At 55.0% G+C, this 115,343-nt stretch carries 107 protein-coding genes and 1 tRNA gene (2 of these 108 running past the window's edge); 62 read left to right on the forward strand and 46 right to left on the reverse strand.

Translation table 11 applies throughout. The features are described from left to right. Both CU041_RS16195 and CU041_RS16200 read right to left on the reverse strand, forming a co-directional pair. Positions 1–1,451, reverse strand: partial view of a nitrite/sulfite reductase gene (locus CU041_RS16195; RefSeq protein WP_101247695.1) — the 5' portion only. It extends 205 nt beyond the left edge of the window; 1,451 of the gene's 1,656 nt are visible here — the first part of the coding sequence; it begins with the start codon at positions 1,449–1,451; its stop codon lies beyond the left edge, outside the window. Positions 1,452–1,462: 11 nt separating this feature from the next. After that, a complete protein-coding gene (locus CU041_RS16200; RefSeq protein WP_068518591.1) occupies positions 1,463–1,756 on the reverse strand; it encodes a DUF2849 domain-containing protein in 294 nt (97 codons plus the stop codon). A gap of 228 nt (positions 1,757–1,984) precedes the next feature. Between CU041_RS16200 and CU041_RS16205 the strand changes: the two genes are divergently transcribed. After that, entirely contained in the window at positions 1,985–2,401 is a 417-nt protein-coding gene (locus CU041_RS16205) for a DUF1489 family protein (protein WP_101247696.1), read from the forward strand. 38 nt (positions 2,402–2,439) lie between these two features. On the opposite strand, the gene gcvA is transcribed toward CU041_RS16205, so the two are convergent. Next, positions 2,440–3,381: a transcriptional regulator GcvA gene (gcvA, locus tag CU041_RS16210; RefSeq protein WP_068518593.1), complete on the reverse strand. Its 942-nt coding sequence runs from the start codon at positions 3,379–3,381 to the stop codon at positions 2,440–2,442. A gap of 135 nt (positions 3,382–3,516) precedes the next feature. Between gcvA and CU041_RS16215 the strand changes: the two genes are divergently transcribed. The 3 genes from CU041_RS16215 (at position 3,517) to CU041_RS16225 (ending at position 6,026) form a co-directional block, all read left to right on the forward strand. After that, the gene (locus CU041_RS16215) at positions 3,517–3,780 is read left to right on the forward strand and encodes a DUF1127 domain-containing protein (RefSeq protein ID WP_101247795.1); all 264 of its coding nucleotides are present in this window, start codon (positions 3,517–3,519) and stop codon (positions 3,778–3,780) included. Positions 3,781–4,123: 343 nt separating this feature from the next. Further along, positions 4,124–5,035, forward strand: coding sequence for a polyphosphate kinase 2 (gene ppk2 / locus CU041_RS16220; protein ID WP_233433140.1), 912 nt, complete (start codon positions 4,124–4,126; stop codon positions 5,033–5,035). A 121-nt stretch (positions 5,036–5,156) separates the two neighbouring features. Next, complete coding sequence (locus CU041_RS16225; RefSeq protein ID WP_101247697.1) at positions 5,157–6,026, forward strand: NAD(P)-dependent oxidoreductase; 870 nt, start codon at positions 5,157–5,159, stop codon at positions 6,024–6,026. A gap of 77 nt (positions 6,027–6,103) precedes the next feature. Here the strand turns inward: CU041_RS16225 and CU041_RS16230 are convergent, their stop codons facing one another. After that, positions 6,104–7,600: a S41 family peptidase gene (locus tag CU041_RS16230; RefSeq protein WP_233433141.1), complete on the reverse strand. Its 1,497-nt coding sequence runs from the start codon at positions 7,598–7,600 to the stop codon at positions 6,104–6,106. Positions 7,601–8,020: 420 nt separating this feature from the next. Here CU041_RS16230 and CU041_RS16235 point away from each other — a divergent pair, with 420 nt between their 5' ends. The 7 genes from CU041_RS16235 to rsmA all read left to right on the forward strand — a co-directional run bounded on the left by CU041_RS16235 (position 8,021) and on the right by rsmA (position 17,618). Beyond that, the gene (locus tag CU041_RS16235) at positions 8,021–9,811 is read left to right on the forward strand and encodes an acyl-CoA dehydrogenase (protein ID WP_101247699.1); all 1,791 of its coding nucleotides are present in this window, start codon (positions 8,021–8,023) and stop codon (positions 9,809–9,811) included. A 215-nt stretch (positions 9,812–10,026) separates the two neighbouring features. Further along, on the forward strand, positions 10,027–11,124 hold the full coding sequence (lptF, locus tag CU041_RS16240; RefSeq protein ID WP_101247700.1) for an LPS export ABC transporter permease LptF: 1,098 nt from the start codon (positions 10,027–10,029) through the stop codon (positions 11,122–11,124). Then, entirely contained in the window at positions 11,121–12,224 is a 1,104-nt protein-coding gene (gene lptG, locus CU041_RS16245; RefSeq protein WP_101247701.1) for an LPS export ABC transporter permease LptG, read from the forward strand. The genes lptF and lptG overlap by 4 nt, the downstream gene beginning before the upstream one ends. 67 nt (positions 12,225–12,291) lie before the next feature. Further along, complete coding sequence (locus CU041_RS16250; RefSeq protein WP_233433143.1) at positions 12,292–14,421, forward strand: LPS-assembly protein LptD; 2,130 nt, start codon at positions 12,292–12,294, stop codon at positions 14,419–14,421. A 6-nt stretch (positions 14,422–14,427) separates the two neighbouring features. Further along, on the forward strand, positions 14,428–15,708 hold the full coding sequence (locus CU041_RS16255) for a peptidylprolyl isomerase (RefSeq protein WP_101247703.1): 1,281 nt from the start codon (positions 14,428–14,430) through the stop codon (positions 15,706–15,708). A 21-nt stretch (positions 15,709–15,729) separates the two neighbouring features. Continuing rightward, positions 15,730–16,743: a 4-hydroxythreonine-4-phosphate dehydrogenase PdxA gene (gene pdxA / locus CU041_RS16260; RefSeq protein ID WP_101247704.1), complete on the forward strand. Its 1,014-nt coding sequence runs from the start codon at positions 15,730–15,732 to the stop codon at positions 16,741–16,743. 5 nt (positions 16,744–16,748) lie between these two features. Further along, the gene (gene rsmA, locus CU041_RS16265; protein WP_101247705.1) at positions 16,749–17,618 is read left to right on the forward strand and encodes a 16S rRNA (adenine(1518)-N(6)/adenine(1519)-N(6))-dimethyltransferase RsmA; all 870 of its coding nucleotides are present in this window, start codon (positions 16,749–16,751) and stop codon (positions 17,616–17,618) included. 32 nt (positions 17,619–17,650) lie between these two features. On the opposite strand, the gene gmk is transcribed toward rsmA, so the two are convergent. Further along, a complete protein-coding gene (gene gmk / locus CU041_RS16270) occupies positions 17,651–18,283 on the reverse strand; it encodes a guanylate kinase (protein ID WP_068518603.1) in 633 nt (210 codons plus the stop codon). 22 nt (positions 18,284–18,305) lie between these two features. Next, positions 18,306–19,190, reverse strand: a complete 885-nt coding sequence (locus CU041_RS16275) for a YicC/YloC family endoribonuclease (protein ID WP_101247706.1) — start codon at positions 19,188–19,190, stop codon at positions 18,306–18,308. Between the two features lie 195 nt (positions 19,191–19,385). Between CU041_RS16275 and CU041_RS16280 the strand changes: the two genes are divergently transcribed. Beyond that, positions 19,386–20,180: an SDR family NAD(P)-dependent oxidoreductase gene (locus CU041_RS16280; protein ID WP_101247707.1), complete on the forward strand. Its 795-nt coding sequence runs from the start codon at positions 19,386–19,388 to the stop codon at positions 20,178–20,180. 92 nt (positions 20,181–20,272) lie between these two features. Here the strand turns inward: CU041_RS16280 and mltG are convergent, their stop codons facing one another. From mltG to CU041_RS16310, 6 genes are all read right to left on the reverse strand, one after another. Further along, the gene (gene mltG, locus CU041_RS16285) at positions 20,273–21,247 is read right to left on the reverse strand and encodes an endolytic transglycosylase MltG (RefSeq protein ID WP_101247708.1); all 975 of its coding nucleotides are present in this window, start codon (positions 21,245–21,247) and stop codon (positions 20,273–20,275) included. Positions 21,248–21,268: 21 nt separating this feature from the next. Further along, positions 21,269–22,531: a beta-ketoacyl-ACP synthase II gene (gene fabF / locus CU041_RS16290; RefSeq protein ID WP_068518607.1), complete on the reverse strand. Its 1,263-nt coding sequence runs from the start codon at positions 22,529–22,531 to the stop codon at positions 21,269–21,271. An 87-nt stretch (positions 22,532–22,618) separates the two neighbouring features. Beyond that, entirely contained in the window at positions 22,619–22,855 is a 237-nt protein-coding gene (locus tag CU041_RS16295) for an acyl carrier protein (RefSeq protein ID WP_007090351.1), read from the reverse strand. 170 nt (positions 22,856–23,025) lie between these two features. After that, entirely contained in the window at positions 23,026–23,766 is a 741-nt protein-coding gene (gene fabG, locus CU041_RS16300) for a 3-oxoacyl-[acyl-carrier-protein] reductase (RefSeq protein WP_101247709.1), read from the reverse strand. Between the two features lie 43 nt (positions 23,767–23,809). Then, a complete protein-coding gene (gene fabD / locus CU041_RS16305) occupies positions 23,810–24,751 on the reverse strand; it encodes an ACP S-malonyltransferase (protein WP_068518609.1) in 942 nt (313 codons plus the stop codon). A 266-nt stretch (positions 24,752–25,017) separates the two neighbouring features. Then, positions 25,018–26,811 (reverse strand): chloride channel protein, encoded by a 1,794-nt coding sequence (locus tag CU041_RS16310; protein WP_101247710.1) that lies wholly within the window; start codon positions 26,809–26,811, stop codon positions 25,018–25,020. A 443-nt stretch (positions 26,812–27,254) separates the two neighbouring features. On the opposite strand from CU041_RS16310, the gene rpsF reads away from it, so the two are divergent. The 13 genes from rpsF to CU041_RS16375 all read left to right on the forward strand — a co-directional run bounded on the left by rpsF (position 27,255) and on the right by CU041_RS16375 (position 39,182). After that, a complete protein-coding gene (gene rpsF / locus CU041_RS16315) occupies positions 27,255–27,632 on the forward strand; it encodes a 30S ribosomal protein S6 (RefSeq protein WP_068518611.1) in 378 nt (125 codons plus the stop codon). 16 nt (positions 27,633–27,648) lie between these two features. Beyond that, the gene (gene rpsR, locus CU041_RS16320; protein ID WP_197460813.1) at positions 27,649–27,888 is read left to right on the forward strand and encodes a 30S ribosomal protein S18; all 240 of its coding nucleotides are present in this window, start codon (positions 27,649–27,651) and stop codon (positions 27,886–27,888) included. A 46-nt stretch (positions 27,889–27,934) separates the two neighbouring features. After that, the gene (locus CU041_RS16325; protein ID WP_101247797.1) at positions 27,935–28,873 is read left to right on the forward strand and encodes a DUF2232 domain-containing protein; all 939 of its coding nucleotides are present in this window, start codon (positions 27,935–27,937) and stop codon (positions 28,871–28,873) included. Further along, on the forward strand, positions 28,873–29,481 hold the full coding sequence (gene rplI / locus CU041_RS16330) for a 50S ribosomal protein L9 (RefSeq protein WP_068518612.1): 609 nt from the start codon (positions 28,873–28,875) through the stop codon (positions 29,479–29,481). The genes CU041_RS16325 and rplI overlap by 1 nt, the downstream gene beginning before the upstream one ends. A 219-nt stretch (positions 29,482–29,700) precedes the next feature. Continuing rightward, positions 29,701–31,239: a replicative DNA helicase gene (locus tag CU041_RS16335; protein ID WP_101247711.1), complete on the forward strand. Its 1,539-nt coding sequence runs from the start codon at positions 29,701–29,703 to the stop codon at positions 31,237–31,239. Between the two features lie 48 nt (positions 31,240–31,287). After that, on the forward strand, positions 31,288–32,409 hold the full coding sequence (gene alr / locus CU041_RS16340) for an alanine racemase (protein ID WP_101247712.1): 1,122 nt from the start codon (positions 31,288–31,290) through the stop codon (positions 32,407–32,409). Positions 32,410–32,481: 72 nt separating this feature from the next. Beyond that, positions 32,482–33,255, forward strand: a complete 774-nt coding sequence (locus tag CU041_RS16345; RefSeq protein WP_101247713.1) for an MlaE family ABC transporter permease — start codon at positions 32,482–32,484, stop codon at positions 33,253–33,255. A gap of 15 nt (positions 33,256–33,270) precedes the next feature. Further along, positions 33,271–34,047, forward strand: a complete 777-nt coding sequence (locus CU041_RS16350; protein WP_101247714.1) for an ABC transporter ATP-binding protein — start codon at positions 33,271–33,273, stop codon at positions 34,045–34,047. A gap of 65 nt (positions 34,048–34,112) precedes the next feature. Further along, positions 34,113–35,525, forward strand: coding sequence for a DNA repair protein RadA (radA, locus tag CU041_RS16355; RefSeq protein WP_068518617.1), 1,413 nt, complete (start codon positions 34,113–34,115; stop codon positions 35,523–35,525). Between the two features lie 70 nt (positions 35,526–35,595). Then, positions 35,596–36,282 carry a CvpA family protein gene (locus tag CU041_RS16360; RefSeq protein ID WP_068518618.1) on the forward strand — a complete coding sequence of 229 codons (687 nt, stop codon included), beginning with the start codon at positions 35,596–35,598 and terminating at the stop codon, positions 36,280–36,282. 63 nt (positions 36,283–36,345) lie between these two features. Beyond that, on the forward strand, positions 36,346–37,806 hold the full coding sequence (purF, locus tag CU041_RS16365) for an amidophosphoribosyltransferase (protein WP_068518619.1): 1,461 nt from the start codon (positions 36,346–36,348) through the stop codon (positions 37,804–37,806). Beyond that, positions 37,803–38,516 carry an SDR family NAD(P)-dependent oxidoreductase gene (locus tag CU041_RS16370; protein ID WP_101247715.1) on the forward strand — a complete coding sequence of 238 codons (714 nt, stop codon included), beginning with the start codon at positions 37,803–37,805 and terminating at the stop codon, positions 38,514–38,516. Before purF ends, CU041_RS16370 begins: the two co-directional genes overlap by 4 nt. A gap of 177 nt (positions 38,517–38,693) precedes the next feature. Continuing rightward, a complete protein-coding gene (locus tag CU041_RS16375; protein ID WP_233433144.1) occupies positions 38,694–39,182 on the forward strand; it encodes a c-type cytochrome in 489 nt (162 codons plus the stop codon). A 111-nt stretch (positions 39,183–39,293) separates the two neighbouring features. Here the strand turns inward: CU041_RS16375 and der are convergent, their stop codons facing one another. The 3 genes from der to CU041_RS16390 all read right to left on the reverse strand — a co-directional run bounded on the left by der (position 39,294) and on the right by CU041_RS16390 (position 42,996). Further along, the gene (gene der, locus CU041_RS16380; RefSeq protein ID WP_068518621.1) at positions 39,294–40,832 is read right to left on the reverse strand and encodes a ribosome biogenesis GTPase Der; all 1,539 of its coding nucleotides are present in this window, start codon (positions 40,830–40,832) and stop codon (positions 39,294–39,296) included. 110 nt (positions 40,833–40,942) lie between these two features. Next, complete coding sequence (locus CU041_RS16385) at positions 40,943–42,277, reverse strand: PQQ-like beta-propeller repeat protein (RefSeq protein ID WP_228196610.1); 1,335 nt, start codon at positions 42,275–42,277, stop codon at positions 40,943–40,945. Positions 42,278–42,345: 68 nt separating this feature from the next. Beyond that, a complete protein-coding gene (locus CU041_RS16390; RefSeq protein WP_068518623.1) occupies positions 42,346–42,996 on the reverse strand; it encodes a DUF2659 family protein in 651 nt (216 codons plus the stop codon). Positions 42,997–43,524: 528 nt separating this feature from the next. On the opposite strand from CU041_RS16390, the gene CU041_RS16395 reads away from it, so the two are divergent. The 3 genes from CU041_RS16395 (at position 43,525) to CU041_RS16405 (ending at position 45,278) form a co-directional block, all read left to right on the forward strand. After that, on the forward strand, positions 43,525–43,950 hold the full coding sequence (locus CU041_RS16395) for a hypothetical protein (protein ID WP_068518624.1): 426 nt from the start codon (positions 43,525–43,527) through the stop codon (positions 43,948–43,950). A gap of 171 nt (positions 43,951–44,121) precedes the next feature. Then, positions 44,122–44,478, forward strand: coding sequence for a DUF2794 domain-containing protein (locus CU041_RS16400; protein ID WP_068518625.1), 357 nt, complete (start codon positions 44,122–44,124; stop codon positions 44,476–44,478). A 35-nt stretch (positions 44,479–44,513) separates the two neighbouring features. Beyond that, positions 44,514–45,278 carry a tetratricopeptide repeat protein gene (locus tag CU041_RS16405; protein WP_233433145.1) on the forward strand — a complete coding sequence of 255 codons (765 nt, stop codon included), beginning with the start codon at positions 44,514–44,516 and terminating at the stop codon, positions 45,276–45,278. A gap of 77 nt (positions 45,279–45,355) precedes the next feature. Here the strand turns inward: CU041_RS16405 and CU041_RS16410 are convergent, their stop codons facing one another. Further along, the gene (locus tag CU041_RS16410; protein ID WP_101247716.1) at positions 45,356–47,704 is read right to left on the reverse strand and encodes a glucose/quinate/shikimate family membrane-bound PQQ-dependent dehydrogenase; all 2,349 of its coding nucleotides are present in this window, start codon (positions 47,702–47,704) and stop codon (positions 45,356–45,358) included. 179 nt (positions 47,705–47,883) lie between these two features. Continuing rightward, positions 47,884–48,186, reverse strand: coding sequence for a flagellar motor switch protein FliN (fliN, locus tag CU041_RS16415; protein WP_068518627.1), 303 nt, complete (start codon positions 48,184–48,186; stop codon positions 47,884–47,886). Positions 48,187–48,412: 226 nt separating this feature from the next. Between fliN and CU041_RS16420 the strand changes: the two genes are divergently transcribed. Together CU041_RS16420 and CU041_RS16425 are read left to right on the forward strand one after the other, a co-directional pair. Further along, positions 48,413–49,528 (forward strand): PLP-dependent cysteine synthase family protein, encoded by a 1,116-nt coding sequence (locus CU041_RS16420; protein ID WP_101247799.1) that lies wholly within the window; start codon positions 48,413–48,415, stop codon positions 49,526–49,528. A 148-nt stretch (positions 49,529–49,676) separates the two neighbouring features. After that, entirely contained in the window at positions 49,677–50,453 is a 777-nt protein-coding gene (locus tag CU041_RS16425) for a hypothetical protein (protein ID WP_101247717.1), read from the forward strand. A gap of 62 nt (positions 50,454–50,515) precedes the next feature. On the opposite strand, the gene CU041_RS16430 is transcribed toward CU041_RS16425, so the two are convergent. Both CU041_RS16430 and CU041_RS16435 read right to left on the reverse strand, forming a co-directional pair. After that, positions 50,516–50,959, reverse strand: a complete 444-nt coding sequence (locus tag CU041_RS16430; protein WP_101247718.1) for a hypothetical protein — start codon at positions 50,957–50,959, stop codon at positions 50,516–50,518. 143 nt (positions 50,960–51,102) lie between these two features. Next, the gene (locus CU041_RS16435; protein WP_101247719.1) at positions 51,103–51,606 is read right to left on the reverse strand and encodes an Hsp20/alpha crystallin family protein; all 504 of its coding nucleotides are present in this window, start codon (positions 51,604–51,606) and stop codon (positions 51,103–51,105) included. Between the two features lie 332 nt (positions 51,607–51,938). On the opposite strand from CU041_RS16435, the gene CU041_RS16440 reads away from it, so the two are divergent. The 3 genes from CU041_RS16440 (at position 51,939) to CU041_RS16450 (ending at position 56,122) form a co-directional block, all read left to right on the forward strand. After that, the gene (locus tag CU041_RS16440) at positions 51,939–53,033 is read left to right on the forward strand and encodes an NADH:flavin oxidoreductase/NADH oxidase (RefSeq protein WP_101247720.1); all 1,095 of its coding nucleotides are present in this window, start codon (positions 51,939–51,941) and stop codon (positions 53,031–53,033) included. 171 nt (positions 53,034–53,204) lie between these two features. Next, positions 53,205–54,206 (forward strand): TRAP transporter substrate-binding protein DctP, encoded by a 1,002-nt coding sequence (gene dctP / locus CU041_RS16445; RefSeq protein ID WP_170310280.1) that lies wholly within the window; start codon positions 53,205–53,207, stop codon positions 54,204–54,206. Continuing rightward, the gene (locus CU041_RS16450; protein WP_101247722.1) at positions 54,206–56,122 is read left to right on the forward strand and encodes a GGDEF domain-containing protein; all 1,917 of its coding nucleotides are present in this window, start codon (positions 54,206–54,208) and stop codon (positions 56,120–56,122) included. Before dctP ends, CU041_RS16450 begins: the two co-directional genes overlap by 1 nt. Before the next feature lie 221 nt (positions 56,123–56,343). On the opposite strand, the gene groL is transcribed toward CU041_RS16450, so the two are convergent. From groL to glmU, 5 genes are all read right to left on the reverse strand, one after another. Further along, the gene (gene groL / locus CU041_RS16455) at positions 56,344–57,999 is read right to left on the reverse strand and encodes a chaperonin GroEL (RefSeq protein ID WP_068518635.1); all 1,656 of its coding nucleotides are present in this window, start codon (positions 57,997–57,999) and stop codon (positions 56,344–56,346) included. A gap of 60 nt (positions 58,000–58,059) precedes the next feature. Next, on the reverse strand, positions 58,060–58,347 hold the full coding sequence (gene groES / locus CU041_RS16460; protein ID WP_068518636.1) for a co-chaperone GroES: 288 nt from the start codon (positions 58,345–58,347) through the stop codon (positions 58,060–58,062). Between the two features lie 387 nt (positions 58,348–58,734). Continuing rightward, the gene (locus tag CU041_RS16465; protein WP_170310281.1) at positions 58,735–60,237 is read right to left on the reverse strand and encodes a hypothetical protein; all 1,503 of its coding nucleotides are present in this window, start codon (positions 60,235–60,237) and stop codon (positions 58,735–58,737) included. 134 nt (positions 60,238–60,371) lie between these two features. Next, the gene (gene glmS / locus CU041_RS16470) at positions 60,372–62,195 is read right to left on the reverse strand and encodes a glutamine--fructose-6-phosphate transaminase (isomerizing) (protein ID WP_101247724.1); all 1,824 of its coding nucleotides are present in this window, start codon (positions 62,193–62,195) and stop codon (positions 60,372–60,374) included. Between the two features lie 88 nt (positions 62,196–62,283). Next, positions 62,284–63,630, reverse strand: coding sequence for a bifunctional UDP-N-acetylglucosamine diphosphorylase/glucosamine-1-phosphate N-acetyltransferase GlmU (glmU, locus tag CU041_RS16475; protein WP_101247725.1), 1,347 nt, complete (start codon positions 63,628–63,630; stop codon positions 62,284–62,286). Between the two features lie 252 nt (positions 63,631–63,882). Between glmU and CU041_RS16480 the strand changes: the two genes are divergently transcribed. Both CU041_RS16480 and CU041_RS16485 read left to right on the forward strand, forming a co-directional pair. Then, positions 63,883–64,566, forward strand: a complete 684-nt coding sequence (locus tag CU041_RS16480) for an HAD-IA family hydrolase (RefSeq protein WP_101247726.1) — start codon at positions 63,883–63,885, stop codon at positions 64,564–64,566. A 35-nt stretch (positions 64,567–64,601) separates the two neighbouring features. Beyond that, on the forward strand, positions 64,602–65,150 hold the full coding sequence (locus CU041_RS16485) for a hypothetical protein (RefSeq protein ID WP_101247727.1): 549 nt from the start codon (positions 64,602–64,604) through the stop codon (positions 65,148–65,150). 72 nt (positions 65,151–65,222) lie between these two features. On the opposite strand, the gene araD is transcribed toward CU041_RS16485, so the two are convergent. From araD to chvE, 4 genes are all read right to left on the reverse strand, one after another. Continuing rightward, complete coding sequence (araD, locus tag CU041_RS16490) at positions 65,223–66,971, reverse strand: L-arabinonate dehydratase (protein WP_068518650.1); 1,749 nt, start codon at positions 66,969–66,971, stop codon at positions 65,223–65,225. 153 nt (positions 66,972–67,124) lie between these two features. After that, on the reverse strand, positions 67,125–68,309 hold the full coding sequence (mmsB, locus tag CU041_RS16495; protein ID WP_101247728.1) for a multiple monosaccharide ABC transporter permease: 1,185 nt from the start codon (positions 68,307–68,309) through the stop codon (positions 67,125–67,127). A gap of 10 nt (positions 68,310–68,319) precedes the next feature. Then, the gene (gene mmsA / locus CU041_RS16500; RefSeq protein ID WP_101247729.1) at positions 68,320–69,843 is read right to left on the reverse strand and encodes a multiple monosaccharide ABC transporter ATP-binding protein; all 1,524 of its coding nucleotides are present in this window, start codon (positions 69,841–69,843) and stop codon (positions 68,320–68,322) included. Positions 69,844–70,066: 223 nt separating this feature from the next. Further along, positions 70,067–71,146, reverse strand: a complete 1,080-nt coding sequence (chvE, locus tag CU041_RS16505; RefSeq protein WP_068518653.1) for a multiple monosaccharide ABC transporter substrate-binding protein — start codon at positions 71,144–71,146, stop codon at positions 70,067–70,069. Between the two features lie 230 nt (positions 71,147–71,376). Between chvE and CU041_RS16510 the strand changes: the two genes are divergently transcribed. From CU041_RS16510 to msrB, 5 genes are all read left to right on the forward strand, one after another. Then, positions 71,377–72,363 carry a LysR family transcriptional regulator gene (locus CU041_RS16510; protein WP_068518654.1) on the forward strand — a complete coding sequence of 329 codons (987 nt, stop codon included), beginning with the start codon at positions 71,377–71,379 and terminating at the stop codon, positions 72,361–72,363. Positions 72,364–72,494: 131 nt separating this feature from the next. Next, positions 72,495–73,541 carry a hypothetical protein gene (locus tag CU041_RS16515; protein ID WP_101247730.1) on the forward strand — a complete coding sequence of 349 codons (1,047 nt, stop codon included), beginning with the start codon at positions 72,495–72,497 and terminating at the stop codon, positions 73,539–73,541. A 226-nt stretch (positions 73,542–73,767) separates the two neighbouring features. Then, positions 73,768–74,322, forward strand: a complete 555-nt coding sequence (locus CU041_RS16520; protein ID WP_068518656.1) for an AAA family ATPase — start codon at positions 73,768–73,770, stop codon at positions 74,320–74,322. 10 nt (positions 74,323–74,332) lie between these two features. Next, positions 74,333–74,818: a thermonuclease family protein gene (locus tag CU041_RS16525; protein WP_233433146.1), complete on the forward strand. Its 486-nt coding sequence runs from the start codon at positions 74,333–74,335 to the stop codon at positions 74,816–74,818. A 123-nt stretch (positions 74,819–74,941) separates the two neighbouring features. Beyond that, positions 74,942–75,382, forward strand: a complete 441-nt coding sequence (gene msrB, locus CU041_RS16530; protein ID WP_068518657.1) for a peptide-methionine (R)-S-oxide reductase MsrB — start codon at positions 74,942–74,944, stop codon at positions 75,380–75,382. A 63-nt stretch (positions 75,383–75,445) separates the two neighbouring features. Here msrB and CU041_RS16535 read toward each other — a convergent pair whose 3' ends face one another. Genes CU041_RS16535 through CU041_RS16560 form a run of 6 tightly spaced genes read right to left on the reverse strand, consistent with a single transcriptional unit; the run spans position 75,446 to position 81,452 of the window. After that, on the reverse strand, positions 75,446–75,940 hold the full coding sequence (locus tag CU041_RS16535) for a phosphatase domain-containing protein (protein WP_068518658.1): 495 nt from the start codon (positions 75,938–75,940) through the stop codon (positions 75,446–75,448). A 2-nt stretch (positions 75,941–75,942) separates the two neighbouring features. Continuing rightward, positions 75,943–76,533 (reverse strand): histidine phosphatase family protein, encoded by a 591-nt coding sequence (locus CU041_RS16540; protein ID WP_101247731.1) that lies wholly within the window; start codon positions 76,531–76,533, stop codon positions 75,943–75,945. Between the two features lie 44 nt (positions 76,534–76,577). Continuing rightward, complete coding sequence (locus CU041_RS16545) at positions 76,578–77,666, reverse strand: MBL fold metallo-hydrolase (RefSeq protein WP_101247732.1); 1,089 nt, start codon at positions 77,664–77,666, stop codon at positions 76,578–76,580. Further along, positions 77,666–78,751, reverse strand: a complete 1,086-nt coding sequence (locus tag CU041_RS16550; protein WP_101247733.1) for an ABC transporter ATP-binding protein — start codon at positions 78,749–78,751, stop codon at positions 77,666–77,668. The genes CU041_RS16545 and CU041_RS16550 overlap by 1 nt, the downstream gene beginning before the upstream one ends. Continuing rightward, positions 78,739–80,433, reverse strand: a complete 1,695-nt coding sequence (locus CU041_RS16555) for an ABC transporter permease (RefSeq protein ID WP_233433147.1) — start codon at positions 80,431–80,433, stop codon at positions 78,739–78,741. Before CU041_RS16555 ends, CU041_RS16550 begins: the two co-directional genes overlap by 13 nt. A 41-nt stretch (positions 80,434–80,474) precedes the next feature. Then, a complete protein-coding gene (locus CU041_RS16560; RefSeq protein WP_170310282.1) occupies positions 80,475–81,452 on the reverse strand; it encodes an ABC transporter substrate-binding protein in 978 nt (325 codons plus the stop codon). Positions 81,453–81,651: 199 nt separating this feature from the next. Between CU041_RS16560 and CU041_RS16565 the strand changes: the two genes are divergently transcribed. Beyond that, positions 81,652–82,434, forward strand: a complete 783-nt coding sequence (locus CU041_RS16565) for a DeoR/GlpR family DNA-binding transcription regulator (RefSeq protein ID WP_101247735.1) — start codon at positions 81,652–81,654, stop codon at positions 82,432–82,434. 39 nt (positions 82,435–82,473) lie between these two features. On the opposite strand, the gene CU041_RS16570 is transcribed toward CU041_RS16565, so the two are convergent. Beyond that, positions 82,474–83,265 carry a hypothetical protein gene (locus CU041_RS16570; RefSeq protein ID WP_170310283.1) on the reverse strand — a complete coding sequence of 264 codons (792 nt, stop codon included), beginning with the start codon at positions 83,263–83,265 and terminating at the stop codon, positions 82,474–82,476. A gap of 306 nt (positions 83,266–83,571) precedes the next feature. Here CU041_RS16570 and CU041_RS16575 point away from each other — a divergent pair, with 306 nt between their 5' ends. Continuing rightward, positions 83,572–83,778: a sugar phosphate isomerase family gene (locus tag CU041_RS16575; protein WP_233433148.1), complete on the forward strand. Its 207-nt coding sequence runs from the start codon at positions 83,572–83,574 to the stop codon at positions 83,776–83,778. Between the two features lie 69 nt (positions 83,779–83,847). Then, a complete protein-coding gene (locus CU041_RS16580; RefSeq protein ID WP_101247737.1) occupies positions 83,848–84,297 on the forward strand; it encodes a DUF7684 family protein in 450 nt (149 codons plus the stop codon). Between the two features lie 670 nt (positions 84,298–84,967). On the opposite strand, the gene CU041_RS16590 is transcribed toward CU041_RS16580, so the two are convergent. After that, a complete protein-coding gene (locus CU041_RS16590) occupies positions 84,968–85,360 on the reverse strand; it encodes a hypothetical protein (RefSeq protein ID WP_101247739.1) in 393 nt (130 codons plus the stop codon). A 77-nt stretch (positions 85,361–85,437) separates the two neighbouring features. After that, the gene (locus CU041_RS16595) at positions 85,438–86,211 is read right to left on the reverse strand and encodes a class II glutamine amidotransferase (protein WP_101247802.1); all 774 of its coding nucleotides are present in this window, start codon (positions 86,209–86,211) and stop codon (positions 85,438–85,440) included. Positions 86,212–86,407: 196 nt separating this feature from the next. Here CU041_RS16595 and CU041_RS16600 point away from each other — a divergent pair. The 12 genes from CU041_RS16600 to CU041_RS20990 all read left to right on the forward strand — a co-directional run bounded on the left by CU041_RS16600 (position 86,408) and on the right by CU041_RS20990 (position 94,173). Further along, a tRNA-Thr gene (locus CU041_RS16600) sits at positions 86,408–86,483 on the forward strand. Between the two features lie 285 nt (positions 86,484–86,768). Further along, on the forward strand, positions 86,769–88,379 hold the full coding sequence (locus CU041_RS16605) for a hypothetical protein (protein WP_170310284.1): 1,611 nt from the start codon (positions 86,769–86,771) through the stop codon (positions 88,377–88,379). Next, positions 88,379–88,864, forward strand: a complete 486-nt coding sequence (locus CU041_RS16610) for a hypothetical protein (protein ID WP_068518665.1) — start codon at positions 88,379–88,381, stop codon at positions 88,862–88,864. Before CU041_RS16605 ends, CU041_RS16610 begins: the two co-directional genes overlap by 1 nt. 289 nt (positions 88,865–89,153) lie before the next feature. Then, positions 89,154–90,497: an RNA polymerase sigma factor gene (locus tag CU041_RS16615; protein WP_170310285.1), complete on the forward strand. Its 1,344-nt coding sequence runs from the start codon at positions 89,154–89,156 to the stop codon at positions 90,495–90,497. Between the two features lie 220 nt (positions 90,498–90,717). After that, positions 90,718–91,041, forward strand: a complete 324-nt coding sequence (locus CU041_RS16620; RefSeq protein WP_068518667.1) for a RebB family R body protein — start codon at positions 90,718–90,720, stop codon at positions 91,039–91,041. A 236-nt stretch (positions 91,042–91,277) separates the two neighbouring features. Beyond that, complete coding sequence (locus CU041_RS16625; protein WP_068518668.1) at positions 91,278–91,613, forward strand: RebB family R body protein; 336 nt, start codon at positions 91,278–91,280, stop codon at positions 91,611–91,613. Between the two features lie 125 nt (positions 91,614–91,738). Next, entirely contained in the window at positions 91,739–92,038 is a 300-nt protein-coding gene (locus CU041_RS16630) for a RebB family R body protein (protein ID WP_101247742.1), read from the forward strand. 11 nt (positions 92,039–92,049) lie between these two features. Then, positions 92,050–92,343 (forward strand): RebB family R body protein, encoded by a 294-nt coding sequence (locus CU041_RS16635; protein WP_068518670.1) that lies wholly within the window; start codon positions 92,050–92,052, stop codon positions 92,341–92,343. A gap of 193 nt (positions 92,344–92,536) precedes the next feature. After that, positions 92,537–92,761 carry a RebB family R body protein gene (locus tag CU041_RS16640; protein ID WP_068518671.1) on the forward strand — a complete coding sequence of 75 codons (225 nt, stop codon included), beginning with the start codon at positions 92,537–92,539 and terminating at the stop codon, positions 92,759–92,761. A 111-nt stretch (positions 92,762–92,872) separates the two neighbouring features. Continuing rightward, complete coding sequence (locus CU041_RS16645; protein ID WP_101247743.1) at positions 92,873–93,196, forward strand: RebB family R body protein; 324 nt, start codon at positions 92,873–92,875, stop codon at positions 93,194–93,196. Between the two features lie 59 nt (positions 93,197–93,255). Next, a complete protein-coding gene (locus CU041_RS16650) occupies positions 93,256–93,519 on the forward strand; it encodes a RebB family R body protein (protein WP_068518673.1) in 264 nt (87 codons plus the stop codon). Positions 93,520–93,594: 75 nt separating this feature from the next. Then, positions 93,595–94,173 (forward strand): hypothetical protein, encoded by a 579-nt coding sequence (locus CU041_RS20990; RefSeq protein ID WP_233433149.1) that lies wholly within the window; start codon positions 93,595–93,597, stop codon positions 94,171–94,173. Positions 94,174–94,256: 83 nt separating this feature from the next. Here CU041_RS20990 and CU041_RS16660 read toward each other — a convergent pair whose 3' ends face one another. The 3 genes from CU041_RS16660 to CU041_RS16670 form a co-directional block, all read right to left on the reverse strand. Then, positions 94,257–95,561, reverse strand: coding sequence for an adenylate/guanylate cyclase domain-containing protein (locus CU041_RS16660; protein WP_101247744.1), 1,305 nt, complete (start codon positions 95,559–95,561; stop codon positions 94,257–94,259). Between the two features lie 381 nt (positions 95,562–95,942). Continuing rightward, a complete protein-coding gene (locus CU041_RS16665; RefSeq protein WP_101247745.1) occupies positions 95,943–97,565 on the reverse strand; it encodes an ATP-binding protein in 1,623 nt (540 codons plus the stop codon). Next, positions 97,562–98,287, reverse strand: a complete 726-nt coding sequence (locus tag CU041_RS16670) for a response regulator (protein WP_068518677.1) — start codon at positions 98,285–98,287, stop codon at positions 97,562–97,564. Before CU041_RS16670 ends, CU041_RS16665 begins: the two co-directional genes overlap by 4 nt. A gap of 206 nt (positions 98,288–98,493) precedes the next feature. Here CU041_RS16670 and CU041_RS16675 point away from each other — a divergent pair, with 206 nt between their 5' ends. Further along, the gene (locus CU041_RS16675; protein WP_101247746.1) at positions 98,494–99,162 is read left to right on the forward strand and encodes a hypothetical protein; all 669 of its coding nucleotides are present in this window, start codon (positions 98,494–98,496) and stop codon (positions 99,160–99,162) included. Between the two features lie 198 nt (positions 99,163–99,360). Then, positions 99,361–99,855, forward strand: coding sequence for a GNAT family acetyltransferase (locus CU041_RS16680; protein ID WP_101247747.1), 495 nt, complete (start codon positions 99,361–99,363; stop codon positions 99,853–99,855). A gap of 29 nt (positions 99,856–99,884) precedes the next feature. Here the strand turns inward: CU041_RS16680 and CU041_RS16685 are convergent, their stop codons facing one another. Beyond that, the gene (locus CU041_RS16685; protein WP_101247748.1) at positions 99,885–101,678 is read right to left on the reverse strand and encodes a Na/Pi cotransporter family protein; all 1,794 of its coding nucleotides are present in this window, start codon (positions 101,676–101,678) and stop codon (positions 99,885–99,887) included. 135 nt (positions 101,679–101,813) lie between these two features. Between CU041_RS16685 and CU041_RS16690 the strand changes: the two genes are divergently transcribed. Continuing rightward, positions 101,814–102,083, forward strand: a complete 270-nt coding sequence (locus CU041_RS16690; protein ID WP_068518680.1) for a TfoX/Sxy family DNA transformation protein — start codon at positions 101,814–101,816, stop codon at positions 102,081–102,083. A 21-nt stretch (positions 102,084–102,104) separates the two neighbouring features. Here the strand turns inward: CU041_RS16690 and glpD are convergent, their stop codons facing one another. Together glpD and asnB are read right to left on the reverse strand one after the other, a co-directional pair. After that, on the reverse strand, positions 102,105–103,649 hold the full coding sequence (glpD, locus tag CU041_RS16695) for a glycerol-3-phosphate dehydrogenase (RefSeq protein WP_101247750.1): 1,545 nt from the start codon (positions 103,647–103,649) through the stop codon (positions 102,105–102,107). A 253-nt stretch (positions 103,650–103,902) separates the two neighbouring features. Beyond that, positions 103,903–105,843: an asparagine synthase (glutamine-hydrolyzing) gene (asnB, locus tag CU041_RS16700; protein WP_101247751.1), complete on the reverse strand. Its 1,941-nt coding sequence runs from the start codon at positions 105,841–105,843 to the stop codon at positions 103,903–103,905. A gap of 300 nt (positions 105,844–106,143) precedes the next feature. Here asnB and CU041_RS16705 point away from each other — a divergent pair, with 300 nt between their 5' ends. Next, on the forward strand, positions 106,144–107,847 hold the full coding sequence (locus CU041_RS16705; RefSeq protein WP_101247752.1) for a methyl-accepting chemotaxis protein: 1,704 nt from the start codon (positions 106,144–106,146) through the stop codon (positions 107,845–107,847). A 52-nt stretch (positions 107,848–107,899) separates the two neighbouring features. On the opposite strand, the gene CU041_RS16710 is transcribed toward CU041_RS16705, so the two are convergent. Then, positions 107,900–109,801, reverse strand: coding sequence for a sigma-54-dependent Fis family transcriptional regulator (locus CU041_RS16710; protein WP_101247753.1), 1,902 nt, complete (start codon positions 109,799–109,801; stop codon positions 107,900–107,902). A 365-nt stretch (positions 109,802–110,166) separates the two neighbouring features. On the opposite strand from CU041_RS16710, the gene adh reads away from it, so the two are divergent. Further along, a complete protein-coding gene (gene adh, locus CU041_RS16715) occupies positions 110,167–111,687 on the forward strand; it encodes an aldehyde dehydrogenase (RefSeq protein WP_101247754.1) in 1,521 nt (506 codons plus the stop codon). Positions 111,688–111,761: 74 nt separating this feature from the next. Continuing rightward, positions 111,762–112,169, forward strand: coding sequence for a DUF779 domain-containing protein (locus tag CU041_RS16720; protein ID WP_101247755.1), 408 nt, complete (start codon positions 111,762–111,764; stop codon positions 112,167–112,169). A 181-nt stretch (positions 112,170–112,350) separates the two neighbouring features. On the opposite strand, the gene CU041_RS16725 is transcribed toward CU041_RS16720, so the two are convergent. Continuing rightward, positions 112,351–113,361, reverse strand: coding sequence for a YeiH family protein (locus CU041_RS16725; RefSeq protein WP_101247756.1), 1,011 nt, complete (start codon positions 113,359–113,361; stop codon positions 112,351–112,353). Positions 113,362–113,593: 232 nt separating this feature from the next. Between CU041_RS16725 and CU041_RS16730 the strand changes: the two genes are divergently transcribed. Beyond that, positions 113,594–114,487, forward strand: coding sequence for a LysR substrate-binding domain-containing protein (locus tag CU041_RS16730; RefSeq protein ID WP_324789922.1), 894 nt, complete (start codon positions 113,594–113,596; stop codon positions 114,485–114,487). Between the two features lie 31 nt (positions 114,488–114,518). Here the strand turns inward: CU041_RS16730 and CU041_RS16735 are convergent, their stop codons facing one another. After that, positions 114,519–115,343 carry the 3' portion of a hypothetical protein gene (locus CU041_RS16735; RefSeq protein WP_101247757.1) on the reverse strand. Its footprint extends 111 nt past the window's final position, so only the last 825 of its 936 coding nucleotides appear in the window; its start codon lies off the right edge, out of view — the gene reads right to left on this strand; it ends in the stop codon at positions 114,519–114,521.

Here is a 115,343-nt window from a genome sequence, read left to right on the forward strand (position 1 = left end):
TGATAGAATTCCTTGCCGCGCTTATCGAGACCAAGAATACCGATATGGCCGACATGGTGATGCCCGCAGGCATTGATGCAGCCGGAAATCTTGATCTTGAGTTCGCCAATGTCATGCTGGCGTTCCAGATCACCGAAACGTTCTGAAATGCGCTGCGACAGCGGGATCGAACGTGCGGTTGCCAGCGCGCAATAATCAAGCCCCGGGCAGGAAATGATATCGGTGACATACCCAAGGTTTGCCGTCCCCAGACCCGCCGCATCAAGGGCGGTCCAAAGGGCAAACAGATCGGCCTTTTTCACATGCGGCAGAACAAGGTTCTGTTCATGGGTCACACGGACATCGCCAAAGCTGTATTTTTCCGAAAGATCGGCAACCAGTTCCATCTGGGTATCGGTTGCATCGCCCGGAATGCCGCCAATCGGTTTGAGCGACACGTTGGCAATGGCATAGCCCGGCTGCTTGTGCGCAACCACGTTCGAACGTACCCAGTTGAAGAAGCCGCGATTTTCCGCCTTGTGGCGTTCAAAATCGGCATCGTCATCAGACAGGTCTTCGAATGCAGGTGGTGCGAATTGCGCAATGTAATGTGCAATTTCTTCATCGCCGACACGCAGGGAACCGTCCTTGATCTGTTCCCATTCTTCTTCGACAAGACGGCGGACTTCCTCGACACCAAGTTCATGAACCAGGATCTTGATACGGGCCTTGTACTTGTTATCGCGACGGCCAAAGCGGTTATAAACACGCAGGATGGCCTCAAGATACGAAAACAGGTCATTCTTGCCGATGAAGTCACGGACGGTTTTGCCAACAAATGGCGTACGGCCAAGACCACCGCCAACGATGACTTCAAAGCCGGTTTCACCTGCGTCATTCTGATGCATGCGAAGGCCGATATCATGCACCTTGACCGCCGCACGGTCATTGGGAGAACCGGTCACTGCGATTTTGAACTTGCGCGGCAAGTAGGTGAATTCCGGGTGGAATGTCGACCACTGGCGGATCAGTTCGCAATAGGGACGCGGATCTTCGATTTCATCGGCCGCGGCACCGGCATACTGGTCGGTCGTGGTATTACGAATGCAGTTGCCAGACGTCTGGATGGCATGCATCTCGACATTGGCAAGATCAAGCAATGCGTCCGGGATTTCATCAAGCTTCGGCCAGTTATACTGGATATTCTGGCGCGTGGTGAAATGGCCATAGCCCTTGTCATATTTGCGGGCAATCATGCCAAGCTGACGCAGCTGATCTGCGCGCAGCGTGCCATAGGGAATGGCAACGCGCAGCATATAGGCGTGCAACTGAAGATACACACCATTCATCAAACGCAGCGGACGGAACTGTTCTTCGGTAATGTCACCGGCCAGACGGCGTTTTACCTGTTCACGGAACTGTTCGGTGCGTTCCTGAACAAGCTGGCGGTCAAAATCGTCGTAACGATACATCGGGTCTCTCCTTATACCGCCTGATAGCCAAGGTCTTCACGGACACTCGGGCCTTTGGTGCGCAGAACTTCGCGGTATTTTGTCGGAACCAGTCCACCGTCCTGCTGTTCGACATCAATCAGATACGGCCCGACGATAACCACGTCGAGTTCGGGGGCGCTTGCTTCGGCAAGCATCGCCTCGGCGGCATCTTTTCCGTCGGCAACGCGGGCGTCATTGATGTTTTCGCTCCAACCGCCTTGTGCGGTCAAAAACACCACCAACCCATCACCAAGACGGTTTGCCGTGACAACTTGCAGGGACATTCGGTTCTCTCAGCCTGTAAATCTCTCGGGTTTGGTCCATTGACCGGACCTTTTCTGCACAAGAATTTGTCTGATTAACCAAAATTGGTCAAGTTTTTTTGTGAAATAGACTTAAATACACTAATTTATGTGTTTTATTAATCCGTCCTTGACCCCTGATCGTAGGGGTTCTAGGTCAGAACGCGGAACATATCCCTGCGACAAAACGCCCCAAAAGAAGATCACGAAATGCCACTGCATATCATCAAACTCAGCGTCGGCACGGAAACCCCGGAAGGACTGCGGGAATGGCAGACATGGTTTCAAGAAAACTATGGCCGGATTTTCCACACCACGCGCATGACGCCCAAACGCCGCGACGAGATTCTGGATGGTGGTTCGATCTATTGGGTGATCAAAGGGGCCATTCGCTGTCGCCAGCGCGTCATTGATCTTGAAGAATTTGTCAATGAAGAAGGCACCAAATATTGCCGTATCGTTCTTGATCCCGAACTGATCGAAACCCGCCCCTATCCGCATCGTGCCTTTCAGGGATGGCGTTACCTGACCGAAGACAAATGCCCGCCCGATGACAAACAGGGCGGCGATACTGAAACGCTGCCCGATGACATGGCCGATGAATTGCGTGATCTTGGCTTGATCTGATCCAGGAATCGGTCCGGGCAGTTGCCCCGACGGCTTGATCAATCGGGTGCCATCGCACCATCTTCGTCAATTTCACGCAACGTCTGGGCAACCTCGCCCTTTAGCCAGTTCACAAACGCCTGCACCCGCGGCCGTCTGAGATGTTCTTCCGGGTAAACCAGGTAATAGGCCCCGTTTGACGCAACGGTTTGCGGAAACGGCCGCACCAGGTTCCCGGCCTTGAGATCAAGGGCAGCAAGACTGGTGCGCGCCATGCCAAGCCCCTGCCCCATAAGGGCCGCCTGAATGACCATATCACCGGAATTGAATCGCAAACCTCGACTGACATCGACGCCGCTGACACCGACACCATCAAGCCAGAATTCCCAGTCCGCTGCATGGGGATGATCCATGATCGCAGTTGCATCATGAAGCAACTGGTGACCGGCAATATCCCTGGGCGTGTTCAGGGCCGGGCTGTTTGCCAGATATGCCGGACTGCACACCGGAAATGATTCGTCACGCATCAGCATTTCGCAATTCAGGTTGGGATATTTGCCACTGCCAAACCGCACGGCAAGATCGATCCCCTCGGTGCGCAGATCAACCATGCGGTCATCGGCATGAATGCGCACATCAATGTCGGGATAGGCTTCCCGAAAATATCCCAGACGCGGCACCAGCCATTTAACCGCAAAGCTTTGCAGAACACTGACGGTGACAACACCGGCCTCCTCGACCAGCATCAGACGTTCTATTTCATCCGATATGCGGGAAAACCCCGCAGTGGTCGCATGGGCAAGCTGGGCCCCCTCCTCGGTCAGGTAAATCTGGCGCGGCAGACGATGAAACAGCTTGAACCCAAGGTATTCTTCGAGCTGACGCACCTGCTGACTGATCGCCCCCTGGGTAACGAAAAGCTCCTCGGCTGCCTTGGTGAAACTCAGATGTCGGGCGGCGGCATCAAAGGCGCGCAAGGATTGCAGGGGTGGCAGCCGCATCGGGTTTCTCCGGTTATGGATTAGATGAACTAATCCAATTGATCAGAAATAGTCGTTTGTCGATCGCCAATCATAGCCGCAATATGGGTTTCACAGCAAACATTGCATTAGCAATATTAACCCATGGAGAAGATCATGGCTTACACGGCTTGCCCTGCTCCGACATCCCAGGAGCCACAACAAACCGCCCGGCACGCGCTTTCGACCATCACCATCACACGGCGTTTGCACCACATCCCGGGCCTGATCAACACATTGGCAGATCGTTATGCGCGTTTCGTTGCCATTCGTCGTCAACGCCGGACGCTTTTGTCTCTGACGGATGCGCAACTCCTTGATATCGGCCTGACACGTGCCGATGCCGAAGAAGAATACCGGCGATCTTTCAATCTGCTTTGATCACATCTGATCAATAAGGAACCTGTTTTGGTGCCGCCCCCACGGCTTTTACATCCAAAACAGGCTCCCCCTTCGCGTCACCTGCACAACTTGCAATCCGCCTGCCCGACCGATCCCCTATCGGTCGGGCATTTTCATCATCGGGTCGAATTGATCCAGTTCATTGCAAATGATTGCTTAATCTCGCACTGTTTCCAACATACCCTTCATACAGTGTGAAAGTTTGACAATGAATGCGGGCAAAAAATCATCCGGAAAGAAAAAGAACGGCACGTCTGAACTGCTGACAAAGGCCACACGCCGCACAGGCAAAAGCCGGTCGGCAGCCAACAGGTCATCGGCGTTGTCACAACTTGATACCGAGACCAAGGACCGGTTCTTGCTGGATTCCGAAAACATGACCATGGACCGTCTGGATGACCAGCCATCGGATCGTAACGGGATCGCCAATGCCATCGCCGATGATTTACCGCCTGACATCAATCCCGATCCCGCGGCACGGGCAAAAAAGATGCGCGGGAAGCAATATCTTGAACTGATCGCGCCGCTTCATATCGAACTTTTGAAATTGCAAAACTGGATCAAGGCCGAAAATCTGAAATCCCTGATCATTTTTGAAGGCCGCGATGCCGCCGGCAAAGGTGGCACCATCAAACGGTTTACCGAACATCTTAATCCGCGTGGCGCACGGATTGTTGCCCTGGGCAAACCCAATGATCGCGAACTGACCCAGTGGTATTTCCAGCGTTACATCGAACATCTGCCAAGCGGCGGTGAAATCGCACTGTTTGACCGATCCTGGTATAACCGCGCCATGGTCGAACGGGTCATGGGATTTTGCAGCATGTTCGAAGTCAGCGAATTTCTGCAATCGGTTCCCGAACTCGAAAGAATGCTGATCCGGTCAAACATCCACATGACCAAGTTCTATTTCTCGGTCAGCAAAAAGGAACAGGCAAGACGCTTTCAACAGCGCAAGAATGATCCGCTCAAACAATGGAAACTCAGCCCGGTCGATCTGGCATCCCAAAACCTTTGGGACTCCTATACCGAGGCCAAACGTGACATGTTTTTCCATACATCAACCACCGACAGCCCATGGGTCATTGTTAAGTCCGATGACAAGAAACGCGCGCGCATCAACGCCATGCGTTTTTATCTGTCGCAGTTTGATTATCCCGGGAAACGGCCGGAAGTTCTGATTTATGACCGCCGCATCATCCACAGCGTCGCCGAAGAACTCGACGAGGACTAACCCCGTAAAATGACGCTGGTCTTCCAGATCGTGAAAACATTGTCGTGGTGACATTTGCCTTCATTGACATTGCCCGCCCCGCAACCTTTACTGGTGTCCATCTGTATCTGGGAGGCAAACAATGGCCAAATGTGCATTTATCGGTCTCGGTGTCATGGGATACCCGATGGCCGGTCACCTGCAAAAAGCAGGTCACGACGTAACTGTTTATAACCGTACGGCTGCCAAGGCCGAAAAATGGGTTTCCGAATATGGCGGATCTTCTGCCCCGACCCCGGCCGAAGCGGCCAAGGGTGCGGAATTCGTATTTTCGTGCGTTGGCAATGATGATGATCTTCGCAGTGTCATGCTTGGCGATGGCGGCATGTTTGCCGGCATGGACAAGGGTGCGGTCCTGATCGACAACACCACCGCATCGGCAGATGTCGCACGCGAACTTTATGCTGCGGCCAAGGCACAAGGCATTTTCTTTATTGATGCGCCGGTATCTGGCGGTCAGGCCGGGGCCGAAAACGGCGTTCTTACCGTCATGTGTGGTGGCGATCAGGATGCATTTGATCGCGCAGCGCCGGTGATTGATGCCTTTGCGCGCTCCTGCCAGCTGATGGGCGAAAGCGGTGCCGGTCAGCTGACCAAAATGGTCAACCAGATTTGCATCGCCGGTCTGGTCCAGGGCCTTTCCGAAGGTGTCAATTTCGGCGTCAAGGCCGGCCTTGATATGGAAAAGGTTCTTGATGTCATTTCCAAGGGTGCGGCTGGCAGCTGGCAGATGGAAAACCGTGGCAGCACGATGGTTCAGAACAAGTTTGATTTCGGCTTTGCCGTTGACTGGATGCGCAAGGATCTTGGCATTTGCCTTGAGGAATCCAAACGCAATGGCGCCCGCCTGCCGGTCACCGCACTTGTCGATCAGTTCTATGCCCAGGTGCAGGAACGCGGCGGCAATCGCTGGGATACTTCAAGCCTGATTGATCTGCTTGCCCGCGGGTAAACAGCATCCGACCAAACAAGAAAAAAGCGCGACCTGCATTGGTCGCGCTTTTTTTGTTTTCTATACGGTATCTGGTCCTACAGACCGGCGCGCAACAGCGGTTCGACCTGATTGCGATATGCGGCAAGCGGACCATCATTGAAATACCCGACAGCACATTCCAGAACAGAATCCCGATAAGGATTGTCAGCGTCTTCTGTCTGGTCTTCGAGATTGTCCCGGCTGCTTTTGCCAAGGCGGGTTATTGCGATATCCTGTTCACAGCTTTTGGCATCAAGTTTTGCCAGCGACTGACGCGGGTCGCGTCGGCGCGCCGGCAAGGCATTGGCCAGATCGATTTCGCGTTCGAATTCTTCGGCATCGGCACGATTGACTTCGATGTCCGGGATAACGCCATTGCCCTGAACAATATGGTTTTCCGGCGTGGTGTAATAGCCGGTGGTGATTTTAAGTCCACCGCCCGACGTCAACGGCATGATCCGCTGCATCGACCCCTTTCCGAATGAACGTTCCCCGATAATCACACCGCGCCCGTTTTCCCGAAGGGCAGCTGCCATCAGCTCCGCACCGGAAGCTGACCCGCGATCCAGCAAAATGGCCATCGGGACCTTGTCAAAGAAGTCCGCCCGGTCTGCTTCATAGCTGCGCAATTTGCGCTCTCCACGGCCTTCGGTGGCAACGATCAGCCCATCGGTCAGGAATTGATCGGCAATGTCCGCCGCACTATCAAGCAACCCGCCCGGGTTTCGTCGCAAATCAACAATTATGCCGCGCGGCTTGGCGATCTTGTCTTCCAGCTCAGACAGGTATTCCTGTGTCTGGTCCAAGGTGGTCGCATCAAAACGCGATACACGAATGTAACCGATATCCTGGTCAATGATCGCGGCGCTGACCGACGGGACTTCGATCCGCGCACGTTTGACAGTTACATCAAAACTGTCTTCGACGCGCATGATGGTCAGAGTAACGGGATCACCAACCCGTCCGCGCATTCTGCGGACCGCCTCGGAAATCGGTTCGCCTTTCATCTGATACCCGTCGATATGAGTGATGCGGTCATCGGGGCGCAAACCGGCACGTGCGGCCGGCGTGTCATCGATCGGGGAAACAATCCGGATACGCTTGTCATCATCAAGGGCGATCACAATGCCGACACCGGCAAAGCTTCCTTCGGTGCTTTCCTGAAGACGACGGAACATGTCATCTGTCATATAGGCGCTGTGCGGATCCAGGTTGTGCAAACTGTCATCAAGAACCGCCCCGACAATGCCGGTCGGCGATTTGTCTTCGGTGTCGATTTCATCAAGCATCGCGATGCTGTTTTCGACAAAGGCAGCACGGTCGATTTTCTCGACATAGGTTTCGGAAAGAACCTGAAGTGCTTCGACATACAGTTTGTCGGCATGGGCAAATTGTTCGTCAGTCGCACCAGCAGTCACGCTGTCACGATAAGCATCAAGGAATCTGCGTTCTTCGTCACTTGGCCAGGCGGGCCCGGCACAGGCGACCAACCTTGTTCCGGCAAACGAAATCAGCACCGCAAACAAAATTGGCAATAATCCTTTACGCAGCAAAAGCCCACTCCTGTCCTGTTAACTTGTCATCCGGATACAATTCACATGCATGTCTGGCGAGTATAGGTATTCCATATTGCCAATATTGCAATGCGAATGCGTCTCGACTGGGGCAAGTCTAGCCTGCCTTTATACGCTTGGCGACCCCTCGAGACCGAATTACCCGAGGATTCAGCTCACATCGCGATCACTCCCGATCAATATAGGGTGAATTCTCATATCGGACGCATTTTGTCCATTTGCCAGTGGCAAACGCATTTCGCCCTTAAACCAATGTCGAAGTCAGAAAACAGATAGCCGTGCTGAAACAGACTCGATCTTGGTGCAATGCACCGTTATGCTGTTCCAAACAATCAAAGTCGGTAAAAAAATCGACTGTTCCGAGCGGGCGGCTCACATTTCAGGGAGACGTCTTTTTTCATGAGCGATTTTACGCCACCGGTTTCCGATTTCCGGTTTCTCATCCACGATGTCATCGGTCTTGAAACCGTTGCCGGGTTACCGGCCTTTTCCGAAACAAGTGCCGATCTTGTTGACGCCATTCTCGAAGAAGCTGCCAAATTTGCGGCATCAGTACTCGCGCCGTTAAATCGCACCGGCGATCAGGAAGGTGCCAAGCTTCTTGCCAATGGCAAAGTCCAAACCGCTTCTGGCTGGACGGATGCCTATACCCAGTTCTGTGAAGGCGGATGGCAAGGCATATCTGCCCCGGAATCAGAAGGTGGCATGGGGCTTCCGATCCTGCTCGGCGCGGCTGTCGCGGAGATGTGGCAGGCATCAAATATGGCATTTGCGCTTTGCCCGATGCTGACGGCCGGTGCGATCGAGGCACTTATTGCGCACGGATCGGATGCCCAGCGATCGCTTTACCTGTCACGCATGATCAGCGGCGAATGGACCGGGACGATGAACCTGACCGAACCGCAGGCGGGTTCCGATCTTTCGAAAGTGCGCAGTATCGCCGTTCCCAAAGACGACGGCAGTTATGCCATCAGCGGACAAAAGATTTTCATTACCTATGGCGATCACGAGATGACGGAAAATATCGTTCATCTTGTTCTGGCGCGCACACCCGATGCCCCTGCCGGGATCAAGGGCATCTCGCTTTTCATTGTTCCCAAGTTTCTGGTTAGCGAGACCGGTGAAATCGGCACGCGCAACGATGTTCATTGTGTATCCCTTGAACACAAGCTTGGCATCCATGCCAGCCCGACGGCGGTTCTGTCATTTGGCGATAATGGTGGTGCAACCGGCTATCTTGTTGGCGAAGAAGGCAAGGGTCTTGCCTATATGTTCACGATGATGAACAACGCGCGTCTGGCAGTTGGACAGCAAGGTGTCGCGATCTCGGAACGTGCCTATCAGCAGGCACTTGATTATGCCCTTACCCGCAAACAGGGGCGCGATCCGAAAACCGGCGAAGATGCACCGATTATTGTTCATGGCGATGTCCAGCGCATGCTGATGCGCATGCGATCCTCGACCGAAGCAGCACGTGCATTGTCACTTTATGCCGCTGCCCAGCTTGATCTGGCCCATCACCTTGACGACCCGACAGCCAAAGCTGCCGCGCAGGCACGGGCAGATCTGCTGATCCCGCTGGTCAAGGCATGGTCGACGGATCTTGGGGTCGATAATGCGTCGCTCGGCGTTCAGGTTCACGGCGGCATGGGTTTTATCGAGGAAACCGGTGCAGCCCAGCATCTTCGTGATGCCCGCATCGCACCGATCTATGAAGGTACGAACGGCATTCAGGCACTCGATTTCATCGGGCGCAAGGTCTTGCGCGACAACGCGGCTGCACTTGCTGCGCTGATAACCGATATCCGGAAAACCATTTCTGAAACTCGCAATTCCGGCTCCGAAAGCGGCAATGACGTTCGGGATGCGGCAACGGCCCTTGAACATGCAATCAAGGCGCTTGAGCTCAGCACCGCAACAATCATTGAGCGGTGCGGCACCGATGACCGGATGATGCAGGTTCTGGCAACCCCTTATTTGCGACAGGCGGCACTTTGCGTATCGGGCTGGCTGATGCTCAGATCCATGACAGCTGCGGCCAAAGCAGATATTTCTTCCGATTTTGGCGCACGCAAGATCGCTACATGCCGGTTCTTCTTTGAACAGTTGCTTCCTGAAGCGGCATTTATGGCAACCCAGATTGAAAATAGCCGCCGAGCAGAATTGCACGAAACCCAGCCACTATTTTGACAAACTCTTTGCCGAGATTGTGCTGCGCCATCGTTGCCATAAGACGACGATGGCGCAAACATTTCTAATACACGCCCTGCCCCACAGCTTCGATACTTCTGCAAACGCCAACATTCGGAAATTCCGTACGGTTTGTCCCAATTTGGCGATAATTTCCTGTTTCGGTTTTTGATTGCTTCTCTATAATCCGCCCGATGAATCGCTTAACCCGATATATGCTTAAACAGCAGCTGATTATGATGGTGTTTGTGACACTGGGGCTTCTCTGTGTCATTTGGCTGTCGCAAAGCCTGCGTTTTGTCGAAATGATTGTGAACCGGGGTCTGTCGATCTCGGTGTTTTTGCAGCTGACATCTTTGCTGCTGCCGAGCTTTTTGACGATCATCATTCCGATTTCGTTGTTTTTCGTTATTGTCTTTACCTACAACAAACTTATCCAGGATCGCGAACTGATCATTATGCGATCGGCCGGCCTTAACCAATGGGCGCTGGCAAAGCCGGCACTGATTGTTGCGCTGCTGTCGACGGGTGTTTGTTATTTCCTGACATTGTTTTACCTTCCCTACAGCTATCAGCAGTTCAAGGAACTGCAATTCTCAATCCGAAATGACTATTCGTCGGTGTTGTTGCAGGAGGGAAGCTTTACCGATCTTGATGGGCTGACCGTTTATGTGCGCGAAGTTGGTCGCGACAACGAGTTGCTCGGTATTCTGGTCCACGATTCCCGCGACCCCGACCAGCAGACAACAATGATGGCAAAGCACGGCGCGCTGTTGCGAACCGATGAAGGGCCGCGCATTGTGCTGCTTGATGGCAACCGGCAGGAAGTCAACGCCGAAGACGGTACGATGTCGATCCTGTATTTTGACCGCTATGCGGTTGATATCGCCCATAGTGCAGAAGACCCGACATTGCGTTATCGCGAGGCCCGTGAACGTGGTGTTTTCAACCTTCTTACCGGAACGCCACCAGACATTGCTTCGAACGATATCGGGGCCTTCCGGGCCGAAGGGCATGACAGGTTGATTTCGCCCCTTAACGCGATCGCATTTGCAAGCATTGCGCTTGCGGTTCTGGTATCAAGCAGTTTCTCGCGGCGGGGCCAGACCGGTCGTCTGTTGATTGCGATTGGTGTGATGGTTCTTTGTCAGGCGCTTGGCATTGCGATGAAAAACCTTGCTGCCAAGAATTCCGCCTTGATCCCGCTAATGTATGCCAACGCGTTTCTGCCGATTATTTTGGGCTTGTACTGGACATTCCGCGGGCCTCAGATCCGCGCCAAACGCGCGATCGCTGAAGAGGCAGAAGCATGAGACTGTCACCGACCCTCACATGGTATTTCGGAAAGCATGTGCTGTTTTCTATTCTGGCCGTTCTGGCACTTTTGATCGGTTTGATCCTGATTGGTGATACGATCGAACTTCTCAGACGGGCTGGCGGCAAACCCGACGCCACTGTCGGCATTGTTGTTCAAATGGCGACCAGCAGAATTCCCTTTATGACGGAAAAGGTTCTGCCATTTGCGGTTTTGTTCGGATCGATGTTCTCGTTCTGGAAACTGACGGGGAATCAGGAACTGGTCGTCACGCGCGCAGCCGGGGTTTCTGCCTGGCAATTTTTGCTGCCCCCCATTCTTTGCGCATTGATCCTTGGCTCTATTCAGGTTGCGGCCCTCAATCCGTTATCTTCAATCCTGTTGCAGCGATACGAAATGCTCGAAGCGCGCTATTTGCAGAACAATGTCAGCGTGATGAATTTGTCTTCAAGCGGGCTTTGGTTGCGCCAGGGCACACAGGATGGGCAGGCGGTCATTTATGCACGCGCGGTGCGCAGCCAGCAGGATGACCAGATTGACCTACGCAATGTAACAATCTTTCGCTTTCAGAACTCCGATGATTTCACCACCCGGATTGACGCTGCGCGTGCCGTTCTTGAACCGGGCACCTGGCATTTTTATGATGCCTGGACCTTTACACCCGGTCAGGCCAGCCAGTTTACCGAAAGCATGAAGCTTCCGACCAACCTGACGGCGCGCAAAATCCAGGACAGCTTTGCCTCACCTGAAACCATGTCGTTCTGGGATCTCAAGCCATTCATCAATTTGCTTGAACGTGCGGGTTTCAACGCCACACGCCACCGCATTCACTTCCATAGCCTGCTATCGCGCCCGCTTTTACTGTGTGCGATGGTTCTCATTGCGGCGGCGTTCTGTCTTAAATTTTCTCGACGCAGACGGGCATCCCTTGTTATCGGTGGTGGGGTGACAACCGGATTCATCTTGTATTTCTGTACCGACGTCATTTCGGCTTTGGGCGTTTCTGGCGGAATTCCACCAATTTTGTCAGCCTGGGCACCCGCCGGTATTTCTTTGTTACTCGGGGTTTCAACATTGCTACATCTTGAGGATGGCTAGTCAGATGGCCATTGCGGGGGGAATGATAAAAAGACTGGCAACCGGTACCATACTGGGATGTGGCATTGTGCTTTTTGGGGGCCAGTTCGGTATTCCGTCGGCACAAGCCCAGGATGTGAATGCACAACAATCGGATCAGGACGCACCTGCTATCCTGTTTAGCGCCGATGAAGTTGATTATAACCGCGAGCTGCAAACTGTTACTGCGCGCGGTAATGTCGAAATTTCACGCGAAGGCCGCATCCTTCTTGCCGATACGGTCAGTTATGATCGCAGTCAGGACGTTCTGACGGCATCTGGCAATGTCAGCATTACAGAGCCGACCGGTGAAGTAACCTTTGCCAGCTATGTGGAGCTCAGTGGCGATTTCAAGAACGGCATTGTCAAAGATATCTATGTTCTTCTTGATGAAAATACCCGCCTGGCAGGCACAGGTGCGCGACGCAGTGCCGGTAATTTTACGGAAATCGCCAAAGCGGTCTATTCCCCGTGCAAGGTTTGCGAGGATGATGACGGCACGGCAGGAACGCCATTATGGCGTATCCGTGCGGCCCGTGTGCTTCACGATGCCGAAAACAAGACCGTTGAATACGAAGATGCCAGACTTGAATTCGCTGGCGTTCCAGTGTTTTACACCCCCTACATGCAACATCCGGACCCTACTGTAAAACGGCAATCGGGACTTCTGGCGCCATCCTTTGGCAGCACAAGCTATGTCGGATCCTATTTCAGTCAGCCCTATTACTGGGCGATTGACAAAAGCAAGGATATGACCTTCACACCGACCTACACACTGGATGAAGGGGCACTGCTGGCAACCGAGTATCGCCAACGCTTTGATGCGGGCGAACTTGAAGCAATTGGAAGCGTTACCCAGGACAGCAATGATGACTGGCAAGGTCACATTGACGCAGAAGGCCGTTTTGACATCGACCAGACCTGGCGCTGGGGCTTTGACGCCGAGCAGGCCAGTGAGAAAACATATCTGTCACGCTATGGGTTTGCCTCGCCTTCGGTGCTTACCTCAAACCTGTTTACGGAGGGTTTCCGGGGCGCGAGCTACACCCGTGTTGACGGATATTATTTCCAGGGCCTTAAATCTGGAGATGACAGGGACACAACACCGATCGTCCTGCCGCATATGCAATTCCACGGGCAAACAGCCCCTGCCAAATATGGAAGCATAACGACCCTTGATGTTGACGGTCTTTCCTTGACGCGTGAGGACGGGACGGACTCGCATCGCGCATCAGCAAAGGTCGGTTGGGAACTTCCGCATGTTGGCACATTGGGAGATGTGACAAAGCTCAGCCTGTCTGTACGTGGTGACAGCTATATGGTCTCTGACGTTGAACGTGACTACAAAGACGACTATAGCGGATACACAGGACGCGTGCTTCCATTGGCAGCGATTGACTGGCGCATGCCGTTTGTCAGCGATCAAGGCTTATATCATCAGGTCATCACGCCAGTTGCGATGGCGGCCTGGTCGCCGAATGGCGGCAACCCGGAAGAGATTCCCAACGAAGATTCCCAGTCCTTCGAACTTGATGACATCAATCTGTTTGCCCATGACCGGTTTGGTGGCATTGACCGGGCCGAAGACGGCTTTCGCGCCAGTTATGGTCTCGAATGGGGGCTCTACGGGCCGACCGGTGGCTACACAAGTGCAATGTTCGGGCAAAGTTACCGTGCAGCCGAAAATGATACATTCGCAGAAGGATCGGGACTTGACGAACATATGTCTGACTATGTTGGACGCCTGACTGTTGCGCCAAACCGATATCTTGACCTGACCTATCGCTACCGTTTGGATAAGGACGATTTTTCCGCCCGTCGAAATCAGGTTGCCTTAACTGCTGGTTCCATTGATACGCTGCGCGTGAACACCACGTATGTACACTTCTCTGACGACGCTGGCAGCGAAGAGTTCAACGAGCGCGAAGAGTTATATTTCAAGGCCGAGCGGCAGTTTTCTGACTACTGGTCGGGGATGGCATATGGCCGCTACGACATAGATCAGTCGGACCCGTTGGAATATGGTGTCGGCTTTGTGTATGAAGATGAATGCTTTATCTTTGATGGACGGATACGTCGCACCTTCTATCAGGACCAGGATCTTGGTGAATCAGACGAATTCCTGTTCCGCCTGGTCTTCAAAACGCTGGGTGAAGTTGCCTCCGCAGCCGGATTGTAAGAAAACATGATTTCAAAAGTTTCGATTTTCAAAATATCAAATATCTGCGCTGTCGTTGGCGCGATTGCCCTGTTGGCAATGGCGGCCCCGTCAAAGGCGCAATCGCCGGTCGGCGTCGCTGCGGTCGTGAATGATGATCCGATTTCAATCATTGATCTGGTTGAACGTATCAAGCTTGTTGCGGTTTCATCCAACATCCGGATGACCCCGGAAAAAAGCAACGAGATCGCGCCGCAAATTCTGCAGCAGTTGATCAACGAAACCTTGCAGTTACAGGAGGCAGAGCGCCGCGGCATCGAAGTGACCGAGGCTGATATCACCCGTGGCAAAACGCTGATCGAGCAAAATGCAGGCCTGCCCGACGGGACGCTTGATGCATTTCTCGAGCAGCGCGGTATCGCACCGGGCACAATTGAAAACCAGATCCGTCCGCAGGTTGCCTGGCAACGGCTGTTGGGTTCCATGCGCAGTCAGGTTGAGATTTCCGAAGCAGAAATTGACGAAAACCTTCAGCGCATCATCAACAACCAGGGAAAGCCGCGAAATCGCGTTCAGGAAATCTTTCTTCCGGTAGACAATCCGCAAGACAGTACACGCGTTTATCAAACCGCACAGGAAGTTCTGGGAGCGTTGCAGCAAGGAGCTGACTTCAGTGCCCTGGCGCGTCAGTTTTCTGCAAGTGCAAGTGCGGCAAATGGTGGTGATCTTGGCTGGCTATATGCCGGCGAACTCGCAGGTGATCTGCAGCAGGCTGTAAATCAGCTTGAACCGGGCAATGTCAGTGCCCCGATCCAGACCATTCGCGGATATTATATCATCAAGCTTCTCGACCGGCGTGTCGGCGACGCAGGGGCAATTACCGATGTAAGGCTTGACCTTTACCAGCTGTTTGTTCCCTTGTCTCAGTCCATGCCAAAAGAGCAGATTGACGCCAAAGTCGCGGTTCTGCGCAACACGCAGGAAACCGCAAACAGTTGTCAGGCATTGGCAAATGTCGCGGTTGACCTTGGCTCCGAGATGAGCGGCGAAATGAAGGGCATTTCCCCCAACGAACTGTCCGGACCGGTCGCCCAGGCGATCACCAATCTTCAACCGGGTCAGCCATCCAATATTGTTCAGGTCGATGGCGGTGCCCTGCTGGTGATGATTTGCAACAAAACCGAAGAAAGCAATCTGCCCGATCGCAAGGACATCGAAAACCGTCTCATGATGGAACGTCTTGATATCCTGGCACGTCGCAAGCTGCGTGAATTGCGTCGACAGGCCTTTATCGACATCCGTATGTGATCGTGCAAAGGCAGGAACAGAATGAGCAAAATCGCACCGATCGCACTAACCATCGGTGAGCCTGGTGGCATCGGGCCAGAGCTTTGCCTCAAGGCATGGCTGCGTCGCAAGGATGAAAACCTGTCGCCATTCTGTGTCCTGTCACCGATCACAATCCTTGATCATGCGGTAAAGCAGCTGGGCGAAAATGTTCCGATCAAAGTTGTTTCGGACATTTCGGAAGCAATCGCCGTTTTTGACAATGCCCTGCCCGTTCTGGCACTTGATGAATGCGATGCCATACCGATATCGGGCACTGCATCGGCAAATACAGCAACTGTGGTGATCGAGAGCATCACCCGCGCGGTAAAGCTGTGTGAAGATGGTTCGGCCTGTGGCGTTGTAACCAATCCTATTCAGAAAAGTGCGCTCTATGAAGCCGGGTTCAAACATCCCGGTCATACGGAATTCCTTGCCGAACTGGCAGGACCGGGAACTGTTCCGGTGATGATGCTGGCCAATTCAAAGCTTCGCGTTGTTCCACTGACCATCCATATCGCGCTGAGCGAGGTGCCCAAACAGCTGACGTCGGACAGCATCATTGAACAATGCAAGATTACAGCAACGGCCTTGCAACGGGATTTCGGCATTACACTGCCGCGTCTGGCAATTGCCGGGCTTAACCCGCATGCCGGTGAAAACGGGTCAATGGGCAGCGAAGAAAAAACAATTATCGAGCCGGCCATCAACGCATTGCGCAAGAAGGGTTTGGACGTTATTGGCCCCCTGCCCGCAGATACCATGTTCCATGATGAAGCCCGCGAGAGTTATGACGTTGCATTGTGCCCCTACCATGACCAGGCCCTGATCCCGGTCAAGACACTTGATTTTCATGGTGGTGTAAATGTCACGCTGGGATTGCCATTTATCAGAACATCGCCAGACCACGGCACGGCGTTGAACATCGCCGGGAAAGGCATCGCCCGCCCCGATAGCCTGATAGCAGCCCTTAAAATGGCTGCGGACATGGCACATAAACGCCTGACAGGAGCCTGACCCACGTGTCAGAAGATAACGATACTACTGGAAAACTGGCCAATGACGGCCTGCCGCCGCTTCGTGAAGTCATTGCAACCCATGGCTTGTCGGCACAAAAGAAATTCGGGCAGAACTTCCTGTTTGACTTGAACCTGACCGGGCGTATTGCCCGTGCAGCGGCCCCGCTTGAAGACGCAACCGTCATTGAAATCGGTCCGGGACCAGGTGGCCTGACACGTGCGTTGCTGTTCCATGGCGCAAAAAATCTGACCGTAATTGAACGCGATCCGCGTTGCCAACCGGTTCTGGAGCAAATCAGCAACCACTATCCCGGCGCCCTGCACGTCATTGATGGTGATGCACTGGACGTTGACGTCACCAAGCTTGGCCCGGCCCCGCGCAAGATTGTCGCCAACCTGCCCTACAATGTTGGCACACAGCTTTTGCTAGGCTGGCTGATGCAGATCGACCAGTTCGCCAGTCTGACCCTGATGTTCCAGAAGGAAGTCGCCGAACGCGTTGTCGCGGGCCCCAAAAGCAAGGCCTATGGCCGGTTGTCGGTCCTGTGCCAGTATCTGTGTGACTGTGACATCCTGTTTGATGTTCATCGCAGTGCATTCACACCACCGCCCAAGGTTACGTCCGCCGTCGTGCAACTGCGCCCCAAAGCCGACCGGGGGGCAGATATCAACCTTGCAAGTCTTGCCAAAATCACCCAGGCGGCATTTGGCCAGCGCCGTAAGATGCTGCGCGCCAGCCTGAAAACTCTGAACATCAATGTTGGTGAATTGCTCGACAAGGCCGGCATCACCGAAACTGCTCGGGCCGAAGAACTCAGCGTCGCGGACTTTGTCCGCCTGACACAGGTCCATGATGAAATGGCCGCTTCGTAAAGCGGCCATTTTTCATTTGCGATATCAGTCGATCAATCGGTCAAAAGCTTTTTGACGAAGCTTGGCAAGCCGGTTTGACGGCCGCGTTTGATCCGCTCGGCACCGATAATATGCTGCACATCGGCAAGACAACGTTCCAGATCATCATTGATCAGGACATAGTCGAATTCTTCCCAATGACTGATTTCTGCGCCCGCCTTGGCCATGCGCTTCATGATGACGTCGTCGGCATCCTGTCCGCGATCACGCAAACGGCGTTCAAGCTCGGCCGAAGACGGCGGAAGGATAAAGACCGAAACCACGTCTGCACCGCCCTTGTCACGCAGCTGGCGCGCACCTTGCCAGTCGATATCAAACAGTACGTCATGCCCGTCAGAAAGAGCCTTTTCGACCGGGGCCTTCGGAGTACCGTAATAATTGCCGAACACTTCCGCCCATTCCAGCAATTCATCATCAGCAATCATATGTTTGAAGGCATCAACCGACTTGAAGAAATAATGCTTTCCTTCCTCTTCGCCCGGACGGGCGTCGCGTGTGGTTGCAGATACCGAAAGCGAGATCCGGTCATCTTTTTCAAGCAGCTGACGGGTAATGGTTGTCTTGCCTGCACCGGATGGGGCACAGAAAACCAGCATCACACCACGACGGTTATGTGGATCGGTCATTTTGAATTCCTTCCCTGCCCGCTTATTCGACGTTCTGGACCTGCTCGCGGAGCTGATCAATGATCACTTTCAGCTCCATGCCGCAATTGGTCAGTTCGATATCATTGGCTTTTGAGCAAAGCGTATTGGCTTCGCGGTTGAATTCCTGACACAGGAAGTCAAGCTTGCGGCCAATAGAACCGCCTTTGGTCAGCATGTCACGTGCTGCCGAAATATGTGCTTTCAGACGATCGATCTCTTCGCGGATATCGGCCTTGGTCGCAAGCAGGGCTGCTTCCTGGTGCAGACGTTCGGGCTCGAACTTGCCGGCATCGAGCAATTCTTCAACCTGGCGCTTGAGACGTTCACGAATGGCGTCCCCCCGTGCAGCAGCACAGTTTTCCGCCCGCGTCACCGTGGCTTCGATATTATCGACATGTCCGCGCAGCATGGCATCAAGCTTTTCGCCTTCTTCCGCACGATGGGCTGCCATCTGATCAATTGCATCGGCAAGGCTTGAAAGCACAGCATCGTCGCGCGCATCGCGGGTTGCCTCGTCTTCCTGTGGTTCGATTGCCTCAAGAACACCTCGCACATTCATCAGATCGGCGATGGTTCCGGCCGACAGGCTGCTGGTATTGTCGAATTCTTCGGCGATGGCAATCAATTCGGCAAGAAGTTCACGGTTTACAGCATAGGATCCGCTGTCCGATGCCCGAACGACATTAAGGGTTACACCAATATTGCCGCGCTTGAAACGTTTGGACACCGCATCGCGCACCTTGGCTTCAAGCCGTTCAAACCCACCATTCAAACGGACACGCACATCAAGGCCCTTGCCATTGACGCTGCGCAGTTCCCAGGTCCAGCCGAAACCTTCCGCTGCACCGTCGGTGCGGGCAAAGCCGGTCATGCTTGATACGGTCATATTCCCATCCAGTATGATTTCATGTTTGCGCGTTTATAACGTTTGCCCTTTACCGCGCCAAGGGCCAAGGTTTCAAGGCACGTTGATAACTGCAATATGGGATCAAAATGCCCGTATTTCATAATGCTGCCCTATTGCTGCATCATGGTCCGCAAAATTCGACAAACTGTATTTCAGAACCGCATACGAGCAACCATGTCCTTTCAGTATCACGCCATTCTGATTACCGGTGCCAGTTCCGGCATTGGTGCCGCACTTGCCAGACAATTTGCCCGCACCGGCGTAACCCTGTTTATCAGCGGTCGGGATGAAACGCGCTTGCGGCTTGTTGAAAACGAATGTCGCGCAGCCGGGGCCAATGTTTATGCCGATGTTCTTGATGTCACCAATCGCGAAACCATGACCGCCTATGTCACGCATTGTGATGAACTGGCCCCGCTCAGCCTTGTCATCGCCAATGCCGGAATTTCTGCAGGGACCGGCGGTCTTGGCGAAAGCCCCGAACAAGTCAGAGACATCTTTGCCACCAATGTTGCCGGGGTTCTCAACACCATTGATCCGGCGATTGACGTCATGCGCGTTCGCGGACGCGGTCAGATCGCACTGGTCGCATCCCAGGCGTCCTGGCGCGGGTTGCCATCAGCCCCGGCCTATTGCGCCAGCAAAGCCGCAATCCGTGTCTATGGCGAAGGGTTACGCGGGGCACTTGCGCCAACCGGCATCAAGGTAAATGTCATTTGTCCGGGCTTTGTCAAAAGCCGCATCACCGATGCCAATGACTTTCCGATGCCGTTCTTCATGCAGGCCGACAAAGCCGCACGAAAGATCGCACGCGGGCTTGAACGAAACCGCGGGATGATTGCCTTCCCCTGGCAGATGAACATCATTATCGGCCTTCTGAAAATGACGCCGCAATGGCTGATGGACCTGGTGGCCAACCGTGTGCCGCGAAAGGCATCCGCACCAGATCAGAACGCTACCGGCGAATAACATCTGCCGCACCGAAACACAAAAGGCTGCCAATGATTTGGCAGCCTTTTCACTTATCCGTTACGTTTGACCTCTAGCGCAGGCACCTGCCCCTATTGGGCATCGCGGATACGCCGCCATTTCGCGACATTGCGATTATGTTCCTTAAGGGTATGGGCAAACGCATGGCCCCCGGTGCCATCGGCAACAAAGTAAAGTTCTTTTGTCTCTGCCGGATGCAGAACCGCATAAAACGCTTCGCGTCCGGGATTGGTGATCGGTGATGGCGGCAGTCCCCCGGTAACATAGGTGTTATAGGGGCTTTCAAACCGAAGATCCTGACGCGTCAGGGCACGTTCCAGACGTTTCTCGGGGCTGATGGCATAGGCAACCGTCGGATCGGACTGCAACCGCATATTAATGCGCAACCGATTGACAAACACCCCCGCAACCCGGGCGCGTTCGGCGGCTACCCCGGTTTCCCGTTCAACAATGGATGCAAGAACCAGTGCCTCTTCGACCGTATCAAAGGGCAAGTCGGGGTCACGCCCCGGCCACAGCTGTTCGACCATTTCGTCATGAGCTGCGCGCATGCGATCAAGGATGCTTTGTTTGGAATCCCCGTACGAGAACTGATAGGTCTCGGGCAGAAGGGTACCGTCGCTGGGAATGTCGGTGATTTCGCCGGTCAGGCCATCCACCAGATTGATACGTTCAACAATCTCGCCGGACCGAAGGCCTTCGGGAATGGTTACAAACCGTTTGACGGTTTCACCCGAAGCAAGGATTTCGGCCGCCTGACGCGGACTGACCCGTTCGGGGAAATGATATTCGCCAGCACGTAATGACCGGTCCAAACCGCTGACGCGTACCCCCGCCAGAAAGATCAGCGGTTCATCAACAATATGTTCGCGACGGAAAATTTCGGCGATACCGCGCACACCGGTCCCCTGCGGGATAATGATGTCGCGGCCTTGTGCCAGTTTGCTTGGCGATGTGTATTGCACATAAACATACACCGCCGCCCCACCAATGGTGAGCGCGGCGGTGATGATAAGCAAGCCAAGTAAAAGCAGAAAACGCTTCAAGGGAAAACTCCCGAGGCTCGGCTATTTAAACGCCTTGAAAACCAGCGAGGCATTGGTGCCACCAAAGCCGAACGAGTTCGACAGGGCAACATTGACCTTGCGCTGTTTGGCTTCAAGCGGAACCAGATCGATCCCCTTGCAGGCTTCGGACGGATTACGCAGGTTCAGGGTCGGCGGAACGACGCCTTCATGGATCGCAAGGATCGAGAACACTGCTTCAATCGCACCCGCAGCCCCCAGAAGGTGGCCGGTTGCCGATTTGGTCGAAGACATGGACAGCTTGGTTGCGTGATCACCAAACAGGCGCTTGACCGCACCCAGTTCGATTTCATCGCCCAGCGGAGTCGACGTACCATGTGCGTTGACATAGTCGACGTCTTCCGGGTTCACACCAGCGTTGCGAAGCGCATTACGCATGGAGCGGAAACCACCATTGCCGTCTTCTGCCGGTGCGGTGATGTGATATGCATCGCCGGACATGCCATAGCCGCCAACTTCTGCATAAATCTTCGCACCACGTGCTTTGGCATGTTCGTATTCTTCAAGAACGACACAGCCTGCACCTTCGCCCATAACAAAACCGTCACGGCCTTCATCCCACGGACGGGATGCTTCGGTCGGGGTGTCGTTGTAACCGGTCGAAAGTGCACGGGCAGCAGCAAAGCCAGCCATACCAAGACGGCAAACAGCAGCTTCTGCACCACCGGCCACCATGACGTCGGCATCACCAAGCATGATCATGCGCGATGCATCGCCAATGGCGTGCGCACCGGTCGAACATGCGGTCACGACAGCATGGTTCGGGCCTTTAAGACCGTGTTTGATCGAAACCTGACCAGAAACCAGGTTGATCAGGCAGGACGGAATGAAGAACGGACTGACACGGCGGGTCTTGCCGTTATTCACAAGATCCGAAGCATCCGCAATTTTCGGCAGACCACCGATACCTGACCCAATCAGAACGCCGGTGGCTTCCTGATCTTCGTCGGTTTCCGGTTTCCAGCCCGAGTCAGCGAGTGCCTGATCTGCTGCGGCAATACCATAGACGATGAAATCGTCCATTTTCTTCATGTCTTTGATCGAGACATGATCTTCCGCGTTGAACAGTCCTTCACCCTCACCGCGCGGCACGAGGCCTGCGATTTTGGCAGGGATATCGGACACATCGAAAGTATCGATGCCCTTGATGCCGGATTGGCTGTTCAGCAGTTTCTGCCAAGTGATCTGAGCACCGCTAGCAAGCGGCGTTACAGCACCAAGTCCGGTAACAACTACGCGTCTCATCCCGCATTACGCCTTTATTTTATGAATCCAGCAAAGACGAAAAGGGCGCCTGAGGATGCCCTCCGGCGCCCATGTCTCACGGCAAGATTAGCCGTTCGCCTTTTCGATGAAGTCGATCGCGTCTTTGACGGTCAGAATCTTTTCAGCCGCGTCGTCCGGAATCTCGCAACCGAATTCTTCTTCAAACGCCATAACCAGCTCGACGGTGTCCAGGCTATCTGCGCCAAGATCGTCGATGAAGCTTGCGTTTTCAGTGACCTTGTCTTCTTCAACACCGAGGTGCTCGACAACGATCTTCTTCACGCGATCTGCGACATCACTCATAGCTCAAATCCTTCAATAGGTTTTCTGTCAGTTAGTGTTCACGTGGTGCCCGTTTACTCCCCCTATTGAAGGACCTCCCGGGAACCGGAAACCGACAACATACAATTGCCGATTTCAATATTTGGTATAGCGGCCCCTTTTAAACAGAAAAGAAGGCAACCCGCAACGGGTTAAATCATCGCCATTCCGCCGTTCACATGCAAGGTCTGTCCCGTGACATAAGCTGCTTCGTCACTTGCGAGATACAGAACCGCTGCTGCGATCTCTTTGCTGTCGCCCATGCGACCTGCCGGAATACCACCCAAAAGCTTCTCTTTCTGGGCGTCTCCGAGTTCTTCGGTCATTGCCGTGGTAATGAAACCAGGCGCAACACAGTTTACCGTGATCCCGCGCGCGGCAACTTCCTGTGCCAGCGACTTGGACCAGCCGATCATGCCGGCCTTGGCAGCGGCATAGTTGGTCTGCCCCGGGTTACCGGTAACACCAACAATCGAGGTGATGTTGATGATACGGCCGTGACGGCGTTTCATCATGCCGCGCAGCGAATTGCGCGCAAGCTTGAAAGCAGACGTCAGGTTGACATCCAGAACCGCCTGCCAGTCTTCGTCTTTCAGACGCATGGCAAGCTGGTCGCGCGTGATGCCCGCATTGTTGACCAGAATATCAAGCTGACCACCAAGGGCCTCTTCGGCATTCTTGATCAGACCATCAACAGATGCGGAATCCGAAAGGTTCGCCGGAACCACAACAGCATTGTCGCCGATCTCAGATGCGACTGCTTCGAGGCGTTCCTGACGGGTGCCCGACAAGGCAACTTTTGCACCGGCAGCTGCCAGAACCTTGGCGATTTCACCACCGATACCGCCGGTCGCACCGGTTACCAGTGCTGTTTTGCCTGCAAGATCAAACATTAACTTTCTTTCCCTTTTGGGTTCGTCTTTTCCCGGAACGCGATCAAAGCGCGCCGAGGAATGCTTCGATATCTGCCGGACCATTGACGGCAGTGCCGCTCAGATCACGATCAATACGACGGACCATGCCAGTCAGAACCTTGCCTGCGCCGATCTCGACCAGCTCGGTAATGCCCTGTTCTTTCATGTAAAGAACCGACTCACGCCAACGCACTGTGCCGCAAACCTGCTCCACAAGGAGTTTACGAATGGTTTCCGGATTGTCAGTTTTTTCTGCTGTGACGTTTGCAACAACCGGTTTTGCCGGTGCATTCATCGCCACAGTTCCAAGCGCCTCGGCCATACGATCCGCGGCCGGCTGCATCAGCGGGCAATGGAACGGTGCGGAAACCGGCAGCAGGACGGCGCGTTTTGCACCCTTTTCCTTGGCGATTTCAATAGCGCGTTCAACCGCGGCCTTGTGGCCCGACACAACGACCTGACCATTTGCATTGTCGTTTGCCGCCGTGCAGACATCACCCTGTGCGGCTTCTTCGGCAACGGCAACAGCATCAGCATAATCAAGGCCCAGAAGGGCCGCCATCGCACCAACACCGACCGGCACGGCAGCCTGCATGGCCTGGCCACGGATTTTCAGAAGACGGGCCGCATCCGCAATGGCAAAGGTGCCAGCAGCAGCAAGGGCGGAATATTCACCAAGCGAATGACCGGCAACCAGATCGCACTTGTCGGTCAGCGTAAAACCGCCTTCCTTTTCAAGAACACGGGTAACGGCAAGGCTGACAGCCATCAGGGCCGGCTGCGCGTTCTCCGTCAGGGTCAGTTCGTTTTCCGGCCCTTCGAACATCAATGCGCTGAGCTTCTGTGAAAGCGCGTCATCAACTTCCTGGAAAACTTCGCGGGCAACCGGAAATGCATCTGCCAGTTCCTTGCCCATACCTACCGCTTGCGACCCCTGACCGGGGAAAACGAGTGCGCGTGTCATTATCTCAAATATACCTTTGTAAGCTTATGCGAAGGCTGCGCCGTATGTCGGCCCCTCAAAATCGAGCCACCCTTGATAGCGTGCCCGCCTCCACTGTCAAGAACAGATACGTTTTTTTACTCATCGCGTGCGAACCTCGCCAACAAGGTGGCACGGAAATTCATGATTTCAAGTCAAAAGGCAGCAACCATGTATGACATGTTTGCTGCCTTTCTTGAAGGATTGCCTATCATGCATTGCACAATCGCAACTGCGACCGCCAGGGCCTAGCCGATATAGTGCTGCATGCTCGACACCACGCTATCGGCGATGTGGGATTTCGTGATCACGCCGCAAACATCATCCTGGCGGGGCACGCCACGACATGGTTTGACCACAACAGCGGCCCGGGCCTTGCGGCGTTCCATGCGCTTGATGACGTCATACATGTTCATGTCATCGACCACGACAACAAAGTCCTCGCCGATCAGCTCCTTGAGCGCCTTGTTGCCCTTGTCACCGGCCACCGAAAACAGCGTGGTCACATCCGGGATCACACCGGCGATCCGGTCTCCTTCGATGACAATCATCGGGTTGGGTTCCGGCGACGGACCGACCTTGTCGATAACTTCCGAAACCCGAAGTGCGGCATCGGCATAAAGCTGTTTGGTGGTCATCACCTCGCGCACCGGATGGACCATGAACATGTTGCTGTGGCGTTCCTTGGGGATATGACGTCCGCGCAGCACCAGTTTCGACGTATAGATCGTCTCGCTGATGATCATGCGACGGAAACCGAGCGCGATCGCCACCGCCACAATCAGCGGCACTATTATATTATAGTCACGCGTCATCTCGAAAATCATGATGATCGCCGTCATCGCCGCACCGGTCCCCGCGGCGACAACACCGCCCATGCCAACCAGGGCAAACTCGACCGGGGTAATCCCCGCATCGGGGAAAATCATGTTACCGACAACACCGCACGCCGCACCAAGGGTCGCGCCGACAAACAGGGACGGCGAAAACACCCCGCCCGATGCACCGGAACCGATACTAACCGATGTCGCGTACAGCTTGGCAAAGAACAGAACCACCAGCAGCGGCAAGGATGTCATTGTCCCGCGCAGGATATGCTGGATCGTGCCATAGCCGACACCGTCGATATAATAGTTGCCGCCCGTCAGCAGCAGCACATACATCAGAATGCCGACCGACAGCATCCCGACCGCATGACGGGTATAGTCATTGCCCGGCATCTTTTTAAAGAACGCCCCGGTAATCAGCATCGAACGGATCAGCATCCAGGCGGCAATGCCGCACAAGACACCAAGAATGACATAGACAACAAGTGCCTGAAGATCGATTGCCGAAACTTGCGGAACGGCGGCAAGCGGCACCTCAAAGGCCGGCGCCAACCCGAACGATATCCGCCCGATATAGGTCGCAGCCCCGGTTGCAATCACCACCGGAAGGAAGGTCCGCGTCGAAACTTCGGGCATCATCAGTTCAATCGCAAACAGCACCGCCCCAAGTGGCGTGTTGAAGGTTGCGGCAATCCCGGCCCCGGCCCCGGCAGCAAGAAGAGTGATGCGCTGCCCGGTCTGAAGCTTGAACATCTGCGCGATACTTGATCCAAGCGCCGAGCCGACCTGAATGATCGGACCTTCGCGACCGACAGACGCCCCGGTCCCGATAGACAGCGAAGATGCAACCGACTTGACCAACGCCACCGTCGGGCGAATACGGCCCTGTTCGAAATAAATGGCGTTCATCACCTCGGGCACACCGTGGCCTTTGGCCTCGGGCGCGAAGTTATTCACAAGAAACACAACCAGCATACCGCCAAGAACCGGCACCAGAATGACCAACGGGCCCCAGTTGCTCGGCTCGGTCAGAAGGTTCGCGTCGTAATCGATCGAAAAGACACCGAAAAAGGCGATGTTATGGATCAGTGCGACCAGTGCGCGAAAGGCAACAGCACCATATCCGGTGACAATTCCGACGCACAGCGCCAGCAAACATAAATTGAGCAACGATGCACGGCGTGAAGACGCCGCATCAATAGAAGGTTCTACCATCACTAACCACAAGTCTTGAGACAAGGTTCACGAACCGGCATTCAAGGAGTGCATCACGCGCACCCAACAGATCGACCACCCCTGTGGTTGAACAGAAATGACCAACAGGTCGCGCGGGTTACCGGCCCGACATATGTCAAAAGGCCTACTCTCTTGAACTTTTTGTTTCAAGTGTGAACCAGTTCACGCATATCGGCCCTCAGGAAAGCGCAACACTGGCGCAACACCCCCGAACGGGTCCGGGCCAAGACAAATCAACGCGCCGCACCGATTTCGGCCCCCATACGCCCGACTGTGGAAAACTTGCATTTGGCGTTGCACTAATGGGCGAAAAGTGTATATTCCGCCGTCTCACGGCTCCTTGCCGGGATTGCCCGGCTATGCCTGCATGACATGAGGTCATGTCAGGAAGAGATAAGCCACAAGGAGTGATTAGGAGTATTATGAGCAAGTACGAAAGCGTGTTTATCGCACGTCAGGACTTCTCGACTGCACAGGTCGAAAGCCTGAACGAAAAGCTGACCCAGACCATCGAAGGTCTCGGTGGCAAGATCGCTAAAACCGAATATTGGGGTCTGCGTTCCCTGGCATACCGTGTCAAAAAGAACCGCAAAGGCCACTATACTCTCTTCCAGATCGAAGCTGAAAAAGATGTGATCGCGGAATATGAGCGTCAGATGCGCCTGAACGAAGACGTTCTGCGTCAGATGACTGTCAAGGTTGACGAGTTCGAAGAAGAACAGTCTGCCATTCTGCGTAACCGCGACGAGCGCGGCGGTCGTGGCGGTAATCGCCGTGGCGGTCCCCGTCAGCACGGCTAACAGATAGCGAGGAGATATAATCATGGCTGGACGTCGTCTGTTTTTCCGTCGTCGCAAAACCTGCCCGTTCTCGGGTGATGATGCGCCGAAGATCGACTACAAAGATGTCAAACTGCTGCAGCGTTTCGTTTCCGAACGCGGCAAAATCGTTCCGAGCCGTATCACTGCGGTTTCGGCCAAGAAGCAGCGCGAACTGGCAAAAGCCATCAAACGTGCACGCTTCCTGGCGCTGCTGCCTTACGCAGACCAGGTCTGAGGCAGTCGGCAAGAGACCCTTTTGCGGTCTCGGCCGGGAGTAAATGATGCAACGTGATACCCTCATAGCAATTGGTTCAGGACTTGGCAGTGCCGTTCTGTTCCTGTTGGTCCTATCAGGAAATCCGCTTGCTCTTTTGCTCTCATATTTCGGGCATTTGCCTTTGTTCCTGACGGGACTTTGGCAGGGACCCAAACGCCTGCTGGTTGCGGCAATTGCCGCATGCAGTGCCCTTGTTCTTTTTGGGGGACTGCTGCCTTTCACGGTCTTTGTGATCGTGTTTGCCGGACCGGCGATGTTGTTGACCCGCATGGCGCTGGTCATCCGGAAAGATGAAAATGGCAATCTTGCCTTTCTGCCGTCCGGAATTGTCGTCAGTGCCATGGCCGTCATGGTCGCAACGGTAATGATCTTCATTACCGGGACCCTGTCGGCGGAAGGTCTGGACATTCAGGATCTTATCGCAAGGTTCCTGAGCCAGATGTACTCGGAAATGGGTGTCCCTATGACATCCGATGTTCAGGGTCTGATTGGCATGTTCCAGGTTTACTTCCCGGCGATTGCTGCGGTGAGCTGGCTTTTGATGCTGATCGCCAATGCTGCAATCGCACAGGCAATTCTGGTGCGCGCAGGCAAAAACCTGCGTCCGACACCGAAAATGGCGTCTTTCGCCTTGCCTGGCTGGTCACTGTTTGCGTTCGCCCTGGCCGGGTTTACGGTCGGCTTTGCCGATGGATCCCTGGCCTATGTGGCGCGAAACGTCGCGGTGGTGCTGGCAGTGCCGTTCCTGTTTCAGGGATTGGCGCTGGTGCATGGGCAGGCAGCCCGATGGCCGCAAAAACGTATGATACTGACGGTGTTTTACATCGTCGCGGTTCTGTCCAGCTGGTCGTTTATTGCGATCACCGGACTTGGAATTGTTGAGCATTTAATCAGGCTGCGGGGGAAAGAACCGATGACCCGTAGCAATGAGGAGGATCGGTGATGGAAGTTATTCTGCTCCAGCGGGTAGAAAAACTCGGTCAGATGGGTGACGTAGTCTCCGTCAAGCCGGGCCACGCCCGCAACCGCTTGCTGCCGCAGGGCATGGCCCTTCGTGCAACCAAAGCAAACCTTTCTGTGTTCGAAGCACAGAAAGCACAGCTCGAAGCTGACAACCTGGAACGCCGCAAAGAAGCCGAAGCGGTTGCCGAGAAGATGGGTGAACTTGCTGTTACCCTCGTTCGTCAGGCATCCGACGTCGGTCAGCTTTACGGTTCGGTTACCGCACGCGACATCGCGACCGCAGTTACCGAAGCTGGTTTCACTGTTGCCCGTACCCAGGTCGTTCTTGATCAGCCGATCAAGACCCTTGGTCTGCACCAGGTCAAAATCAACCTGCACCCGGAAGTTGCTATCGAAGTAACCGCCAACGTTGCACGTTCCGAAGAAGATGCAGAAGAGCAGCTCCGTAAAGGCGCCGCTGTTCTTGGCACCATTGAGGAAGCAGAAGCAGAAGAAGCTCTGGAAGCTGCAGAAGAACTCTTCGAAGAAGAAGTTCCGGCTGAGCTTGCTGACGAAGCTGCTGAAGGCGAAGAAGAAACCAACGCTTAATTGCGGGTTTTCTTCCAAGACCATTCGGGAAACGGCATGTCCGCAAGGACGTGCCGTTTTCTTTTGGTCCCCTTATGCCCCGACAGCGCCCGGACCGGATTTTAACCGCACTTTCAAAAACCTGTCGGATGTGCGACCTCTGCGCTTGCGGAATACCGGCTATGAGTTATACCGATTAACTCTTTGCGACCAACCGGATGACTGATACCTTTTCCGCCCATGACAGATCCCAATCTTGATGCCCTTTTTGCTCCTCTGGATATGAACCACGGCGAAGACGCCGATATGGTGCTCGAACGTATGGCTCCCCATAACTTCGAGGCAGAGGCCGCCCTTCTTGGCGCAATCCTGAACAACAACGCCGCCTATGAGCGCGTGTCGGATATCCTGCGCCCGGAACATTTCGCAGACGGGCGCCATGGCCGCATTTTCGAGGCCTGTGGCAAACTGATCGAACGTGGTCAGCTTGCCAACCCGGTTACGCTCAAGGCCTATTTCAAACAGGACGAAGAACTGGCAGAAATCGGCGGCGCGCAATATCTGGCCGAACTGTCAAACAACCTTGTTTCCGTGATCAATGCCGGGGATTACGGCAAACTGATCTATGACCTGTATCTGCGCCGCGAGCTGATCGAGCTTGGCGAAGATGTGGTCAACGAGGCCTATAAATACGAACTCGATACCGACGCCACCACCCAGATCGAAAAAGCCGAACAGAAACTGTTCTCGCTGGCGACTGCGGGGGCGGCGGAATCGGGCTTTGTTGCCTTCGGCCCGGCCCTTGCCAAGGCCTATGAGAATATCGATCACGCCTATAAGAACGCCGGGCGCGTTGTTGGTGTGACCACGGGCTTGCGCGACATTGACCGCAAGCTTGGCGGTTTGCACCCGTCCGACTTGCTGATCCTTGCCGGTCGTCCGTCGATGGGTAAAACCGCCCTTGCCATGAACGTGGCCTTCAACGCGGCGATTGCATCCCATCAGAACCGGCTGGCGGGCGAAGACACCCGCGATGAAACCCGTACCGGTGCGGTTGCCGTATTCTCCCTTGAGATGGCGGCAGAACAGCTTGCCGGTCGTCTGCTGTCGCAGGCAGCCGAAGTCTCGGGCGATAACATGCGCCGTGGTGACCTTAACGAACAGGATTTCGAACGGCTGCTTCTGGCGACCCAGGAACTCAACACCGTTCCGCTTTATATCGACGATACGCCGGCCCTGCCGGTATCGACACTTAGAACCCGTTGCCGCCGCCTGAAGCGTCAGCACGGCCTTGCCATGATCGTCGTCGATTACCTTCAGCTTCTGGCACCGCCGACCAACTTCCGCGGCGATGGCCGTGTGCAGGAGGTCTCGGAAATTACCCGTATGCTCAAGGCCATTGCCAAGGAGCTTGAAGTTCCGGTCCTGGCCCTCTCGCAGCTTTCGCGTGCGGTTGAACAGCGTGACGACAAACGCCCGCAGCTTTCTGACTTGCGTGAATCCGGCTCGATCGAGCAGGACGCCGACGTCGTGATGTTCATTTACCGCGAACAATATTATCTCGAACGTGCCGAACCGGCCCAGCGCCCGGAAGAAGCCACCGACAAGTTCGGTGAACGCTATGCGCAGTGGCAGGAACGTTTGAACCATGTTTACAACACCGCAGAGGTAATCGTTGCCAAGCAGCGTCACGGCCCGGTGGGCAACGTGCGCCTGTTCTTTGACGGGAACTACACCAAGTTTGGCGATCTTGATCACACTGAAGAAGAATATGAATAGGGTTTGGGCCAGCGCCCATCCGTAAACGGATTCCACGGGGTATTACGAATGACCGTTCTTCCCGCCGTCGGCCGTGCTGCCGAGTGCGCGGAACTGCAGATCAATTTGAAAGCAGTTGCCGACAACTATCAACGCCTGACCAAACGCTATACCGGGCGCACCTGTGGTGCCGTGGTAAAGGCGGATGCCTATGGTCTTGGCGCCAACACCATCGTTCCGGTCCTGAAAAAGCAGGGATGCCGATTGTTCTTCGTGGCACAGGCCAACGAAGCAGCCGAACTGTTCCCGGTTCTGCGCGGCGGCGGACGGATTGCCGTTCTGAACGGTGTGTTGCCCGGTGACGAAGAATTCTTCATCGAAAATGACGTGATCCCGGTGCTCAATGATCTCGAACAGATCGAACGCTGGTCCAATCTGTGCCGGGAATATGAACGCCCGGCCCCGGCATTCATCCATCTTGATACCGGCATGAGCCGCCTTGGCCTGACGCCGCTTGATGTCAGCCATCTTGTCGATCGTTATTCATCGCTTCTGTACGGGTTTGAAAAAGCCGGTTACATGACCCATCCGGTCGCCGCCGACGAGGCCGGAAACCCGATCACCAAGGAACAGTATGACCTGTTCATGAAATGGTATCGTCGCCTGCCCCCGGCACCGCGCGGTTTCTGCAATTCATCGGCGATCTTCCGTGACAACGAATATCACCTTGAATTCTGCCGTCCGGGCTTTGCACTTTGGGGCGGCAACCCGACGCCGGAAACCACCAACCCGATGCGCTCAGTGGTCACCCTTAAGGCCAAGGTCTTGCAGGTGCGTGACATTGATGAACCGCAAACCGTCGGTTACGGCGCATCCTGGCAGGCAAAACGCAAAACCAAAATCGCCACCATTGCTGTCGGCTATGCAGATGGCTGGCTGCGGTCGCTTTCGAATTCCGGCAAACTTCTGATCAAGGGGCATGCCGTTCCCTATGTCGGGCGGGTTTCGATGGATGCGATCACGGTTGATATCACCGACCTTCCGGGCAAGCCGCTTAAGGCTGGCGACATGGTATCGCTTCTTGATGACAAGATGACGGTTGACGATGTCGCATCTGCTGCTGGTACAATCGGTTATGAAGTTCTAACTTCGCTTGGACATCGCTATCGGCGGGTTTATACAGAAAGCTGATCCATAAAAACTGGCCGAACCACCGGACAATACAATCTTGGCGGGCCGATAACAGGGGACTTCGAAGTACAGATGCCGATCTTTGCGCCGGTTGGGCAGATCTTTTTGACCTTTTTGGCCCTTGTTGGTCGCGTGACGGTGTTTGCAGGTCGGACAATTGGCCATATGGTCACCCCGCCGATCTATTTTCGCCTGATCTTCAAACAGATGCGCGAAATCGGCTATTTCTCGTTGCCGGTTGTCGCCATGACCACCCTGTTTGCCGGGATGGTTCTTGCCCTGCAATCCTATTCGGGGTTCTCGCGCTTTTCAGCCGAAAGTGCCGTTGCCACCGTGGTTGTCATTTCCATGACCCGCGAACTGGGACCGGTTCTGGCCGGTCTTATGGTGGCGGGCCGTGTTGGTGCGGCGATTGCTGCTGAAATCGGTACCATGCGCGTTACCGAACAGATCGACGCATTGGTCACGCTTTCGACCAATCCGTTCAAATATCTGGTGGTTCCGCGCGTTGTCGCAGGTCTGGTTACCCTGCCCGTGCTTGTTCTGATCGGCGATATCATCGGCGTGCTTGGCGGATATCTGGTCGGGGTCAACAAGCTTGGCTTTAATGACGGATCCTATATCCGCAATACGTTCCAGTATCTTGAACAGCTTGATGTGATTTCCGGTCTGGTGAAGGCCGCCGTATTCGGCTTTATCATCACGCTGATGGGCTGTTATCACGGCTATCATTCGCGTGGCGGGGCACAGGGTGTCGGTCAGGCCACCACCAATGCGGTTGTTTCAAGCTCCATCCTGATCCTGATTTCGAACTATATCGTCACAGAACTGTTCTTTACGCGTTAAGGGCCGGACCGCATCATGAGCAATCCCGCCAAGATATCACTGCGTAATGTCCACAAGGCATTCGGCCCGAAAAAGGTTCTTCAGGGAGTCGATCTTGACGTTGCCCCGGGGGAATCGGTTGCCATTATCGGCGGATCGGGCACCGGAAAGTCGGTAACGCTGAAATGTGTTCTGGGCCTTCTGACCCCGGACCAGGGATCGATCACGGTCGATGGCATTGATATGACCGATGCCAGTCAGGCCGAACGCGATGCGATGCTTGCGAAAACCGGGATGCTGTTTCAGGGCGCTGCCCTTTTTGATTCCCTTTCGGTCTGGGAAAATGTTGCCTTTGGCCTGATCGAAGGCCGTGGCATGAAGCCGCGCGATGCGCGCGACGTTGCCATTGCCCGTCTCGAAGATGTCGGACTGGGATCGGACGTCGCCAATATGTCCCCGGCATCGCTTTCGGGCGGCATGCAAAAACGTGTCGGGCTGGCGCGTGCCATCGCGACAGAACCGGAAATCCTGTTCTTTGACGAACCCACGACCGGCATTGATCCGATCATGGGGGATGTGATCAATGATCTGATCGTCAAATGCACCCGCGAACTGGGCGCCAGTGCGATGACCATTACCCATGATATGGCAAGTGCGCGCAAAATTGCCGACCGGGTCGCGATGCTTTATCAGGGCAAGATCATCTGGGACGGCCCGGTTTCGGAAATCGACACTGCCGATAACCCCTATTTGCAACAATTCGTTGCCGGTGATATCGAAGGCCCGCTTGAACTTGATCTCAAGCATCTTTGATCCTGTCGCACGCGACAGCAATCGCCGTTACGGACATTTCTTTTCTTTGATCTGCGGAGCATTCTGTGGCCAAAACCCAAAGCCGTTTCATCTGTCAGAACTGTGGTGCGGAATACCGCAAATGGACCGGTCGTTGTGACGGATGCGGGGAATGGAACAGCATCGAAGAAGAACGCGTCGAAAGCGGCCCCAAGGCAGCAGGCGGCATTGCCGGCGGTGCCAAGGGCAAGACCATCGAATTCGTCGCCCTTGAAGGCGAAAGTGCCAGTCCCAAACGCATCATAAGCGGCATTGCCGAACTTGACCGCGCCTGTGGCGGGGGGCTTGTTCCGGGATCGGCCCTTTTGGTTGGCGGGGATCCGGGGATTGGCAAATCCACCATCCTGCTTCAGGCCGTCGGCGCGATGGCAGCCAAAAACAAATGCGCCTATATCTCGGGCGAGGAAGCGGTCGATCAGGTCCGCATGCGCGCAGCCCGTCTGGGACTTGAGAAATCCAAGGTCGATTTCGCTGCCGCCACCAGTCTGCGCGATATCATCACAACCCTTGAAGCCAGCAGCCATGACGTCGTGGTCATTGACTCGATCCAGACCATGTATGCCGACACCCTTGATAGTGCGCCTGGCACCGTGTCACAAGTTCGCGCCTGCGCGCTTGAACTGATCCGCCTTGCCAAGCGCAAGGGATTTGCGGTCCTTCTGGTGGGTCACGTCACCAAGGAAGGCCAGATCGCAGGCCCCCGTGTTCTTGAACATATGGTCGATACGGTTCTGTATTTCGAAGGCGAACGCGGCCATCAGTTCCGCATCCTGCGCGCGGTCAAAAACCGTTTTGGGGCGACCGATGAAATCGGTGTGTTTGAAATGGGTGATGCCGGCCTTGTCGAAGTGCCCAACCCGTCTGCGCTTTTCCTTGCCGACCGCGAAGCGCCGGTCAGTGGTACAGCGGTGTTTGCCGGGCTTGAAGGCACCCGCCCTATGCTGGTAGAAATCCAGGCCCTTGTCGCGCAATCGGCCCTTGCGACACCGCGTCGTGCGGTTGTTGGCTGGGATTCTGCACGCATGAACATGATCCTTGCCGTGCTGGATGCGCGGTGCGGCCTGCCGCTTAGTCAGTTTGACGTCTATCTGAACGTTGCCGGTGGTTTGCGGGTTGGTGAGCCGGCCGCTGACATGGCGGTTGCTGCCGCCCTGATTTCGGCTGTGGCCGATGCACCGGTTCCGGCCGAAACGGTTATTGTCGGGGAAATCGGGCTTTCGGGTGAAGTGCGCCCGGTCGGGCAACTCGAATCGCGATTGAAAGAAGCCACCAAACTTGGCTTTGGCAATGCCTATACCCCCAAGAACGGCACCCAGGGCAAGAAGAAGCTGTCGATCAAGGGCCTGAACCAGACTGAAATCGGTCATCTTCAGGATTTGGTAAACCTATTCGGCGACGATGTCCGCGACAAGGTGCGCCCGCGCGAAGGCATGTATTAAACGCACTTTGCGATATGTGACCTGATCCCGAACACACCCGGACCGACTGACTTACAAGGTTTACGAACTGATGGATTTCTCTGCCCTCCCCGATCTTGGCGCACGCGATGTGTTTGACCTGATTGTTGTCGGTATCCTGCTTGTGTCGGGGGTGTTTGCGTTTTTCCGTGGTTTCATCCACGAAATCCTGTCGATGATGGGATGGTTGGGTGCGGGTTTGTGCGCGCTTTATGGCTATCCAATTGCCCGGCCCTATGTCCGTGATCTGATCCCGTCTGAACTGATTGCCGATCTGGCGACCGGGGTTGGTCTTTTTCTGATTACGTTTCTGATTTTCTCGTTCCTGAGCGGCCGTATCGGACGGGCTGTTCAGAATTCCGGCCTTGATAGTCTTGATAGCACCCTTGGCTTTGTATTCGGTCTGTTGCGCGGCGCGTTGATCGTTTGTATCGGCTTTTTGGCCCTGTCCTGGCTGCTGCCCGCAGATTCGCAACCCGACTGGGTCCGCGATGCCCGGACCCGCCCGGTTCTGGAAGAAGGCGCGTTCCTTATTATGCGCATGGCTCCTGACGAAATTTTCGATACCACCGCCCAAGAGCTTGAGCGCGCACAGCGTCGGGCCGATGCAAACGAGCAAACCTATCGTCAACTTCTTGGTCCGGAACCAAAAGGGACTGGACCCGCGCCCCTAAACGGGTATACAAGGCCCTCGCGCGATGATTTGGATCGCCTGATCGAGGCGACCACTAACGAGTGAGGCGTGTGGGTTTCGTAAAATTACGTTGTCCGTGCGCCACCGGCGAGAGAGCGGAACCCACTCATGCTGACCACCAATCCATTTGATGACGACAAGCTACGTGAAGAATGTGGCGTCTTTGGCGTTTTTGGTACCCCGGATGCTGCTGCACTGACGGCCCTTGGCCTTCATGCATTGCAACACCGCGGACAGGAAGCCGCCGGTATTGTTTCCTATGACGGCGAAGATTTTCCCGCTCATCGGGCCTCGGGCCAGGTTGGCGATATCTTTGGCTCCGAAGATGTGATCAAAAGCCTTCCCGGCCACCGTGCAGTTGGCCATGTCCGCTATTCGACAGCTGGCGGCAAGGGGCTTCGCAACGTGCAGCCACTTTTTGCCGATTTCGAATTCGGTGGATTGGCGATTGCCCATAACGGCAACCTGACCAACTCGCTTGCGGTGCGTGATCGTCTGGTCAAGCGTGGTTCGATCTTCCAGTCGACCTCGGATACGGAAACCTTCATTCATCTGATTGCTACCAGCCTGTACGAGAAGATCGTCGATCGTCTGATCGATGCGGTACGTCAGGTCGAAGGCGCCTATTCGCTGGTCGTCATGACCCAGAAAAAACTGATCGGTGTCCGTGACCCGCTTGGTGTCCGTCCGCTGGTTCTGGGCAAGCTCAATGATGCCTATATCCTGTCGTCGGAAACGGTCGGCCTTGATATCGTTGGCGCGGAATTCATCCGCGACGTCGAACCGGGCGAAATCGTTGAAATTACCGAAGACGGTCTGCGGTCGATCAAGCCGTTCAAACCGGTCAAATCGCGCTTCTGCATTTTCGAGCATGTCTATTTCGCCCGCCCCGACAGCATCGTCGAAGGCACAAGCGTCTATGACGTGCGCAAGAATATCGGTCGTGAACTGGCCCGTGAGTCCGCAATCGAAGCCGACGTTGTCGTGCCGATCCCGGATTCCGGTGTTCCGTCCGCATTGGGTTACGCCGAGGAAAGCGGTATTCCGTTCGAACTGGGCATCATTCGTAACCATTATGTCGGCCGTACCTTTATCGAACCGACCGACCAGATCCGCCACCTTGGCGTGAAGCTGAAACATAACGCCAACCCCGGCAAGCTTAAGGGCAAGCGCGTTATTCTGGTCGATGACTCGATCGTGCGTGGTACGACTTCGACCAAGATCGTTGATCTGGTCCGTCAGGCCGGTGCGGCAGAGGTGCATATGCGCATCACAAGCCCGCCCACGACCAACCCGTGCTTCTATGGTGTCGATACCCCGTCCAAAGACAAACTGATGGCGGCAAATCACGACATCGAAAGCATGGCCAAGATCATCGGCGTCGACAGCCTTGCCTTTGTCACCATTGACGGTCTGTATCGTGCGACCGGTCTTCCGGGCCGTGACAATGACAGCCCGGCATTCTGTGATGCGTGCTTTACCGGCGATTATCCGATCCGGCTTACCGATCACAATGCCGAAAACAAGGACCGCAAGCTGAGCCAGCTGGTCGAAAGGCAGTCTGCATGACCGATACAAAGCGCCTAGAAGGACGCGTGGCACTGATTACCGGTGCCTCGCACGGGATCGGTTACGCGGTTGCCAAACGTTTTGCTGCCGAAGGCGCACAGGTCATTGCGATTGGTCGCAATGTCGGCGCGCTTGAAGAACTCAGCGACGAAATCACCGATGCCGGCGGCAAGATCAGCTTGCTGCCGCTTGATCTGACCATGTTCGAAAAGGTCGATGCCATCGGCCCGACCATTTATGAACGGTTCGGCAAGCTTGATATCGTGGTTGGCAATGCGGGCCTTCTGGGCGAAATCGCCCCGGTCGGCCACATTGATACCCAGGTTTTCGACAATACGGTCGCAACCAACGTTACGTCGAATTTCCGCCTTATCCGCACGGTTGACAAGCTGTTGCAGCTTTCTGATGCCGGGCGTGCGATTTTCGTGACCTCGAACGCCTCGGCCAAGGGTCGTGCTTTCTGGGGGCTTTATGCCGCCACCAAGGCCGCACTTGAGGCCCTTGTGCTGTCCTATGCCCAGGAGCTTGAGGAAAGCAAGGTCCGCGTCAATCTGATCAATCCCGGTCGTATCCGCACCAAGATGCGTGCCGAAGCCTATCCGGGCGAAGATCCCGAAACACTGCCCACGCCCGACAGCATCACCGATGTGTTTGTCGATCTGGCAGAGGCCAGTTGCACCAAACATGGCGAAGTGGTCAACGCGTATTAAGCATTCCACATACCGCACCGACAAAGGGCCCCGAACGGGCCCTTTTTTTGTGTTCCTGTTGCGGAATGCAGATTTTCAAAACAATTTTTATGTCCACGACATCAAGCCATTGCGCTTGAGTACCAAGGACCGATAGCATGTGCCCCCAGCAGACACTTATCTGACATAGGGACGCCGATGACACAGGCCTTGAATTTCCGCTTTATTCCATCCTTGGGCACTGTTGCGATTGCCGTTGCCATCGGGGCTGTCATCACCATCAGCACCGTCGATGATGCGCGCGCAACCGACCATAATGGCGCGTCCATTACATTGCCTGAAATGAATGCGGCACGCGGCAAGGACCTGTTTGCCGAACGCGGCTGTGTTGTCTGTCATTCCGTCAACAGTGTCGGCGGTAATATCGGCCCAAGTCTTGATGCGTCGAACATGAATATCGCGCGTGAGCCGTTTGAATTTTTTGCCAGCATGTGGCGCGGGGCCGAGCAGATGCTCCATCTTCAACAGGCCGATCTCGGATATCAGATTGATTTTTCCGGTCAGGACATCGCCGATATTTTTGCCTTTGTTCAGGACGGCGAAATCCAGGAACGATTTACCGAGGATGACCTGCCCGACCATATCCGTGACATCATTGATAACGGCCCGTCGATCCCGCAAAACTGATCTGAGAAGGCAGATGCGTCAAACCGCATGACGCCCGCCAAAAACGCAGCAAAAAGCCGCCCCTGATGATCAAGGGCGGCTTTGATCGTTCTGGGACAAGAAATCCGGGAACTAGCGTTTCTTTTTCTTGTTGGCATAGGGGTTGTCACTGCTGCGCAGATAGATACGGATCGGAACGCCCGGCATATCGAAATCTTCACGCAGACCGTTGATCAGATAGCGCGTATAGCTTTCGGGCAATTCGGCCGCCTTGGAGCAGTTGATAAAGAAGCTTGGCGGACGCGATTTCGCCTGGGTCATGTAACGCAGACGGATGCGACGCCCGGAAATGACCGGCGGCAAATGGCGTTCGGTGGTTGCTTCAAGCCAGCGGTTCAACTGTGATGTCGGGATGCGGCGGCTCCAGATATCGTGGATATCAAGAACTGTCGGCATCAGACGATCGGTACCACGCCCGGTCAGCGCGGAGAAAGTCAGGACAGGAATGCCTTTGGCCTGGGCAAAGGACACGTCAAGCTTGTCACGCAGTTCCTGCATGACGCCTGCCTTGTCCTTGATCGCATCCCACTTGTTGACCGCAATGATCAATGCACGGCCTTCTTCAAGCACCATGCGCGCAATCGTCAGGTCCTGCTTGTCAAGCGTGTTGGTCGCATCAAGCATCAAAACAACGACCTGCGCATAGCGGATCACGCGAAGGGTATCGGCAACCGACAGCTTTTCAACGCGGTCATCGATTTTCTTTTTGCGGCGCATCCCGGCGGTATCGACCAGACGGATCGGACGCCCTTCATAGGACCAGTCGACCGCGATCGAGTCACGGGTCAAACCGGCCTGCGGGCCGGTCATGACGCGTTCTTCACCCAGCAACTGGTTCAGAAGGGTCGATTTACCGGCATTCGGGCGGCCGACGATGGCCAGCTGGATTTTGGAGTTATCGCGCGCCCCTTCGACGATCAGTTCGCCATCTTCGTCTTCGTCATCTTCGCTGAATTCGATTTCATAGGACGGGAATACTTCGCCCTCGTCATCGGCAAAGCCATCGGGATCAATCAGATCATCGACATCGTCATCAGCTTCCTGTGCGGCATCTTCCAATGCCTCGATGGCAGCTTCGCGGGCATGTTGCTTGGCAACGCGCTGACGGTGTTTCCATTCGTCCCAATGCGGTTCAAGAATGTCATACAGAAGCTCGATGCCGAGACCATGCTCGGCCGAGATCGGGGCGACATCGCCAAGACCAAGGCCATAGGCCTCGTAAAGGCCGGGATCCTGGTCCTTGCCTTCGTGTTTGTTGGCAATGACGTAAACCGGCTTGTGGCGTTTGCGCAGCCAGTCGGCAAAGTGGTTGTCAAGCGGGGTCAGTCCCGCACGCGCATCGATCAGGAACAGCGCAACATCGCATTCCTCGAACGCTTTTTCACTTTGCTGGCGCATCATGCCTTCGACGGAATCATCGAATGCTTCTTCCAGACCGGCGGTATCGATCACGTCAAAAGACATATCGCCCAGACGTGCCTTGCCATAGCGGCGGTCACGGGTGACCCCGGGCTGATCGTCCACCAGGGCCAGCTTTTTGCCGACCAGACGGTTAAACAGGGTCGACTTCCCGACATTGGGGCGACCGATAATGGCAACTTTAAGCGACATCTGACTTTCAGACTCTCGTTATAAAAGGCGTTATGCGCCGACGGCTTTCACTGCCCTCGGCGCATCGCAAATCCTGCAAGGTAACCTTGCCTAATGTTCGAACTGACTGATCAGCGATATGCGATTAGATCGGCATCCGCAGTCAGGAAGTAAAGGCTGTCACCCGCAACCGAAGGCGGCAATGTGATCGGCCCGGAAAGTTCATCCTTGCCGAGAATGTCACCGCTATAAGGGGAAACAGTCATTACTTCGCCCTGCTCGTTACCTACGATCAACCTGTCACCGACCAGTACCGGACCTGTCCAGACAATCGGCTCTTCCTGGTCTTCGGGATCGACAAAACGTGGCAGAACCGTCACCCATTTAACCTGTCCGGTCTTCCGACGCAAGGCAATCAGATCATTTGTATTGGTTAGCAGGTATACGTAATCGCCGGCCACCCATGGTGACTGGATGCCACCGGCCTCAAGTTCCCAGACGCGATAGCCGGTCCGAAGGTCAATCGCAACCGTCAGGCCCGAGTTGCTTGTGGCAATCACAAGGTCATTATCAATCACCGGAAGGCCGCGGATATCGGCGATTGCCGAAACGGCATCGGTGCGCCCGGCCCCGGCAAGAGCATCAGACCAGATCACCTGCCCGTTTTCCACACGCAGCGCATACATCTCGCCCGTCGAATAGGCCGAAATCACAACGCCCTGATCCACCGCCGGGCTGGCACCACCGATAAAGGCCGCACCCTCGGCTGCACCGCGATGGTTCCAAAGCGTTTCCCCGGTCAAGGCATTGAGCGCGATGGTCTGGTTATCGACAGTGATGGCAAAGACACGGCCACCACGGACGGTCGGCGCAGACCGCATCGGGGCGCTGACCTGGGTGCGCCACAGAACCGTGGCACTTGGCGCATCAATGGCAATGATTTCGGCAAAGCCGGTGGTGGCATAGATAATGCCGCCCTCATAGGCCAGACCGCCGCCCAGAAGCGTGCTGTCTTCTTCGTCTTCCGGTGCCAGTTCAAGCGACCAGATTCGTTTTCCCGAATTGGCCGCAAAGGCACGGACTTCCGCACTGGCATCAATGGTAAAGATCACGCCACGTGCAATGATTGCCTGATTAAGCAGAAGGTTGTCATCCATCGAACCTTCGCCGATATCAATCGACCAGTCCTGCTTAAGAACATCATTATCCAGACCGACATGATGCAAGGCATGGCTTGGAATGCCGCCATTCTGAGGCCAGTCGACCATCGGTTCGGGTTCCGGAAGAACAACACGCTGATCAGACAGATCGATATCAGGTTGAACCGTGCTTTGCAGGGCCAGAACCGAAATGCGTTCCCCGGGCAATGGCGGTTCTTCGGTGCCGCCAAGCCAACCCGAACACCCGGCCAAAAGGCCCGTCATCCCCATAACGCACAGAAGTGACTTAATACCGCGTGTGGTCAAAACCGTTTCCCCTGATTCAAGCTGTCATCACGGTGGCCGGGAAACCCGGCCCACCTTGCTGGTCGCAGTTAGGCACCAACGGCCTTGAGAAGTTCACTTGCCCGTGCGCGCATGCCTGACGGTGCTTCGTTATCGTCGGCAATTTCGGTCAGAAGCGGCTTGGCCGCATCGATTTCGCCCGCGGCAATATGCAGCAGCGCAATCATTTCGCGCGCCGAGTAATACCAGGTGTTTTCCGGAACCGCGATCGGCTCAAGCCGGGTGATCAGTTCCTGGGCATTGCTTTCATTGGCGCTGTTCATGGCAATCTGAACAACAGCCAGGTCACGATAAACCTGATCGATGTCGGAATTGCCGGCAACCGCTTCAAGTTCGGTCACAGCCGACGGGGTCGCCCCAGCGCGCAGATAAACAGCCGCTTTCTGGAAATGGCCCAATGCAACAAAACCGGCATTGCCTTCGGCGATGATCGCATCAAGCGCCTCAAGGGCGGCATCCTGTTTGTCTTCACCGGCATTTGCCAGTTCAACAGCATTGGCAAGGCGGGTACCATTTTCGATGCTGGTGCTGTGTTCATAGGTTTTCCAGCCTTCACGCCCGGCAACACCCAAAACAATCACAGCAGCAGTGCCGATGACATATTTCCCGTATTTGCGCCACAGCTCTTCTGTGCGTTCGCGCTTCAGGTCTTCTTCGACTTCCTGGAAAATATCAACCACGAAAACGGCTCCAATCCGGTCACAATAAAGCGGGCAACCTGCCCGCTTATCTGAATTAATTCTGGCAAGGATTTAACGCGCCAGCACGCAAGGGGTCAAGTCTGCACAAAGCCAATCCGGGCATTCGGTCGATTATTTTGCCCCATTGCCGTTTTTCAACCCGATCCGGGCGTCTTTGTCAGCCCCGTGATCGGATAACAAAGACCGAATTTGCGGCAAAAACGCGGCGCGGTTTTGATTTAATCCCCCAAAGCGGTAAGAATTGCCTGCCAGCGCCATTATTCCCACGCATCGGCACGATATCGACGCTCTTGCGCCAATGTGCGCCAATACTTGCCCGCGCGCCATATCCGGCATATCGCGCGGCAATGCCGGCAAAAGCCCCTGAAAACAAACCCGACACCGCCCATATGACAAAAATGATCCTTCCGTTGGGCAATTCGGCACAGTGATTGCTTTGATAAATCCAAGGGAACAGATTTCACACTGTCACCGGTCAAATTTGCCCGGTGGATGGACGGAGACACCATGAAACGTCGTCAAAAGGTTCAAAACCGACAGGATGCCAAGCGCGTCATTCGACAGCGCATACTGGCCGGGTTGTTTGCCACTTTGCTTGGAACCGGGGTATCAGGCTGTAGCACCACCATGTCCGATGTTGTCGGGACCAGCCTGTTTACCGGCGGGGAATGGTATCTTGCCTTTGACGTTGTCAGCATCATCAACACCGACAAAACCCTGATTGACCATATGGTTTCGCTTTCAACCGGTCAGGATTGCTCAACCATTCGCAAAATTGACGGCAAGTCCTATTGCAAAAAGGACCCGGTACCGGAAACGCCGCTTTATTGCTATCGCACCCTGGCCGCTGTCAGTTGCTATCGTACGCCCGATCCCTATAACACCGGGGCACAAACCGTTGACTGGCCGCCGACCCGTTCGCGCAGCCTCTAGGGCATAATTCACTGAATTATCTGGGATAATCAAACCGGTCACAAATAGTGTGAACCGGTTTTTGTCCATTGCAACTTGAGACGCAAGGCAATCCACGCTACCGTGTCATATGGCTGTCATTTTCCGTTCCCGGATTGTAACAGCCAGACGACCACATTGCCGGAGAATCACATGGGAACACTGTTCGATTTGGCAAAATACCGCAAAGCCAAAAGCTTTGTGCATTTTGACCGGTCCGAACTGATGCGACTCATGAATACCTATTCCCGTCAGGTTGCAAGCGGCGCCTGGCGCGATTATGCGATCGACCATCTGGACGGGATGGCAATGTTTTCGATCTTTCGTTCCACACACGAAACACCGCTTTTCACCGTGATCAAACTGGGCAGCGAACACAAGAATGCCGGCCAGTATCTCGCGCTTCACAGTGGCGAGCGGATCAAACAAAGTTCCGATATCAGCAACGTGCTAGAGGCCATCGAAAAGCGTGCGCGCAAGGTCGTTCCGCTGTTTAAAAACAATTCCTGACACCCTTCCTCATAACAGCGGACAAAGATAAGAACGTGCGTCCTTCTGCCTTGAAGCTGGTCAGACGGCTGATGATTGCGGCCCTGATCGGCGTAAGCTTTGCGGCCATCCCCCACCCCGGACAGGCGCGCCAAATGAGCCGCGACTACCAGACCGGCTATTATGCCTATCGGTCCGGTGATTTTGAACAGGCCCATGACTACTGGCGATCGGCCGCGCAAAAGGATGATCCCTATGCGCAATATGCGCTGGGATTGCTGTATTATCGCGGGGATCTGGGTCAACCCGACTATCAGAACGCGGCAAAGTGGTTCAAAAAGGCCGCACGCGCCAATCATGGGGGTGCGATCTATTATATCGGGCTTCTCTATTTTAACGGCCACGGCCTGCATTATGACCAGTTTCGTGCCACCGAATATTTCAAACGTGCGCTGAAAACCGATCCGGGAAACGGCGATGCGGCCTATTTGATCGGCACACAATATTTCCATGGGCGCGGCGCACGGCAAAACTTCATCGAAGCCGCCCACTATTTTGAAATCGGCGCCAAGGCCAATAATCACGCCGCCCAGTTCATGTATGGCGCATTGCTTGAACGTGGCTGGGGTGTGCCGCAAAATCTTGCCGATGCTTATTACTGGCTGCGCCGCTCCGCAAACGGGCCGATGACCTTTCCCGAAGGTGCCAACGAGGCCGAACCACTTGATCCCCAGTCGGCCATAGACGCACTGGAACCAAGATTAAGCATCGAGGAAATTCAGCAGGTCGAAAAACGCCTTGCCGGTGAAGTGCCCTGGTAAGAGGTCGGCTTGTGCTTGCCGGCACGACTGACGACACATAAGACACGGGCACCTGCAAAACAGGTGCCCGTGTGATCCTATTTCGGAAGCTTGTAGGCAATCACATAATCGCCCGGCTTGGTACCAATCGAACCATGACCACCGGCAACGATCAGCACATATTGCGTGCCATCATCGGTTTCATAGGTCATCGGTGTTGACTGACCGCCCGCCGGAAGACGGGCTTCCCAAAGCTGATTGCCATTGGCGGCGTCATAGGCACGGAAATAGTTGTCAACCGCAGCCCCAAGGAAGGCAACACCACCCTTGGTCAGGATCGGACCACCAATCCCCGGCACACCGACTTGGAACGGCAAGGGTAGCGGGGTCATGTCTTCGACCGTGCCGTTTTTATGCTTATAGGCAATCTCGCCCGTGCGCAGATCAGCACCGGCCACATAGCCCCACGGCGGTGCCTGACACGGGATACCAAGCGGTGACAGGAACGGTCCCATTTCCACGGCATAAGGGGCACCTTCATTTCGGTTAATGCCCATTTCACTGGCCTTTTCGCTGCCGCGGGGCGGAACGGCATCACGCGGGATCAGGCGCGATGTAAAGGCAAGATAGGTCGGCATGCCGAACATGATCTGGCGTTCGGGATCAACGGCGACACTGCCCCAGTTAAATGTTCCGAAATTGCCGGGATAGACAAGCGTCCCTTCCAGCGACGGCGGCGTATAGCGACCCTCATATTTCAAACCATGGAACGCGATACGGCATGCCAACTGATCAAACAGGGTAATGCCCCACATATCCTTGCCCGTAAGCGGTTCGGGCATGAATGTCAGCCCCGATACCGGTTGGGTCGGTGCTGTGTGATCTTCGGGAATGGCCCCACCGGGTGCCGGCACCTCGGTTACCGGAATGATCGGATCGCCGGTACGACGATCAAGAACATAGATATCGCCCTGTTTGGTCGGCCCGACCAGTGCGGGAACGGTTTCCCCGTCTGGTGTGGTGATATCAAGCAAGGCCGGCTGTGCAGGCACATCCATGTCCCAAAGATCATGATGCACCGTCTGGCGCACCCACTGCACCTGCCCGGTTTCAAGGCTTAGCGCCACAATCGACGATGAATAGGTTTCCACATTTTCATCGCGGTTCATGCCCAACTGATCGGGAACCTTGTTCCCCAGCGGCACATAGATCATGCCAAGTTTCTCGTCCGCACTTGAAACAGACCAGCTGTTGGGTGAATTGGCGGTATAGGTCTGATCATCCGGGATCGGTTCGGTTTGTTCCGGATTTCCGGAATCCCAGTTCCAGACCAACGCGCCGGTATTGATGTCATATGCGCGAATGACGCCCGATTGCGATTTGGTCGAATAGTTGTCATTCACGGCCCCGCCAATGATGATTTTGCCATCAGCAGCAACCGGCGGCGACGTCGAATAATAATACCCCGCCGGGTTATAGGGCATATTGGTTTCCAGATGCACGGTCCCTTCGTCGCCAAATGACGGGCAAACATCGCCCGTCCGGGCATCAAGCGCAATCAGACGCGCATCCGATGTCGGCAGGAACACCCGTTCGGTACAGGGGCCGGTTTCGGTCGTGGCAGGATCCATGTAATAGGTCACCCCGCGACAGGTCTGATGCTGCCGGTCGGGATTTTCCGGAACACCCGGATCAAATTTCCATTTTTCCTGTCCGGTTTTGGCGTCAATCGCAATCGCCCAGCTATGCGGGGTGCAAAGATAAAGCGTCTCGCCCACCTTAAGCGGGGTCACCTGATAGGTTGTTTCAGGCACATCACTTTCGCGTTTTAAATCGCCGGTCTGATATACCCAGGCCTGTTCGAGTGACGCAACATTCTCGGTCGTGATCTGATCAAGCGGGGAATAACGCTGCCCATACGGGGTACGACCATATTGATGCCAGTCACCATCGGGGACCGTCCCGCCAAATTGCGGATTTTCCGCCACCACATCTGACGGAAGATTGCCTTCGATTTCGTTGGGATTGTTCAGCATGGAATAGACCGCAACGATCACGGCAATCACGATGCTGCCTTCAAGCACAAAGGAACGCTTCGCATCTGTTTCCAGCGATCCATTGTCCGTTGGCGCAGCAACAAGTGTCTTGCGAAACACCGGCGTTATCAGCCAAAGACCAATCACGACAATCAGTCCGCCACGCGGGGCCAGTTGCCACCAGTCAAACCCGGTTTCCCAAACAGCCCAGGCCAGACTTGCCAATAAAAACGCACCATAAAACGGCAACAGAACCGGTTTACGCGCAAAGGACAAATACGCTGCCAACAGGAAAGCCAACCCGGCAAGCGCGTAATACCAACTCCCTCCGACTGCAATCAGCCAGGCACCACCAACGGAAAGTGCCAGACCGATCAGAGCCAGAAGGCCTGATGTCAGAAGATTAATCATGAGATAGCCCTCGGCTAAATGAGTTCGCCAACTGCCACAACAGACAGTGGCCGGACTGCGGGGTTTAAAAGGGGTTTAGGGATAAACGCCTGCGAACCTTACAAGTTCCTTCGCATGACAAAATGCCCGCCATCAGCCGAGAAACGGCGGGTTTGCTTCATAACGCTGCGGTCAGAATTTTAGTGATGGGTCTCGATGATAGTACCGGTCTTGACGACTTCGGTGATGGTCACGCCCAGATTTTCGTCAACCACGACAAGTTCGCCACGCGCAACAAGCCGGTTATTGACATAGATATCAACAGGCTCCCCGACCCTGCGATCAAGTTCAAGCACCGCACCACGGGTCAGACGCATCAATTGCGCAACCTGGATCTGGCTTTTGCCGATCACGGTCGAAACGCGCACCGGCACGTCATAGGCCGCACCGATTTCAGATGCACCATGTCGTGTGGAAAACGGATCTTTGTCGTCATCAGCCATGATTTTCGGGCCATCCAGTCAGGTCGGAAGAATCGGGAACCTTGTATCCTAGAGGTTAGCTTTGAAAAAAGTGTTAGCAAGCCCAATCTCCTAAAAAACTGGTGATTGCAGAAATGTATCGACACAATTTCACTGTAGTTTTTTGTATTATAATCCCCTACACAGATGCCCATTGCCGATCCGCACAGGTCGAAACCACGTGATTCAACAGATGTCAGGAACCAACATGACATATGACCGCCAATGGGTGGCAGACGCCATCAGCATGATCGAAGCTGATTTCAATCGTTCTGCCGATACACATCTGATCCGTCTTGATTTGCCAAAACTTGATGGCATCGGGCTGTATCTGAAAGATGAATCGACCCACCCGTCGGGCAGTCTGAAACACCGTCTGGCGCGGTCGCTGTTTCTGTATGGATTGTGCAATGGCTGGATCACCCGGGACACCCCGATTATCGAGGCATCAAGCGGGTCAACCGCCGTATCAGAAGCCTATTTTGCCCGTCTGCTTGGCTTGCGCTTCATTGCCGTGATGCCGAAATCGACCTCGCAGCAAAAGATCGATCAGATCGCCTTTTATGGTGGCGAAAGTCATCTGGTTGATCACAGCGGCCAGATTTACGAAGAGTCCCAGCGTCTGGCCCGTGAACTTGACGGTCACTACATGGATCAGTTCACCTTTGCCGAACGGGCTACCGACTGGCGCGGCAATAACAACATCGCCGAAAGCATCTTTGACCAGCTCAAACGCGAACCCCATCCGGTGCCGCGCTGGGTTGTGGTCGGGGCCGGCACGGGCGGCACATCATCGACCATCGGCCGTTATATCCGGTATGGACGCACATTGGGCCAAGGGTGCGAGCTCTGCGTCGCCGATCCTGAAAACTCGGTCTTTTATGATGCATATGAAACGGGGGACTGCTCGGTCACCGGAACGACAGGGTCACGGGTCGAAGGCATTGGCCGCCCGCGCGTCGAACCCAGCTTCAACCCGACCGTGGTTGACCGGATGTATCGCATCCCTGATGCCGCAAGCTTTGCTGCACTTCATTATCTCGAACGGCATCTTGGCCGACGCTGCGGCGGATCGACCGGCACCAACCTGATTGCGACCCTGTCACTGATCACTCAAATGAAAAAGGCCGGGCAATCCGGATCGGTTGTGACCTTGCTGTGCGATGGCGGGGATCGTTATCGCGACACCTACTACAACCCGGACTGGATCAAGGCGCAGAATATCGATCTCGCCCCATGGATATCGGCCCTTGAACAGTTTGATGCGACCGGACTTTTTGAAATGCCGCTCGATCACAAGATCGGTTATAGCAAAACCGGATAAGCATGCGCTTACAAGCGACATCACATTTCCAAGGCCGGGTTGATCACGAACCCGGCCTTTTGCTTTTGCCCGAACCGGTTCGCCGGTTTCTCACAGTTTCATTGTCTCTCCGTCGGAATGCATCGCACTGAATCAAACGAGGCATGTCATGACAACAGAGAAAATTGGCGGCATAGAGCTTTATATCGAGAATGTGGACCTCGAAAATTCCGGGCGGACACAAAAGGTTTACGGGACGAATTGCGCGGATGATTTCTGGGCTTTGCTGTCAAATGAACGCTCTGCATTTGCCTATGTCGACTATCTTTGGGTGCCGCCGGACCTCAAACGCAACACATCCCAAAGCAACCGGGCCCTGTATGCATGGCGTGGAGATACACGAAGCCCCGACGAGATTTTTGGTCATGGCTTTTCACGCCGCGGCACATCCCCGGCAACGCCCGCCATTGTCTATCGCAAAGGCGATCAGGACCTTGCGCATTACACGGCCGTATGCCTTTCGGGGACGCATGAAATCGGCGCCCTTTTCCCGCCCAAGGTTCCCGGTCAGCCGGAACCGGCTGCCGAAACATGGGTTTATTGTGTACGATTACAGGGATACTGGTGCCCGACCTATTCGATCCAGCAGAACGTCTTTAACAATGCCGCCAGGTTCGGGGCGACCGAACGCCAGATGGCGCGACAGAACCTTTATGCCCGTGAACTTGCGGTTCTTAATGTCCCCTATAAGGACGTCGTTGCCGCCATACGGGTTCGCCGTGATTGGGCTGGTGCGGGATATGATGCGGGCGGAACTTTTACCTATCTCGAACTCAGAAAGAACCAGTGGGCAACAACGGAAAACAAAGCCTTTGCCGACCGCATCGGGAACTGGTTGACGAACAACCACCTGATCAACACCCAAAGGGCGCTGCCTACCCCGTAACTAAAAACATGGCGGGTCCGGGCAATGCTGTCCGGACCCGCCAGAAAGAACGTGACACCGGATCAGGATGCGACCAGCGCACCAGATGCAAGGGTATCTTCAAATCCTTCGACCGATTGCTCATAACCGCTATCGGTCTTGTTTGTACCGACCAGCTTTCCCGATAGGTCTTTGAGACTGGATAAAAGTGTCTGATCACGTGCCTGCTGTTCTTCGGCCTTCTTGCGCAACTCTGTCTGATTGACAGCAGCCTGCCGTGCGATCCAGGCAGCATCATCCTTGGCAAGCTTTTTAGCCGTCGCCTCGCCGATGATGATCGCGCCGGAAATTTCGCTTTGCGCGACGGACACTTCTTTGCCACCTGTTTCGACTGCGGTGCAGCTTTGTGCGACACGACTGGCAATGGCGCAAAGCTGATCGGTCTGGGTTTCGGTTCGAAAAGATGCAAGATCGGCCCTATACGCCGTCGCATAATCATTGGCCAGATCGCCAAGTGTGCTGCTCATCTCAGGGTCTCCTTTGATAGTGTGGATACACCAGAAGACGGGCAGCCCGGTCACCATGTGAGGAGCCGGATAAAAAAAGACGGGCGGTAAAAACCGCCCGTCAGGCAACACAGGGAAAGCTTCTCAGGGAGGAGAGACAACACTTAGCCGCTGACAGTAATCTTGCGCGGCTCGGGTTTCTGTTCCGCTACTTTGGGGAGAGTAAGGACCAGAACACCGTTCTTGAATGATGCGGTAATGTTATCAACATCAATCGTATCATTCAGGCGGAACGACCGTTTGAAGCTGCCATAGCTGCGTTCGATGACGCGGGCACCTTCGTTTGATTCACGGGTGGATTTCTTTTCACCGGTGATGGTCAGAACACCTTCAAGGACCGACACATCAACATCATCCTGTTCCACACCGGGAAGTTCGGCGGACAGTTCGATATGATCATCGGTTTCGTGAACATCGATACGCGGGTTCAAAAGGGTTTTCGCGGCTTCGTTGTCATCGGCAAAAGCCTGTGACGCGGTTACGCGATCCCCAAAGATCGAACCGATCATGCGATCAAAATCACGGGAAATAAGCGAGAAAGGATCACCATAGGTCGGTGCAGATGCAAGACGACGTGCGGATCCATTAAGAGTCTGAAGACCAGTCATAATTACCCTCCGTTACAGACGAGTATTCTTGCGCCATCAGTCCAGACCAGGCTGCAACCTTGACGCGTATCGGGGCACCATGCCCCTTTGCAAACTTGAGATAGAGCACAGGAAATTTTCCGCAAGTGGGCCGGCACATTTTTTTGATATTTTTTGCAGCCCGCCCTGATCGCGCCCCCTGTATCATCCCCGATCGCTTCCACCTAACCCGTTAAACAGCCTGTCATTTTTGACAAAATCCAAAACAGAGACTGGCACTCCCGTGTCTGGCGGATTAGCTTCTTTGCATTGTTTGTCGGTCCGAAGACCGACCTCCCTGATAAGGATGATCCATGAGTACTCTTTTTTCACCGCTGTCACTTGGCAAGCTGGCCCTTGATAACCGCGTAATCATCGCACCGATGTGCCAGTATTCCGCAGATAACGGCAAAACCACCGACTGGCACCCGATGCATCTGGGCAACCTTGCCCAGTCCGGTGCGGGATTGCTGATCATTGAAGCAACTGCTGTCGAACCGGAAGGCCGGATTACCTATGGCGATGTCGGACTTTGGGATGACGAAACCGAAGCCGCCCTTGCCAAAACCATTTCCGCTGTGCGCAGCCATTCCGACATGCCGATTGCCATTCAGTTGGCCCATGCCGGGCGCAAGGCATCCTGTGAAAAGCCGTGGCTTGGTGGACATGCCATTGATCCCGACCATGCCAATGGCTGGCAGGTTTGCGCACCGTCGGCTGTTCCGTTCCGTGATGGTGACCCGATCCCCGAAGCTCTGAGCAAATCGCGGATTTCCGAAATCGTGCAGGCATTTGTCGAAAGCGCCAAGCGTGCTATTCGCATCGGCTTTGACGCGATTGAAATTCACGCGGCACACGGATATCTGCTGCATCAGTTTTTGTCACCGCACGCCAACAAGCGTGACGACGAATATGGTGGATCGTTTGAAAACCGCACCCGCCTTGTTCTTGAAGTCTATGACGCCCTTCGCGCTGAAGTCGGTACCGACTATCCGCTTGGCATCCGTATTTCGGCAACCGACTGGGTTGATGGTGGCTGGGATATCGATCAAAGCGTCGAACTGGCAAAGCTTCTTGAAGTACGCGGATGCGACTTTATCGATGTGTCTTCCGGTGGCCTGCATATTGATCAGAAAATCCCGCTTGGCCCGAACTATCAGGTCCCGTTTGCGGCCCGCATCAAGGCCGAAACCGGCATGACCACCATCGCTGTCGGCCTGATTACCGAAGCAGAACAGGCCGAAGCCATCATCTTTACCGGTCAGGCCGATGCCATCGCCCTTGCGCGCGGTATTCTCTATGATCCGCGCTGGCCATGGCATGCCGCGGCAACCCTTGGCGCCGAAGTCAAAGCAGCCCCGCAATATCTGCGCTGCCAGCCACGCAGCCTGAAGAAACTGTTCGGCTGATCCCCGTCGGGTAAAGCCCCATCCGCAAAAACTAGACGATCGGATAGGTTTTCTTGATGTAGGTCAAGGCTACCTATCCGACCTTTCCCCTACTTTGGCAACATTCTGAAATCATTCAAAACAGCGCGCCTTTTACACGGTGCCTGCCAATTTCTGCCAAGGACCAGGAACGTGAAATCTGTATTGCGCGCACTTGTTATCGCCTGTTGCATGACGCTGACTGTCACTGGCGCGCGCAGTGCCGAAATCCTGATTTCGACCGAAAACACTGCCGATCATTTCCAGACCATTTTCCTTCAGAAATTTGCCGCAACCCTGAATTCCGAGATATCCGAACACAGGTTTCGGGTCATTCATTCGGCCCAGGCCTTCAAGGACCGCGACGTCGCCGAGGCATTATCGACCGGACGGATCGCAATGGCCGCCCCGGGCATCTGGCACCTTGGTCGATTTTCGGCCGACCTCAATGCGCTTTTATTGCCCAGCTTCATGGGGCTCGGCTCTGCCGATGTGCGCAAGATTGTCGATGGCGATTTCGGAACGCGATTGAACCAGTCCCTTGAAAAGAACCTTAATGTCCGGGTTCTGGGAAGGTGGCTTGATCTGGGACCGGCCCATATTTTTACCCGCAACGTCGCGGTCAATCATTTCGGGGACCTTCGCGGATTGCGCATCCGTTATGCCGGGGGCGAAGGCAATGCCTTGCGGCTTAAGGCCATGGGGGCCATTCCTGTGTTGATCCCCTGGCCCAACGTTCCCGACGCCCTTGATCGCAAGGAAATAGACGGTCTTCTAACCACCACCAGCACCGTGGTCAGCGCCGCCCTTTGGAAGCACGGCATTGCCCATGCGTTTCTGAGCTATTCCTATTATCCGTTTTATGTGCCGCTGATTTCCCATGATGTCTGGGCCCGGCTGAAACCGGCAACGCGTGATATCATCTTGCAGGTCTGGGAAGATATGATTGATGACGGCCGGAAACTGGCGGTCACGCACCAACAGGCATCCCTGATTACCGCGGCACAAAACAATATCGACATTGCCGACCCGGGTATGGCTGAACGCCAGAAGCAGCGCCTTGTGCTGCTTGCCCATCAGGGGGAACTCGCCGCGACAGCAGGCATATCGCAATCTGCCGTTCGCACCCTGACCCAGATCGCGGGACAACCGTAATGCCGGTAAAAACCACATATCCTGGCTGGCGGCGCATCCTTGACGAACAGTTCCTGAGCGTCTTTTTGTCGATCGGATTGCTCCTTGGCGTGTTGTTCCTGATGGCCTGGCAGACGGTCTCAGAACGGCAAACCGCCCGTCAGCGTGCGATCGATACCACCGGCTTTGCCATCACCACCTATGGCGACAATCTTTCAAGCATCCTGATCAAGGCTGACAACACCGCCCTGATGGCGGCACGCGAAGCAGTGATTGTTCCCGATTTTGATCTTGAACGTCATCTGTCAACCATGATCAAGGATGACAACAATCTGGTCGGGTATATCCTGCTTGATGCGGCGGGCAGGATTGCCCATGACTTCACATTTTTTGATTTTGATAAAACCGTCCTTCCGGTTTCGGAAATCATTGCACGCCATCGCGATGACTGGATCGAACCGGCCTTTCGCGCCACATCGACCCTTGGCCTGAAATCTGGATATCTTGCTGTTGAACGCGGCATCTGGTCGCCGAACGGTACGTTTCTTGGCGTGATAGTGATCTTTCTGGCGATTGAAAACCCGTATGAGGACACGCCGCTTGAACGGTTCCTTGCCGGCTCACGGATGCGGGTTGCGACCCTCAATACCGATGATCTTCTGGCCGAAGTCCAGTCACCCCATATCGGAACTACCGACTGGTTTTCCGCCCGTCAGGAAGAAGCATTCTGGGATCTGAATGCCGACAGCGACAAGATCGATATGGGGGGTGTTGCCCTGTTTGGGGATTTTGTGCTGGCGCGCAAGAACCTTGATGGTCTTCCGATCACCATTTACATGCAGGTGCCGATCAACAGTTTCATGGGTAACTATGACACCACCCGTCAGACCGCGCTGATTGCATCGGGCGTGGTGATTGCCGTGACCCTGTTTCTGTTTTTGCAAATCCGCATTGACCGCAAGACCAAACGCCGCAATGAACGCAAGCGCCTTGAACTCGACAAGCGGCTGCAATTCGCCCTTGATAGCACCGGTCAGGGTCTTTGGGACTGGGATTTCGCCAAGCAGCAGGGATACTATTCCGATAACCTGTACCGGTTGATGGAAATCCATCACGGCGAAGTCTGCCTGACTTTTGACAGCTTCAAGGACCGCATTCACGCCGATGACCGCAAACAATTCGATGCAGCCATCGCCGAACATATCAGCGGCAACAAACCGGCCTTTGAAATAGAAGTCCGCATGCATGTCGGATCGGAAGATCAGTGGAACTGGTTCCATCACAGCGGGTCGGTCATTGAATGGGACCGCAATCGCGAACCCAAACGGATGATCGGCCTGCTCAAGAACATCCACCATCAGAAACTCAAACGGATCGATCTTGAATTCAAGGCCCGCCATGATCCGCTAACCGGGCTTTTGAACCGCACCGCCTTCGAGGATTATGCCCGTCGTGTTCATGCCTTGTCCCTGCGCACCAACCGGCCTTATTGCATGGTGATGCTCGATATTGATCACTTCAAAAAGGTCAATGACACGTTCGGACATGATTGCGGGGATATTGTTCTGAAACGGATATGCGACATAACATCACGCGCCCTGCGGTTTGAAGAGGAAAAGCTGTTCTTCCGGCTTGGCGGCGAAGAATTCGTGATCTTGCTGCCGCAAAATGATTGTGCTGCCGGGGCTGCTGTGGCCGAACGTATCCGGAAAAATGTTTGTGCCGAACCGATCCTGGCGGATGGCCATCACATCGACATCACCATCAGCGCCGGTGTTGCTGCCCATCGCGACAGCGAACTTCCCGACATCACGCTAAGACGTGCCGACTGGGCCCTTTATCAGGCCAAGAATACCGGCCGCAACCGGGTATATCGCGCGCCGGGTACCACCGATGTCAGCTTCCCGGATCCCGAGACCATGCGCAACACGGTGTAGTGATCTGTTGACCTGAGCAAACGGGATTTTGCCGCCCTATAGCAAACGTCCCCTTGAACAGGTGCGTTACGCCCCACCCGACCAGATACTGCTTGCTGGCCCGACATCACGCGCCGCGTTTCATGCCCCTGTCTGGTCGCAAACATACGAAATTCCCCAACAGAAAAGGGCCCCGCAAATGCGGAGCCCTTCCTGTAGTGCAAGGTCGGTAGGTGTAAGGCTTAGAAGCCCATGCCACCCATGCCGCCCATACCACCCATGCCACCCATGTCAGGTGCGCCGCCAGCCGACTTGTCTTCCGGCTTTTCAGCGATCATGCATTCGGTGGTGATCAGCAGACCAGCGACCGATGCTGCGTCCTGCAGAGCAGTACGAACAACTTTGGCCGGGTCGATGATGCCAGCTTTGATCAGGTTGGTGTATTCGCCTTTCTGGGCGTCATAACCGAACTCGACGTCGTCCTGCTCAAGCAGTTTGCCAGCAACAACCGCGCCGTCTACGCCAGCGTTGGTTGCGATCTGACGAACCGGTGCCTGAAGGGCACGGCGAACGATGTCAACACCGATGGTCTGGTCATGGTTTTCACCTTCGAGACCTTCGAGCGCCTTGACCGAGTACAGCAGAGCCGTACCACCACCAGCAACGATGCCTTCTTCGACAGCCGCGCGAGTTGCGTGCAGAGCATCGTCAACACGGTCTTTACGTTCTTTAACTTCGATTTCCGAAGCGCCGCCGATTTTGATCACTGCAACGCCGCCAGCGAGCTTCGCGAGACGTTCCTGCAGTTTTTCACGATCGTAATCAGAGGTGGTTTCTTCGATCTGGGCGCGGATCTGACCAACACGTGCTTCGATCTGTGCTTTCTCACCGGCACCATCAACGATGGTGGTTTCTTCTTTGGTGATGGTGACAGATTTCGCGGTGCCGAGCATATCAAGCGAAACGTTTTCCAGCTTGATGCCGAGATCTTCGGAGACAACCTGACCACCGGTAAGGATGGCGATGTCTTCGAGCATTGCTTTACGACGGTCGCCGAAGCCCGGAGCTTTAACAGCAGCGATTTTCAGGCCACCGCGCAGCTTGTTGACAACCAGGGTTGCCAGAGCTTCGCCTTCGATGTCTTCAGCAATGATCAGAAGCGGCTTGCCGGACTGAACGACCGACTCAAGCAGCGGAAGGATCGGCTGAAGCGAGGAGATTTTCTTGTCGAACAGCAGGATGTACGGAGCATCCATTTCTGCGACCATTTTCTCCGGGTTGGTCACGAAGTACGGCGACAGGTAACCACGGTCGAACTGCATGCCTTCGACAACGTCGAGTTCGGTGTGCAGGCCCTTGGCTTCCTCAACGGTGATAACGCCTTCGTTGCCAACTTTTTCCATGGCTTCGGCGATCATTTCGCCAACTTCACGGTCACCGTTTGCAGAGATGTTACCAACCTGTGCGATTTCGTCGCGACCGGCAACTTTACGTGCACGGCTCTGGATGGATTCGATGACTTTTGCGGTTGCAAGATCGATACCGCGTTTCAGGTCCATCGGGTTCATGCCGGCAGCAACGGACTTGTTGCCTTCACGAACGATTGCCTGTGCCAGAACGGTTGCGGTCGTGGTGCCGTCACCAGCCAGATCGGCGGTTTTCGACGCGACTTCGCGAACCATCTGTGCGCCCATGTTTTCGAACTTGTCGGTCAGTTCGATTTCTTTGGCGACCGAAACACCGTCCTTGGTTACGCGCGGCGCACCAAAGGATTTTTCGATAACAACGTTACGACCTTTCGGGCCGAGCGTCACTTTGACGGCATCAGCGAGAATGTCGACACCGCGCAGCATTTTGGAACGTGCGTCGGTGGAGAATTTTACTTCTTTAGCAGCCATAATATTCTTTCCTCTCTATGAGACGGATGAACGTGGACTTAAGTCACCCAAAGGGCTGACTTATTCCATGATGCCCATAATGTCGGACTCTTTCATGATCAGCAGCTCTTCGCCGTCGACCTTGACTTCGGTGCCCGACCATTTGCCAAACAGGACTTTGTCACCTGCTTTGACGTCGAGGGCTACGACCGAGCCATCATCTTTGCGAACGCCAGAACCAACAGCGACGATTTCGCCTTCCTGCGGTTTCTCTTTGGCGGTATCCGGAATAATGATGCCACCGGCAGTCTTGGTGTCGGACTCGACACGACGTACCAGTACTCGATCATGCAGCGGACGGAACTTCATTTTAGACAACTCCGTGTTAAAGCTAAGGCTCGTTTAAAACTACGACTAACCGGGATGAGCCCGTATTAGCACTCACCCCCGGCGAGTGCTAACAGCATTTATTGAAGTGCCTGTTCAAAGTCAATAGGAAGATGCAAAAAGACGCAGAACTGTCACGATTTTTGCGCAATTATGGCCGTTTGAGGCGCGCGAAAAACCGCCATGTGCGACGGGGTGGTGATCACAACATTTTCCGATCACCAACACAACCCCTCGCCGTAAAATAATACGTGCCCATCCGATCACAATGGGCAACAGCAGAATCGCAGAAAAATATTTATGCCCCCTGATCAGGGTTCCCGGCGGCCTATCATTCGGGTGTGCCCTCACGTCCGGCACCGGGATCGGTCATTTCAGGTCGAAATAACGTCCAAGCAATTCCGGCTCGTCAAAATGGCGTCGACCGACAAAGGCCGTTGCATGATGCCCCCACTGGCGCATGGCGCCGGGCTTATCAATCCCCAACGGCCACAAGATAAACCGTTCCAACCGTTCGGTGCCGGGGACAAAACCGTCTTCGTCATACAGGCTGGCAAAGCCTGTCCCATCGCCAAGTGCAAGACTGCCAAGCTGCTGCTCTGCCACAAGGGCGGAGGCAACAGTGTGATGTGCCTCATATTGATCACGGGCCGTGACCGCCATCAGATAGTGACTGACGGCATCAATCCACAGAATCGGCTGGGCCAAAACCGATGATGCCACCGTACCAGCCGGACTTTCCGCCGTTTCGCGGATGTCGCCATCTTCGGGGGCTTCAATCCGGTACACAGACGGGCTTGGGAAAAACAGGTGATAACAACCACATCCGTGAATGGTATCGGCAATTAATGGCGCCCACTTTTCATCAAGGGTCACCCGCCAGATCAGGGCATCAAGATGCCCGGCAAGAATGTCAAACATGCCCTGTGCCGGGCGCTCCGGGAACCAGACGGTATAGATGATTTGCGGATGCCATTGATCATTGAACCAGGTGTGACCAAGCCGATAGAAAATCGTTGGCCGATCAATATCGACATGCGCAACCGCTCCTTTGGCCAATAGTGACGGATGCCCGATCCGGTCGCTGTCAGACTGTACCCGGACGCGAAATTCGGGCGCATAGGCCCGGCCGATATTTTCAAGCTCCACCGCGGTCGGAACCAGCCGGCCAAATGCGTCCTTTCTGATGTCCTTTATGGCAAGGGTCGCAACCCCGCCATCGTTTTGGCCCGACAGTTGATAGCTTTCCCATGCGCCAAGCCCAATCAACGCATCCGGCCCAAGGTCAAAACTGCCCAGATTGTCGCGCCTCCATCCCTCGTAGCCAAAATGGGCTGCAAAAGCCGTCAGAGGATAAAACCCGGCGATCCGCTGAAAATCAAGATAGTCGTCCGGAACGAAAACCGACTTCGACAGAGCTTGATAATCAGCGGGAACCAGTTGTGCCGCCATCTGATCTGCGCAGTCTTCAATACGCGCAAGTGATGACATTGACGCTTCACCAAGATTACGAAATTCCGATGCCCGCGCAGCACGATCAAGCCCACGCATTTGCGCCACCCAGTCGGCAAAAAGCACATCAGCCGCCTGCCCGCCGGCGACCGCAGCGCCAACCTGTTTGCCCATCAGCACCGAATTACGATTTGCGCGCAAGAACGGGAACGTTGGCACGGGCGCAGCTTCTTTATTCCGAAGGTTATGCTTGTCGATCTGTGAAGCGGCAAAGGCTAACTGCGCAGAACATGACATCTGCGAAATATCGGCCGTCTCAAGCTGACGCGCAGCACAGCCAAACAGTCCCGTCAGTGAAACCGTCAGGATCCCGATACGCGCAACTTTGGCCCCAAAACCTGAACAAATTTCCCGTATCATCAGCTTCGCGTTCCAAAACCCCGCAGATGCCATAGTTTGGCATATTCCCCGCAATCGCGCGATTGGGAACTACAACAAAAAAAGCCGGGCACAAACGCACCCGGCTTGTTCTTTTCTGTCTCGAAAATCGCCGATTACTCAACCGTTACCGATTTCGCAAGGTTGCGGGGCTGATCGACATCCGTGCCCTTATGGACGGCAACGTGATAGGCCAGCATCTGAACCGGGATGGTATAAAGGATCGGGGCGACGAAATCGGCGACCTTTGGCAGCTCAACCGTTGCTGATGCCATATCGCCAAGCTTGGAAAGCCCAGGCCCGTCCGAGATAAAGATCACCCGCCCACCACGTGCAGCAGCTTCCTGCATGTTTGATGCGGTTTTTTCAAACAGCTCGTCAGACGGGGCAATAACAATGATCGGAACCGACTGGTCGATCAGGGCAATCGGTCCGTGCTTCATCTCGCCTGCGGCGTAACCTTCCGCGTGGATATAGGAAATTTCCTTGAGCTTGAGCGCCCCTTCCATCGCAATCGGATAGCCAAGCCCGCGACCGAGATACAAAACGTCCCGGGCATCGGCGATATCAAGCGCGAGCTTCTTAAGCGCCTCGTCATGATGCAGGACTTCGGCTGCATGTTTTGGCACTTCGGTCAGCGCATTGACGATAGCGGCTTCTTCGTCCTTGGCAAGGGTGCCGTTTTCACGACCAATGGTCACGGCCAGACATGCCAGGACCGTAAGCTGCGTGGTAAATGCCTTGGTCGAAGCAACACCGATTTCCGGGCCCGCATAGGTCAGAAGAACCACGTCACTTTCACGTGCAATCGTGCTTTCAGGCACATTGACGATGGAAACGATTTTCTGACCTTTAGATTTCGCATAGCGAAGGGCTGCCAGGGTATCAAGCGTCTCGCCGGACTGCGAAATAAACAGGGCAACGCCACCCTTTGGCAGCGGCGGACAGCGATAGCGGAATTCGGATGCCACATCGACATCTACGCCAAGACCGGCATACCGTTCGATCCAGTGTTTTGCCACCAGACCGGCATAGAATGACGTGCCACAAGCAACAATCGTCAAACGCGTCGCATCGGCAAACGAAAACGGCATATCAGGCAGCTTGATCGTCTGGGTCGCCGGGTTGATGAAGGCATGCAGGGTATCGCCAATCACGGCTGGCTGTTCAAAGATTTCCTTCTGCATGAAGTGATTGTAATTACCCTTGCCCATCATGGCGCCAGATACGGCCGACAGCTTGGTCTCGCGGGTGACATCAACATCATTTTCGTCGCGGACCTGAACGCTGTCACGGGTCATTTCGACCCAGTCGCCTTCTTCAAGGTAAATCAGCTTGTTGGTCAGATGCGACAGTGCCATGGCATCCGATCCCAGATACATCTCGCCTTCGCCCAAACCAACCGCAAGCGGCGTTCCACGACGTGCGCCAAAGATCACATCATGATGCCCCGCAATCATGATCACCAGCGCAAAGGCACCTTCGATCCGGTGCAGGGTTGCGGCAACCGCATCACGCGGTGATTTGCCCTGATCAAGGAAATCGGACACCAGATGCACGACAACCTCGGTATCGGTTTCGGTGGCAAAGACACGGCCCTTTGCCGACAGTTCCGCCTTGATGTCCTGATAGTTTTCAATGATGCCGTTATGAACAACCGCAACCTTGCCGTCGGTGTGTGGATGGGCGTTATTTTCGGTCGGCACACCATGGGTTGCCCAACGGGTGTGACCGATCCCGACATCACCGGCAAGCGGGCTTTGTTCCAGGCGGTTGGCAAGATTGATCAGCTTGCCTTCCGCACGGCGGCGTTCAATATCGCCATTGACCAGCGTTGCAATCCCGGCACTGTCATAGCCGCGATATTCAAGGCGTTTGAGGCCTTCCAGAATACGTTCGCTGACGCTGTCCTTGCCGATAATCCCGATAATGCCGCACATTTTTGTTACGTTCCTGCTTCAAATCGCTTGTCATATCATATGCACCGGCTGCACCGGCGCACGACACATTCAAATTCTGACTGCCGGTCTATTTCTTGCCGGTCAGGGCGCGCATCTTTTCGCGAAACTTTGCAGCCCATCCGGCCTTTTCAATACGCTCTGCCCGGGTCAGGGTCAGGGCATCTGCCGCGACCTTGCCGGTAATCGTGCTGCCCGCGCCGACAATCGCGCCATCGCCAATTTCAACCGGCGCCACAAGGGCCGAGTTTGACCCGATAAACGCACCGGCCCCGATATCGGTATGCTGTTTGCGATAACCGTCATAATTGCACGTGATTGTCCCGGCCCCGATATTGGCCTTGGCCCCGACACGGGCATCACCGATATAGCTCAGGTGATTAACCTTGGCCCCGTCTTCGACAACCGCCTTCTTGATCTCGACAAAGTTGCCAACCTTGGCACCCGCGCCGATTTCCGCCCCCGGGCGCAACCGCGCATAAGGCCCGATATCAGCAGCATCGCCCACGACACAGCTTTCAAGATGACTGAACGCCTTGATCACGACGTTATCGCCAACCGTCACTCCGGGACCGAAAACCACATTCGGCTCAACAATCACATCACGGCCAAGCTTGGTATCGGCACACAGGAAAACCGACGCCGGATCAATCAGGGTCGCACCATCATCCATCGCGGCCTTGCGCAGGCGATCCTGCATGATGGCCTCGGCGACAGAAAGCTGCGCACGGGAATTGACGCCAAGTGTTTCTTCCTCGTCGACCTCAACCGCGACACAGCGATGCCCGTTTTCACGGGCCACCGCCACCGCATCGGTCAAGTAATATTCACCCTTGGCGTTGGCGTTATCAATCGCCTCAAGGGTCGCAAGCATGTCTTCGGCGCGGAAACACATCACACCGGAATTGCAGAAATTGATCGCACGCTGATCGGCGTCACATTCCTTGTCTTCGACAATCGCCAGAAGTTCACCCGATGTTGCGTCCGTCACCAGACGGCCATAGCCGGTCGGATCTTCGGGACGGAAACCAAGTACTGCAACCGCGTGATCACCTGCTTCGCGTGCGGCCACAAGCCGTTCAAGCGTTTCTGCCGTAAAAAGCGGACTGTCGGCATAAAGAACAAGAACATTGCCCGAAAGCCCAGCCAACGCGTCGCGCGCAGCCAGGACGGCATGGGCTGTTCCCAGGCGGTCCGTCTGCTCGAAAGTCGGATGCGGGGAGACCGTTTCGACCAGTTTGGGCATGTCCGGCCCGACCACAACCATGGTTTTACCGGCATTGAGCTTTGCCGCCGTATCAATCACGTGATTGACCATCGGTTTGCCGGCAACCTTGTGCATGACTTTGGGCAATGCGCTTTTCATGCGCGTTCCCATACCGGCGGCCAGAACGACAACACTTAACTCAAGTGACATTTATCAATCCGCTTGCTGCATTTTTGGTGCAGCATCCCCTGTTCGTGCTGCGCGCAGATCGCTTGTGACTGCACGGCTATCTGATTTGCAGCAAGTCTTAGAACATATTCCATCCGGGCAAAAGCCCATAAAGAATCACGTTTTGTTACCGCCTGTTAGCGGATGTTACCGTTTGTTAATGGCACCAACTCGGTTAAGGTCCTCTGAATCTGTCGCCACAATGTCATCCCCTCGTATCGGAGCCCCAATCCAATGGCAAAATTCATTATGTTTGATCTCGACGGAACCCTGATTGACGGGGTCGATGATCTTTTGGTTGCAATGAATGGACTGCTTGATGCCCACGGGCTTGATGCACTTGGCCGTCACGATCTTGAAGCGATGCTCGGTGATGGCACATGGATGCTGACCAAGCGCGCCTTTGCCGCACGCGGTCAAACGCCGGATGACGCGACACTTGATGAACTCAATATCGACTTCAACAACCGCTATGTTGAAACCGATTACGCCTATACCCGTCTTTACGAAAATGCCGAAACCGTGCTGCGCCAACTCAAAGCAGATGGCTGGACCATCGCGCTGGCATCCAACAAGCCCGAAGGCCCGTGCAAGGCGATCCTGACCAAACTTGGCGTCGCCGATCTGTTTACGGTCATTGCCGGTGGCAATTCATTTGAAGTCAAAAAGCCTGACGGACGCTTCCTTGAATTTGTTCTGGGCAAACTCGGTTTTGACCGCTCCGCTGATACCGCCATCATGGTCGGCGACCATGCCAACGACGTCAACGCCGCCCGCGCGGCTGATATCCATGCCATCGCCGTCGCCTTTGAAGTCGATGCCACCCGTGCGAATTCACTGGGCGCCGATGCGGTGGTTACTGCTTATGAAAACCTGCCCAGCGCCATCACATCCATCACCGGGCTTAAAGTTGCCTGAAACACCCAAGCATCAAGCTTCTTGGAGCATCCCCCATGCATTCATCCCAGCGCGTCGGGCGTTTCTGTCTGCTGATCTGTGCGGTCTTGGCATTTTCCCCGGCCGCACTTGCCCAGAAGCCTGACCAAGGACACGCGGACACGGACGGACTTGTACTGGATGGGGCATCCAGTCGCCAGGGGCAAGTTCCGGATCAAACCGTCACAGTCGCCCACACCCCGTACCAATGGGAACTTCGCACCAGTCAGGGCACGCAAACCCTGTTCATTCGCGACCGGAATACTGGCGATGAAATTGCCGAAGAACTTGGTTGCTTCATGTGCGAAGGCGACGATGACAATTGCCATCAGGACGGCATCTTTGTCCTGACGGAACCCGGCATCAAAGACACAACCGCATTCCTGCTGGTGTGTCATCAAGGCGCACATTCACAACGCGCCCGACTGATTTACCCGGCACAGCAATCCACCCCCGTCATTGATGTGACCGGTGCCTATTTCGTGGATTGGGAACTTATCGACGGCACGCTCCTGATCACCCATGACGGTAAAGCGCCCAACAGTATCATCTGGCCACAGCCGTAACCTGAAAAGAAACCCCGTCGACCTTTGGGCCGACCGGGCTTTGATTATCGGGGGAATTGAACCCTGTGATGCCTAGTGACTATCTTTGGGGATTTCCTTGCCACGATGACCGACAAGGAAGTCGAAGTCGGCACCGCGGTCGGCACCGATGACCGACTTGTAATACAGTGATGCATAGCCGCTTTGGGGAACCGGAATGGTGTTTTTCCACTCCTTGAGGCGCTTGGCCAGTTCCTCATCACTAATATCAAGATGCAGACGGCGGTTGGGCACATCCAGTTCGATCATGTCGCCATTTTGCACAACGGCAAGCGGCCCGCCTGCTGCGGCCTCGGGCGAGGTATGTAGGACCACCGTGCCATAGGCCGTGCCGCTCATCCGTGCATCAGAGATACGCACCATATCGGTAATGCCCTTGCGCAGCACTTTGGGCGGAAGGCCCATATTGCCGACTTCGGCCATGCCCGGATATCCCTTGGGGCCGCAATTTTTCAAAACCATGACGCAGGTTTCATCGATATCAAGGTTCTCGTCATAGATCTTGGCCTTGTAATCATCGATGTCTTCAAACACCACCGCACGCCCACGATGGGTCAGAAGCGCCGGCGTTGCCGCGGACGGTTTAAGCACAGCCCCATTCGGGGCAAGGTTGCCCTTGACCACGGCAATACCACCGCTTTCGGTCAGCGCCTTGTCAAACGGGCGGATCACATCATCGTTCCAGTTACGGACATCCTTGACCTGATCCCACATGGTTTCGCCCGACACCGTCAGGGCATCATTGTGAAGCATCCCCGCCTCGCCCAAGGCCTTGATCACGACGGGCAAACCACCGGCATAGAAGAATTCCTCCATCAGGTATTTTCCCGATGGCTGAAGGTTCACAATGGTCGGAATATCGCGACCAAGGCGATCCCAGTCATCAAGGGTAAGGTCAATGCCGACACGTCCGGCAATGGCGAGCAAATGGATCACCGCATTGGTTGATCCGCCAATCGCACCATTGACACGAATGGCGTTTTCAAACGCTTCCTTGGTCATTACGTCCGACGGTTTAAGATCATCCTTGACCATCTGAACGATGCGACGTCCTGTGATATGCGCCATCACGCGGCGGCGGCTGTCGACAGCCGGAATGGCCGCATTCCCCGAAAGCGCCATGCCAAGGGCCTCGGCCATGCTGGCCATGGTCGAGGCCGTACCCATGGTGTTGCACGATCCTGGTGAACGCGACATGGCGATTTCGGCTTCAAGGAAGTCTTCGGTGCTGATCTTGCCGGCCTTGCGGTCCTCCGACAGCTGCCAAAGCGACGTCCCCGAACCGATATCCTGACCGCGCCATTTGCCATTCAGCATCGGCCCGCCGGTCACAACAATCGCCGGGATATCAACACTGGCCGCCCCCATCAGAAGCGACGGCGTCGTCTTGTCACAGCCAACCATCAGAACCACACCGTCAAGTGGCGTGCCACGCAGGGCTTCCTCGACATCCATGGCCGCAAGATTACGGAACATCATTGCCGTCGGACGCAGCGTGCTTTCACCGGCCGAGAAAACCGGGAATTCAAGCGGCAAGCCGCCTGCTTCGTAAATGCCATGTTTGACCCTTTCGGCAAGATCGCGCAGATGGGCATTGCACGGGGTCAATTGCGACCAGGTATTGCAAATCCCGATGACCGGGCGACCATCAAACAGGTCCGAGGGCAGACCCTGGTTCTTCATCCAGCTGCGGTGATAGATATTGTCCTTGCTGGTTCCGCCGAACCAACCTTCTTGTGACCGCAAAACGCGCGGCCATGGTGCCGGTTTGAACTTCGTCATGCCCGAATTCCTTTTTGACTTATTATCGAGACGGGTCCGAAAACATGCGGCCGGGAAAACCGCATCGGGGACAAAGAACGACACATTCTGGCAACCAGCCGGCCTTGCTGGCAGATATGATCCAGAAATATGCCGTTCCGCGTCATCGTATTGTTAGGCCTTGTTCTTGTTGTAGACATCAAAGATCACAGCAGCGAGAAGCACCAGACCCTTGATCACCTGTTGCCAGTCGATACCGACACCGATGATCGACATGCCGTTATTCATGACACCCATGATCAGTGCACCAACCACAGCCCCGATCACCTTGCCAACACCGCCCGACATTGACGCGCCACCAATAAAGACCGCGGCAATAACATCAAGCTCGAATGCAAGACCGGCTTTCGGTGTTGCCGTATTCAGGCGCGCGGCAAAGACCAGCCCGGCAAGGGCGGCCAGCATGCCCATATTGGCAAAGGTAAAGAAGGTCAGGCGTTTGGTATTGATACCCGAAAGCTTTGCCGCCTTTTCATTGCCACCCAGCGCATAGATGCGACGCCCCAGGGTCGTTGAATTGGTGATAAAGGTGAAAATCGCGATCAGAAGCGCCATGATGATCAGAATGTTGGGCAGACCGCGATAGGTCGACAGCAGATAGGTAACAAACAGGATGGCCAAACCCGCAACTGCGTGTTTGACAATAAAGAATGCCATCGGTTCATCCACCGCAGCAAACTTTGCCTGTTTGGCGCGTGCACGCAGACCAAGGATCGGCAACAACGCCGCCAGCACCACACCGATGGTCATCGAAAACACGTTAAAGCGGCCTTCGATAAACCTGTCAAAAATATCGGGCAGGAAGCCCGAAGACATTGCCTGGAATTCGGACGGGAACGGACCGACCGAGGCCCCGCCAAGCAGGGCCAGTGTCAGGCCCTTGAATACCAGCATCCCGGCAAGCGTAACGATAAAGGACGGGATGCGCCAATAGGCCACCCAATAGCCTTGGGCGGCACCAATGATCGCCCCAACCACCAGACAGGCCGGAATGACAAAGGCCGTCGGCAGGTCCCAGTTCACAATCATCACTGCGGCAAGTGCGCCGACAAAGCCGACAACCGATCCGACCGAAAGGTCAATATGCCCGCCGACAATCACCAACAACATGCCAACAGCCATGATGATGATATAGCTGTTTTGCAGGAACAGGTTGGTCAGGTTGACCGGTTTGAGCATGATGCCGTCGGTCAGAACCTGGAAGAAGGCAAGAATGGCAACCAGCGCAACAACCATTCCATATTCGCGAATATGGGTGCGCAAATAGTAGCCGATTGATTTGTTATCCGTATCCGTCATTGTCCGTTCCTCACGCTTTCAGGATCATGCGCATGATTGCTTCCTGGCTTGCATCCTTTGCTGCAAGCTGCCCTTTGATCTCACCTTCGTTCATCACATAGATGCGATCGCACATGCCCAGAAGCTCCGGCATTTCCGACGAGATCATGATGACCCCCTTACCGTCGGCTGCCAGCTGGTTGATAATCGTATAAATTTCGTATTTCGCACCGACATCGATGCCGCGCGTCGGTTCGTCCAGAATCAGGACTTCAGGGGCGGCAAACAGCCATTTTGACAAAACGACCTTCTGCTGGTTCCCGCCTGAAAGATTGACGACCTTCTGCCCGACATTCGGCGTGCGAATATTGATTTTCTTGCGGTAATCCTCGGCAACGGATCGTTCGGCCCCGTCATTGAGCACCCCCCGTTCCGACACCCCGCCCAGATTGGCCAGCGTGATGTTGGTGGTGATGCTTTCATCAAGGATAAGACCCATTTCCTTGCGGTCTTCGGTCACATAAGCAAGCCCCGATGCAATCGCCTTTTCAACGGTCGATACATCAACAGGTTTGCCCTTGATCAGAACTTCGCCCGAAATGTCGGTGCCATAGGATTTGCCAAAGATGCTCATGGCAAGTTCGGTACGCCCTGCCCCCATCAGCCCGGCAATCCCGACAACCTCGCCTGCGGCAACGTCAATACTGACATTATCGACGACCTTGCGTTCGGGATGCAGCGGATGGGTTGCCGACCAGTTGCGGACCTCCATCAGTTTTTCTGTGCTGATATTTGGCGTCCGTTCGGGATAGCGGTGCGCCATATCACGGCCGACCATGTCCTTGACAATATCGTCTTCGGTAATGGTGCCGGCCCGCGCATCAAGGGTTGAAATCGATTTGCCATCGCGAATGATCGTGATGCGGTCGGCAACGCGATTGATCTCATTCAGCTTGTGCGAAATCAGGATCGATGTGATGCCCTGTGCCTTGAATTCCAGCAACAGGTCGAGAAGCTTCTGGCTGTCATTTTCCTGCAAGCTGGCGGTCGGCTCGTCAAGGATCAGAAGCTTGACCTTTTTGGACAGCGCCTTGGCAATTTCAACCAGCTGCTGTTTGCCAACACCGATATTGGTGACCAGCGTTGCCGGATTTTCCTTAAGCCCGACCTTGGCAAGAAGTTCGCCCGTGCGCGCAAAGGTCGCAGGCCAGTTGACCACGCCATTTTCGGCAATTTCGTTGCCCAGAAAGATGTTTTCGGCAATCGACAGCAACGGCACCAGGGCCAGTTCCTGGTGAATGATGATGATGCCGCGCTCTTCGCTGTCGCGGATATCCTTGAATGCCTGAACGCCGCCATCATAAAGAATGTCGCCTTCATAAGTCCCATGCGGATAAACCCCGCTCAGAACCTTCATCAGGGTCGATTTACCCGCGCCGTTTTCGCCGCAAAGCGCGTGGATTTCACCACGTTCAACCTTGATGCTGACATCATCCAGCGCCTTCACACCCGGAAAGGTCTTGGTGATGTTCTTCATTTCCAGGATGGTATCCATCCGGTCCTCCCACTGCTGTCACGGGACTGACAGCACCTTTATCTACTTGGTCTTTGTTGTCCTGGATTTCAGGAAAATTCCCGGGCCCTTTCAAAGGCCAGCCTTATGGGCAATCGTCCATAGAAACCGGCCGCCCGGCCACCTTGCAAAGACAGTCTTTCAGACGATGGAACCCGGCGGGATGCCATCGGCACCACACCGGGTTCGACCGAGATTTGCAGACTTATTTTACTTCGTCTTCGGTGTAATAGCCCGAACCAACCAGGATTTCTTTCCAGTTGGACTTGTCGACCATCACCGGCTCAAGCAGATAGGAAGGAACAACCTTGACGCCGTTGTCATAGGTTTTGGTGTCATTGATGGTCGGCTCACGACCGGCAAGAACATCATCAACCATCGAAACGGTCACACGTGCAAGTTCGCGGGTATCCTTGAAAATGGTGGAATACTGTTCGCCTGCCAGGATCGATTTGACCGACGGCAGTTCGGCATCCTGACCGGAAACGACCGGCATTTTCATGTCGCCCGAACCGTAACCGACACCTTTGAGCGACGACAGAATACCGATCGACAGACCGTCATAGGGCGACAGAACGCCATCAATCTGTTCATCGGTGTAATAAGCCGACAGAAGGTTATCCATGCGGGCCTGTGCAACCGCACCGTCCCAACGCAGGGTGCCGACCTTGTCCATGCCCATCTGGCCGGATTTGATCACGATATCGCCGCTGTCGATCAGCGGCTGAAGAACCGACATCGCACCGTTATAGAAGAAGTAGGCATTGTTATCATCGGGCGATCCGCCAAACAGTTCGACATTATAGGGCGGCTCACCCGCAGCGGCCAGACCATCGACCAGCGAGGTTGCCTGCTGAACGCCGACCTTGAAGTTGTCAAACGTGGAATAGTAATCGACATTGGCACTTTCGCGGATCAGACGGTCATAGGCAAAGACCTTGATCCCTGCTGCTTTGGCATTTTCCAGCGCATTCGAAAGAGTGGTACCGTCGATCGCCGCAATCACCAGAACATCAACGCCTTTGACGATCATGTTTTCGATCTGGGAAAGCTGGTTCGGAATGTCGTCTTCGGCATATTGAAGGTCGGTTTTGTAGCCAGCGGCTTCAAACTGTTCGACCATGGAATTGCCATCAGAAATCCAGCGTGCCGAAGATTTGGTCGGCATTGCGATCCCGACATAGCCTTTGTCAGCAGCATGTGCATAGCCGCCGGAAATCATCGGGCTCATCATTGCGGCCGCGCCAAAGGCGACCCCTGCCATTACGGCACTGAGACGTTTCATTGCTATCCTCCCTACAAGACACAGCATATCAGCCATTTTTTTGTGCCCGACTTTCCCAGGCAGATTTCGCCCGAATATGTCGTGTCTTTGTTTTCAATTGATAATGCATCCCATTTCCCAAAGGACACGGCGACATTATTCAGACCCTCAACATAACAATCAAATAAGTAATTTCGAAACTTGCATATCAAAATTGATATACTAAAATCCCGACACAGAGGGGGCGCATCATGACCGAGTTTCGCAATAATCAGCCGCTAAGTTCTGCCAAATCCCTGCTTTTCAGGTCCGGTAACCTGTTTCAGCGTGGCCTGAAACTCAGCCACCTGCGCATGATCGTCGCGATGGAGGAAACCGGACAAATCAGTCTGGCTGCCGACATGCTCAAAACATCCCAGCCCGCGGCATCACGGTTGCTGTCGGAAATGGAAACCATCCTTGAAGCCCGGCTGTGCGTGCGCAGCCCGCGCGGCATTGAAATGACCAATGCCGGGCGTGCACTTGCGCGGCGTGCGCGCAGCATGCTGATTGAAATCCGCGAAGCCGAACGTGAAATCGAAGACATAAAACATGGCGGCGGCACCGTTTTTGTCGGGGCGGTGACGGCCGCGGCTGTCGATCTGGTTGTGCCCGCCATTCGCAGTGTCCAGTCGGTCAATTCCCTGTTGGAAGCCCATGTCAGCGTTGGTCCGTCAAATTTGCTGATCAAGGATCTTCTGGCCGGCGATCATGATTTTGTCATCGGGCGTGTCCCCGAAGATATGGACCCGCGCCAGTTCAATATCCGCGAAATCCGAAGCGAGAAAATCCGCCTGATGGTGCGGACCGGTCATCCGTTACTGGATGCAACAACCCCGATCACATTGGCCCGGCTTGCCAAATTTGAATGGATATTGCCCCCGCCGGGCAACCTGATGCGTCGCACGATCGAGGATGTGTTTATTTCGCGCCATCTGCCACTGCCCCATTCAAGTCTGAACTCGGCATCATTGCTGGTGACGCTTGCGACCCTTGCCGATACGGATGCCATTGCACCGATGGCCGAAGAAGTCACAAGCCTGCTTTCAAGTGGCGGCCTGATTACCGAATTGCCATTTGACGGCATGATCGAAATCAAACCCTATAGCCTGATCACGGCACGCGGCCACCGGTTATCCCCATCGGCCCAGCTTGTTTCCGATCATGTGCTGGCCCGGATCGAAAAGCCGAACAGTTAAACCAATATTGTCACCCGCCCCAATCAGCGCGATATATCAACACAGCGATTGTGGTTAATGGCTGTGCGGATGTGTCAAAGTCGCGTAAACTCCTGTCACACAACAAGATACGTTCTGATCGAGAAGCATAGATGCTGCGCATTACACGAAATCCCGGGGCCCTGATCGCAATCTGCGCTGCACTTGTTGCATCGCCGGTTCTTGCATCAGGCAATGAGGAGCCGCAATCAGACGGTCCGGCCTTTGCCCTGATGGATTTGCGCGGCACAACGGCGTGGGCGATCAGCACCTATCAATGGCTTGAACCGAGCGAGGATGCACTTGATGCCGTGATCGGTTCGGTGGGCAATGGCCCAATGCGGCTTGATCTCGTCATGGACAATATTGTCCCGTCCTATTGCGAAATGCGCCCCGATCCGCAAATCTGCGACGGGCTGGGAAATCCGGTTTCCTGGCTTGAAGATGTTCCGCAAACCATCTGCATGGAAATTCCGTCACCGGTTCGCGCACGTCACCGGGGGATACTGGCAAACGCCAGCCAGCTCTGTCTTGAACCGACCAGCAACCTGGCCTTTCCCAAGGACTGGCCCGAAGGCACATCCTGGTCACAAATCCATCTGCATCAAACCGTGACCCCGACAAAAATCACCGTCGATCAGGATACGGCAACAATCGAACTTGTGATTTCAGATGCGATTGCCACCCGTCTGGCGACCCTGTCCGAACAGGGATACGGACCGGTGCAAATCGGCTGGGATCAGGCAACATTGCGCAAGACCCTTGGCCCGCAACTTGATCAGTTCATTGCCGGTGACGATGAAAACTGCACCTTCCTTCAGCGCAATCTTGATCCGTCGGGGCTTGGCTATCTGGTGCTTGATGGCAAGCTCGCGCGTGTTTCGCTTTATGCCGATGAATATGATGTGGCCACCAGTCTTGTGCGCACGTCCCAGGGCGTTTCACTGGGATCGACCCGCGAAGACGTTCATGCTGCCTTTGGCAATGCCGAACTGGTCGAAGAAGAACACGAATATCTGGGTGCGGATGCGCGCTATATCACCTGGTGGACCGATGCTGCGAAATCACGGGGCATCCGGTTTGAATTCAACGAAGACGGGGTTGTAACCGCAATCCATGCCGGGAACGAGGCCATCACCCTGGTCGAAGGCTGCTCCTGACTTTTTCAAAGGCGGCCCTGGCCGACTGCCCGCAGACCCGTCATTGTTCTCCCCACCCCTAATTCATTGAAAAATAGACGCTTTTCCTTTGGCGTTGACAAGCATCCCCAACGCCTTCAAAAGCGCATTCCGCACGGCTCCTGTGCGGATCAAAAACCAACAACAATATTGCCATCACCTCGCCGCAAAGCATGACCAAAAGGCCTGCTCGCGGAGACAAACACGAATGCAAACGCCTATAACGTCCAACCTTGTTGTCATTACCGGGGGCCCCGGTTCTGGCAAGTCCACCCTGATCGAATATCTTCATGCACAGGGCTATGATATCTGCCCTGATGTGGCGCGCCCGCTGATTGCCGAACAGCGCGAACGCGGCGGCAATGCCGTGCCCGGCGAAGATGATGATGCCTTTGCCGGATTGATGACCCGGCGGGCCATTCGCGCCTGGCAGAACGGTATGGAATGCCACCCGCGCACCGTTTTCTGTGACGGCGCACTTCCCGATATTCTGGCCCATCGCCGGCTGGCAAAACTGCCCGATGATGCCGCCCTGATGCGGACGATCAAGATGTATCGCTATCGGCGCTGTGTCTTTGTCCTGCCGCCATGGTCGGAAATTTATCATACCGATGAAATCCGGACACAGGACTTCGCCAGAAGCGTCAAAACATATGTCCGCCTGTGCCAGGCCTATATCGAATGCGGTCATGAACTGATCGAAATTCGCAAAGGCCCGGTTCAACAGCGCGCCGCCCAAATTCTGTCCCGACTGAAACTCTAAGCGATATCTGATGACCAAATCCCGCCTTTGCCCTGCCCTGAAGATCAACCACATCCATGCTATCATCGGCATGACCGCAATGATCGCAACCACCCTGCTCGCCCCAATGGCACAGGCTGCGTGCTATGACTGGCCTTTGCGGGAATACCGTGGTGAATTTGCCTATGACGGTGACACCATCTATGTCGCCATTCCGGGTCTTCCGGGCGAAATTGCCAATATGTCGGTGCGCGTGCGCGGTGTTGATACGCCCGAAATTCGCGGCAAATGCGAAAGTGAAAAACAATTGGCCCAGCAGGCCCGCGATTATGCGCGCAAGCGCCTGAAAACCGCCAAGGCCGTTGAATTTTGCGAACCGGAATGGGGACGCTATGGCGGGCGCGTGGTGGCATCGGTCCGCATTGATGGCAGCCCGCTTGATCTTGAACTGATCGATAACGGATTTGCCCGCCCCTATGACGGCAAAACCAAACGCCAGCCATGGTGTCAGGGTTAAGTCCGATTTGGCCTGTCAGACCGTCACATTGGTGTGAAGCCACTGGACAATCGCGATAATCCGACCATCTTTGGGGACAACAAATCAAACACTCCGACGACCAAAGATGTGAAGTGACCGAATATGAGCAAATATCACAAAGACCCGGATGCGATTGCCGATCTGTCCCCGGAACAATATCACGTGACACAGGAAAACGGCACCGAACCGCCGTTTCGCAATGATTTCTGGGATCACAAGGAAGACGGGCTTTATGTCGATATCGTATCGGGCGAACCGCTTTTCACATCGCGCGACAAGTTCGATAGCGGCTGTGGCTGGCCCAGTTTTGTGAAACCGGTCGAAAGCGACCATATCGTCGCGCGCGAAGACAATACCCACGGCATGCGCCGCATCGAAGTCCGGTCAAAACATGGCGACAGCCATCTTGGTCATGTCTTCCCCGATGGGCCACGTGATCGTGGTGGATTGCGATATTGTATCAATTCGGCGTCGCTTCGCTTTATCGCAATCGACGATCTTGAGGCCGAAGGATATGGCGATTACCGCCATCTGTTCGAATAATCATACAAAAAGACCGGCGCAAAGCCGGTCTTTTTTTATTGGTATGACAAATAGCCCGCCCGGTTAAAAATCACCCGGCGCACATTGCAGGCATGTCAGGCCCATATCGCGCCATTTATCGACCACGCGCCTGCGATCATCAACCACCAGCCACGGATTGAACCCATCGGCAATGATTTGGGCCAGAAGGTCTTCCTTGACCTCCTCATCACTGCGGTGATCGGCATCGATGGGGCGCAGATACATGCCGTCAAACGGGATATTATGGGCACGAAGCCAGGCTTCGGACCGGTGTTGCCAGCCCGCCGGGCGGCCAGAACAGATCACGATCGCATGCCCGGAAGCATGAAGAATGCGCAACAGCCGTTCGATATTTTCAATCGGTTTGGCATGGTCCATCGCATCAAAAAACGCATCCCACTGTTTTTCCACACCATGAACCAGATGCCCCAATTCATCGGCATCGAAATGCGCCAGTGTTCCATCCATGTCAAACACCACCGCATCGCGCAGATCGGCTGAATTCGGTCGGGTTTGGTGCGCATCGGCCTGTGCCATATTCACGCGGAGATCTCCTTGATCAGGGTTTCGGTCAGATTTTCATATTCCCATCCGGACTTGACCGGACGGAACAGGATCGGGGTGGCATTGGGCACACGCGGCCCGTCGGCCTCAAACCCGGTCATGTAAAGGATGCAGCGCGCCACCCCGGAATGGGCAACAATCACCGTTAGGTCGTCGCTGACTTCGGCGAGTGCCTGTTGCATGGCAAATGAAACGCGCTGACACATGGCATCAAATCCTTCGCCATTGGGCGGGGTGTCAAAGCGCGGGCACAGCTCGGCAATCGGGCGACCTTCAAGATCGCCCCAATGACGTTCGCGCAAACCGTCAAGCACCCTGGCCTCGTAATCAGGCAGAACAAGGTTGGCAGTTGTCCGCGCCCGGTCTTGCGGGCTGACATAAACCGCGCGCCAGCTTGCCCTTGCCATCAATGGTGCAATGGCAAGGGCCTGTTCGCGGCCGGTGTCATTGAGCGGCGGCTCGTTCGATCCGGCAATGATCCCTGCGCGGTTGGCATCGGTTTCTCCGTGCCGGATGAACACAAACGGCAATTTCGGAAAATCGAACTTTTCAGCAGCATAAATCATGATCAGGCATCACCCGTTTGAACGTCGAAATGGATCGCAACCCATTACAAATAGAACCGATCAGCAAGCTGTAGCCGCCCGTCGAACCCGTCGACAAGACCAAAATCCTCGGGACAGCTGGTAAAAAGCGGCACGACCTGCATGGCGTGGCACTGATTGGCAAGCTCGATCACGTGCCCGGCCAATGGATGCACGTTCCAGCGCCGGAAATGCGCATGGCCTTTTTCAACCATCTTGCGGGCCTCGATCGGCATGAACCCGGTAAAGATGACATGTGCACTTGATCCCAGCCGTCCGGCATCACGCCATTTGTCAATCAGTTCACGCGCCTTGCCAAATGTCGCGCACGGCGCGTGACACAACAGCAATCTGGCACCCGGATTGAAATGCTTTGCCTTGTCCTTAAGACCGCGCAAACGGCGGATCGCATCGCCATTCACATAATCCGAACCATGGGTATCAAGCACCTGCTTGACCTGCCCGTAACACCGATCATCCATCGACCAGTCGGTCAGACCGTGGCTTTCAAACAGCAAGGCCATTTCGGCGGCCCGGCCGCTGGGCGGTACGGGAAACAGGATCTGCCCGTCAAGCTTGGTCATGGTGGTCAGAAGACTGTCGATGCGGACCTGCTGGGTCAGTTGTTCCATGCCATAGGATGCATCAAGCATCACCGTCGCCGCATCGGGCGGCGTGTCATACAGGAAATAATCGGACTCATGGCAGAAATCGCCGGAATACAGCACCCCGCCCCCCAGTTCGAAATGCAGCCACACCCCGCCAAACGAATGGCCGGTGCGCCCGGTGGTGACGGTAACCCCATCAACCTGGATTTCCCCGCATGGCGGCAATGGAATGACTTTCGCGCCCTTTGGCAAGGAACGCGCAGTGACTTCGGTGCAATAGATCGGAAGACCCGCCGCCACAATTTCCTTGGCCGCACCGATATGATCGATATGGTCATGGGTGATGAAAACGGCGTTAACTTTATTAAGCCAGGCCGGGTCAAATCCCTGATCACTTTCGGGACCAACCCCGCAATCCAGCATCCAGCGCCGGTTAAAGAATTCCAGTCGCAAACAAGCCGGGCCTTTTTCACCAAGACCCGAAAGAACACGCATCCGGGCTGACATCAGGCGACCTCACCGGCAAGGCGGTCAAAGACCCAGCCATCGGCAACCTTGAGCCCGACCGGCTCCCCGACCCGCGCCCGACGATTGGCATAGACCGGCAGGGTATGCTCATCATCAATGCGCACCGAAAGCCGGAACCGCCCGCCGAGATAAACGCAATCCTCGACCTTGCCGCGCAAGGGTGCCTCATCTTCGACCCAGACATCTTCGGGACGCAGACAAAGGCCCGCCTGCCCGTTGATATGCCCGCTACTGGCCAGTTTCGGGCATACGCGTGCGGCAATGCGGGTATCGCCAAGCTTGACCGAACATGTGCCACCATTTTCGACCTCAACCCCGGTGATCGGCAAAACCGATCCGGCCCCGACAAAACCCGCAACCATGTGATCGGCCGGTTCGCGATACAGGGTTTCGGGGGCGGCCATCTGGCGAATATGGCCCTTGTCCATCACCGCGATCCGGTCGGCCATTGCCATGGCTTCGGCCTGATCATGGGTGACGTAAATCATCGTTGCCCCGGTGCGGCGATGGAAATCAAGAAACGCCTGCTGCATGGTTTCGCGCAAATGAACATCAAGGTTCGCCAGCGGCTCATCAAGCAACACCGCACGCGGTTCCATCACCAGACAACGTGCCAGTGCCACACGTTGGCGCTGCCCGCCGGAAAGTTCGGCGGGGCTGCGATCCGCATATGGGCCAAGGGCCACGATATCAAGTGCCTCAGAGATGCGGCGATCGCGATCTGCGCGGTTCATGCCACGTACTTCAAGCGGATAGCCGACATTGCGCGAAACCGACATATGCGGCCACAGCGCATAGGATTGAAATACGATGCCAAGATTGCGGTCCTCGGGACTGACCATCACGCCCTTGGCCGGATCGGCAACCACCTGCCCGCCGATTGATATCTGCCCCTCGCCCGGTTCTTCAAATCCGGCCATCAGTCTAAGCAGTGTGGTTTTGCCACAGCCCGATGGCCCCAGCAGGGCAACGAATTCCCCATCCGAAATATCAAGCGACACCTGATTAAGCGCACGGTAATCGCCAAAACACTTGGTAATGCGCGAAAGATTTATGTCTGCCATGGCACAACTCCCTTGGGCAAACGACGCGATGCAAGCTGAAAACAGCTCATCAACGCGATCACAACCAGCACGACCAGTACCGCCACGGCGGATGCCAGAACGGTGTCGCCACTGTCATCAAGATTGAAAATCAAAACACCCAGCGTCTCGTTGCCAGCCGACCACAAAAGGGCCGAAACAGTCAGCTCGTTAAACGCAGTCAGGAAAACCAGCAAAGCCCCGGCTGCTGCGCTTGGTGCTGCCAAGGGCAACAACACATCGCGCAAGCGACGGCCAAGCCCGGCACCGCAGGCTTGCGCTGCTTCTTCAAGGGCCGGGTCAAGCTGGGTGAAACTGTTCATCACCGGGCGCAACGCAATCACAAGAAAGCGCGCCAGATAGGCGATGAAAATAATGCCAAGCGTACCATACAGGCTGATTTCGATCACCGGGATCTTGATGAACAGCAAGATGCATGCAATCGCCAGAACCACACCGGGCAACGCATAGGGCACTTCGATCAGAAGATTGATCAGCTTGGTCAGTTTCGATGGTTTGCGCACCATCACATAGGCCAGTGGCAAGCACACCAGAACAAGCATCACCGCCGCGCCCACCGACAACAGGAAACTGTTATGGAATGCGCGGATGGTTGACGGCTGCACAAACAGGACCTGATTAAAGGCATCAAAGCTGAAATTGGTGAAATCAAGCTTCACGCCAAAGGCCGGCACCAGTGAGGTTGCAATCAACGCCATCAACGGCACCACCAGAATGGCAATCAGAGCCGCCCAAAGGACGGTTTCAACCAACGAACGGCGCGCCCCCAGACGGATATCAAGCGGACGTCCGACCATCCCCATCAAACGGTAATCGCGGTTGGCAAGCAGCCGGTGGTGAATGGCCACACCGCAAATGGCAATCGCGCCAATCAGCATGGCAAGAACCGATACCTCGCCCAAAACCGACGGGCCGAACCCGGCCAGTTTCTGATAGATCAGGGTCGGCAGCGTCGGGTAATTGGCCGGAATGCCCAGCATCGCCGGGATGCCAAAATTGCCAAGTGCCGTGACAAAGGCCATTGCGGTTCCGGCAATCAGACCGGGGCTGGTCAGCGGCAGGATGATCTGCCACCACAAACGCCCGCCGCGCGCACCGGCAAGCCGGGCGGCTTCGATCTGTTCGCGCGGGATCATGCGCAGATTGGCGCGAAGGGTCAGAAACACGATCGATGCGTGCTGGATACCCAGCAAAAGCGCAATGCCCTCGGCAGAATAAAGCGGCTGTGGCGATCCCATGGGGGGTGCCATGCCAAAGGCATTTAAAAGCGCACTGCTTGGCCCGGTCAGCTGCACCCAGCTAAGGGCGGTGATCTGTGGGGGGATCATCATCGGGATCATGAAACAGAAAACCAGTGCGGCCTTGGCCCGCACATCGGTCAATGCAACCAGAAAGGCAAACGCCCCCCCGATCAAAAGCGAAATGATCGTTCCAAGCCCTGCGGTATAAAGGCTGTTGGCGGTTGCCTGCCATGTTGCGCCCGATCCCAGAACATCGCGGAAATAATCAAGCGACGGCACGCCACCGACAAACACGCCTTCAAATGCCAGGCGGACAATCGGCAGAATGGAAATCACGAATACCGGCAACAGCAACCAGTAAAGCAACCGGTCCGAAGACCGGTTGCCTGTGGATCTGGTCATGATGCCAGGCAGAGCGCCGCGAAGGCGACCTGTTGCCTGCATTACTCAGCCCCGAAGATATCAGCGAATTTCTTTTTGTTCGCTTCAGCCTGTTCAAGGGCGATGGCCGGGTTGAAGTCCATCAGTTTGATGTCCTTGCGCGCCGGGAAACCTTCCGGCAGGGCCATGTCGTTACGAGCCGGGATATAGCCCATATCAAGAACAAGTTTCTGACCGGCATCGGACAGAACGAAATCAACGAACTTGTGCGCGGCATCAACGTTCTTCGCGTCTTTCATGATCGCGACCGGCTCGGTCACATAGGTGACACCTTCTTTCGGGAAGACAAAATCAACCGGCGACCCTTTGGCTTTGCCACGGATGGCAAGGAAATCAACAACCACGCCGTACGGTTTTTCACCCGATGCAACCGCCTTGAAGACGCCACCGTTACCGCCCTGTGCGCGGGCTTCGTTGTCGGCCAGTGCCTGATAGTAATCCCAGCCCAGATCCTTGTTCTCGGTCAGGGTCGAAAGATGGATCAGGGCCGCACCGGAATAAAGCGGGCTTGGCATGACGATCTGGTTTTTCGCCGATGCATCCGAAAGGTCCTTCCAGGAGCTCGGTGCCTTGGCTGCGGTATTGTAGACAATGCCGGTCGTGATCAGCTTGGTCGAATAGTAATAGCCTTCGGCATCATAAAGCGCGCCTTCATAGGCCTTGGCTTCCGGCGATTTGTACGCTTGCAGCAGACCTTCCTGCTTCATGCCTTCCAGCGTTACCGTATCGGCAATCAGAAGAACATCCGGGCGCGGGTCGCCTGCGGCGATCTCGGCGCGCAGTTTCGCCATCAGTTTGGTGGTGCCGTCACGGACCCACTCAACTTCGATATCCGGGTTGGCAGCCATAAAGGCATCAACAGTGGTCTGGGCATCCTGGTTGGGCTGGCTGGTATAGACAACAAGCTTTTCCGCAGCCTGGCCAACAACCGGCAGCATCATCGCCGCAGTCGCGACAGCAGCAAGAAGAACGTTACGCATGATCGGCATCCCCTAGTCGGAAAGAAGGTTTCGTTCGAAAACATTTCGATCCGGAAGCTATATGGATTTCGATAACAGTTGTGTGACAACACCAAGAATTAAATGTTTCAACAGGAAAACCGGGCTTTTCAGTTACATTCAGGCCTGTCTATACTCGGAACACAAACGAAACCATGCCTTTCGAACGAAAGAAATAAACGTGTCCGAGATCCCAGATCCTGTTCCGCTTGACCGTCGTCGTGACCGCATCGTCGCCCTTGTGAAATCCTGTGGCTTCATGGCGGTCGAAGAATTGGCACGCCGGTTCAATGTATCGGTTCAGACCATCCGCACCGATCTGCGCGATCTTCAGGAACAGGGGCGCGTGTTTCGCCGTCATGGCCTTGCAGGTCCCGCACCTGATCCGGATAACTCGGCCTATGAAAAGCGTGAAGTCTGGAACCGGTCGGGCAAGATGGCGATTGCCGCCAAGATCGCCGAGCTGATCCCTGAGGGCTGCACGATTGCGATTGGCACCGGCACCACCGCCGAACTCGCCGCCCAGCACCTTTCATCACATCGCAATTTGACCGTACTGACCAACAACCTGCATGTGGTGCTGACCCTGCAAAATGCGCCCAATGTCACACTCCGCCTTGCCGGTGGCACGGTGCGCACCCGTGATCTTGATATTATCGGGGCCGATAGTGCTGATTTCTTTGGCGGGCTTCGCGCCGATTACGGGATTGTCAGTGTCGGCGGCATGACCGATGACGGCGATTTGCTTGATTTCAACATGGATGAAGTCCGCGCAAGGCGCGCACTTGTCGGCTGTTGCGACCACGCGATCCTGATGATCGACGAAAAAAAGGTCGGCCGCAAAGCGCTTTGCCGTGACGGCCACGCCAGCGATTTTCAAACGGTACTTCTCAACAGTGCACCCGGCGATGCCCTGCAACGCGCGCTGGTCAGGGCGCGTTGCAAAATTGTCATCTCGGCATAAATGCACGCTGCAAATAATTGGGTTTTAGCACTTTTAAAGTCACTTCCCGCCTGAAATCACACTCACGATCGGTTCACCATAATCTTTTCCCCAAGTTCTTTCGGCAAACTCAGTGATCGTGCCGGGAGGAGAGATGTACTCAAGGCGCGTGTCCAAATCGAACCTGTCTTTATTAATAACGATCAGAGGTGTCGCATTGAAATTAAAATATATTCCGGCGCCAAATGAATTAGCTATAGGCTTTGCGTACTCCCAGTCACAATCCCCCTCCGCCTTACAAGGCAGAACTTCTTCCAGAGGCGTTGAAAGCATTTCCCCTAGCCCTAATCGCTCTCCTGTCTCTGCTTTCATCCAGAACAGGTTATAATCCGGGTCTTGGATATACCATTTCCCATCTTCCGGGCTCTGGACTTCAAGAAAGGTATGAGAGCTAGAAACAGGTGCAAAAACATGCACTTGCCTGGAACTGTATCCCATCTGATCGAGTATACCTGTCATAGCATTCGAGCGCGATGAGCACATCAAGGCCATTGGATGCCTATTGCCATCGCTTGCGTCAATCAGTGCTCGAATTACGCCGCCGGTGTCATACGGGTGAGGCGTTTGATCAAAATCGTGATCGGCATGCATACTATTTTGGAAAACAAAGTTACGTACTGCATCAATTTTTTCGAAAGTCTCAGCACCTTCTTGAAGCTGAAGTTTCGGCAATACACGGTCCAGACAACAAGCAGGCGTTATCCCGCTGAAATATTCATGTGCTTGCGCGGGCCAATTGTTCTTGTGCGCAATGTATCCAAATAGAGCCGCACAAAGCAGCAAAAGGGCCATGATGAATCCGAGGGCAAACAAATACCTACGCGACAAAAGGGATAAAGATCCAAGCATCCAGAAAAGCGCACTTTATTGTTGAAAAAATATTTTCAACAACCTAATTGCTGCATAAAACACAATCAATTGGTGCAAAAGTATACGAAAACACCCCTATGTATAGATTTAATTTCCCTAAAACATTTTATAATAATGTTTGATTGGACATAACAATATTATAAAGAACTGCTCACATAATGTTGCGCTGTTTGCGGGATTTTCCGTGCTAGCGGCATCACAGATAACGACGCCCTGCTTGGGTTCAACATGGATGAAGTCCGTGCAAGACGCGCACTGGTCGGCTGCTGCGATCACGCGATCCTGATGATCGACGAGAAAAAGGTTGGCCGCAAAGCCCTTTGTCGCGACGGCCATGCCAGTGATTTTCGAACGGTGCTTCTAAACAGCGCCCCGGGCGATGCCCTGCAACGCGCGCTGGTTAAGGCGCGCTTTAAGATTGTTGTTGCTTCCTAATCGACCTCGACTTTAACGTGTAATTAAAGTTTGCTAACTTTGACGGCATCGACGTACTGAGGCATTAAAATGAACCGAACAAGTATCGGATCTACGGAAATCATCGTAGCAAGCGACCTTGATACCTTCCCGGCCACATCCGACGAAATATGCTCGGCCGTATTCTTAGAGTCCGAAGCAATCAAGAACTACACTCAAACGATGCTCAAATCGTGTTTTGAGAACATGATGATAAAAGGTTGCTCTTTGTTTGTTACAATCGGAGACGGTTCAGAGAAAATTCACGATTTCATTGATGACATCATCCTCGACTTAAGCGAGAGAGATTTGCTCCCATCAAAAAGTCCTGTTTTGACAACGTTTCATGCAACAGATGAATACGATGATGCTGTATCAATTTTGTTTTGTAATAAAAATACACTTGAAAATGAACAGATGAGAATTCTGGCCGTGGCTGGCGACAAGGGCAATAAATTCATTTCTGCAATTAAGGATTTTTCCGCACCTAAAGTGTTTTAGGCTTAGATATGGGCTTCGGTCAAAACTGGGCATCAGAAACTGATGAAATAACCCTTTATCAGACCTCTGTTACGCTGGTGATTTTCCCCACTGCCAGCAAGTGTCACCCGTTTAAGAAGTGAACCGTTTCCCCCACTTTCAGAAACTTGTTTTCAAGGACGATATCGGGAGAGAAAGTGCAATTAGCACTCCCTCGGAGAATGTCAGGATTGAACTGAACGACTTCCCATTGAACGTCGTAAGCCAAATCAAAGTAATCCTCTATGTATCGTTCTCAACGAATCAAAGTTCGCATGCTATTGAACGGCTTTATATTTCCTCCTGAAATCGACTCTGGCATCCATACAAATTCAACATCAAACCTTATCATTCTATGTTTTCCGTTGTTTGATTTGAGACTCGAATGCCTTCGAGAAACTTGATTACGTTCCTCTTGGCGTCGACCAACTCTGGCAGGCGGTCGTAGTCAAACCTAAACTGCGCGAACAAGCCATCCAGCTTTGTCCGAGAAAGACAAGTCAGTTTGTCCCGTCCCTCAACAAAGCTGCCGTTATGGCAGAACGCAACCCATGGAATGCGTCCCTCAATTGTCTGCCCCAGAGGATCTTGGGAAAACAGATGCCACTGACGGGCATCAGACGCAGAGCTAAACACTTCCCACACACCGCGGTTACCATCGAATAAACCTGTCTGAATATCGTCCGTTCCCCAAATAGGCATCGACAGCCTCCGGGTGGGCAAGCTGGTCCTCGTTTGTAAAGGGATGCAGAGTGATGATAGATGGGCGACTTTTTTCGAATATGGGTAGTTCGATGTTGATTGATGAGCTGTGATCCAGCCGGCTCTCACTCGTCCAAGCCTTCCCAAAATATACGTCTTCAATCACCACTTCGCTTGGAACTTCAAGGACAGTGTTACCGAGCCTGATAATAACACTTTGAGGGGCAGGCTCTTTCACAAAGGCAAAACCGACCCGATAATAAAGTGGCACGCAAAGAATAGGGACTATCGCAATCACACCAAGCTTGAAAACAGCTTGGCCCAGCGCTTGCAGACACGTCATACCGCCCCTCCCTAATTCTGAATGCCGAAACACCCTCCAGAGGAGAAAGTCTTAAATCATCTCAACCTAAATTGGAACTACACCTTAAGAGTTGCCTCTTCACTGATGGTGAGATCGCCCTCGACATGAAGGGTGTGGTTGGGGGCAACAGCCGTCCAGCTTTCGGTTTCTGTATCAAGCGGTTCGGAAACAACAATCACATGATCGTCGCGTTTGCGCCAGTAAAGGGATGGCGGTTTGTCGTCGCTGGCGTGGCGGATGGCGCAGACGCTTTTGCCGTTTGACAGGCAAGCGGTGAAACGGAACGGGGCGGTTGCGCCGCGTGCCTTCATTTCATTTTCGACGACTTCAATGGTGCGGCGGATCGCGCGGTGCGGGTCTTCTTTCAGACCAAGTGTCAGCATCAGGCAAAAGATCAGCTCGCTATCGGTGGATCCCTGCCGGCCGGCATAGAATTCATCCTCGATCATGTTTTCAAGCGACCGGCGCACCAGCGGGTAATCGCCGATTTGGCCGTTATGCATGAACAGATATTTGTCATGGGCAAAGGGATGGCAATTAGTGCGGCTGGTATGCGTGCCGGTCGAGGCCCGGACATGGGCGAAAAACAGCCCCGATTTGATGTGATGGGCAAGCGACCGCAGGTTCGGGTCATTCCAGGCCGGAAGAATTTCACGATAAAGGCCCGGTGTCGGGCGTTCATCATACCAGCCAATACCAAAACCATCGCCGTTGGTGGGTGTTTTGGCCTGTTCGGCATGAAGGCTTTGCTCAACCAGCGAATGGCGCGGCTCAAACACCAGCTTTTCAAGATAAACCGGATCACCAACGTAACTGAGCCAACGACACATCACCTGCCCCCAAAGCATGAATTCCAACCGCACGCATCTAAGCCGCATAATTACAGTACGGTCAATGTGATATTATGCTGATCAACCGTGATTTTAAGGTCCCGGTGTCTTGTTCGGGTTTGTTGACAAAAAGAGCAATAAAGCACTTGCCAAGCCCGGTGATTGTCCGTATTTTCCGCGCCACAAAATGAATCGTGCTGGTGTAGCTCAGCTGGTAGAGCGGCGCATTCGTAATGCGTAGGTCGTAGGTTCAAATCCTATCACCAGCACCATTTTGTAAAACCCAAGACCCGCCAAGGTACAGCTTGCTGCACTTTCGGCGGGTTTTGTGTTTTCCGGGCTTTGAAAAGCTTGCGACATTCGTGAATTTTCGCGGTCTTTTACAGACGGGATTTGCGCCTCAAAGTCCCGTATCGCCCCATTGTACAGAGGCAATATTTTCACATTCCCGCCCTTTGAACGTCTGAATGCACGGAACCGTTTAAATCCTTGTGGTCAATTCGCCCGCCATTTCGGCCGCAAAATCCACCACAAGGGCAACACTGGGGAATGCATGCATGACAGACAGTGACGCGCCCAAACCAGATCCGGCCAAATCCGCATCAAGCCCGTCTGATGGCAGCAGCAATCTGCACGAAGCAGGCCCCGCCGCGGCAGAAAAAGGCTTAAAAGAGCCCACCGAGGCCTCGTTTGCGCCCCAGCCCGGCCCATTGAACGAGCCGCAGGCCGCACTCGACATCATGACCGCCCTTTGTCAGGAATTCGGCCTGATCGACAGCCCGCCGGTCAACAGTCCCGGCGGATCATCGCGGCCAGCCACCCCGAAAAGCGGTCAAATCAGCGAGCCCGGTGAAACCGCCTTTGAAATCATCCAGCGTTTTCTGTTCGACGGGCCGGGTACGCCCCGTACAGGCGCGCCAAAACCGAATTTCAACAGCGCCATACCCGATCCGACACACGTCATCGCCCAAGCCGCACAAAGCCCCCGGACGACCGGCAGAACAGGAAACAGCGAGGCCTCCGCAATGAGCAGTTCCTTCTTTGACAGCACAACTTCTTCTGAAAGCACCTCGCAAGCGCAGTGGGGGGTCACCATCATCAATAAGGATGGGAGCAAAACCGATCTTCAGGGGGCCGTAATCGCTGATGACATGTTCAGAACTGCCATGCCCAGTCTGCACGGGAGTGCCAGCAGCGATGCCGACACCCCGGACTGGACCATCACAATGGCACAGGGGTACCCGATGTCATCGGGCCGCACGACCGCCCAGACCGCGATCGGTGCACGGTTGATTGCCGATGAAAGCCCCGAAAGCCTCAAAAGCTGGAAATTGCATGTCGGCCCGTCTGCCGATGCGCAATCCGAACTGTCGGTATCGGTGCCGACATCGGTGCCTTCACAATTGCGCGCGCTTTTGTTTGACAGCTCCGCACAGGATGACACCCTGCCACAAACATCTGAAGTCCCGGTCTATAGCGGCGGCCCCTATGCCCTGCATCTCGAACAGGCCGTCGGTTCAATTCCCGGTGATGCCGCCCCCAACCTTGCGCTGATCCGGTTGATCTTTGCCGACCGTGCGCCGATCCCGGTGCAGTTTGAATATACCGGAACCTTGCCAAGCCCGATTGTCGGGGGAAACATCCTGGCCGGGCCGAACTATACCATTCCGTTCTGGGTCCAGATCACCCCGCCCAGCGAAGGCGACAAGGGCGCAAGCCTTGTCACCCTTGTGCGCTATGACCAGGAAACAAGTTTCAATGTCACCGCACAGCTTCTGACCGATACGCGCAGCTGCACACCGACCGCCATCCTGACATGCGCGGCACAAAGCGATAATGCCGCCTGCAAGGCGGCAAGCATGGTGTCGAACAGCAATGGACGCCTTGAAACCAGCCTGACCGGTGTTGCCACAAGCCCGACCGAGGATGATCTGGCGACGTATGGCTTTGTTCTGCCGTCTAGCACCGATGATACCGCACCGGCAAAACCGGCCTCTGCCAAAACCGGCGGAACCAAAGCCGGCGGCGCAAGCCCCGATGGATCGGCCGATCAGGATGCCCCGGCATCCGGTGAGGATACCGGATCGGACAGTTCGGCATCGACCAAGGGGTCGTCGCGGACCACCAAAGGCAGCACCCCGAACAATTCCACCAAGGGAGGCACCTGATGTCTGGTCAGGCGCATAAGGATGTTACCACCGCCAGCGATCGCAAGGATGCCGTGCGCAAGGCATTCAATCAGGAATATCTGGCCACCCAGAAAGCCATGACCCAGGCCGCCGAGCGCGCCCGCGAGCAGGTTCTTGATCAGCGATACACGATTTCCAATCACGCCGAACAGGTCAAATCGGGCGTGACCGCCCCGCTGCCCCCGCGTCCGGGCAGCGGGCACCCAACAGGTTATCCAGCACAAGGTGCTCCGCAAATGACATCATCGGCAAACCACCATGGCGATCAGCAGATCATGTTCGATATCGCCACGGAAATTCGCAACATCATCACACGCGAAATCGATCTCAGGATGCAGTTGCTTTCCGACAAGGTCGAAACGGCACTTGCCAATGCTTTTCCCGCACAGGATTCAAACGAGCCGGCGCCACCGGCCGGGGACAAGGAAAGCCCCAGGAATTCACAGCCTGCAAAAACAGGTTGATCCGGCACAGGTCGGGAACCGCCATGGGCATCTGCCCATCGCATCCTGACCGAACCGGCACGCGTACGGATCAAAGCAAAGATCCCGAAAAACAACAGCACAGTCAGAAAAACTACGTGCACGACTACTCTCTTGGCCCGAATGAAGCAGGCTGTGAAGATACGCGCCGTGATACAACTTAAAATTGTGCAATAACTTTTATTCACAATCACTTAGAAATCACGTCATAATAAACGTCGCACAACTTAATCAGCCTATGGTTGCAATCTATCAACTGGAGGGGTCCATAGTGCAGAACGAAAAAAACAACCAACAGGAAGAGGCGGGCCTGACAGAGGCCGAGCTGCATTTCGTTCAAAGCCTTGATCAAACTCTTAGCCAGGCGATGGAAGATGGCGATAACGTCACTTCCATCTGGTCGCGATTGAAACCCGACCAGCGTGCCCGCATTGCCGAAGATTATCTTAGCAGGCTTGCGGTTACCGACGCGTTGCTTGGCACAAACAGCGAAGCCGGAACCCGAAATCCGGCCCCGCCCGACCGCAACCTTTCAGACAGTTCAGGCACCCCTTCCCTGGCACTGGATGCGGCGTCAATCATTCAGCACGCAGCCCACATTTCCTCTGATCTTACGGCCCCGTCCGAACGGCCGGGGGAAAACCGGTCCGACCTTTCAAACGGACAAACCCCGCCCCGACAATCGCACAATGCCCAGTCCGATGCGCCCCAACCAGCAGCATCCGCCCCGGCCACCAATCGATACACCCCGCCACCGGGCTATCCGGCGGATTTCAATCCGCTTGCCGGTTTCCCGGGGCTGGAACCATCCCGCAACGGCCCGCGCCCGGAAGATATTATCGCAGGCGCCCTGCCGGGTTTTGGCAGCACTTCCGGCCTGTCACCGATGGATGTCTTGCACGGCATTTTGCCGACATCCCCCGAAAGCACTGATCTGCGCCAGCCGGTTCCGGGCATGCGCGATATGCCGCAAACACCGGACACCCCGACCTATCCCCCTGCCCAAGACAGCCCGTCAGAAGATGCCGACAACGCCGCCTGGCCCAATCCGACCCGTGCGCATGAAACCGCACTTGATCCGCAAACAGGCCCCGCGGCACCAAATTTCTGGCCGCTGTGGATCGATCAGCAAGACAGTCTTTTGAAGCAATGTCTGAAACTGATGTCCGGCAATATGGATGACGCCCAGGACGCCCTGTCCGAGGCAATGGTCAAGGCATCGACAAAATTCGAAGATTCCATGGACGAAATCCGCAACCATCGCGCATGGCTGTCGCGTATTGTCCATAACGCCTGCATCGATCTGCATCGTCAGAACCGGCGCAAGGCGGAATATCGCGAAGAAACCCACGGCAGTGCCGATACCCCGGCATCCCCGATGACCGCCCCGGTCATTCCAAGCCCTGAAGAATCATTCCTTGCTGGCGAACAGCTTGACCAGCTTGAAACAGCCTTGATGGCAATGCAGGAAAAACTGCGCAAGCCGCTTTTGATGCGGTGCGTCCAGGATCGCAGTTACGACGAAATTGCCGAAGCATTGGGACTAAGCAATTGCGCCGTGCGCAAACGTGTCCAGTTGGCGCGCGAACATCTCAGAGGGGCAGGCATCCAGTAATCGGCCTGCCTGTCCTGGCCCGGACTGCGCCAACAAGGCACAGCCGGGCATCCCCCGACATCCCCGGGCATCATCGAATGCAAAAAACAACAGATAAAATGAAAAGACGCGTCACAACCCAATATGGCCAACGTCTTTAGACTGAATACGGGACGGCGAAACCCCGTCAGATCACAACAGCAAGCAGCACACAGCACAAGCACACGAAGGAGACTTTACAATGGCGATTCCGACCCCGGTCAATGGTCAGATCACTGATGCAGTCACCCAGGCTAACGTGAAAGTTCTGGGCGACGCCCCGGCAATGGCAATGGGCTCGATCTTCCAGTCCCTCGCACATTCCACCGGCATTCTTTATGAAAACGCCGTCAGCGCACAGCAGCAGATCGGCATCACCTCGCAGGCCGCCACCAACCAGGGCGTCATCCAGATCTATTCGGTCGATACGATGGCAGATTCGGTTGCGACCTCCAAGATTGCCAAAAGCGATGTTCCCGACAACATGCTTTCGCTTCTGACCGCGCTTCAGGCCGTCAAAAGCTGATATCTAATCCCTGTATCCCCAAGCAGGTCTTCATTAAATCGGGCGGTTGCAACCATCAGCGACCGCCCGATTTACGTTGGGGATCCAGGCTGGCCCGCCCCGTCAAGTTTTTCTGCGCTTTGCGTCACAACACCCCGCGGCCCCCGTCAAAAGTCTGACCGCAAGACATGCGGAAAGGGCCGGTTGCGAGGGTCAATTTCCTTCCGGCACTTCTTTAGGCAACCAGGAGATACACAATGGCTGATAACACTCCGGTCAATGGCATGATTACCGACTCAGTCACCCAGGCCAACGTAAAGGTTCTGGGCGATGCGCCGGCAATGGCCATGGGCTCGCTTTACCAGTCGCTGGCGCATTCTCATGGCATTCTCTACGAGAACGCCGTCAGTACCCAGCAACAGGTCGGCATCTCTTCCCAGGCAGCCACCAATCAGGGCGTCATTCAGGTTTATTCTGTCGACACCATGGCTGGTGCGGTTGCAACTTCGAAACTGGCCGCAAGCGACGTGCCCGACAACATGCTGTCGCTTTTGACGGCACTCAAAGCAACGACCGGAACATCCGTGTCGTAATTCCATATTGGTTTCGCCGCCGACCCCGCCCGGCATGCGCAAGCTTGCCGGGCTTTTTCTGTCACAAAGTCGGCGTTCGCACGTCATACCGGTAAGTACAAATTACGCCAGCCAAGGAGACGGACATGCCAGCGACACCATCTGCGCAAGACGGCGACAGTTCACAGCAGACCCAAACGACTGCTGCGGATGAACAGCATCTCTGCGCTGTTTCTGATCAGATCACGGACTGTGTCGCGCTGACCAATGTTGCAACATTGGGGGCCGGGCCGGGTTATGCCGCCCTGCAATCGATGCTTGGTCAGACCCAGTCACAGAACATTTTGATGGCGAACATGGTTTCCGCCCAAAAGCAAAACGCAATGATCGGCATGACCACCATGACCCAAAGCGTGATGCAGATGATGAATCGTCGTAACCAGTAAGGATCACCGTGATGAGCACTCCCAACGAAGTCGACGAACAGATTACCGACAGCGTCACCCAGACCAATACCTCGGTCATTGCCAATGGTCCGGCAATGGGGGCAATGCAATCCTATCTGTCGCAGGCCCAGGCACAGGGCATCCTGTTTGCCAATATGGTCAATGAACAGCAACAGCTTGCCGTTGCCAGCCTTGCAACCACGATGGAGTGCGCCAAGGCCACTCTGTCCGTACAGGACAGCAAACCAAATTTTTTTACACAGGCGCTTCAGGGCAAGGGCCCGAACCCCAACAACAAAAGCTGAGTGGGGAAAGCCCGCTGCCGCCGCCTGAGCAACAGGGCGTCGCGTCCAAGAAAAGCGCGTTCTGGGATGACGAAACCGACTGGGGCGATCTTGACCGGATGTTTCTTGGCAACGGCACCCAGGACGGGGAAGACGGTTCGGACGATACAAACGAACAGTCCCAGGAGTCCGGTGAATAAAAAGAGGACGTACCATGAGTGATATCGTCAATCCGCAAATCACCGATGCCATCACCCAGACCAACGTCAAGGTTCTGGGCGAAAGCCCGGCACAGGCGGTTTCCATTGCCCTGCAATCGCATTCGCATGCAACCGGTCTTGCGATGGAAAACGCCACCCTGACCCAGGGAAACATGCAACAGGTCGTCAATACCGCCACATCGAAACTGGTGGCGCTGATTACCGCCCAGGCCGGCTAACCGACATTTCGCAAGGCTCCCTTTTAAAAAGGCTTTCGAACCCGGTCACAAAACTTCGCATTACGCGTCTAAAGATGTGCGGTCACCCGGACCGCCTTTTCGGAGGATATCATGGCTATTCCAACCCCGGTGAACGGTCAGATTACCGACGCAGTTACCCAAAGCTCGGTCAGTGTTCTTGGATCTGCACCCGCCAATGCGATGGGCTCGATCTATCAAAGTGCCTCACATTCGACTTCGATCCTGTTCCAGAATGCGGTGCAGGCCCAGCAGCAGGCATCGATCTGTTCGCAGGCCGCCACCAATCAGGGCGTGATGCAGCTTTATTCGGTCAATACCATGGCCGGCGCCCAGGCCACCGCCAAACTTGGCCGGTCTGACAACGCCGACGCCTTGTTGACTCTTCTGGTTATTTTGGCAGCAACCCGCCGCTAGGCACCTGACCAGCCCGGTCTTTCTGCGGCCAGGCAACGGTCCAAACATGAGGGCGTGAAATGGCAGACAACACCCCTGTAAATGCACAAATCACGGACGCCGTGACACAGACCAACGTCAAGGTCCTTGGCGAGGCGCCCGCACAGGCCATGGGCCTTGTGTATCAGACGATGGCCCATTCCATCAGTCTGTCGATGCAAAACGCCATGCAAACCCAGGGCGGGCTGCAACAGATTGGCAATGCCGTCACATCAAGCGCGTGTCGCATGATCCTTGACAGTACCGGCGGCGGCATGGGCGGCAAAGGTGGCGGCGGCACCTGATCGGTGCCCGCAGGATCTGATGCCCACGGTTAGTGACAACAACGGCGCATTCATTCGCCCCGCAAGAGGTTCATGATGGCAGACGACGACAACACCAATCCCGACGCATCCAAAACCACAGATGCCGACAAAAACGCCGATACCGGTCAGGACAGCCAAAAGAACGGAAATCCGCCCGCCGGCGAAAATGACGGCGCAAAAGCCGCCGGTGATAAATCCGCAGGCGACAAATCCGCAGGCGGTGGATCGGGCGATGATGGTGACAATTCTGACAAGGGCGGTTCAGGCAACACAAACAACACCCCGCCGCTCAGCACCGCACTCAATCCCCAGATCGTTCAGGCAGTGGGCACCACAAACCATGCGGTTCTGAACGGGGCATTTCCCGGTGCAAACGGCGTTGCCTATCAGAAAGTCGCCCAGGCCGCAGCCTATGCGGTTCAGGATTCCACCGATTATCTGCGCAATATCATGTCGATGGCATCTGCCACGACCGGTGTCGCCATGCAACAGATGCTGGTCAAAAAGGAAGTGTCGCCCTATGCCGATATCATCAAGGCTGCGACACAGGCGGTAACTGATGCCCAAAAGACATTTTCCAATGTCGGTGAATCAGCAAGCAGCGTTGTGAAGGATTTCGACAGTCTTGCCTGACAACGTTCCATCCGGGGAAAAAGACAAAGGCCAGTTCATCACACGGATGTACCGGCCTTTTTCATGTTCGCATTCGGGCGGGCCTAGCCCGCGCGCATCAGTTCGATCCGGTGGCAGGCTTCGGCGAAATCCGGGGCAAACAGTTTGACGCTGACACCGGTTCCTTGCAGTTCATAAGCCCCCATTTCCTGTGTCGGACAGGAAATGAACCGCGCGACGGTCTGACTGACCAGAACACGTTTGCCAAGCTGCTTGGTCAGTTGTTCGATCCGGGCGGCTTCGTTGGCGGCCTGCCCGACCACGGTGAAATCAACGCGTTCGGACACACCGACATTGCCGTAAATCACATCACCGACATGCATGCCCAGTCCGTAATCAAAGGGCGGCTTGCCTTCTTCTTCGCGCTTGGCATTCAGGCTATCGATATTGATCTGGGCTTCGGCGGCGGCATAAAGGGCCGCAAGACAGGCTGTTTCAAGATTGTTTTCATCATCGCCGATCGGGAAAATCGCCAAGGTCGCATCCCCGATATAGCGCAACACCTGCCCGCCATGTTTAAGCACCGCCCCCGCGGTTGCGGAAAAGAAATCATTCATTTCACCCAGAAAGGCATCATCGCCAACATGGGTGGCAATCGAGGTCGAATTGCGCATGTCCGAAAACCAGATCACCGCCCGGGTTTTGGTGCTGTCACCAAGTTTGATCTGACCGTTGCGCACCCGCGCACCGGCATCAGATCCCAGATAGGTTTCAAGAATGGTGCTGGTTTCTTCGTGGTTGATCCGCATTTTGCACGACACGGCAAAGCGGCGCTGGATACCCGACAGAATTGCCAGATCCTCGTCCGAGAAACCGCTGGGTCGACGCGTAAGATAGGTCATGAAGATGCGGTTGCTATCAAGCGTGCTGTCGCGGTCTGTGACAAACGGTGTCATCAGTGCGTAATAGTCCGTACCACGATTGCGGCGGAAACTTTCAAGAACCGGGAAATCGATCACCGAACTTGGCCCGATCAGATGGCGGCGCATGAAGCTGACATCGTTATCAAGCATCCATTTCATCGGACTTTCGGCCCAATCCTGATCCTGATCGCCAACCCCCATATGGGTTGAGCGTTCGACCTGACCGCTTTCCTTGTTCCAGATATAGGAAACCCCTTCGTAAAGGGGATGAAGCGTTTTGAAAGCAACCATGACACGGTCAATCGGAATGCCCGATGCGACAAGGCGACTGACCATACCAGCAAGAAGTTCGCTGATGTCGGTATCATCAAGCGCGCATTCCATCAGCCAGTCATTGACCGAACGCACAAAACCGCGCGCGGCCTGGGCCGAATTGGTCCCTGGCAGCGACGTCACGACCGCTGAATCCTGCTGGTTATTGTTCATTGTTCGCTCCGTCCGTTTACACGCTTATTTTTGCATCGCCAGGGTTGCACTTCATCCAAAGACCAGATTGATCGCCAAACTGTTTGATCCGACCTGCTTGAAACCTGTCGGCCGTCAAAGCCGTGTTTTGCCCGGATGCACCGGTTTTATCGCGGGCACGCACAGCATCCTATCATCTTTTGACGGCTCTGACGTCATCTTTGCCATTGGATCAAGTGCAAACCCTACATAGAACAGCAATGCCAATTCGCAATTATTGATTTGGAAACAATCTATTTCCCGGCACACAAATGACTATTGGTCATTAAAAACGCAAGGGCAAATTGTCAAAAATTCTTAACCCTCTGAAACCGCTTGGACTACCGGCTGCCTGATCGTGATTTACACCCCGGTTTCGGTTCGGGCCGGAGGCAGATAGATACGGGCCAGAAGCCCGCCTTTTGGCGCATCTTCAAGATATATCTCCCCGCCATGGGCCCGGATCGCTGTTCGCGCGATTGCCAGACCAAGCCCGATACCGCCAGTGTCACGATTGCGTGATTCTTCAAGCCGGAAGAACGGTTCAAACACCTGTTCGCGTTTTTCGACCGGAATGCCCGGCCCGTCATCGGCAATTTCAATCCATAAACCGCCATCATCGGCATCACACACGGTCACTTCGACATGCTTGCCAAATCGCAGGGCATTGGACACCAGATTGCCAAAGGCCCGTTTGACCGATAGCGGTCGACAGGGATAAACCCGTGCCGCCCCATCCCCGACAAATGATATCGCCCGCCCGGTTTCGGCCAGATCTTCGACCGCGGATTCCACAAGTGCGGTCATGTCGATCTTGCGGGTGTCCTCGTTTGCCGTTTCCTCACGGGCAAAGGCCATCGCGGCTTCGACCATTTGCTCCATCTCATCAAGCGTTTCGATGATCCGCGCCCGGTTTTCAGGGTCGTCGACGAATTCGGCCCGCAGTCGAAGCGACGTGATCGGTGTACGCAAATCATGTGAAATCGCCGCAAGCATGCGTGTGCGATCCTCGACAAAACGTTTGAGACGCGCTGTCATGCGGTTGAAGGCCTTGGCCGCCCGCCGGATTTCAATCGGCCCGGTTTCAGGCACCGGTTCGGGATAATCGCCGCGCCCCACCCGATCAGCCGCACGCGCCAAAAGCGCCCAGGACCGGGAAATCCGCCGGGTGATAAAGAATGTGATCACGGCAATGACAAGGGCCGACAAGGCAACTCGCAACACATTGTCAAAAACAAACCAGGGCGGGGGCATCACCCCGCCAATCATCGCTTCAAGCCAGACTTGCGGCCGGGCGTTATCCGCACGGTTTTGCAGGGGCTCGGTTGTGGTCGGGGCATCATCAATCATGCCGTCTTCCGACGTTGATCCGACCGCGGTGAAAATCGGCACGGCGATCTGCATCACCGGTGCGACATGGCAATCAAACCGTTCCATATAGCGCAATTCCCAAGGAGCTGCGCGGTCGTCATGGAAATGATAATCGCCATTTTTGCCCGATGGACGTGCCGGGTTCTGATCGCGTTTCTGATCAAGAAAGGCTTCCTTGGCGTTGCGCAATGTTTTGCGTTCGCGCCAGCATTCGTCTTCGGTCAGGATTTCCACCCGGGCGGGCACAGGTGCCTGCGTTCCCGAACCGGTGGCAAGGAATTCATTCAACCGGCTGGTCAGGCTGTCGGGAATATGCCCGTCCGAGGCCACGACCCCGGTCTCTTCAACCAGCCGCAAACGGGTTTGCGGTGACTGGGCAACCCGCAGCACATCACGCCAGTTTTCATGCGGCGTGGTGGTCAGAATGCGCGAAATCGCCGCCACACGCGACAGCGCATTGCCCCGGCGTTCGGATGCCAGCGCATCACGACGTTCATCGGCCAGCATCACGCCCAGCACGATATGGGTCAGAATGATCGCGCCCAGCAACAGACAGACAAGCTGTGCCGTCAGGCTTTGCGGCCAAAGACGTTTAAGCAGGCGGCGCTTGGTCATTTTTCGACCACCTCGCAGGTGAACATATAACCGCCACCCCAGACCGTTTTGATCAGGGTCGGATTTTTTGCATCTGCCTCGATTTTCTTGCGCAGGCGACTGACCTGATTATCGATGCTGCGATCAAACGGTACGGCTTCGCGCCCGCGCGTCAGATCCAGCAACTGATCCCGGTTAAGCACCATGTTGGGATGTTCGACAAAGGCGCACAGCAACCCGTATTCCCCGGCACTCAGCGGCAGCACCACGTCATTGGCATCGCGCAATTCGTGCCGTGTCCGATCCAGAACCCAGCGGTCAAACCGTACTTCACCGCCCGGAAGCGGCCCCTTGCGCCCGACAGGAAGACTTTGCGCCCGGCGCATCACCGCCTTGATCCGGGCTAACAATTCACGCGGGTTGAACGGCTTTGCCAGATAATCATCCGCCCCCATTTCAAGCCCGATGATCCGGTCGGTTTCTTCGCCAAGTGCCGTCAGCATCACCACCGGCACATCATAATTTTCACGCAGCCAGCGGCACAGGCTAAGCCCGTCTTCGCCCGGCATCATAAGATCAAGAACAATCAGATCAGGCGAAACATCATCAGCCATCATCTTGCGCAACTCGCGCCCGTCCGATGCCAGCGACACCCGGTATTCGTGCTGACGCAAATAACGCCCCAGCAAATCGCGAATATCGCGGTGGTCATCGACAACAAGAATGTGGGGCTGGTCGCTCATATGCGGTCCTGTCATTGCAACGGTGTTCTCAGCTTACCTTAGCGCGTTGGCATTTGGGGCAAAAACGCCAATTTGTATCAAATTGTCGCATTTCCCGGTTTTGGCAAATGTTGCGACCAATTTGATGTTTACCGGGGATCATTTCGCGACAATCATCGGTGATAACGGACCTCAGCAAACGATCCCCCAACGACACGAGGTTTACGATGAAACGTAACAACAAACTCAAACTTGCAGCTGTCCTGATCGCATCTGGCGTGATCGCAACCCCGATTGCCGCCGCCCAGGCCGGTCAAGGTGGTTACGGCGGCCATGGTGGCCCCGGTGAATGGTCCATGTTTGGTGGTGATCATCATGGTGGCAAATTTGATGGCGACCGCGGTGATCATCGCAAAGGCGGAAAATTCGACCGCGAAAATCGCGAACGCGCAGTTCCCCTGACCCCGGCCGAAGCGCGCATTCTGATTGATGCCATGCTGCTTAAAACCGGCACGATCGACCTTAAGACCGGTGATGCCCTGATGGCAGAAGAACCGGGCAAGATCGACGTCCTTGTAGTCAATGCACAAGGCGGCGTGGTCGAAGTGGTCAAGTTTGATGCCAAAACCGGGCGCATGGACCGTGATGAACGTCATGATTTGCGCAAATTGTTGCCGCGCCCGGACAAGGCCGAACGTTACAACCGCAAATTCACCGCCGATCAGATGAACCTTCTGGCCAGTGCGATGGTGATCCGGTTTGGCAATGGTGAACTGAAACTGGGCGGCCTGGCTGAAACGCCGCGCGGCACCTATACCGCGACCGTAACCAACCAGGCCGGCGACATCGTTCGTGAAATGGAACTCAGCAGCGTGACCGGCCGCCCGATCAGCTAAGCCGCACGCAGATAACGACCCCACCCCGGTCCGGGGCCTTCATTCCCAACCGATGCTCCGGACTTCCCCAGCGCCCCCAAGGTTTCCCCCTTGGGGGCGTTTCCTTTTTTACATTGATCTGTAACGGTTTTGCATTTGACCGCCATTGATAACGCCCCCATTGTTGCCAATTAGAAACTGCGCCCCGAAAGAACCACCATGACAACCACGGCCCAAACAAACCAAACTCCCGCCCCCGCAGCCATTCCCAAAACCGCCCCAAGAACCGCAACCCTGGAAGACATTCCCGCCCTTACGCAGCTTTGGCAGGATACCGGGCTTTATCGCCCCTATAACCCGCCGGCATGGGATGTGCGATTTGCGATCGAGGCAACGGACGCGACACTTTTCGTCTGGGAAGATAACAGCAATAACATCATCGGTTCGGTAATGGCCGGTCATGATGGTCATCGTGGCTGGGTATATTATCTGGCGGTTGCCCCGTCCGTTCAGAAATCGGGACTTGGCCGCAAATTGATGGATATCGGCGAAGGCTGGTTGCGCGATCAGGGCGTCTGGCGCATGCAATTGATGGTGCGTTCGGAAAACAGCAGGACACAGGATTTCTATCGCCATCTTGGCTATCGCGCGCTTGATGTCACGGTCATGCAAAAGGACATCGACACCCCGCCGATCGAACGCCCGGAACTGTAACCGGGCGGTTTGACCCGACCAAACCGTGATCAGAATGTTTCAGGCAATGTGACTGTTGGCGGTGATTGCCCATCATCGCCAGCAGCCTTGTGCCCGTCGAGCCCCGAAATCGTGACATGGGCGATGCGGCATGCCCGCTGAAACAGCCGGTTGATCCGTTCAACCAGTGCAACATTGATGCGATAACACCGGATATCGACATCGCGCGGCCCGATCGCGTCGCTGATCCGGTGCAATGTCACTTCCATCTTTGCGCCAAATTCCTGATCACGGGCCAAAACCGCCCTTGCGGTTTCCATATCATCCCCCGAATAGGCAGTCAGCGCCTGTTTCAGACAGTTTTCGGCAATTTCAAACAGTTCCGTGATCTGGGCCCGGCGTTCTTCGGACGGGATCTGGCGCAAATCCATCAGCTCGGAAACCAGTTCGACCATTTCCTCGGCGACAAGATCGCCAACCGCCTCAAGATGGTTACTGACTTCAAGCTCGTTCTGAAGCCGGTCAAGTTCACCGGGCAAAAGTTCGGATCGGCGCATTTTGCTGGCAAACAGGGCAATCGCGTCCTGCAGACTGTCCACCCCGTCGTCAAGTTCGGCAATTCTTTGCAATTTCTTGCTGGTCGGCTTGCGCATGTTTTCGCGCCCGCGGCGCACCACATCGGTCACGATATCGCCCATATGGATGACCTCGTTGCGCAACAGCGCAATCGCGGCGGCCGGTGTATTGGTGACTTCTGCCATCAGATATTTCGGGCTGGGATCAAGGGGCGGATCAATCACCGTTTCCGGTGGCACGATCTTTTCGATCAGACGGGCAATCCATGGCACAAAGGCGATCATAAGGATCACATTGGCAATATTGAAAATACTGTGCGCATTGGCGATTTCGCGTGCGATATCGGTTTGCCCGCCATTGGTCGCAAATGAAATATCCGTCACAAATTCGGACAATTGCCCAATAAACGGCAGCCACAAGAAAACACCACCAACATTGAACAGAACATGGCCGATGGCGGTACGCAGGGCATCGCGCCCCTTGCCGATTGTCACCAGAAGTGCCGTGACACAGGTGCCGATATTCGCCCCGAAAATAAGGGCAATACCGCCATCAAGTGTCACAAGCCCCTGCCCGGCAAGAACGATGATAATGCCGGTCGTCGCCGCACTGGATTGAACAAGGGCGGTAAAGAATGCCGCAACAATGATTGCCAGAACCGGGTTTTGCATCTCGGCCATCAGATCGATGAAGGGCGGATAGGTGCGAAGCGGCTCCATCGCATCGCTCATCATGCCCATGCCGAAAAACAGCATCCCGGTGCCAAGGATCGCCTTGCCCGCCATCGCAACGCGTTTGCGGGTTGCCATCATGGTCAGTCCAAACCCGATGGCCATCACCAGCGGCGCAATCGCATCAACCCGAAAGGCAATGATCTGCGCGGTCAGGGTGCTGCCGACATTGGCCCCCATGATCACGGCAATCGACTGGGCAAAGGGCATCAGGCCCGCGGACACAAAGCCCACCACCAAAACGGTGGTCACACTTGACGACTGAACAAGACCGGTAACCAGTGCGCCCGAAAGAACCGCCATAAAGCGGTTGCGCGTCATTTTCGACAGGATAAATCGCAACCGCGCCCCGGCAAGGGTCTTGAGCGCGCTTGCCAGATGATCCATCCCGTAAAGAAACAGTGCCAGCCCGCCAACCAGCCCGACCATCATCGCCCCGGTTTCCAGCGGCACAAAATCGTCTGCGGCCTGTGCGACCGGAATGATCAAAAGAAGCAGGATCGCACTTGCGATAACGGGTTTGAACAAGGCTGTCATCAGGGGACCGGTCAGGGTAATCGGTTGAAAACAAACCGACCATACAGCAGATTATTCACACTGTCAGGTGCCAGCACGACCAGTGAAGACATGCCCAACGCGATGTGCACGCACAACCCCGAACAAAGGAAAACCATGCGCAATATCGGTCCGACATCGTCACGTGAACTGCGCGAAATCGGGATTGAAAACCGCGATCAGCTTATCGCGACCGGCATCGTCGAAGTCACGCGCCGCCTGCTGTTTCGCTTTGGCGGTGAAAGGAAAATCAGCCTGAACTACCTTTATGCGCTTGAAGGTGCGATCCATGACCGGGACTGGCGCGATATCACGCCTGCCCGCAAACAGGAACTGCGCGCGTTACTCGACACATTGCGTGAAGAACTGTCAAACGCGCAGTCCTGATATCCGCCTTCGAAGCCCGCACTATTCGGCGGCGACCGATCTGGGATCGGCGTCGATCTGTGCCAGACGGTTTTCAAGCGCGGCAATCTGTTCGGAAGACAGGCGCAAACCAAGCTTGGACCGCCGCCAGATCAGGTCATCAATCTTGCGCACCCATTCATGATCAATCAGATAGCGCAATTCGGCTTCATACAGGTCATGGCCGTAACAGACACCAAGATCATCGATCTTTGTCGCAGTACCGATGATCATGTCGATGCGTGTGCCATATGCGCGCAACAGGCGCTTTAACAGGCGGTGATCCATCCAGTCATATCGTTTGGCATAATGGGCAAATGCATCATCAAAGGATGCATTGGGGAAATCCCCACCCGGAAGCGGTTCTTTGGCCGTCCAGGGCGCATCGCGGGTGCCAAGCTGACGGGTAATGATCTGAAGCGCATGTTCGGCAAGCTTGCGATAGGTGGTAATTTTACCGCCAAAAACATGCAAGGCCGGGGCTGCACCACTATCGGCTTCGAGTTTCAGGGTATAGTCACGCGACACCTTGGACGCATTTTCACTTTCGCCATTGCCGGCATAAAGCGGCCGCACCCCGGAATAGGTCCAGACGACATCGTCGGATGCCACTTTCTTTTTGAAATAGCCGCTGGCCAGTTTGCACAGATAATCGATTTCGTTCTGATCAATTTTAACCTTGGCCGGATCGCCGGTGAAATCAACATCGGTGGTGCCAATCAGGGTAAAGTCATCCTGATAGGGAATGGCAAAGACAATGCGCCCGTCGCCATTCTGGAAAATATAGCAATAATCATGATCAAACAGCTTGGGCACCACAATGTGACTGCCCTTGACCAAGCGGATATTGGCGCAGGTTTTTGATTGCACCACACCATTGTCCGGATTGATCAGATCGGCACACCACGGGCCCGCCGCATTGACCAGCATCCGCCCGGAAACCTGGCGTTCCTGACCGTTTTGCTGATCACGCAGGGAAACCTGCCAGTGCCCGTCGGTCTGTTTTGCGCCGACGCATTCGGTCCGGGTCAGGATTTCAGCCCCGCAATTTTTGGCATCAATGGCATTGAGAACCACCAGACGGGCATCATCAACCCAGCAATCGGAATAGACAAAGCCCTTGGTCATCCCGTCTCGCAGCGGTGCACCGGAAACGTGATTGGCAAATGAAATGCCTTCGGATGCCGGAAGCTTTTTACGGCCGCCAAGATGGTCATACAGGAACAAGCCAAGGCGGATCATCCAGGCCGGACGCAAATCATCGCGATGCGGCAGAACAAAGCGCAACGGCCAGATGATATGCGGTGCATTGCCAAGCAACACTTCACGTTCGGTCAACGCTTCGCGCACCAGACGGAATTCATAATGTTCGAGATAGCGCAACCCGCCATGGATCAGCTTGGTGCTGGCCGATGATGTTGCACTGGCAAGATCATCCTTTTCACACAGCAAAACCTTAAGTCCGCGCCCCGCCGCATCACGCGCAATACCGGCACCGTTGATGCCGCCACCAATAATGATCAGATCGTAATGTGCAGTCTCAGCCATGCGGGGCCTCTTTCAGCAAAAAGGAATCTCTTTCCCTCTAAAATATTTCATTTACGAAAATTTTCAAGTTTCGAATTGTGACATTTATTCGACGCAGCCATGTCCGAGAAACATGCCACCGCCACATTGACCCGGACAGCCAGGGCAAAATGATCAAAAGTTCATTTTTGAAACAAATTGAAAAACCCCGCCTGAAATTCAGGCGGGGCGTTCATCAAAGATTGGATACGGGATGCGGAAATCGATCGTTCGATCAGGCCAGCCAGCGTTTCTGCCAGTCAGACAGCATGGAAATCGTCCAAAGCTGATGGCCCCAGTTGCGCTTGCCGCTCATATGTTCCTGCTGCAATTTTTCGATCTGGCGACGATCAAGGCCGAAATCGTTATAAAGCGCGTCATTGGCCAAAAGATCGCCCATCCATTCGCGCAACGGCCCGCGAAGCCACTGTGCCAGCGGCACACCAAAACCGGTTTTCGGCCGGTCGATCATTTCGCACGGTACATATTTATACAGGATCTGACGCAAGGCATGCTTGCCCACCGATCCGTTCATTTTAAGCCGTGCGGGCAACCGCCAGCCAAATTCAATCACGCGATGATCGATAAACGGTACGCGGACCTCAAGCGAATTGGCCATTGATGCACGGTCCACTTTGGTCAGGACATCATCGACCATATACATCATCGTATCCATGACCTGCATGGACGAGACATAATCAAGATTGCGGTTTCGACAGAATTTTTCGCCCGGCACGCGGAATTTCTTGCGGGTGGAACGGCTGCCCAGAAGTTTGTCGGTATCAAACAATGACAACAGCGCATGATAGCGATCAATATCATCACGGATCGCCAGAAGCGGTGCCGCCTTGTGGATTTTATCGCCAATCGCGCTGGTCGAAAGCTTGCCGGGCACCAGCCCGACCAGATTGTCCCACTGTTCGGGCGACAGCATGGTCAGCCCGCGCGACACCAGCGACGCCCCGAACGGAATACTGCCCGCCGCCGCACTAAGCTGTTTGGCCCAAAGATAGCGCGTATAACCGCCAAATGTCTCATCACCACCATCGCCTGAAAGGGCAACCGTGACTTCCTTGCGCGTCAGGGCCGAAATCAGATAGGTCGGGATCGCCGAACTGTCAAAGAACGGCTCGTCATAGGTTTCCGAAAGTTTCGGCACCAGATCCAGCGCATCCTGGGGCGTGACATAAAGTTCCGTGTGGTCGGTCTTGAGATGGCGCGCCACTTCCCCGGCAAAGGCTGCCTCGTTAAAGGCTTCGTCCTCGAACCCGACCGAAAATGTTTTGACCGGCCGATCCGAGACCGACTGCATCAGGGCAACGATGGTCGATGAGTCAATCCCGCCAGACAAAAACGCGCCAAGCGGCACATCGGCCACCATGCGACGCTGAACCGCATCGCGCAGCAAATCTTCAAGTGCATCGATCGCACTTTGATCATCGCCGCTCCAGGCATGCTTTTGTCCATTCAGAACGGCGTCTTCGACCGACCAATAGGCAAATTCGGTTGCCTGATCATGCGATGACACTTCCAGAATGTGACCGGGTTTGAGCATCTTGGCATGCGAATAGATCGAAAGCCCCGATGGCACATAGCCAAACCGCAAATAGGCTTCCAACCCCGAACGATTGACTTCGCGTGAAATCGCATTGCCCGCCAGAAGCGCCTTTACCTCGGACGCAAAACCGATATTGCCTTCATAGCGCGACCAGTAAAGTGGCTTGATGCCAAGCCGGTCGCGCACAAGGGTCAGCTTTTTGGTCTGCTTGTCCCAAAGTGCGATGGCAAACATGCCAATCAGGCGTTTGACCGTATCGCGCACCCCCCAATGGGCAATGCATTCAAGGATTACTTCGGTATCGGAATGCCCGCGCCAGGCGACCTGGATATTGGCAGCGGCAAGTTTTTCACGCAGTTCGGGCGCGTTATAAATTTCGCCGTTATAGACCATGACATAACGGCCATTGGCCGAATGCATCGGCTGTTTGCCGGCATCGGAAAGATCAATGATTGCAAGACGGCGCTGCCCCAGGGCCAGCCCGTTTTCCTGATCAACCCAGACATCGCCGCCATCGGGACCACGATGATGCAACGCAGTGTTCATGCGCGATACAGCATCGCCCAATCCGCTTGCGTCACTCTGTCCAGACAGCCATAAACCGGCAATTCCACACATAAAACAATCCTGTAAAACCCTGCCGATACTTAAAACAATAACGGCCCATTCTACAATCAAAACATTTGGATATTGACCGGAAATGATCGGTCAAAACCGTTTTTGCCATTGCCTCCTATTCCACAGGGTGAAAACGGCAAAACAGACTGTGCAATGACGACGCAGAGTTATGATATCGTCACCGGACCTACAACCAATAATATACTGCCATCCAAACGCACGCGGTCACGTCGACATAGAATTGAAGCCTGAAAAACAAGATGACCCGGCAGAGATAGCAGATCATGGAGTAACGTCCGGATGAACGCTTCGAAGATACAGGTGTCGCTTTCACTTGGCCAACGACAGATCATCAGCTATGTCGCGATCCTTGCACTTATGAGTATCCTGACAACGATTTCTGTCGTTCTTGTAAATCAGATCAACACATCCTTCACCCAGATCACCGACATCAACGGGGTCAAGCAACGCTACGCCATCAATCTGGGCGGCAGTGTGCAGGACCGCGCCATTGCCGTGCGCGACATGGCACTGGTCGCAAGCCAGGATGAGGTTGACGCCACAGTCGCCATCATCAATGAACAGGCCGCCATTTACGCCGAGGCCGCCCAGGGAATGGCCGAAATCCTTTCTGCCGAACAAACATCATCGGATGAGGAACAGCAGCTTTTTGCTGAAATTCAGGCGATTGAAGAACGCGCAGCCCCGATCATCGAAAAGGTCGTCGGCCTTCGCAAGGCAGGTGAATTTTCATCGACGATCAACCTGATCAACGCAGAAGCCGCACCGGCCTTTGCCGACTGGCGCGCCAGCATCGATGCACTGATCGAACATGAAGAGGCCAAAAGCCAGTTGATTTCCGTATCGGCCAGAACCGTCGCCAGCAACTTTTCGATTGTCATGATCGGCATGCTGGTGGCCTCGCTTGCGATCAGTATCGTTTTGATCATCTGGAACATCCGGGCCATTGCCCCGCTTCGCGGACTGACCACCGGCATGCTTGAAATTGCCGAGGGCAAGCTTGACACCGCCATTCCGGAAATCACCCGGCGCGATGAAGTCGGCGATATCGTCACAGCCGTCAAGGTATTCCAGAAAAACGCGATCGAGCGTCGCGAAATGCGCGCCAAGGAGGCTGAACTTCAACGCGCGCAGGCGCAACGTTCCGAACTTATGGAAAAGCTGACCAAGAACTTTGAAAACACGACCGGCGATCTGTTGGCCGATGTTGGAATGGCCCTTGAAAAGCTGCGCAATTCCGCATCCACACTTGGCCGCACCGCGGAAACAAGCAAGGCACGCGCAAGTGATGCCGCATCTGTTGTATCGGAAGTCGCCCATAATGCGGAATCTGTTGCGTCTGCTGCCGAGGAACTTACCGCATCGGTATATGAGGTCAGCCAGCGCATCGCCCAGTCACGCGAAACCATGTCGCGGGCACAAAACGAAGCCAACAGCACCAATGAAAAAATGTCTGTGCTCGAAACATCGGCAGACAAGATTGGCGAAGTCGTCAAACTGATCACGGATATTGCCGGACAGACCAATTTGCTTGCACTGAACGCCACCATCGAAGCCGCGCGCGCCGGTGATGCCGGCAAGGGCTTTGCCGTTGTCGCCAACGAGGTCAAAAACCTTGCGTCGCAGACCGCACGCGCCACCGATGAAATCTCCGAACAGATCGCCACGGTCCAATCGGAAACCCGTGATGCGGTTGCCGCCATCCGCGAAATTGTCGAAACCATTGGCGTGATCAATGACGACACGGCGGGCATTGCCGATTCAATCAATCAGCAAAGCAACACAACGACTGAAATTTCGTCAAAAATTTCAAACGTTGCGCAAAATACCCGCGATGTTGCCAGCAACATTCAACAGGCAATGGATGCCGCCGACGAAACCGATGCGGCTTCCGGTGATGTCAGGGCCGCCACCGCAAGCATGGAAGAACGCGCTCAAAAGCTCGATCATTCGGTAAAGCAGTTCTTGCGTGATATTGCCTGACATCATTGGGGGACACTGAAAACGAACGGTCAGGATATCAGGGCATCGTGCCCTATCCTGACCGTTCTATTCCCAGTCGCGCCATGCGGCGATAAAGCGTGTTGCGCCCGATGCCAAGTGCCTTGGCCGTGTTGCTGATATGCCAGTGATGACTTTCCAGAAGCTGGCGCAAGGCCCCCTGTTCGGCCTGCTCGATACTGTCGCGGGCCGACAATACGGGTTTTACGACCTCAACCCGGAAATCATCGGGCAAATGGTCACGTTCAATAACGCCATGGTCGGCAAAGACGCTGGCATATTGCAATACATTGATCAGTTCACGCACATTGCCCGGCCATTGATGACGGCTCATAAGATCAATCACCGCGTCAGAGCACTGCACATAGTCGTTCGATAACCCGGCCAGCAAACGCCCGATCAAATCAACAAGATCACTGCGTTCGCGTAACGGCGGTACGGCCAGACGTGCCCCCTTGATCCGATAGAGCAAATCTTCGCGGAATTTCCCGTCCGCCACCGCTTGGTTCAAATCGACATTGCTGGCACAGATCAGACGGAAATCGACTGCTACCGACTTGGTACTGCCAAGCGGTTCGACCGTGCGGCTTTCGAGAACCCGCAATAACCGCCCCTGTGCAGAAAGCGGCATATCCCCGATTTCATCAAGGAACAAAGTCCCGCCATTGGCTTCGCGAATGCGCCCGCCAAACCCGTCGCGCGCCGCCCCGGTAAAGGCCCCGCCCGCATGACCAAACAGTTCGTTTTCAATCAATCCTTCGGGCAGTGCGGCACAATTGATGGCGACAAAATTTCTGGATTTTCCAAGGGTTGCTTCATGGATATGGCGGGCCAGATATTCCTTGCCGCTGCCGGTTTCGCCCGACATCAGGATATTGATATCGCGCGCATGCAGGCGCACACCAATATCGTAAATCCGGCGCAGGGCAGGATCGCGATCGGCAATCTGTGCGGCCGGTTTTGCTGCCTTTGGCGCCCTTGTCGTAATCGGGGTCGATCGCCCGACATAGCGACGGCGCATCCGTTCGGGCATGGTGACAGACCCGAACAAAACCCCGCCCCCGGAAATATTCAACGCGGTCGCCGGGGCCGCCCCCTGATCCTGATTGGCAAATTTCGACAACAGGTCATCCACATCCATTTCAAACATCTGCGCAATGTCTGTGGAATTGTTTGCCGCTGCCAGAATACGGCGTGCGGTTGATGTCGCACCGCTGATCGTGCCATCGGGTGCAATCGATATCATCGCATCACGGGTTGATCCGACATGGCGTGCTTCTGGATGAAGATGCAGGATCACGTCACCTGCCCGTTCATCAAAAAACAGGATACGTTCAAGCGCATCGGCATAATCGGCCACCATGCCGCGCACGCGCAGGCAATCTGTGCGTTTGATATCATCGCGTACTGCCGACACATCAAGAACCGAACAGACCTTGCCATCCGGGTCAAAAACCGGGGCGGCCGTGCAGGTCAGCACCGAATGCTGGGACAGGAAATGCTCGTCCTTGTGGATGGTGATCGGGCGGCCTTCGACGATACAGGTGCCGATACCGTTCGTGCCTTCGCGTTCCTCGCTCCAGACAGCGCCGGGCAAAAGCCCATTGGTCCGAAAGGACGGCAACAGCGAATGGGCGGCAACACTGTCAAGGATCACGCCGCTATTATCGGTCAAAAATACCGCATAGCCCGACGCATCGATCTTGCGATACAGCGTGCGCACCAGATCATGGGCATGATGATAAAGCCGCCCGTTGCGATCACGCAGTTGCCGGGTCTGGCTTTCGGATATGACTTCGGGACGGCGCAAGGTGTCATGAGCCAGCCCGAACCGTTGTTCACACCGTTGCCAGCTTTCAAGAACCGCACGATTTTGCGCACCACCGCTGAGTTGCAGTGCCGCTTCTATCCGTCCGCCGGGAATGTTTCCTGACATAGACGCTATCTCCCTTGTGTCGGTGTTTTGATCCGGAATTTTCCGGTAGCGCAGCTTTTGCTGCATCCGATCACAGGGGCAATCGTACCATATGGCGGGGCCCCTACGCCAAACAGTTTCGCTGGAAAAATACCCCGCAATCAGCAGTGTTCCATTTTTGGAACACTTTGCGCCACCTGTTCGCGACTGTTCTGCGATCCCGCAGCCGTGCATCCCGCCCCCGGATACAGACAACCGACTGAAATAAAGCACTTTCCACAAAGTCCTGGCGGTTCGGATCAAAGTGGCACGACCTTTGCGGATAAGGCGGCGTCACAATCAAAAAGCGGGCGAAAAAATCGCCTGTCGATCTCGGAGGAACCAAAATGATCTACAAGAATCCAAATGACGCCGGCAGTCCGGTCAGCTTCAAGGGCCGTTATGAAAACTTCATTGGCGGCGAATGGGTCGCCCCGGCCAAGGGTCAGTATTTTGAAAATGTGTCGCCGGTGAATGGCAAACCGTTCTGCGAGGTCGCCCGTTCCAGCGCCGACGATATCGAAAAGGCGCTTGATGCCGCCCATGCCGCTTTCCCGGCCTGGGGTAAAACATCGGTGACCGAACGCGCCAACATGCTCAACAAAATTGCCGACCGCATGGAAGCCAATCTGGAAATGCTGGCAGTTGCCGAAACCTGGGACAATGGCAAGGCCGTGCGTGAAACGCTGGCTGCCGACATCCCGCTTGCGATTGACCATTTCCGCTATTTCGCCGGCGCCATCCGCGCACAGGAAGGGTCGCTGGGCGAGATTGACGACAACACGGTCGCCTATCACTTCCACGAACCCCTTGGTGTGGTCGGTCAGATCATTCCATGGAACTTCCCGATCCTGATGGCGGTCTGGAAACTGGCCCCGGCATTGGCGGCTGGCAACTGCGTTGTCCTGAAGCCCGCTGAACAGACCCCGGCATCAATCTGCGTTCTTTTGGAACTGATTTCCGATCTGATCCCGGCGGGCGTGGTCAACGTCGTTCAGGGCTTTGGTGTTGAAGCCGGCAAGCCGCTTGCGCAAAGCAACCGCGTTGCCAAGGTCGCCTTTACCGGTGAAACCACCACGGGCCGCCTGATCATGCAATATGCATCGGAAAACATCATTCCGGTGACCCTGGAACTGGGTGGCAAATCGCCAAACATCTTCTTTGAAGACGTCATGGCCGCCGATGACGATTTCCGTCAGAAAGCCGCCGAAGGCATGGCGATGTTTGCCCTGAACCAGGGGGAAGTTTGCACCTGTCCGTCGCGCGCCATCATTCAGGAAAGCATCTATGACAAGTTCATGGATAACGTTCTGTCGCGCGTTGCCAGTATCAAACAGGGCAACCCGCTTGATACCGACACCATGATCGGTGCGCAGGCCTCGACCGAGCAGATGGAAAAGATCATGTCCTATCTCGACATCGGTAAGCAGGAAGGCGCACAGGTTCTGTGTGGTGGCGACAAGGCCGATCTTGGCGGCGATCTTGCCGGTGGTTTCTATATCCAGCCGACCATCTTCAAGGGGCACAACCGGATGCGGATTTTCCAGGAGGAAATCTTTGGCCCGGTGGTCTCTGCCACCACGTTCAAGGACGAAGCCGAAGCCCTTCACATCGCCAATGACACGCTTTATGGCCTGGGTGCCGGTGTCTGGACGCGCGATGCAAACCGTTCCTACCGCTTTGGCCGGGAAATCAAGGCCGGTCGTGTCTGGACCAATTGCTATCACCTGTATCCGGCCCATGCGGCCTTTGGCGGGTACAAGCAGTCGGGCATCGGACGTGAAAACCACAAGATGATGCTGAACCATTATCAGCAGACCAAGAACCTGCTGGTTTCGTATGATCCGAAACCGATGGGCTTCTTCTGATCGCGCAATGATCGCGGCCGGGCGCATGGCCTCCCCTGTGCGTCCGGTCATTTTTCGCGACCAAGGAGGTCCCCATGACCGGATCAGAAACCATCCCCGACCGGGTCACCGCAACCGATGCGGCGATTGAACTGATCAGGAAGCTTAAATCCATCCATGGCCCGGTGATGTTCCATCAGTCGGGCGGTTGTTGTGACGGCAGTGCGCCGATGTGCTTTCCGGACGGGGAATTCAAAACCGGCGATCAGGATGTGCTTTTGGGCAAAATCGAAGGAAGCCCGTTCTATATCGGACGCGCCCAGTTCGAATATTGGCAACATACCCAGCTGATCATTGATGTGGTGGACGGGCGTGGCGGGATGTTTTCGCTTGAAGGACCCGAAGGCAAACGCTTCCTGACCCGATCCAGGATATTCAGCGACGACGAATGGAAGGCCCTTAAAAAGGCCGAGGAGCAAAACCCGCTGATCTCTGAAACCTGATTTCTGTGTGTTACCCGTGGCGTTTCGCATCCGGTGTCATCCCCCATGATGCCACTCCCCGAAACGCCGGAAGATGCTGACGGTTTTCCTACCCTTTCCGTGGCTTCTTCTTCCTTGCCCGCTGCCTTTACCCATTCGGGCAGCGGGTATTTTTTTTGCCCGGACGGTGGGTAGGTAAATTCTATGCCGTGCCAAGCAGCACGATCACAAACCCGCTTAGCATGCAAAGCACTGCAAGCGACATCAGGGCCGCCATCACAACCCGCCCGCCGACATGCATGACATTTCGGATATCAACACTTAATCCCAATGCCGCCATGGCAAGAATGGTCAGGAACGAAGACACGGCTTTCATGCCACCAAGGGCAAATTCCGGCAATAGTCCGAATGAACGGGCCGTCATCATGACGATAAAGCCGATAATGAACCATGGCACGACCTGCGCAATCGGAAGACGGGTTTCACGTGCCCGCCCGCCAATCAGCGCCAGGCCGAAAATCACCGGCCCCAGCATCAAAACCCGGATCAGCTTGACCAATGTACCAATCTGCACCGCCAAGGCACCGGCCGGCGCGGTTGCGGCCAGAACCTGCGGGACGGCATAAACCGTCAGGCCCGAAAAAATACCATATTGGGTGGCGGATAATCCAAGCCCGGCATGCAGCATCGGCAGGATGAAAACAAACAGAACGCCAAGTATCGCCGTAAAGGAAATTGATGCCGCCACATCGTCCGACCGTGCATCAATCACCGGTGCGGTCGCGGCAATCGCCGAATTACCGCAAATCGAATTGCCGCACGCCACCAGCATCGCAAGATGCCTGGTCAGCCCAAGCGCACGCCCGATATGATAGCTGACAAACAGGCTGATACAGACAACGGCAATGATTGCCGCCACCAGCCCGCCCCCGGCCGATCCGATGGCCTGTGCACTGATCGACCCGCCCAGCAACACGATGGCAATTTCAAGCACCGTCTTGCCACAAAACCGCACCCCGGCGAAATAACGCGGCGCCAGACCAAACACGGATCGCACCACCACCCCGATCAGAATGGCAAAGACCAGACTTTCCACCCAGCCCCGCCCCAGCAGAACACGTTCGGCATGCTCGACAAGCTTGGCGGCAAGCGCGACCATAAGGGTCACGGCAAGTCCGGGCAGGATCGGTTTGATGCGGGTGTTAAAAAACATGATTTTCCTGTGTTTTGATCACAGTCGGAAAATCTCACGCCAAACCATTTACTTCCATCGAATAAAAATTCATATTTCATTCGATTAAATCGAATGATTAAGGCAAGGTCCCCCATCACGCGGCCCCGCCATTGCAAACAGCCCAGTGCGCGGCGCCGGACTCTGCCCCGCGTTTAAAGTCCCCCGGCATGGGCGGGCAAGACGCCAGACCACAGCGGAAGATACCAACGCCATGATGACGCTTGAACAATTGCAGATCTTCGTTGCCGTCGCCGAACGCGAACATCTGACCCGCGCGGCCGAGGCCATTGGCCTGACCCCGTCTGCGGTCAGTTCGGCAATCAAGAACCTGGAAGGCTTTTATGGCGTGGCGCTGTTTAACCGGGTCGGACGACGGATCGAACTGACCCAGACCGGGCGCCTGTTTCTTGACGAAGCCAAATCAACACTGGCACGCGCCCGTGCCGCCGAACTGACACTGGCCGAACTGGGTGGTATGCAACGTGGCGATCTGAATGTTTATGCCAGCCAAACCATTGCCAGTTACTGGTTGCCCCCGTTCCTGATGAAGTTTCATGACCAGTATCCCGGCATTGAAATCCATCTGACAATCGGCAACACCAAAACCGTATCGGATGCGGTACGTGGCGGGGCGGCTGATATCGGCTTTATCGAAGGCGACATTGATGAACCCGCCCTGGCCAAACGCGAAGTTGCCGAAGATGCGCTGGTGATTGTGGTTGGCCCCAAGCATCCCTGGGCCGATGGCAGGCCGCTGACCGCACAGGCCCTGATCACCCAGACCAACTGGATCCTGCGCGAAGCCGGATCAGGCACCAGATCGGAATTTGAAAGCGCGCTGCGTGATCTTGATGTTGATCCGGCGCGCCTTAAAACCGCGCTGGTCCTGCCCAGCAACGAGGCCGTGATTACCGCGGTTGAAACCGGCACAGCCGCCACCGCCGTTTCACAATTCGCGGTCAGTTCCCTGATCGCGCAGGGCCGACTGGCGCGCGCAAGCTTCCCGATCCCGCCGCGTAAATTCATGGTCCTGCGTCACAAGGAACGCAAACAGACGCAAAGTTCACTGGCGCTGGAAAAGCTGTGCCTCGCGGTTACCTCATAGCCTGGAAGATCGGACATCAGAGTTTGCCCGATTACTGGACATCACCCATGACCGATACCTTTTCCGTATCGAGCCTACCCGGTGAACCATTCAATCGCGCGTCCCCAATCAACAGGCCGCGTGAAATGATGCTTCCTTCAACGCAACACCAGAAGGCTGTTACGAACGCTGCCAAGACCCGCAAACATACAAAGAAAGTGATCCTCTCCTCCGGGGTTCCTGCAAATTCCCCGTCTCCAAATTGCAAGATCATTCCCTTGATAATTGGTGTGGCGGCAGAGAAAGCTACCAACTGAATGATCAACAATGCGGGCAAAACCAACAAACTTTTCCCGACAATGTACCAAAAAGTCTTCTTGCCTCTTGCGAACGCGCGTCGCGCCGAACTTTTTCCACCCTGTATTACCGAAACGGGCCAAGTCACAAACAGAACACCAAGAACGAGCGTCGCAAATATCGACACGACTGCTATCGCAACGATGTAAACGGGTAGCTCTTGACTTCCTTGGATAAGGCCTTGCGAGACATTCACCCACAGCAGATGCTGCCAGAATACAATCTCTGCTGTTAAGGCAAGCACCATAATCAGCATGCGATTCAGAAACGAGAAGAACATCCCCCCGCTCTGTCTTGAAAAAGCAAACCAGCAAGGAGCGCCATTGAGATTAAATGAATGCACGGAGTACATCAAAGCAGCAAAAGGAACTGTGAAGGCAATAGCCACAGGGAAAACAACCAGCCCCATGGGCTGTTCAACCCTCAGCGTGAAGCCATCTTTGCTGACTGAGACGACTTGAGCAGGCCCGAAACTCGAAAGCACGAATTCAAGCCCGACCATAGCAAAGATGGCGAGCAA

Source organism: Thalassospira povalilytica (assembly GCF_002844235.1).
GTDB classification, from domain to species: Bacteria; Pseudomonadota; Alphaproteobacteria; order Rhodospirillales; family Thalassospiraceae; genus Thalassospira; species Thalassospira povalilytica.

Excerpts from the sequence above, each read along its gene's own strand:
- CU041_RS16200 (WP_068518591.1), bottom strand. The coding sequence starts at position 1,756 with ATGTCCCTGCAAGTTGTCACGGCAAACCGTCTTGGTGATGGGTTGGTG.
- CU041_RS16205 (WP_101247696.1), top strand. The coding sequence starts at position 1,985 with ATGCCACTGCATATCATCAAACTCAGCGTCGGCACGGAAACCCCGGAA.
- gcvA (WP_068518593.1), bottom strand. The coding sequence starts at position 3,381 with ATGCGGCTGCCACCCCTGCAATCCTTGCGCGCCTTTGATGCCGCCGCC.
- CU041_RS16215 (WP_101247795.1), top strand. The coding sequence starts at position 3,517 with ATGGCTTACACGGCTTGCCCTGCTCCGACATCCCAGGAGCCACAACAA.
- CU041_RS16225 (WP_101247697.1), top strand. The coding sequence starts at position 5,157 with ATGGCCAAATGTGCATTTATCGGTCTCGGTGTCATGGGATACCCGATG.
- CU041_RS16235 (WP_101247699.1), top strand. The coding sequence starts at position 8,021 with ATGAGCGATTTTACGCCACCGGTTTCCGATTTCCGGTTTCTCATCCAC.
- lptF (WP_101247700.1), top strand. The coding sequence starts at position 10,027 with ATGCTTAAACAGCAGCTGATTATGATGGTGTTTGTGACACTGGGGCTT.
- lptG (WP_101247701.1), top strand. The coding sequence starts at position 11,121 with ATGAGACTGTCACCGACCCTCACATGGTATTTCGGAAAGCATGTGCTG.
- CU041_RS16255 (WP_101247703.1), top strand. The coding sequence starts at position 14,428 with ATGATTTCAAAAGTTTCGATTTTCAAAATATCAAATATCTGCGCTGTC.
- pdxA (WP_101247704.1), top strand. The coding sequence starts at position 15,730 with ATGAGCAAAATCGCACCGATCGCACTAACCATCGGTGAGCCTGGTGGC.
- gmk (WP_068518603.1), bottom strand. The coding sequence starts at position 18,283 with ATGACCGATCCACATAACCGTCGTGGTGTGATGCTGGTTTTCTGTGCC.
- CU041_RS16275 (WP_101247706.1), bottom strand. The coding sequence starts at position 19,190 with ATGACCGTATCAAGCATGACCGGCTTTGCCCGCACCGACGGTGCAGCG.
- CU041_RS16280 (WP_101247707.1), top strand. The coding sequence starts at position 19,386 with ATGTCCTTTCAGTATCACGCCATTCTGATTACCGGTGCCAGTTCCGGC.
- fabF (WP_068518607.1), bottom strand. The coding sequence starts at position 22,531 with ATGAGACGCGTAGTTGTTACCGGACTTGGTGCTGTAACGCCGCTTGCT.
- CU041_RS16295 (WP_007090351.1), bottom strand. The coding sequence starts at position 22,855 with ATGAGTGATGTCGCAGATCGCGTGAAGAAGATCGTTGTCGAGCACCTC.
- fabG (WP_101247709.1), bottom strand. The coding sequence starts at position 23,766 with ATGTTTGATCTTGCAGGCAAAACAGCACTGGTAACCGGTGCGACCGGC.
- fabD (WP_068518609.1), bottom strand. The coding sequence starts at position 24,751 with ATGACACGCGCACTCGTTTTCCCCGGTCAGGGGTCGCAAGCGGTAGGT.
- CU041_RS16310 (WP_101247710.1), bottom strand. The coding sequence starts at position 26,811 with ATGGTAGAACCTTCTATTGATGCGGCGTCTTCACGCCGTGCATCGTTG.
- rpsF (WP_068518611.1), top strand. The coding sequence starts at position 27,255 with ATGAGCAAGTACGAAAGCGTGTTTATCGCACGTCAGGACTTCTCGACT.
- CU041_RS16325 (WP_101247797.1), top strand. The coding sequence starts at position 27,935 with ATGCAACGTGATACCCTCATAGCAATTGGTTCAGGACTTGGCAGTGCC.
- rplI (WP_068518612.1), top strand. The coding sequence starts at position 28,873 with ATGGAAGTTATTCTGCTCCAGCGGGTAGAAAAACTCGGTCAGATGGGT.
- CU041_RS16335 (WP_101247711.1), top strand. The coding sequence starts at position 29,701 with ATGACAGATCCCAATCTTGATGCCCTTTTTGCTCCTCTGGATATGAAC.
- alr (WP_101247712.1), top strand. The coding sequence starts at position 31,288 with ATGACCGTTCTTCCCGCCGTCGGCCGTGCTGCCGAGTGCGCGGAACTG.
- CU041_RS16345 (WP_101247713.1), top strand. The coding sequence starts at position 32,482 with ATGCCGATCTTTGCGCCGGTTGGGCAGATCTTTTTGACCTTTTTGGCC.
- CU041_RS16350 (WP_101247714.1), top strand. The coding sequence starts at position 33,271 with ATGAGCAATCCCGCCAAGATATCACTGCGTAATGTCCACAAGGCATTC.
- CU041_RS16360 (WP_068518618.1), top strand. The coding sequence starts at position 35,596 with ATGGATTTCTCTGCCCTCCCCGATCTTGGCGCACGCGATGTGTTTGAC.
- purF (WP_068518619.1), top strand. The coding sequence starts at position 36,346 with ATGCTGACCACCAATCCATTTGATGACGACAAGCTACGTGAAGAATGT.
- CU041_RS16370 (WP_101247715.1), top strand. The coding sequence starts at position 37,803 with ATGACCGATACAAAGCGCCTAGAAGGACGCGTGGCACTGATTACCGGT.
- CU041_RS16375 (WP_233433144.1), top strand. The coding sequence starts at position 38,694 with ATGACACAGGCCTTGAATTTCCGCTTTATTCCATCCTTGGGCACTGTT.
- der (WP_068518621.1), bottom strand. The coding sequence starts at position 40,832 with ATGTCGCTTAAAGTTGCCATTATCGGTCGCCCCAATGTCGGGAAGTCG.
- CU041_RS16395 (WP_068518624.1), top strand. The coding sequence starts at position 43,525 with ATGAAACGTCGTCAAAAGGTTCAAAACCGACAGGATGCCAAGCGCGTC.
- CU041_RS16400 (WP_068518625.1), top strand. The coding sequence starts at position 44,122 with ATGGGAACACTGTTCGATTTGGCAAAATACCGCAAAGCCAAAAGCTTT.
- CU041_RS16410 (WP_101247716.1), bottom strand. The coding sequence starts at position 47,704 with ATGATTAATCTTCTGACATCAGGCCTTCTGGCTCTGATCGGTCTGGCA.
- fliN (WP_068518627.1), bottom strand. The coding sequence starts at position 48,186 with ATGGCTGATGACGACAAAGATCCGTTTTCCACACGACATGGTGCATCT.
- CU041_RS16420 (WP_101247799.1), top strand. The coding sequence starts at position 48,413 with ATGACATATGACCGCCAATGGGTGGCAGACGCCATCAGCATGATCGAA.
- CU041_RS16425 (WP_101247717.1), top strand. The coding sequence starts at position 49,677 with ATGACAACAGAGAAAATTGGCGGCATAGAGCTTTATATCGAGAATGTG.
- CU041_RS16430 (WP_101247718.1), bottom strand. The coding sequence starts at position 50,959 with ATGAGCAGCACACTTGGCGATCTGGCCAATGATTATGCGACGGCGTAT.
- CU041_RS16435 (WP_101247719.1), bottom strand. The coding sequence starts at position 51,606 with ATGACTGGTCTTCAGACTCTTAATGGATCCGCACGTCGTCTTGCATCT.
- CU041_RS16440 (WP_101247720.1), top strand. The coding sequence starts at position 51,939 with ATGAGTACTCTTTTTTCACCGCTGTCACTTGGCAAGCTGGCCCTTGAT.
- CU041_RS16450 (WP_101247722.1), top strand. The coding sequence starts at position 54,206 with ATGCCGGTAAAAACCACATATCCTGGCTGGCGGCGCATCCTTGACGAA.
- groL (WP_068518635.1), bottom strand. The coding sequence starts at position 57,999 with ATGGCTGCTAAAGAAGTAAAATTCTCCACCGACGCACGTTCCAAAATG.
- groES (WP_068518636.1), bottom strand. The coding sequence starts at position 58,347 with ATGAAGTTCCGTCCGCTGCATGATCGAGTACTGGTACGTCGTGTCGAG.
- CU041_RS16465 (WP_170310281.1), bottom strand. The coding sequence starts at position 60,237 with ATGATACGGGAAATTTGTTCAGGTTTTGGGGCCAAAGTTGCGCGTATC.
- glmS (WP_101247724.1), bottom strand. The coding sequence starts at position 62,195 with ATGTGCGGCATTATCGGGATTATCGGCAAGGACAGCGTCAGCGAACGT.
- glmU (WP_101247725.1), bottom strand. The coding sequence starts at position 63,630 with ATGTCACTTGAGTTAAGTGTTGTCGTTCTGGCCGCCGGTATGGGAACG.
- CU041_RS16480 (WP_101247726.1), top strand. The coding sequence starts at position 63,883 with ATGGCAAAATTCATTATGTTTGATCTCGACGGAACCCTGATTGACGGG.
- CU041_RS16485 (WP_101247727.1), top strand. The coding sequence starts at position 64,602 with ATGCATTCATCCCAGCGCGTCGGGCGTTTCTGTCTGCTGATCTGTGCG.
- araD (WP_068518650.1), bottom strand. The coding sequence starts at position 66,971 with ATGACGAAGTTCAAACCGGCACCATGGCCGCGCGTTTTGCGGTCACAA.
- mmsB (WP_101247728.1), bottom strand. The coding sequence starts at position 68,309 with ATGACGGATACGGATAACAAATCAATCGGCTACTATTTGCGCACCCAT.
- mmsA (WP_101247729.1), bottom strand. The coding sequence starts at position 69,843 with ATGGATACCATCCTGGAAATGAAGAACATCACCAAGACCTTTCCGGGT.
- chvE (WP_068518653.1), bottom strand. The coding sequence starts at position 71,146 with ATGAAACGTCTCAGTGCCGTAATGGCAGGGGTCGCCTTTGGCGCGGCC.
- CU041_RS16510 (WP_068518654.1), top strand. The coding sequence starts at position 71,377 with ATGACCGAGTTTCGCAATAATCAGCCGCTAAGTTCTGCCAAATCCCTG.
- CU041_RS16515 (WP_101247730.1), top strand. The coding sequence starts at position 72,495 with ATGCTGCGCATTACACGAAATCCCGGGGCCCTGATCGCAATCTGCGCT.
- CU041_RS16520 (WP_068518656.1), top strand. The coding sequence starts at position 73,768 with ATGCAAACGCCTATAACGTCCAACCTTGTTGTCATTACCGGGGGCCCC.
- CU041_RS16525 (WP_233433146.1), top strand. The coding sequence starts at position 74,333 with ATGACCAAATCCCGCCTTTGCCCTGCCCTGAAGATCAACCACATCCAT.
- msrB (WP_068518657.1), top strand. The coding sequence starts at position 74,942 with ATGAGCAAATATCACAAAGACCCGGATGCGATTGCCGATCTGTCCCCG.
- CU041_RS16535 (WP_068518658.1), bottom strand. The coding sequence starts at position 75,940 with ATGGCACAGGCCGATGCGCACCAAACCCGACCGAATTCAGCCGATCTG.
- CU041_RS16540 (WP_101247731.1), bottom strand. The coding sequence starts at position 76,533 with ATGATTTATGCTGCTGAAAAGTTCGATTTTCCGAAATTGCCGTTTGTG.
- CU041_RS16545 (WP_101247732.1), bottom strand. The coding sequence starts at position 77,666 with ATGTCAGCCCGGATGCGTGTTCTTTCGGGTCTTGGTGAAAAAGGCCCG.
- CU041_RS16550 (WP_101247733.1), bottom strand. The coding sequence starts at position 78,751 with ATGGCAGACATAAATCTTTCGCGCATTACCAAGTGTTTTGGCGATTAC.
- CU041_RS16555 (WP_233433147.1), bottom strand. The coding sequence starts at position 80,433 with ATGACCAGATCCACAGGCAACCGGTCTTCGGACCGGTTGCTTTACTGG.
- CU041_RS16560 (WP_170310282.1), bottom strand. The coding sequence starts at position 81,452 with ATGCGTAACGTTCTTCTTGCTGCTGTCGCGACTGCGGCGATGATGCTG.
- CU041_RS16570 (WP_170310283.1), bottom strand. The coding sequence starts at position 83,265 with ATGGCCCTTTTGCTGCTTTGTGCGGCTCTATTTGGATACATTGCGCAC.
- CU041_RS16575 (WP_233433148.1), top strand. The coding sequence starts at position 83,572 with ATGGATGAAGTCCGTGCAAGACGCGCACTGGTCGGCTGCTGCGATCAC.
- CU041_RS16580 (WP_101247737.1), top strand. The coding sequence starts at position 83,848 with ATGAACCGAACAAGTATCGGATCTACGGAAATCATCGTAGCAAGCGAC.
- CU041_RS16590 (WP_101247739.1), bottom strand. The coding sequence starts at position 85,360 with ATGACGTGTCTGCAAGCGCTGGGCCAAGCTGTTTTCAAGCTTGGTGTG.
- CU041_RS16595 (WP_101247802.1), bottom strand. The coding sequence starts at position 86,211 with ATGTGTCGTTGGCTCAGTTACGTTGGTGATCCGGTTTATCTTGAAAAG.
- CU041_RS16605 (WP_170310284.1), top strand. The coding sequence starts at position 86,769 with ATGACAGACAGTGACGCGCCCAAACCAGATCCGGCCAAATCCGCATCA.
- CU041_RS16610 (WP_068518665.1), top strand. The coding sequence starts at position 88,379 with ATGTCTGGTCAGGCGCATAAGGATGTTACCACCGCCAGCGATCGCAAG.
- CU041_RS16620 (WP_068518667.1), top strand. The coding sequence starts at position 90,718 with ATGGCGATTCCGACCCCGGTCAATGGTCAGATCACTGATGCAGTCACC.
- CU041_RS16625 (WP_068518668.1), top strand. The coding sequence starts at position 91,278 with ATGGCTGATAACACTCCGGTCAATGGCATGATTACCGACTCAGTCACC.
- CU041_RS16630 (WP_101247742.1), top strand. The coding sequence starts at position 91,739 with ATGCCAGCGACACCATCTGCGCAAGACGGCGACAGTTCACAGCAGACC.
- CU041_RS16635 (WP_068518670.1), top strand. The coding sequence starts at position 92,050 with ATGAGCACTCCCAACGAAGTCGACGAACAGATTACCGACAGCGTCACC.
- CU041_RS16640 (WP_068518671.1), top strand. The coding sequence starts at position 92,537 with ATGAGTGATATCGTCAATCCGCAAATCACCGATGCCATCACCCAGACC.
- CU041_RS16645 (WP_101247743.1), top strand. The coding sequence starts at position 92,873 with ATGGCTATTCCAACCCCGGTGAACGGTCAGATTACCGACGCAGTTACC.
- CU041_RS16650 (WP_068518673.1), top strand. The coding sequence starts at position 93,256 with ATGGCAGACAACACCCCTGTAAATGCACAAATCACGGACGCCGTGACA.
- CU041_RS20990 (WP_233433149.1), top strand. The coding sequence starts at position 93,595 with ATGGCAGACGACGACAACACCAATCCCGACGCATCCAAAACCACAGAT.
- CU041_RS16660 (WP_101247744.1), bottom strand. The coding sequence starts at position 95,561 with ATGAACAATAACCAGCAGGATTCAGCGGTCGTGACGTCGCTGCCAGGG.
- CU041_RS16665 (WP_101247745.1), bottom strand. The coding sequence starts at position 97,565 with ATGACCAAGCGCCGCCTGCTTAAACGTCTTTGGCCGCAAAGCCTGACG.
- CU041_RS16670 (WP_068518677.1), bottom strand. The coding sequence starts at position 98,287 with ATGAGCGACCAGCCCCACATTCTTGTTGTCGATGACCACCGCGATATT.
- CU041_RS16675 (WP_101247746.1), top strand. The coding sequence starts at position 98,494 with ATGAAACGTAACAACAAACTCAAACTTGCAGCTGTCCTGATCGCATCT.
- CU041_RS16680 (WP_101247747.1), top strand. The coding sequence starts at position 99,361 with ATGACAACCACGGCCCAAACAAACCAAACTCCCGCCCCCGCAGCCATT.
- CU041_RS16685 (WP_101247748.1), bottom strand. The coding sequence starts at position 101,678 with ATGACAGCCTTGTTCAAACCCGTTATCGCAAGTGCGATCCTGCTTCTT.
- CU041_RS16690 (WP_068518680.1), top strand. The coding sequence starts at position 101,814 with ATGCGCAATATCGGTCCGACATCGTCACGTGAACTGCGCGAAATCGGG.
- glpD (WP_101247750.1), bottom strand. The coding sequence starts at position 103,649 with ATGGCTGAGACTGCACATTACGATCTGATCATTATTGGTGGCGGCATC.
- asnB (WP_101247751.1), bottom strand. The coding sequence starts at position 105,843 with ATGTGTGGAATTGCCGGTTTATGGCTGTCTGGACAGAGTGACGCAAGC.
- CU041_RS16705 (WP_101247752.1), top strand. The coding sequence starts at position 106,144 with ATGAACGCTTCGAAGATACAGGTGTCGCTTTCACTTGGCCAACGACAG.
- CU041_RS16710 (WP_101247753.1), bottom strand. The coding sequence starts at position 109,801 with ATGTCAGGAAACATTCCCGGCGGACGGATAGAAGCGGCACTGCAACTC.
- adh (WP_101247754.1), top strand. The coding sequence starts at position 110,167 with ATGATCTACAAGAATCCAAATGACGCCGGCAGTCCGGTCAGCTTCAAG.
- CU041_RS16720 (WP_101247755.1), top strand. The coding sequence starts at position 111,762 with ATGACCGGATCAGAAACCATCCCCGACCGGGTCACCGCAACCGATGCG.
- CU041_RS16725 (WP_101247756.1), bottom strand. The coding sequence starts at position 113,361 with ATGTTTTTTAACACCCGCATCAAACCGATCCTGCCCGGACTTGCCGTG.
- CU041_RS16730 (WP_324789922.1), top strand. The coding sequence starts at position 113,594 with ATGATGACGCTTGAACAATTGCAGATCTTCGTTGCCGTCGCCGAACGC.